The organism is Actinomadura vinacea, from assembly GCF_039532545.1.
GTDB classification, from domain to species: domain Bacteria; phylum Actinomycetota; class Actinomycetes; order Streptosporangiales; family Streptosporangiaceae; genus Spirillospora; species Spirillospora vinacea.
Map to the genome: position 1 here is coordinate 1 of NZ_BAAARW010000050.1, position 115,343 is coordinate 115,343.

Consider the following 115,343-nt stretch of genomic DNA (forward strand, 5'->3'; position numbering starts at 1 on the left):
CGCGCGGTCGGCGCGCGGACCGCGGCGCAGGTCGAGGCGCTGCTGCCGGAGCCCCCGCCGCGCGCCGCCGGGGACGAGCTCGCCGCCGTCTGGCGGGCGCTGCGCCGCGAGGGCCCGCCCGCCGACGCCCACGCCGCCCGCTGGCGCGACGAGGTGCGCCGCCTCCGCAGGGCCCTCGCCGAGCCGCCCGGCGGTGACGCGCCCGGCGGTGACGCGCCCGGTGGTGACGTGCACGCCGGCGGCGCGCCCGGTGGTGACGTGCACGCCGGCGGCGCGCCCGCCGCCGGGACGGTGCGCCTGGACGACGACACCGCGGCCGGCACCGTGGTCGCGCTGGCCTTCCCCGAACGCGTCGCGCGGGCCCGGCCGGGCGGTGCGTCCGGGGAAGGCCACCTCATGGCGTCCGGCACCGGAGCCGTCCTCGCCCAGGGCTCCGCGCTGGCGAACGCGCGTCCCCAATGGCTGGCGGTCGCGACCGCCGATCGTCCCGCCGGGTCCGCCTCCGCCCGCGTCCGGCACGCCGTGGTGATCGACGAGGACGTCGCCCGGCTCGCCGCCGCGCCGCTGCTGGCCGCCGGCGACGAGATCGCCTGGCGGGACGGCGACGTCGTGGCCCGCCGGGTCGAACGCCTCGGCGCCATCGAACTGTCCGCCGAACCCCTGGCCGACCCCGACCCCGGCCGCGTGCGCGCCGCACTGGCAGACGGCCTGCGCGCCGCAGGACCGGCCCTCCTCACCTGGACGCCCGCGGCCACCGCCCTGCGCGAACGCCTGGCCTTCTGCCACCGCGCGCTGGGGGATCCGTGGCCCGCGATGGACGACGCCGCGCTGCTGGAGCACGCCGAGGACTGGCTCGCCGCCTCCGGCGCCCGCCGCCGCGCCGACCTGGCCCGCCTCGACGTCGCGTCCGCGCTGCGCGGACTGCTGCCGTGGGAGTGCGCCGTGCGCCTGGACGAGCTGGCCCCCGAGCGCGTCGAGGTCCCCAGCGGCTCGCGGATCCGCGTCGACTACTCCGGAGAGCGGCCCGTCCTGGCGGTGAAGCTGCAGGAGCTGTTCGGCTGGGAGGCCGCCCCGCTGCTGGCCGGGGGCCGGGTGCCGCTGGTGGTGCACCTGCTGTCCCCGGCGGGCAGGCCGGCGGCGGTCACCGCCGACCTCGCCTCGTTCTGGCGGGAGGGCTACAAGGCCGTGCGCGCCGAACTCCGCGGCCGCTACCCGCGCCACCCCTGGCCCGAGGACCCCGCCCACGCAGAACCCACCCGGCGCACCAACCCCCGCAAGCCCTAGGACGCCCCAGGGCCGTCGCGGGAATCGATCAGGGCCCCGATGCCGTCCAGGACGCGTTCCAGCCCGAACTCGAAGGCGTGGCCGGGGCCGAAGGCGGCGCCGTGCTCCTGGCCGGCGACCGCGCCGACCCGCGTCCCCAGCGGATAGCGGGCGGGGTCGACGAGCTCCTGCAGGACGGGTGCGACCGCCTCCCACCACTGCCGGTCGCTCATCCCGGTGCGCTGCTCGGCCCGCGCGGCGTTCACCGACGTCCGCGCCGAGCTCTCGGCGAACCCGGTCACCAGGGCCACCACCGAGTCCATCTCCAGGTCGCCGAGGCCGAGGCCGTCGACGGCGCGCAGCTCGCGCTCGTACTTGTCCAGCAGGTTCGGGCCCAACGGGGGCCGTCCCGTGGCGACCTGCAGCATCCACGGATGCCGGTGGAAGAGCTCCCAGTGGTCGCGCGCGATGCGCTCCAGCCGCTCGCGCCACCCGGCCTGCTCCCCGCCGCCCGGCCCGTCGTGATCGCCGCCGGAGGGGTCGAGCTCGCCGTACGCGCGGTCGAGCATCAGGTCGATCAGCTCGGACTTGCCCGGCACGTAGGTGTAGATCGACATCGGGGCGACGCCGAGCGTCTCGGCGATCCGGCGCATCGACAGCGCGTCCAGGCCGTCGGCGTCGGCGACGGCGATCGCCGTGGTGACGATGTCCGCCGCGGTCAGCCGCGGCCGGGGCCCGCGCCGCGGCCTGGGCTGGACGCCCCACAGCAGCTCGACGCTGCGCTTGGGATCGCCCGCGCCGCTGTACTCGGTCGTCACGGCTTCCATCCTGGCAGAGATCGCGCGCCCGCCCGGTGCCCCGGGGCGCGGGACCCGTACACAGCAGGTCGGAACCGCCGGACCATGGCCTGCGGTCGACGCTCCGCGCCCGATGATTCAGCCGGGTTCCGCCGTTCGTCGCCACACGCGCTTGATCGCTCCGACGAATTCGCAGGTAGCAGGCGCGGGACAAGCGCCATCACGGATTCGGTGCGCCGCTACCGCGCCATGGGCCGCTGAGCCGTCAGGGGAGGAGGGACGCCCGGTGGCGGGCCAGCGCCAGCGCCGGGTAGCAGTCCTCCGGGAAGGGCGGCGCGCCGTCGAGCGCGGCGCGCAGCCGCGGCCCCACGGCCGCCGGGTCATGGGGCTGCACCACGCACAGCTCCGCCTGCATCGCCTGCCGCGCCGCGGCCATCAGCGCGCGCACGTCCCCGACCACCACGACCTCGCCCGGGGCGTCGCTGTAGGACAGCCGCACCGCCAGCGCGTGCAGATCGGCGCCGCCCGCGTACCGGAACTCGCAGATCAGCCGGTCGCCGTCCAGCGGCCCTTTTTGGATCAGCCACACCTGCCCGGGCGTGACCGCGCCCAGCGCGTCCGCCCACGGCGGCTCGGGCAGCCCGCGCAGCTCACCGGCCGCGCGGCCGGCGACGCCGCGGATCTCGGCGGGGCCGATCGCCGCCAGCACGCGCAGGAACGACAGCGAACCGGGCGTCCCGGCCCTCCGCAGGACGGTGACCAGGTCGCCGAGCGCGGCCCGCCGGCCCTGCGCGTGCGGCGCGGCCGACTCCAGCGCGCCCAGCTGGGCGGAGGCCCACACCTCCGCCTGCAGCGCGCCGGGCAGGGCGGGCAGCTCGTCGGCGGCGCGCGCGTACGCCCCGTACACCTCGCGCAGGCCGGGCAGCATCAGCCGGGGCGGCCGGGCGGCCGTGGCATCGGATCGGGCGGCACTCACAGCTCCAGGCTAGCCGGGCCCCGCCCGGGCTCAGGTGGCCGGGACGGTGAGGAGCGTCCGGCCCCCGCCGATCGTGCGCACCTCGAACCGGGCGATCTCGTCAGGGTTGAGGGCGGTGCCGCCCTGCAGGGTCAGCGCCGGCGGCGAGCCGGGGAACCCGTACCCCTTCGGCGGGACGGACCAGCCCGCGACCACGTGCGACCGTCCCCTCCTGTCGACCGCGACCAGCTCGCACTCCAGCGGGCCGCGCACCCGGCTCAGCCGCAGCCCGACCACGCTGCCCCACTGCTTGCGCTCCATCGCCACCTGGCCGGTGACCCCGGTGCCGGGAGCGGTGGCCGCGACCTGGTGGCCGTTGCGGAGCAGGCTGTCCACGCCGCTCTCCACCACCGGCGGCGTCTCCTCCCGGTCGGCGCCGACCGTGACGCCGAGCCCGGCCGCGCCGCCCATCAGGACCAGGCCCGCGGCCACGCCCACCAGCGCCTGCGACACCCGCCGGCGGCGGTTCACGCGCCGGCGGCGCAGCAGCAGGTCCGACACCACCGTCGGATCGGGCTGGGCGGGCGGCATCGGGTCCTCGGTGATCGGCGGCAGCCCGTCCAGCGTGGCGGCCAGGCCGCGCAGCGCGCCCAGCTCCCGCTGGCAGGAGGGACAGGCCGACAGATGCATCTCGAAGGCGCGCCGGTCGGGCTGCTCGAGCAGCCCGAGCGCGTACGCGCCCACATCGGTGTGCTGGATCGTCGCGCTCATGGCGTCACGCCCCTCTCCTCCAGGGCGACGCGCAGCGCCCGGAGCGCGTAGTAGACCCGGGACTTGACCGTGCCCACGGGGATCCCGAGGGCCTTGGCGGCCTCGTTCACCGAACGGTCCCGGAAGAAGGTCTCATTGAGGATCTCGCGGTGCGCGGGGGACAGCGACAGGAGGGCTTCGGAGACGACCACGGAACGCAGAAGATCCTCCAACCCGTCAGGGGCGCGCATGTTCTCCAGCGGGCCCTCGCCCGCCTCCTGCGGCCGGGCGTTCTTGCGGCGCTGGTCGTCGATCACGATGCGCCGTGCCACCGTGGCCAGCCACGGCAGCAGGGACGTGGCGTTGGCGTCCAGCTGGTGCGCGCTCCGCCAGGCGCGGATCATGGTCTCCTGCACCACGTCCTCGGCCCAGTGCCGGTCGCCGCCGGTCAGCCGCAGCACGAACGACAGCAGCGGCCGGCCGTACACCCGGTACAGCTCGTTCACCAGCACCTGGTCGTCCACGGCGCCGCCGGGACGCGGGCCGCGGAACCAGCTCCAGGGGCCGGTGGGGGCCTGCGCCTTGTCACGGGTCGGTGCCGCGGTCGTCGAGGATCTGTGGGCCATCGGGGGTCTCCGGCTGTGGGATGCGGGGTTTGCGGGGGCTCGGGTACCGGCTCAGGAACCCGGGGGAGCGCCAGAGCCCGCGCCGCCGGAGGTGGCGCCACCGGGCGCGGACCCCCCGCCGCCTTGCGTCGTGCCTGTGCCGCCAGGGGCGGTGCCCGTCCCACCGGGGGCGTTGCCCGTGCCGTTGGGGGCGTTGCCTGTCCCGTTGGGGACGTTGCCCGTGCCGCCGGGGGCGGGGGCCGTGCTGTTGGGGATCGTGCCGCCGGGTGCCGCGCCAACGCTGCCGGGGGCGGGGGGCGTGCCGCCGGGGCCGTAACCGGGCGGCACGGGGATGCCCTGGGTGAAGCCCGCCCGGGTGCCGTTGGGCCTGGCGGCGAACCACGCTCCCGATGTGCCCTGGCCGGTCGCGTCGCCCGGCGCGGTGTCCTGCGCATGGCGGTACATCGGCCAGCCGTTCACCGTGAGCTGCAGGGTGCCGTCGGGGCGCCGGACCCGTCCGACCGACGCGGGGTTGACGCCGCCGCTGGCCCGCAGTGTCGGCGTCCAGCGCACCGGCGGCCACATCCGGGTGCACGTGCCCGTGCAGGTACTGGCCGACGGGCGGGCGCGGTCCCGGTCGTAGCGGTAGAGGGTGCGGCCGTCGTTGTCGACGACGACGCTGCCGAGCGTGCCCGCGACGTTGACGTGCAGCCTGGTGACGCCGACCGGCGCGCCGTTGCCGGGGGCTCCGCTGCCCTGGGCGGCCGAGGGGGGCTCGCCGTTGACGGGCTTGCCGTAGCCGTCGCCGTTCTCCAGCGCGCTGATGGGCATACCGCCGGAGCTCACACTGCAGGCCGTCAGCGTGATCCCCGCCACCACCGAGACGCCGATCGGGGCGACTCGTCGCCGGAGTGTCATGGGCGGCTTCCTTCCGGGTTACCAGGGGTGCCTGTCGGGATGCTGTACGCGGATGCGGCGGGCGGGGTTCAATGCCGGGAGTCGGACCGGGCGCCTTTCTTGGGCGGTCGGCGGCTTCTGACCGGCTTGTTCGTGTTTCTCCCTTACTTGTTCGGGAGGTTTTACTTACCTTTGCGACTGTCGCGCCTGGGCCCCACGTCCAAGAGGGCGGTCGACGGCATCACACGACAGCAGGAGGAGGTGCCACCGGGGCGACCGCGGGACCATCGCGGAGGTCCTCCGCACGAGGCGAACACTCACTCCGCATGTGGAGCGAATGAGGGCAACCGGCCCGATTCGCTCGGAGGACCGAGAGGCGATCGGGAGTGAACGGGAACGAACTGGTCTACCGGCTGCTTCTGGCCGTGGACATACAGGCGTACAGCAAACGGAGCACCCGCGAGCAGTTGCAGGCGCAGCATTCGCTGACCCGGGCGCTGGACCGGGCCGCCTTGGGCATCGGCCTGGAGCGCGCCCGCTGGGACAAGCAGGTCGGCGGCGACGGCGAGCTGGCCACCCTCCCCGAGGGCGTCGACCCCGCCCCGGTGGCCGGCGACTTCGTCATCGGCCTGGCCTCCGAACTGCGCGCGCTCAACGGCGCGCGGGAGGACGGGCCGCCGCTGCGGGTACGGCTCGCCCTCCACCACGGCACCATGACCGCCGGTCCGTTCGGGCCCGCCGGCGACGCGCCCATCGTGGTGCAGCGGCTGCTGGACTCGGCGCCGCTGCGCCGGCTCCTGGCCGACGACCCCGGGCGCGACCTGGCCTACGTCGTCTCGGAGTCGCTGTACGGCGACGTCGTGCGCACCGGCTTCTGCTCGCTGCCGCCCGCCGCGTTCCAGGCCGTCAAGGTCACCGCGAAGGGCACGGCGTTCCGGGGCCACATCCTCACCGGCCGGACCGAGGCGCACGGCGCCCCCGGCCGGGACGGGCGCCGCGCGGACAGGGGCGGGCCGGGCGACCGGTCCGCCCCGCCCCCGGGGGCACGCGTCATCGACTTCCCGCAGCTGATCCGGCAGCGCGCCTGACCCGCCGGGACGGCAGCCACCAGGTCGCCTCGCCGAGCATCGTCAGCACGGCGGGCACGAGCACCGAGCGCAGCACGAAGGCGTCCACCGCCACCGCCCCCGCCAGCCCGGCGCCGACCAGCATGCCCTCCATGTCGCCGCTGAGCACGAACGCCCCGAACACCGAGATCATGATGACCGCGGCCGAGGCGATCACCCCGCCGCCGCGGGCCAGCCCCGCGTGCACCGCGCGCCGCGCGTCCCCGGTCCGCAGCCACTCCTCGCGCATCCGCCCGGTCAGGAACACCTGGTAGTCCATGGACAGGCCGAACAGCATCGCGATCATGATGATCGGCAGGAACGAGGTGATCGGCACCGGCTTGCCGATGCCGAGCACGCCGGTGCCCCACCCCCACTGGAACAGCGCCACCGTGATGCCGAACGCGGCGCCCGCGGCGGCCACGTTCATCGCCGCGGCCAGCAGCGGCAGCACCAGGCTGCGGAAGGCCGCCAGCAGCAGGAGCGACCCCAGCGCGACGATCGTGCCGAGGAACAGCGGCAGCCGGGAGGTCAGCTCCGCGGCCAGGTCCTTGTTGATCGCCGTGCCGCCGCCCACCAGCACCTCCAGCGACCGGTCGCGGGCCGCCGCGCCGTCGCGGAGCCGGTCGATCAGCGCGTCGGTGCGGGCGTCCTGCGGCGCGGTCGCGGGCACCACCGCGACGATCGCGATCCGCGGCGCCGCACCGCCCGACGTGCCCGCGGCCTTGCCGGCGCCCGGGCCGGCCTGCGCGGGCAGCGGCACCGCGTCGGCCCTCGCCACGCCCCGCGTCGCGCGGAGCTCGGCCGCCAGCCGCTCCACCGCGTCCGGCGGCACCGGCCCGCCGCTCCCGCCGCGCTCGCGGACCACCAGTTGCAGCGGGCCGTTGAAGCCCGGCCCGAACCCGTCGGCCAGCAGGTCATACGCGCGGCGCGCGGTGCTGGACTCCGGCAGCGTGCCCTGGTCGCTCATCCCCAGCCGCAGCGCGAACGCGGGCAGCGACAGCGCCGCGACCAGCACCAGCGCGGCGGCGGCCAGGATCCTGGGACGGCGCTGCACGACGTCGGCCAGGCGCGTGGCGGGGCTCCGCCGGCCGCCCGCGTCGTCTTCGGCGCCGGTCCCGGACGCGGCGGGCCGGCGGCGTTCGCGGCGGCTCAGCACCCGCATGCCCAGCAGGCCGAGCAGCGCCGGCAGGAGCGTGAGCGCGGCGACGACGCTCAGCAGCACGGTCAGGCAGGTGGCCACCGCGACGCCGTTCAGGAACTCCAGGCCCATGGCGATCATGCCGAGCAGCGCCACGCACACGATGCCCCCGGCGAACAGCACCGACCGGCCCGAGGTGCGCGCCGCGAGGATCGCGGAGTCCTCCGGCGGCAGCCCCTCGCGCAGCCCGGCCCGGTGCCGGGACACGATGAACAGCGCGTAGTCGATGCCGACGCCCAGGCCGATGAGGGTGCTCAGCAGCAGCGCGGCGTCCGGGACGGTCAGCACGTGGCTGAGCAGCCCGATCCCCATCAGGCCCAGCCCCACGCCGAACATCGCCGTGACCAGCGGCAGCAGCATCGCCAGGAACGATCCGAACGCCAGGAAGAGCACCACCGCCGCGGCGGCGAGCCCGACGAACTCCGACAGGTGGGGCGGGGGCTGGTCGGAGCGGCCGGCCGCCTGCCCGCCGACCTCGACCCGCAGCCCCGGCGTCGCGGCGGACCTGGCGGTGTCCACGACCCGCTTGATCCGGTCGGTGGCCAGGTCGTCGGCCGGACGGGTGAAGGCGACCTGCGCGTAGGCGGTGCGCCCGTCGGCGGTGATCTGCCCGGCGCCCTCCGGCGCGTACGGGCTCACCACCTGGCCGACGTCCGGCAGCGTCGCGATCCGGTCCAGGGCGGCCCGCATCCGGTCGCGGACGGCAGCGTCCCGGACGTCGCGCGGCTCGGTGCCACCGGTCCGCCACACGATGACGTCGGTGTCGCCCGACTGCTGCGGGAAGGCCGCCCGCATCAGGTCGGCGGCCCGGACCGACTCCGACGCCGGCAGCTTGAAGTCGTTGCTGTACTCGCTGCCGGCCGCCTGACCGGCCAGGACCGCGCCGCCGAGCGCGGCCGCCCACAGCAGCAGGACGAGAAGGCGATGCCGGAAACACCAGCGCGCCGTAGAGACCACGATGAGGCTCCTGTCTTCGTGGAAGGACAAGGTAACGAGCCTCAGCTTCGGCGGCCGGCACCCGCCCGGCCATGCCGCGACGGCCTTTCACAACCGATTCTCAAGTTCCTCCGAACGTGCTCAGAGGCACCGGCGCCCCACCCGCCCGATACTGGAGGCGGCAGCGAAGGAACGGCGGCACGAGCCGCGGGAACCGGACGAAACGGGGCAGGCGATGGACGCACCGACCGTGCTCGTGGTCGAGGACGAGCCGAGCCTGGCCGACATCCTGCGGATCACGCTGGAGTTCCACGGCTTCCGGGTGCTGCGCGCCGGCACCGGCGCGCGGGCCGTCGAGCTGACCCGCAAGCACCGTCCCGACCTGCTGCTGCTCGATGTGATGCTGCCGGACGGCAACGGCTGGCAGGTGTGCCGCACCGTCCGCGCCGAACGCGAGGACGTCCCCGTGGTCTTCCTGACCGCGCGGGACGCCCCGGCCGACATCGTCGGCGGGCTCGCGCTGGGCGGCGACGACTACATCACCAAGCCGTTCAACATCGACGAGGTGGTGGCGCGGGTGCGGGCGGTGCTGCGCCGCGCGCGCCGGCAGAGCCCGCCGCCGGCGGTGCTGCGGCACGGCGACGTGGAGATGGACGAGGCGACCTGCACCGTGCGGCGGGCGGGCACGCCGGTGGAGCTCACGCCCACCGAGTACGCCCTGCTGCGCTACCTGATGCTCAACGCCGGCCGGGTCGCCACCAAGGAGGAGATCCTGCGCGAGGTCTGGCGGTTCGGCTTCTCCGGCGAGTCCACCGTGGTGGAGACCTACATCGGCTACCTGCGCCGCAAGCTGGACCCGCTCGGCCCGCCGCTGATCGTGACCAGGCGCGGGATGGGCTACCGGCTGCGGTCGGCCGAATGATCCGCCTCGGCCGGCGGCGCCGGCCGCGGTCGCTGAGCTCGCAGCTCACCACCGCGAACGTGGCCCTGCTCGCGGTGGGGCTGGCGCTGCTCTGCGTGGCCGGCCTGGAAGGGCTCGACCGGTTCATGTTGCGCGCGGCCGACGAGACCCTGGGCGACGCGCGCCGCGCCGTCCAGGGCCTGAACACCGACGTGGCCCGCATCCAGGCCGTCGCGGACGCCGGCGCGGCGCTCGGCGCGCCGTTCCAGGGCACCGGGACGGGCGTCGCACCGGCCACGGACCGCGACCTGGCCTTCGTTCCCCTCTCGCCCGCCGGCCAGGCCCTGCCACTGGGACGTTCGCTGCCCCCGGGCGCCCTGCAGAAGTCCCTGGCGCGCGCCGCCGGAGACCCCGCCCGGCTGTCCGACGGCGAGCCGCAGACCGTGCAGAGCGGCGGCACGCTGTACAGGATCACGGTCCTGCGGCTCTCCGACGGCAACTACGTGCTCCTCGCCCTGTCGCTGGAGCCCCGGGACCGCGCCGTCCGGCGCCTGATACTGCTGAACGCGTGCGCCGGCACCGTGCTGCTGCTGGTCCTGGCCGCGGTGTCGCGGGCCGGAGCGCGGCGCAGGCTGCGCCCGCTCGGCGACATGGTCGGCACCGCGTCCGCGATCGCCGAGGGCGACCTGACCCGGCGCATCGCGGGCCGCGGCCCCGCCAGCGCCGAGGTGGAGGAGCTGCGCGGGGCCCTGAACGCGATGCTGCACCAGATCGAGTCGGCCTTCGAGATACGCGAGAACAGCGGCCGGCAGCTGCGCCGGTTCGTCGCCGACGCCTCCCACGAGCTGCGCACCCCGCTCGCCGCCATCCGCGGCTATCTCCAGCTGGCCGACAAGGGCATGCTGGACGGTCCCGAACGCGACCGCGCGATGCGGCGGATGGCCGCCGAGGCCGACCGGATGGCCCGGCTCGTGGACGACCTGCTCGCACTCGCCCGGCTCGACCAGTCGCCCGAGCTGCGTCCCGCGCCGGTCGACCTGGCCCGCGTCGTGCGCGACGCCGCCGCGGACCTGCGCGCCGTGCAACCGGCCCGGCCCGTGCAGGTGGACGTGCCCGAAGACGGCCTCACGGTCGACGGCGACGCGGCCCTCCTGACGCAGATCGCCGGGAACCTGCTGGCCAACGTGCGGGCCCACACCCCCGAGGACGCCCGGGTGCGCATCGTCCTGCGGCGGGAGCCGGGCCGCGCGGTGCTGGAGGTCGGCGACGACGGACCGGGCATGGACCCCGGCGACGCCGAGCGCGTGTTCGACCGCTTCTTCCGCGCGGGCGAGAGCGGGGGCGGCAGCGGGCTGGGGATGGCGATCGTCCGGGCCGCGGTCGAGGCCCACGGCGGCACCGTCGCGGTGGACACCGCGCCGGGGGAGGGCTTCACCACTTCCGTGCGCCTTCCGCTGCCCTGACGCACCGTTCCGATCATGAACGTCCACCAGCGGGGTACGGCGACCCCGGACGACGCGGCGACGAGAGGAGACCCGACATGGCGGACGAGGCGGCGCTGGCCGCGCTGGTGGCCGAGCGCGAGCTGGGCGTGCTGGCCACGCTCAAACGGGACGGGCGGCCCCAGCTGTCCAACATCATCTACCACTTCGACCCGGCCCGCCGGCTGGTCCGCATCTCGATCACCGACGACCGGGCCAAGGCGCGCAACCTCAGCCGCGACCCCCGCGCCAGCCTGCACGTCAGCGCCCCCGACGGCTGGTCGTGGGCGGTCGCCGAGGGCGACGCCGAACTGTCGGCGGTGGCCGCCGACCCGCACGACGACGCCGTGGCGGAGCTGATCGACCTCTACCGCGCCATCCGCGGCGAGCACCCCGACTGGGACGACTACCGGCGCGCCATGGTCGCCGAGCGGCGCAGGGTCGTCCGGCTGCACGTCGGCCGCTTCTACGGGCAGCCGCCCGGCTGACCCCGGCTACGACGGGTGCGGTAGCCGGGGCGCGCGCGGCTACCGCACCCGTCGTACCGGCGAAGCAGCCGGTGATGCGATGCGTCGCGGCGGACCGTACCGGCACCGTCGGCGGCATGACAACGACACAGCCGACCGCGCCCGAGACGACGTCCGAGACCGCGACCACCCCGGCGGCGCCAGGGCCGGCCCGCACGCGGCCGCGTCAGCGCCCGCGCTTCTCCCCGCGGACCCGCAAGGCGATCCTGCTGCTGCACGTGGTCAGCTCCATGACCTGGCTGGGCCTGGACATCGGCCTGCTCGCGCTGAGCATCACCGGCTTCACCAGCGACGACCCGGTCACGCTGCGCACCGCCTACCTGTCCATGAACATGATCGGCGACACGGTGCTGATCCCGGCGAGCCTGCTCGCCCTGGTCAGCGGCGTGGCGCTGGGCGTGGGCACCAAGTGGGGCCTGGTCCGCTACCGCTGGGTGCTGGTCAAGCTAGTGCTCACCGTCATCACCGCCGCGCTGACCGTGTTCTCGCTGCGCGACGGCCTGAACCAGGCGGCCGCCGGGGTCATGGCCGAGCACCCGAGCGCCGGCGAATCCGCCGACGGCCTGCTCGCCGCACCCGTGGTGTCCTTGAGCTGCTACCTCTTCATGACCGTGCTGTCGATCTACAAACCGTGGGGACGGACCCGCCGCCCGACCCGCAAGACCGGACGTACGCCCTAATATCCATCTATGGCGGAAGTGGCCTCCAAAGACGGGGCTTGGACCTTCGACGGCGAAGTCGTACGGATCGTGCCCGGTCACGACCGTTCGGTGCACAAATTGCGCAAGGCGCTCGGCGAACTGGTCGTGCCGCTGGAGGCCATCCGGGGCGTGACCTACGAGCCTGGGCGCAAGGGCGGGCGGCTCAGGCTGCGCCTGCGGGACGGCGCCGACCCGCTCTCCCAGGCCGTCGCCGGCGGGCTGCCCGACTCCGCCGACCCGTACACGCTGGCCATCGGCGCAGACCGTACCGGCGCCGCCGAGTTCCTCGTCGACGATGTCCGCAACTCCCTGCTGGTCTGGGAGATCCCCGAAGGCCCTTGCGACCGCTATGTCCTGCCCGGCCCCGGCGTCCCGCTGACCGCCACCGCCGGGGACGGCACCGCCTCCTTCGACGGCGAGCGCGTCCGCCTGGAGTGGAACTGGCTGGCCAGCGGATCGAAGACGGACGCGGGCACGCAGGTGTTCGAGCTGAAGGATCTCACCGGCGTCGAATGGGTCCGCCAGGTCGGCATGGGGTACGGGTACCTGCGCTTCAGGCTTCGCACCCCCGGCCCGGACCGTTCCCCGGAAGAGGACCCGCGCGCCCTCTCCTGGGGCATCCAGAAGGAGGGGGGCACGACGGCGCTGCTCGCCGCCGCCGTGCTGGCCCGGCTCCCGCACCCGTCCGGGACCGGCGGCGGGAAGGCCGCGCTCGAGCCCGCCCCGGACGGGGCGGGCCGACCCGCCGACGCGGCCGCCGACCCCGACGCCATGGTGCGGCGGTTGCGCGAACTCGGCGAACTGCACCGCCAGGGCGTCCTGACCGACGAGGAGTTCACCGCCGCGAAGCGCACGTTGCTCGGGATGTGACCACCTCCGGCCGCCCCTCCCCGCTCAGCCGAGCACGGCCGCGAGCAGGCGGTCGTCGCCGCGCTGCCACAGCGTGCCGATCTCGGTGAACCCCGCGTCCGTCAACGCGGCGACATGTGTGGAGAGCAGGCCCGACTCCGAGCCGTGGTGCCCCGCGGCCGCGCCGTCGTGGGACTGCCTGAGCGGGGCCAGGTCGGGGTCGGCGGCGACGGCGTCCCACCACTGCTCCCAGTCCTCGGGACGGTCGTCTCGGAAGCGCCGCCTGGTCCGCAGGTCGCGCAGCGCGCGGTCCAGCCCGGCCAGGGCCGGGGCGGTGTCGTCGACGCCCAGATGGTCGCCGTTGAGGAACAGCCCGCCCGGCTGCATCACCGTGGCCAGTTCGCCGTAGGTGACGGCCAGTTGGTGACCGGAGATCCAGTGCAGCGCGGTGGTGCTCACCGCCGCGTCCACCTGGCGGTCCAGGCGCAGCCGCGCCGCCCAGCCCGGTACGCGCAGGTCCAGGTCGGTGAAGCCGAGCCCGGGACGGTCCGCGTGCACGGACCGGCCCAGGGCCAGCAGCAGCGGGTCCGTGTCGATGCCGATCACGGTGGCGTCCGGCAGCCGGTCCAGCAGCCGCCCGGCCAGCGAGCCGGGTCCGCAGCCCAGGTCGAGCACCAGCGGGTCGGGACGGGCGGTGCCGGCCTCCACGGCGTCGATCAGCGCGGTGAACCGGTCCTCGCGATCGGGCAGGTAGCCCTCCTGCTGGCGGTCCCAGCGCTCGATCCAGCGGTCGGCCACGGCGCGTGCGAGCATGGTCACGAATCCTCCAGTCACTGTCATATAGACTTTGGATAGTTACCGATGTCGCGCCAACGCTACGACGCAAGGATGTAACCGGTCAAGTGAACTTCGACAGTCACACCGATTCGGCGGTGACCGCCACCGTCGGCCTGGTCAACGCCCTCACCCCCGGCGAGCGCCGCGGCCGCCCGTACCCGGCCCCCGGGCCGTCCGAACGCACCGCCGCCGTCGGCGCGGCGCTGCGCGTGACCGATCCCCGCAACGCCGAGGTCACCGAGGAGCAGGCCGCCGCACTGGTCCCGGTCGCGCAGGCGCTCCGGGAGGTGTTCGACGCCGCCGCGGCCGGAGACGTGGACGCCGCCGCCACCCTCGTCAACCGCATGCTGGAGGACACCCGCGCCCGTCCCATGCTCGCCCGCCACGACGGCGAGCCCTGGCACCTGCACTTCCACGGCACCGACGTCACCTTCGCCGACTCGTGGGCGGGCCCGTGCGCCACCAGCCTGGCCGTCGTCATCGGCAGCGAACTGCACGACCGCCTCGGCGTCTGCACCGCCCCCGCCTGCGACCGCGTGTACGTCGACACCTCCCGCAACGGCACCCGCCGCTACTGCTCCACCGCCTGCCAGAACCGCGTCAAGACGGCGGCCTTCCGCGCCCGTTCCGCCTCGTCCACTTCCGGCCGCGAAGGAAGCTGAGATACGGCCCGCCGTCCGCGAGGTGCTCCTGCCCTGGTGCCTGGACTACCTCGACCGCCTGGAGGAGCTCCTGGGCGTCCACAGCCGGTTCGAGAACGGCGGGCAACCGGACGACCACCTGGACCTCATCGACCAGGCGAGAGGCGTCTACCGCGGCCGCCTTCCCTGCCCCGGCCGCCGGTGACCTGTTGATCGCAACGAAAGGACGCGGGTGGAGAGCACCCCGCAGTTCTCTCCACCCGCGTCGTCTGTGGACGGCCCCGCTCAGCCGAAGTCGGGGCCGTAGACCTCCCATAGCTCGCCGGCGAAGAAGCGGCCGAAGGAGGCCAGGGCCGCCGCGCCTTCGGGGCCCGCCGTGCGGAAGGTGGTGAGCTGGCGGGCGAAATCGGCCAGATGGATGTTCAGCACGCCCGCGCCCACGACCGCCGCCTCATCGGCCGCCTTCTCCGCCGTGCTCTCCTCGACGTGGCCGTCCAGCACGCGGACGTACAGCGTCGAGGTGTCGGGCCAGATACGGGTCGGCGGGCCGTGCAGGACGTTCTTGTGGCCGATGAGGGTACGGGGCCGGTCCTGCTCGTCGGCGAAGTACAGGCGGTACTTCATCAGCCGGCGGTCTTCGTCGCCCCCCGGCGCGAAGAGATTGAACCAGCCCCGCTGGACGGGCCGCCGACCCCCGTGACCGGCGGCCTCCACCCACCCCTCGGCCCGCGCGGTGTGCTCGGGCTCGGCCAGGAAGCGATCCACGTCTTCGGCGGTGATGGTGAGCCGGAACGAGAACCGCTCGCGGCCCCCGTCCAGCTCCCCCGCCCGCGGATCGGTCGCCCCGAGGGTGATGAACCCCTTCATCTCCTCGGTGAACGACAGCGACGTACGGCCCGGCCCCTCCGGGGACGGTCCCCTGGTCCCCATCGGTTCCCCCGTTCCGGTGCCGTACGCCTTGCCGTTCACCGCCCCGCCGGGCGAGCCGGTCCCCGTCACCGGCTCGGCCCCCGTGTCGGCGGGGCGGGACTCGCCTTCCAGGATCCGCGTGGCCATCCGGTCGGCCATCGCGGCGATCGTGAGCGAGGGATTCGGCCCCACCGGCCCCGGCATCGCCGCCCCGTCGGCGATGTAGAGGCCGGGGAAGCCGAACACCTCGCCGAAGGCGTCGCAGACGCCCTCGATCGGGTGCCGCCCCATCGGGGCGCCCCCCAGCGGATGAACGGTGATCACCCGCTTGCGGAACCAGATCGGGTTGTCGGCGTACTCGGCGCCCAGCACGTCGGCGATGCCCTGCATCGTCGTGCGCAGCCGCTCGAAGTGCGCCGTGCTGGTCTCCGCCGACCAGTCGGCGTCCAGCCGCCCGTCCTTCAGCGCCAGCCGCCCGTCGGCGGTGTCGCGGCCCATGCCCAGCAGCGGCAGCGAGCTGACCGACAGCGCCCCGTCGCCGATCAGATCCGCCAGCTCCTTGGACAGGTTGGTGTCGGGCCTGTCGGAGAAGAACTCGGTGAAGCGGCTCCACAGGAACTTCACCGCGCGGTCGATCTGGTCGGCCAGATCGAACGGCTGCACCATCCAGTCGACGAACCCCGGGTAGCCGCCGTCCTGGATGTAGGCGCCGCGGCCGGCGCCTGGATGGCCGTCCAGCTCGTCCGGCAGCCGGATCGCGCTGGTGATCACCGGGCCGCGGCTGGCGTCCAGCGGGCGGACCCGGTTGCGGTCGCGCGCCTTCAGCAGGAAGGTCAGCAGGTCGCCGTTGCCGCTGAACCGCGAGCCCAGGACCGGGCTCAGCCCCGGGAACGCCTTGCGCGACTTCAGCAGCAGGAAGTTCGTGCCGTAGGTGCCGGCGCCCAGGATCAGCCGGTCGCAGGTGATCGTGCGGACCGGCGGCTTCTTGGCCTTGTGCTCGAGGTCGTGGTGGACGTAGTCGACCGCGTAGCCGCCGCCCCGCCGCGGCCGGATCGCCTTGACTTCGTGCGAGGTGCGCAGGTCGGCGCCGTGGAACCGGGCCGCCGACAGGTAGTTGTGGTCGAGGGAGTTCTTCGACCCCTCGTTGCAGCCGATGTCGCACTCGCCGCACAGCCGGCAGGTGCGCCGCCCCCCGCCGTGCAGGTTCCCGTAGCCGGGGTCGACGATCGGCAGGCTGACCCCCGGCGCCGCGCCGCGCTCGGGGGCGAAGCTGACCGCCAGCGGCGGCAGCGCCCAGTTCAGGCCCAGCTCGGCCGCGGCGTCCTGCATCGCGTGCGCCTTGGGGGTGTCGTCGAACGGGGCGCGGTCGAGCGGGTAGGGCGTCGCGCCCATCATCTCCTCGACCTGGTCGTAGTGCGGGTCGAGGTCGTCGCGGCACAGCGGCCAGTTGTCGTAGCCGCCGTCCAGGCCCTCGTGGACGAACCAGCGCTCGTCCTTGCGCAGCAGCACGTTGGCGTAGATGAGGGAACCGCCGCCCAGGCCGGAGGAGACGACCGAGTCGCAGCCCTTGAAGCTCCAGATGTCATACATGCCGTACAGGCCGGCCGAAGGGTCCCAGAAGGCCCGTCCCATCTCCGCGGGGGAGCGGGGGAACGAGCCCGGCGGGTAGGGCTGGCCGCGTTCCAGCAGCACGACCGACTTGCCCGCCTCGGCCAGCCGGTAGGCGGCGACCGACCCGCCGAACCCCGAGCCGACGACGACCGCGTCGGCGTGCTCGGTGCGCACGTCCTCGGTCATCTAGGCGGCCTTCCGGTCGGTGGCGTGCTTCTGGAAGTGCGCGAGGATCCTCGGGTAGACCTGCTCGTGGGCGTTCTTGCCGAGGATCGGGTCGATGTGCCCGTAGCCCGGCAGCACCTCGAGCTCGTGCCGGCCCGGGACGACCTTCGACAGCAACGCGTGGCACACCACGTTGGAGTCGGTGAAGATCCGGTTGTGGTCGCCGGTGATGAACAGGATCGGCGTGCTGATCTCGCGGGCGCGGGCCAGGTAGCTGGCCGGCAGCGCGCGGAGCTTGGGATCGCGCGGGTCGTACCGGACGGCCTTGCCGGCCTTCACCATCTTGCGGATGTGCCGGTAGTAGTGCACGGTCGACGCGCCGTTGATGTCGGCGAGCCGCTCGTGGGTGTGGGTCTCGGGCGCGAGGTTCTCGTGCATGAAGAACCCGGGCCGGCCGCTCGCCCACATGAAGCTCTGCATGTGGCAGGCGGACTCCTTGCACTCGGGATGGAACGCCGAGATGACCTGGGACATGAGCCACCGGCCGCTGAACTTGGGCGCGTCCTTGAACCGGGGGTCGATGTAGGGCGAGCCGAGGACGTAGTCGGCGAAGTCCGGGCCGACCGCCATCTTGACCTTCGACCACGGCGGCACCCGCGGGGTGAGGGAGACGCTGTTGACCACCAGGCTGGCCAGGTCGTCCTTCACCACGCCGCCGAACAGGCTCATGCTGAACGACAGCGCGCCCAGGCAGTGCGCGAACACATGCACGCGGCGGTCGCCGATGTGGCGGCGCAGCTCGGCCATCGCGGCCGGGTAGTCGAACAGCGCGATGTCGTCGAGGGACCAGCGGCGCCCGCCGGTGTTGTACGGGAAGCGGTTGCTCATCCGGAAGTCGAGCGCCCACACGTCGCCGAAGCCGTTGTCGAGCAGGTAGCTCACCATGTTGTAGATCTCGGGCATGGCGAACAGGTCGCTGGAGGAAGTGAGCCCGTGCATGAGCAGGACGACGTCGTCGCTGTCCTCGCGGTGGAAGCGCGACAGCGAGAGCAGCAGGTCGTCCTCGGTCGTGAACGGATGCAGCGACACCTCGGCGTCTCTGACGCCCTCACCCGAGAAACGTCGGATTCGGCGTGCCATGTGTCTTTCCTCCCGGCTCAATGTCGGTCCCAACGATGGCAGTCGCGTACGACGGCGCGGCATCGTGGAAAACCCGTAATCCGCGGTCCGTCCGCGGGCCCCGTACGAAGTCGGAGTCCGTTTTCGCACGAACGGTTCATTCTCGTCCGGATCTTGGCACGAATCTGTGCCGCACGGCACGGCGCCGCACCCGTTCCGCGAGATCGAGGAACGGGCGGTCCCGGTCAGGAGTCGCGGTCGCCGGGACGGGCGTTGAGCGCCGTCGCGACGCCCACCCGCGAGGTCACCCCCAGCTTGGTGAACACCCGCGACAGGTGCGTCTCGACCGTCCGGACACTGAGGAACAGCTTCTCGGCCACCTGCTGGTTGGTGCAGCCCTGCGCGACCAGCATGGCGATCTCGTACTCGCGCGGGGACAGCCCGAACGGCTCGTCGCCCTGCCCGCCCCGGCGCGGCGTGGCCACCCGCACCCCGAGCCGGCGCCGCTCCCGCGCCGTCTGCGCGAGCAGCGCCTGCGCCCCGCACGCCTCGAACAGCTCCGCGGCGGCGCGCAGCCGCTCGCGCGCCGGGTCGCGCTCGCCCGCGGCCTGGTGCGCCAGGCCCGCCGCCAGCTCGGCCCGGCCCGCCTCCAGCCGCCGCCCGGCGGCGGCCAGCAGCGATGCGGCCTCGGTGGCGAGCACGGCCGCGGCGGCCGGGTCGAACGGGCGGGCGGCGTGCGCGCGGGCGAGCTTCGCCAGACCGGCGTCGGCGGGCATCCCGATCTCCGCGAGCATGTCCGCGATATCGGCCCAGCGGCCCGGGTCGCCGTCCTTCCCCCGGGACGCCTCGATCTGCGCCAGCATCTCGGCACACGACAGCAGCGTGGACGGGTCGAGCTCGGGCGCGGCCGGATCGCCGCAGGCCTCCAGCGCGGCGGCCGCGCCCTCCTCGGTGCGCCCGGAGTTGACCAGCGCGACCCCGTGGGCGAAGCGGGCCATCGCGCCCCACCACTCGCCGGCGCCCAGGTCGCCGGCCACGGCCTCCTCGCCCAGCCGCAGCGCCCGGTCGTGGTCGCCCGACCACGTCGCGACCAGGCACTGCTGGGTCAGCCCGAACACCAGCGCCTCGCCCGACCGCAGCAGCCGCGCGGTCTCGGTGGCCTCCTCGGCCGCGTCCGCCGCCTCGGCCAGCCGGCCCAGCAGGGTGTACGCGCGGGCCTGCGCGTTCAGCAGGTAGGTGATGTAGGACGCCTGGCCGGTGCTGCGGGCGACGGCGATGCTGCGCTCGATGCGGCGCAGCGCGTCGTCGTAGCGGCCCATCATGATCTCGGACCAGCACAGCCACGGAACGGTGTCGAGCGCCTCGGCGATGTGGCTGTCGGGCGCCGCGGCGAACACCTTCTCGGCCGCCTCGGCGTAGGCGACGGCCTCGGCCTTGCGCCCGCCGCCGTAGGCGGGCATCACCCGCAGCGAGGCCACCGCGAGGCGCAGGCCGGGTTCCCAGTCGGGCGCGTTCTCCGGCATCCGGTCGAGCACCGCCTGCGCACCGCGGATGTCGACGCGCATCAGCCGGTCGGCGACCAGCCTGACGCGCAGCAGCACGGCCGCGGGCGCCTGCGGGTCGGGGATGCGGCGCAGCTCGTCCAGGACCAGTGCGCGTGCCTCCTGGTGGCGGTGCAGCTGCCGTTCGATGACCGCGCACATCTGGACGGCGCGGGCGCGCCGGGCGTGGTCGCCGGGCGGCAGCAGCCGCAGCAGCGTCCGTGCGGTCTCGACGCCCTCCAGCAGCCGGCCGCTGACCGTCTGCGCGTGCGCCAGCTCCGACAGCAGCCGCACCCGCGACAGCGGCGCGTCGCCGTTCTCGCCCGCCGCCGCGGAGCCGGGCTCGGGGTCCTCGGGCATGAGGCGCAGGGCGGCCCGCAGCCAGTGCGCGGCGGTCGCCGGGGCCTGCGGCGCGACGGTACGGGCCGCCTCGACCAGCGTCGCGATCGCCGGCTGGTCGCCGTAGCCCGCCGAACGTTCCACATGGTGGGCGCGCAGCGTGGCCGGGGCGCCCAGCTCGGCCAGATGGCGGGCGATCCGCGAGTGCGAGCCCAGCCGCCAGCCCGCCGCGGCCGAGCCGTACACCACGTGCCGGACCAGCGGGTGGCGGAACCGGAACCGCCCGGCCGAGGCGGGCCGCACCACGTCGCGGGCGGCCAGGTCGTCGAGCGCGACCAGCGCCCGCTCCTCGGTTATCTCCGCCCCGGCCGCGGCCAGCGCGGGCTCGAACTCGTCGGCCGCGACGGCGGCGGCACGAGCCACCAGCAGCGCCGTCTCGTCCAGGCCGCTCAGCTCCACCTGCAGCGCGGTGCGGACCGCGGGCGGCAGCTCGGTGATCTCGCCGAGGTCGGACAGCGCGCCCCAGCCCGGCTCCTCGGCCAGGGACGGCTCGGACGCGCCGTCCCGGCCGCCCAGGCGGCGGGCCAGTGCCTCCAGATAGAACGGGTTGCCGCCGCTGGCCTCGTACAGCGCCTGGGAGCGGGACCGGGATACGTCCGGGCCCAGGAACTCCTCGACCTCGCCGGGGGTGAACGGGTCGGCGGAGACGCTGACGCCGTGCTCGCCCGCGATGTCGACCAGCGTGGCCAGGCGCGGCGCGGCCTGCGCGGGCCGGTACGCCACACCGATCAGCATGCGGGCGCGAGGCGGGTGCCGCACCAGGTAGCCCAGCAGCTCGATCGAGGCGTCGTCGGCCCAGTGGACGTCGTCCAGAAGGAGCACCAGGCCGTTGTCGGCGGCAAGCTCCTCCAGCAGGTGCCGCACGGCACGGTGCAGCTGGTAGCGGGCCACGCCGAAGGGGCCGCCGCCCGTGTCACCGCGCGCGGGTGCGACCGCCGGCGCGCCGTTCGCCGGGCCCGCCGTCCACGCGCCGGTCAGCGCGGGGAACACGGTGGACAGCAGCCGCGCCGTCTCGAGGTTGAGGGCGGGACGGTTGAGCTCCAGCCGGTCGTCGACCGCGTCCACCAGGGCGCCGAACGGCATCTGCTGCTCGAACTCGGCGGCGCGGCCGCCCAGCACCGGCAGCTTGCGGACCTCGGCCAGCTCGGCCAGCTCGGCCAGTAACCGGGTCTTGCCCGCCCCCGGGTCCCCCGACAGCGCCAGGAACCGGAAGGAGCCGCCGAGGGCGGAGTCGAGTGCCTGGTCCAGCACGCGGAGCGCCGCCCGCCGTCCGATGAGCGGGGCGTGGGCCGTCGGGCCCTGCGTCGTCCGGTCCGCGCGACCCTCCATGTCCACACCCCAACAGTGACAGGCGGTCGATGCGCCGTGATCGTTCTACTGCCGTGACTACCGGGTATCGCCCGGGTCATATTACTGATCTCTCAGTGACCCGCCCGGCCACGGGGAGCAATGCGACCGGTCATGTGCTATCAACCGTCATCGGTGCCCCCGTGTCAACCGGAAACCCGAACCGATCTCCGCTGGACTCGCGAGCCTATCCTCGCAGCCGCGCCAACGATCTGCGCGGCGAATCGGCGACCCGGCTCAGCGCGACCAGCGCCGCCGGGGGGCGCCGGACCCGGTGGCCGTCCAGCCGCCGCATGAACGCCAGCTGCTCCAACGACGGCGGACCCACCGCCAGGCTGCGCCGCGTGGCGGTCAGGGCGTCGGCCTTCCCGGTGTGGACGAGGTAGGCCGCCGCCATCGATCCCGTCCGCCCCACGCCCGCGCCGCAGTGCACGAACACCGGGCCCGCGGCGCCGTTCACCACCGCCAGGAACCGCCTGACCTGCTCGGGGCCGGGCGCCTGGCCGTCCCGCACCGGCAGCCGCACCACCGTCGGCCCGGCCTCGCCCGGCGCGGCGGCCGGCAGCCGCTCGGCGCGCAGGTCGATCACCGTGCGGACGCCCAGTTCGGCCAGCCGCCGGTAGCCGTCGGCGGAAGGCGCGGCGCCCCGCCACAGATGGTCGTCCACCCGCGAGAAGTGACCGACCCCCGGCACGGCGGACGGCATGCCCTGATGCCGGGCGGTGGCGTGCTCGGCGCCCCGGGCCGCCTGGCTCATCGCCAGGATGACCAGGCTGACCGTCACCCAGACCAGCACGTACCCGGCCCCGCCCACCAGGACGACCCAGCCGAACGCACGAGCGATCCGAGAGAGCCGCATCCGGCGAGCATAACCGCGCCCCGTCCGCACAAGCCCACGCCCGGACAGCGCGCCGAGCCGCGTCTGTCAGCACTCCGTCTCCGGCCGGTGTCCGGGCGGCCGTGTCCGAGCGGGGCGGCGCGTGATCGGGGGTGTGGGGGTCAGGTCAGGCGGGCGGCGGCCTCGGACCATGCGGTGTCGTCGCCGGACGGTTCGTAGCGGCGTAGGGGCTGGGTGCGCGCTACCAGTTCGCGCATCTCCGCAAGGCCGTCGATGGCGCCGTGCGCGCGTGCCTGGACCAGCACGTTGCCCAGCGCCGTCGCCTCCACCGGACCGGCGATCACGGGCAGCCCGCAGGCGTCGGCGGTGAGCCGGCACAGCAGGTCGTTGCGGCTGCCGCCGCCGACCAGATGGACGACCTCGACCTCCCGTCCCGACAGCCGCACCGCCTCCCGGAGCGTGGCCCGGTGCGCCAGCGCGAGGCTGTCCAGCACGCACCGGACGATCTCCGCCCGGGTGCGCGGCTCGGGAAGGCCGCGCCGCACGCAGTGCGCGGCGATCCGGGCGGGCATGTCGCCCGGTGGCAGGAACTCCGGGTCGTCGGGGTCGATCAGCGACCGCCGTGCCGGGACGTGCTCGGCCTCGGCGAGCAGTGCGGGCAGGTCGGGCGACCCCCACGCGCGCAGCGTCTCCTGCAGCAGCCACAGGCCCATGACGTTGCGCAGGTAGCGGACGGTGCCGTCGATCCCGCCCTCGTTGGTGAAGTTGGCCTTGCGGCTCTCCTCGCTCAGCACCGGCGCGGGCAGTTCCACGCCGACCAGGGACCAGGTGCCGCAGGAGATGTAGCCGAAGCGGTCGCCGGCGGCCGGGACGGCGGCGACGGCCGAGGCGGTGTCGTGGGAGCCGACCGCCGTCACGGCGAGGCCCGCCGGGACGCCGGTCTCCTCGGCCACATCCGGCCGCGGCGTCCCGATCACGTCCCCGGGCTCCCGCAGCCGGGGCAGCAGCCGCCCCGGGAGGCCGAGCCGGTCGAGGAGCGGCTGCGACCAGGTGCTGTCGCGGACGTCCAGGAGTCCCGTGGTGGAGGCGTTGGTGCGCTCGGCGCCGATCTCGCCGGTCAGCCAGAACGCCAGCAGGTCGGGGATGAGCAGCAGGTCCTCGGCCCGTTCCAGCCCGGCCCCGGGCGCCACCAGCTGGTAGACGGTGTTGAACGGCAGGAACTGCAGGCCCGAGATCTGGTAGAGCAGGTCGTCCCCGACCTCGGCGCGGACCCGTTCCATGACCCCGTCGGTACGGGAGTCGCGGTAGTGCACCGGGTTGCCGAGCAGGGCGCCGTTCCCGTCCAGCAGGCCGTAGTCGACCGCCCACGAGTCGATCCCCGCGGACACCAGGCCGGACGGCGTCGCGGCCGCCGCGGCGCGCAGGCCGTCGAGGACGTTGCCGTAGAGGCCGAGGACGTCCCAGTGCAGGGTGCCGTGCACCCGCACGGGACGGTTCGGGAAGCGGAGCACTTCGGTCATGTCCAGCGTTCCCGGGCCGATCCGGGCGGTCATCACGCGACCGCTCGAGGCGCCGAGATCGACGGCGGCGAAGGTGGGGGTGGTCATGTTCGGTGTGCCGTTCGTTGGGAGGTCAGCCGACGAGGAGGACTTCCAGGGTGCGGGGGCCGTGCACCCCCTCGACCCGGGACAGCTCGATGTCGCTGGTGGCGGAGGGGCCGGAGACGAAGGTCAGCGGGCGGAGCGGGTCGAGGCGTTCCAGCGCCTCGGGGACGTCGGCGGCGACCTGGCCGGCCTCGACGACGATCAGGTGGTAGTCGGGGACCAGCGACAGGGCGCGCGGCCCCTGCCCCGGTCCGTGGTCGAGCACGATCGTGCCGGTCTCGGCGATCGCGACGGCGCAGCCGGTGACCGCACCCGCGAGCCCGTCCAGGTCGGCGACGGCCGGGTCGCGGGCCAGCCGCGCGGGGTCGATCCCGGCGGTCCACCCGGCGGGCAGGCCGTCCGGCACCGCATGGGTTCCGGGACGGGCCGACAGCGCCTCGGCTACGGCGCCGGGCAGCTCGGCGGGGGCGACCTTCCGCACCGTGGCGCGATAGTCGGCGACCCGTTCGGCCAGCAGGTCCAGGACGCCCTCGTCGTGGTGGCGCCGCAGGTAGGACCGGTCGATCCCGGCGTAGTCGGCGGCCACCTCGGCCGCCGGACGGGTCGGCGTGATCCGCTCGATCCTGCGGAGGATCTCCTCGCGCGCGCCGCTCATCGCCGGCCGCCGTCGGTGCGGGCCCACCAGGCGCGGAACGACTCCTTGGGCGGGGCGGGCGCGTCCCGGGTGTCGGTCCACGCCTTCAGCGGGCCGGGGAGGCGCCGGATCCGCCCGTCCCGGCCGACCACCCAGCGGCTCGCCGACGCCGCCCGCTGCGCCAGCCCGAGCCGGGCGGGGGAGCGCAGCGTCCAGCCCGCGACGCCCATCACCGCCCGCTCCACCGGATGCCTCGGCGCCCCCGCGCCCTCGACGGCGCGGGCGCGCAGGTGCACCAGCACCTCGGGGATGTCGATCGCGACGGGGCACGCCTCGAAGCACGCCCCGCACAACGACGACGCGTACGGCAGCGATGCGTCCACCTCCGACCCGATCCCGCGGATCTGCGGCGACAGGATCGCCCCGATCGGGCCCGGGTACGGCGACCCGTAGGCGTGGCCGCCCGCCCGCGCGTAAACCGGGCACACGTTCAGGCACGCCGAGCAGCGGATGCAGCGCAGCGCCTGCCGTCCCACCTCGTCGCGCAACGTGTCGGTACGGCCGTTGTCCAGCAGCACCAGATGGAAGTCGCGGGGCCCGTCGCCCGGGGTGCTGCCGGTCCACGTGGAGGTGTAGGGGTTCATCCGCTCGGCGGTGGACGAGCGCGGCAGCAGCTGCAGGAAGACCTCCAGATCCCGCCAGCTCGGCACCAGCTTCTCCACCCCCATCACCGAGATCAGCGTCTCGGGCAGGGTGAGGCACATCCGGCCGTTGCCCTCCGACTCCAGCACCACCAGCGTGCCGGTGTCGGCGACGGCGAAGTTGACGCCCGACACCGCGACCTTGGCCGACAGGAACTTGGCCCGCAGATGGCGGCGCGCCGCCTCGGCCAGCTCGGCGGGGGAGTCCGACAGCCCGGCGGGCGCGCCGGGCATCTCGCGGCGGAAGATGTCGCGGATGTCGGACCGGTTCCGGTGGATCGCCGGGACCAGGATGTGCGAGGGACGGTCGTCGCCCAGCTGCACGATCAGCTCGGCCAGGTCGGTCTCGTACGCGGCGATGCCCTCCTCGGCCAGCGCCTCGTTCAGCCCGATCTCCTGGGTGGCCATCGACTTGACCTTGACGACCTCGGTCTCGCCGGTGGCCTTGACCAGCCCGGCGACGATCCGGTTGGCCTCGGCGGCGTCCCGGGCCCAGTGCACGGTGCCGCCGGCCGCGGTGACCTTCTCCTCCAGCAGCCGCAGGTAGTGCCCGAGGTCGGCCAGGACATGGTCCTTGATCTGCTTGCCGGCCTCGCGCAGCGCCGCCCAGTCGTCCAGTTCGGCGACCGCGCCGGCGCGCCGCTCCCGGATCGTGGACGTGGCGTGCGCCAGGTTGCGGCGCAGCCGGGTGTCGCCGACGGCGCGGCGGGCCGCGTCGGGAAAGGACGGCATGCCCACGTAGGTGGGCATGGCCGCGCGCCCCGCGGCCGTCGTCCTGTGGCTCATGCTGTGTCCTCCTCAGTGGCGGCGAGGATCTCGGCCAGGTGCACCGTCCGTACCCCGGCCCGGGTGCGGGTCAGCGCGCCGCCGATGTGCATCAGGCAGGAGTTGTCGGCCGCGCACAGCGCCTCGGCGCCGGTGCGCCGCACGTTGGTGACCTTGTCCGCGCACATGGCCGCCGACACCTCGGAGTTCTTCAGCGCGAACGTCCCGCCGAACCCGCAGCATTCGGCCGCCTCGGGCAGCTCGACCAGGTCGATGCCGCGCACCGCGCGCAGCAGCCGCAGCGGCCGGTCGCCCACGTGCAGCATCCGCAGCGAGTGGCAGGTCGGGTGGTAGGTGACCCGGTGCGGGAAGTAGGCGCCCACGTCGGTCACGCCGAGCACGTCGACCAGGAGCTCCGACAGCTCGTACACCTTCGGCACCGGCCCGCCGGTCAGCCTGGGATGCCAGTCGCGGACCATCGCCGCGCACGACGCCGACGGGGTCACCACCGCCTCGTACCCCGCGAACGCCTCGGCGAAGCCCCGCGCCAGCGGCACGGCCTGGCTCCGGTAGCCGGTGTTGAGGTGCATCTGGCCGCAGCAGGTCTGCGCCGCCGGGAAGTCCACTTCGTGGCCGAGCCTGCGCAGGAGCCGCACGACCGCCTTCCCCGTGCCGGGGAACATGGTGTCGTTGAGACAGGTGACGAACAGCGCGACCTTCACTGCGGCCGCCCTCCTTCCACGCGGTGGGCCTCGCGGCGGCTGGAGTCGCGGACGACCAGCTCCGGCTGGAACATGACCTGCTGGTGGGCATGCCCGTCGGGGTCGTCGCACTCCTCCAGCAGCAGCTCGGTGGCGATCCGGCCGAGCTGGTAGGTGGGCTGGCGCACCGAGCTGAGCGGGACCGCGGCCGCCGCCGAGAACTCGATGTCGTCGTACCCGATCAGCGCCACGTCGTGCGGAACCTTGACGCCCGCTTGGAGGAGCACCCGCAGCACGCCCAGGGCGAGCAGGTCGTTGGCGCAGAAGACGGCGTCGGGCAGCGGGCCGGATTCCAGCAGCCGGCGGGCCGCCTCCTGCCCGGCGCGGGCGTTCATCGCCGGGACGGTCAGCTCGCGCATCGCCTCCCGGCCCAGGCCGGCGGCGCGCAGCGCGCGCAGCGCGCCCTTGCGCCGGTCGGCGCACTGCCGCAGCGCGGACGGGCCGGTCACGAACGCCAGCGTACGGGCGCCGTCGGCCAGCAGCCGGCCGGCCGCCAGCTCGCCGCCGGCCACGTCGTCGACCGCGACCGAGCACTGGTTGGCGCGCGGGGTCGGATGGTCGAGCAGGACGACCGGGACGCCGCGGTCGCTGAGCCGGTCGGCGTTCTGCCCCTCGTCCCCGACCGGGGTGAGCAGGACGCCGCGCACCCGCTGCTCGGCGAACACCCGGATGTTGCGCTGCTCGCGCTCGCCGGACTCGGCGGAGGAGGCCAGCAGCACCGCGTAGCCGCGCTCGCTGGCGACGTCCTCGACCCCGCGGGCGACGTCGGTGAAGAACGGGTTGGCCAGGTCGAGCACCATCAGCCCGATCGTGCTGCTGTGCCCGGCGCGCAGCGTGGAGGCCGAGCCGTTGCGGACGAACCCCAGCTCGCGGATGGACTGCTCGACCCGGGCGCGGGTGGTGGCGGCGACCCGCTCGGGGCGGTTGAGCACGTTGGAGACCGTGCCGGGGGAGACCCCGGCATGCTCGGCGACCTGCTTGATCCCCACGGTGCCCAACGTCGTGCCCCCGGTCTCGTTCCAGTGGTGTGCCGCGCTCACTTTGGGTCATCCGTTTAAAACGTGTCAACCCTCCGGTCGGAACCTTGCCTTCGGCCCGTCAGGCCGGCGAGGGCGTCCCAGGGCGTCCGCGGGAGCCGGAAAAGATCGCGTCAGCCTCGATGGGGCCTGGCTTTCGGCGGTCCGGGCGGTGGTCGCCGGATAAGTGACCCCTTGACGAGTGCTCCGGCTCACATCTAGCGTCCTCCGCAACATCACGTTAAAACGTTTTTCATCGTCCGGTTACAGATCACCCCAGCGAGGAGGGTGACCGTGAGCGCACCCGCTCGGTCGGCGCCGCCGACATTGGCACTGGTCAACGTGAGCAAGTCGTTCGGCGCCGTCAAGGCCCTGCAGGGCGTCACCCTGGAGCTGCGCGCCGGTGAGGTGCACGCCCTCGCCGGCGAGAACGGGGCAGGCAAGTCCACCGTCGTAAAAACGTTCGCAGGCGTGCACCGCCCCGACGAGGGCGAGGTGCGGGTGGACGGCGAGCCGGTGGAGTTCCACGGCCCCGCCGACGCCCAGCAGGCGGGCGTGGCGGTCATCTACCAGGAGCCCACGCTCTTCCCCGACCTGTCGGTCGCCGAGAACATCTTCATGGGCCGCCAGCCCCGCACCGGGCTGGGCCGCATCGACCGGCGCGCCGTGCGCGAGCGCACCGCCGAGCTGTTCGCCCGGCTCGGCGTCGCGCTCGACCCGGACCAGCCCGCGCGCGGGCTGTCCATCGCCGACCAGCAGGTCGTGGAGATCGCCAAGGCCATCTCCCGGGACGCCCGGGTGCTGATCATGGACGAGCCCACCGCCGCGCTGACCGGCCAGGAGGTGGCCCGGCTGTTCGGCGTCACCCGCACGCTGCGCGAGCAGGGCTGCGCGGTGCTGTTCATCTCGCACCGGCTCGAGGAGATCTTCGAGCTGTGCCAGCGGGTCACCACGCTGCGCGACGGCGGCCACATCGCCACCGAGCCGGTCGCGGACCTGACGCCGGACGATCTCGTCCAGCGGATGGTCGGCCGCGAACTGGACGCGCTCTACCCCAAGCAGGACGTCACGCCGGGCCGGGTCGCGCTGAAGGTGTCCCGGCTGACCCGCGAGGGCGCCTTCACCGACGTCTCCTTCGAGGTGCGGCGCGGCGAGATCGTCGCGCTGGCCGGGCTGGTCGGCGCGGGCCGCAGCGAGGTCGCCCGCGCGATCTTCGGCGTGGACCGCTGGGACGCCGGCGCGGTCGAGGTGGCCGGCGACCGGCTGCCCGCCGGAAGCCCGACCGCCGCGATGTCGGCGGGCCTGGCGCTGGTCCCCGAGGACCGCCGCCAGCAGGGCCTGGTCATGGACATGTCCATCGAGCGCAACATGGGCCTCACCCAGCTGCGCACGCTGCGCCGCGCCACCGGGCGCGGCCCCCTCATCTCCCGCAAGGTCGAACGGGACCGCGCCGCCGACTGGGCGCTGCGGCTCCAGCTCAAGTACGCCCGCCTCACCGACACCGTCGGCGTGCTGTCGGGCGGCAACCAGCAGAAGGTCGTCCTGGCCAAATGGCTGGCCACCGAGCCCGCCGTGCTGATCGTGGACGAGCCCACCCGCGGCATCGACGTCGGCACCAAGGCCGAGGTGCACCGGCTGCTGTCGGAACTGGCCGCGCAGGACCTGGCGGTGCTGATGATCTCCTCCGACCTGCCGGAGGTGCTGGGCATGGCCGACCGGGTGCTGGTCATGCACGAGGGCCGGCTGACCGCCGAGATCGCCCGCGCCGACGCCACGGAGGAGACCGTCATGGCCGCCGCGACCGGCCGCAACGGCAACGGCGACGCGGGAAAGGCGGCCTGACCCATGACCGTGCTCGCCGAGACGCCGACCAGGCCCCCCGCCGGCGGCCCGCCCGCCGGCAACGGCCGCAGGCTCGTCGAGGTGGTGCTGCGCACCCGTGAGATGAGCATCGTCGGCGCCCTGGTCGTCCTGGTGGCCGTCACCACGATCGTCAACCCGCGGTTCCTGTCGGCGCAGGGCGTGGAGGACATCTTCCTCAACGCCTCCATCCTGGCGCTGCTGGCCGTCGGCCAGACCCTGGTCGTCATCACCCGCAACATCGACCTGTCCGTCGGCTCGCTGGTCGGCCTGGTCGCGTTCGTCACCGGTGACTTCGCCTCCGGCTCCGACCGCAACGTGCTGCTGGTCGCCGCGCTGGGCGTGCTGATCGGCACGGCCTGCGGGCTGGTGAACGGGCTGCTGGTCAGCTTCTGCCGGGTGCCCGCCCTGGTCGTCACGCTGGGCACGCTGTACGTGATCCAGGGCCTGGACTACTACATCGCCTCCGGCGACCAGATCAGCGCCTCCGAGCTGCCGTCCTCGGTGCTGTCGCTCGGCAACGACGCGGTCCTCGGGATCCCGTACCTGCCGATCATCACCGTCGCGGTGATGCTGGGGATCGGCTACTACCTGCGCTCCTACTCCTCCGGCCGGGAGTTCTACGCGATCGGGTCCAGCCCCGAGGCGGCCCGGCTGGCCGGCATCCCGATCCGGCGCCGGGTGCTGACCGCCTACCTGGTCAGCGGCGCGCTCGCCGGGCTCGCGGGCGTGCTGTGGCTGGCCCGGTTCGGCACCGTCGTGGCCGACGCCGCCAACGGCTGGGAACTGCGGGTGGTCAGCGCGGTCGTGGTCGGCGGCGTGGCGATCGTCGGCGGCGTCGGCACCGTGTACGGCGCGGTGCTGGGCGCCCTGCTCATCACCATCATCGGCAGCGTGCTGGTCGTCCTCAAGGTCAACCCGTTCTGGCAGGACGCCATCACCGGCCTGCTGCTCCTCCTGGCGATCAGCGTCGACCGGCTGCTGGCGCTGCGGACCACCCGGGCGCTGAAGGCCAAGTCCAGATCCCGGCGCGGCCGCCGCCGCCCCGGCGGCGACGGAACGAGACCGGCCGGCCCGGGCAAGGCCGAGGATGAAGGGAGCGACCGCCATGAGGTTTGACGCGCGCGGCCTGATCCGCTGGGAGACCGCCGTCCTCGTGCTGCTGGTCGCGGTCTTCTGCGGCGGCGCCGGCTTCTCCCCGGACTTCGCCGGCACCGACAACCTGTCGTTCGCGCTCGGCGACCTCAGCGAGATCGCGCTGATCGCACTGCCGATGACGCTGCTGGTGGTCTGCGGCCAGGTGGACCTGTCGGTCGCCTCCGTGCTCGGCCTGTGCAGCGCGCTGACCGGCGGGCTGTGGGACGCCGGCTGGGCGATCGAGACGATCATCCCGCTGGTGCTGGCCGTCGGGATCGTCTGCGGGCTGGTCAACGGCCTGCTGGTGACCCGGCTCGGGCTGCCCTCGCTGGCCGTGACGATCGGCACGATGACGCTCTACCGGGGCCTGGCGTACGTGGTGCTGGGCACCAAGGCGGTCGCCGAGTTCCCCCAGCGGTACACCGAACTGGCCACCGAGTCCGTTCCGGGCACGCCGATCCCGTACCCGATGGCGCTGTTCGCCCTGCTGGCGATCGTCACCGCCGTGACGCTGCACGCCACCGGCGCCGGCCGCTCGCTGTTCGCGATCGGCGCGCAGGAGGACGCGGCCTACTTCGCCGGCATCCGGGTCAAGCGGATCAAGCTGGTCCTGTTCGTGGTGTCCGGACTGATCGCCGGCCTCGCCGGGATCGTGTACACGCTCCGGTACGGCAGCGCCCGCGCGGACAACGGCCTCGGCCTCGAGCTGACCGTCATCGCCGCGGTGCTGCTGGGCGGCGTCGACTTCGACGGCGGCAAGGGCACCCTCGGCGGCGTCATCGCCGCGGTGCTGCTGATCGGCCTGCTGCGCAACCTGCTCATGCTGAACGACGTCTCGACCGAGATCCAGTCGGTCGTCACCGGGCTGCTGCTGATCGTCTCCGTGCTCACGCCCCGGCTGATCGCCGTGGTCCGCGAGTCGCGGGGGGCCGGGGGCGCGCGATCCGCGTCCGCGGCGGCGATCAGCCCGTCCTGACCCCGCCGTCCCCTTCCCACCCACCCCCCTTGAAAGGCACCGAGATGACCGTTCGTCTGCGCGCGCCGCGCCGCCTGATGACGATGGCCTCCATCAGCGCCCTGGCGCTGACCCTGGCGGCCTGCGGCGGAACCACCAAGGACTCCGCGGAGTCCGGAGACGCGGCCGCGGGCGGGAACGCCACGGCGAACCCGAACGCGCCCATCAAGAAGGGCCTGAAGATCGCCTTCCTGCCCAAGCAGGTCAACAACCCGTACCTGACGATCCTCGACAACGCCGGCATCGCGGCGGCCAAGGAGTACGGCGGCGAGGCCAAGGAGGTCGGCCCGTCCGACGCCTCCGCGTCCTCGCAGGTCTCCTACATCAACACCCTCGTCCAGCAGCGGCACGACGCGATCCTGATCTCCGCCAACGACGAGAACGCGGTGTGCGGCCCGCTCAAGCAGGCCATGGGCAAGAACATCAAGGTCGTCTCCTACGACTCCGACACCGCCAAGGACTGCCGGAACCTGTTCATCAACCAGGCGAGCTCCGAGGAGATCGGGCGCAGCCAGATCAAGCTGATCAGCGACCAGGTGGGCGGCAAGGGCGAGATCGCGATCCTGTCGGCGACCGCCAACGCCACCAACCAGAACACCTGGATCGAGTTCATGAAGGACGAGCTGAAGAAGCCGGAGTACTCCGGCCTGAAGCTCGTCGACACCGTGTACGGAGACGACGACGACCAGAAGTCGTTCCAGCAGACCCAGGGCCTGCTGCAGGCGCGCCCGAACCTCAAGGGCATCATCTCCCCGACCACGGTCGGCATCGCCGCCGCGGCCCGCTACATCAGCGGCTCGAAGTACAAGGGCAAGGTCGCGCTGACCGGCCTGGGCACGCCCAACCAGATGCGCCAGTTCGTCAAGGACGGCACCGTCAAGCAGTTCGCGCTGTGGGACCCCAAGAACCTGGGCTACCTGGCCTCCTACGCGGCGGCGTCACTGGCGTCCGGGCAGATCACCGGGGCGCAGGGCGAGAAGTTCAAGGCGGGCAAGCTCGGCGAGCGCACCATCGGCGCCAACGGCGAGGTCATCCTCGGCCCGCCGACCGTCTTCGACGCCAAGAACATCGACCAGTACAACTTCTAACCCGCCACCCCGCCGCGGCCGACCGCTCCGGCCGCGGCGGGTCAGGAGGGCTCGTGAAACGCGTCTGCTTCCTGCTCAAGGTCAAGCGGGACCGGCTGGAGGAGTACCGGGAACGGCACGCGGCGGTGTGGCCGGAGATGCAGGCCGCGCTCCGCGACACCGGATGGCGCAACTACTCGCTGTTCGTCCGCGACGACGGGCTGCTGGTGGGCTACCTGGAGACCGACGACTTCGAGGCGGCGCTGGCCGGAATGGAGCGCACCGAGGTCAACGCGCGCTGGCAGGCCGAGATGGCGCCGTTCTTCGAGGGCCTCGACGGCCGCCCCGACGAGGGGATGCGGCCGCTCACCGAGGTCTTCCACCTGGACTAGGACCACTGGACCAGAACCACCGGCGGGCCCAAGGATTCGGAGAGGATACCCGTGACCGACACCAGCGCGGTGAAGGACGCCCTTCGCCGCCAGCACATCGAGACTCCCTCGTGGGCGTACGGCAACTCCGGCACCCGGTTCAAGGTCTTCGCCCAGCGGGGCGTGCCGCGCACCCCGCGGGAGAAGATCGACGACGCCGCCCAGGTGCACCGCTTCACCGGCGTCGCCCCCAGCGTGGCCCTGCACATCCCGTGGGACACCGTGGACGACTACGCGGCGCTGGCGGCCTACGCCAAGGAGCGCGGCGTCGAGGTCGGCGCGATCAACACCAACGTGTTCCAGGACGACGACTACATGCTGGGCAGCGTCACCAACCCCGACCCGGCGATCCGCCGCAAGGCGCTGGACCACCTGCTGGAGTGCGTCGACATCATGGACGCCACCGGTTCGCGCGACCTGAAGCTGTGGTTCTCCGACGGGACGAACTACCCGGGCCAGGACGACATCCGGGCCCGCCAGGACCGCATGGCCGAGGCGCTGGCCGCGGTGTACGAGCGGCTCGGCGACCACCAGCGGTTCCTGCTGGAGTACAAGCTGTTCGAGCCCGCCTTCTACATGACCGACCTGCCGGACTGGGGCGCCTCGTACGCGCACTGCCTCAAGCTCGGTCCGAAGGCGCAGGTGGTCGTGGACACCGGGCACCACGCGCCGGGGACCAACATCGAGTTCATCGTGGCGTTCCTGCTGCGCGAGGGGAAGCTGGGCGGATTCGACTTCAACTCGCGCTTCTACGCCGACGACGACCTGATGGTGGGCGCGGCCGACCCGTTCCAGCTGTTCCGGATCATGTACGAGGTGGTGCGCGGCGGCGGGTACGACCCGGCGGCCGGGGTGGCGTTCATGCTCGACCAGTGCCACAACATCGAGCCGAAGATCCAGGGGCAGATCCGGTCGGTGATGAACGTCCAGGAGGCGACCGCCAAGGCGCTGCTGGTGGACGCCGGCGCGCTGCGCGCCGCGCAGGACTCCGGTGACGTGCTGGGCGCCAACGCGGTCTTCATGGACGCTTTCAACACCGATGTGCGCCCGCTGCTCGCGGAACTGCGCGAGGAGACGGGCCTGCACCGGGACCCGATCGCCGCCTACGTGGCCTCCGGCTACTACGAGAAGGTCGTCGAGGAGCGCAAGGACGGCCAGGCGGCCGGGTGGGGAGCCTGAGGCATGCCCCCACCCGCGCCCTCGTGCCACCGCTTGCGTCGTCCCGGAGACCGGCGCCGAGACGGTGGCACCGGCCCACAGGGCGCACCCGAGGTTTCGGAAATCCGCCGTGGCGGCGGATTTCCGGTCCTTGTCCTGCACCGCAGAAGTCCGATTCCTTCCCCGCCTGAAGGCGGGGGTCTCCTCGGAGGTTACCGATGACCGCCACTCCACCCGAGGTGGAGCAACTGCTGGAGCGGGCCCACACCCTGGGCTCGGACCCGCGCAACACCAACTACGCAGGCGGCAACGCCTCGGCCAAGGGAACCGTCACCGACCCCGTGACCGCCCGGGACATCGAGCTGATGTGGGTCAAGGGCTCCGGCGGAGACCTGGGCACCCTCACCGAGGCGGGGCTGGCGGTGCTGCGGCTGGACCGCATGCGCGCCCTCGTGGACGTCTACCCGGGCGTCGAGCGCGAGGACGAGATGGTCGCCGCGTTCGACTACTGCCTGCACGGCAAGGGCGGCGCGGCGCCGTCCATCGACACCGCCATGCACGGCCTGGTGGACGCCGCGCACGTCGACCACCTGCACCCCGACTCGGGCATCGCGATCGCGACCGCCGCCGACGGCGCCGAGCTGACCCGGCGGATCTTCGGCGACCGGGTCCTGTGGGTGCCGTGGCGGCGTCCCGGGTTCCAGCTCGGCCTCGACATCGCCGCGATCAAGCAGGACAATCCGGGCGCCATCGGCGTGGTCCTCGGCGGCCACGGCATCACCGCCTGGGGGGCCACCAGCGCGGAGTGCCAGGCCAACGCCTTGGAGATCATCCGTACCGCGGAGGCGTACATCGCCGAGCACGGCAAGGCCGACCCGTTCGGCGAGGTCGTGTACGAGACGCTGCCCGAGGCGGCGCGGCGCGAGCGCGCGGCCGCGCTGTTCCCGCTGGTGCGGGGCCTGGCGTCGACGGACCGGCCGCAGGTCGGGCACTACACCGGCAGCCCCGAGGTGCTGGACTTCGTCGCCCGCGCCGAGCACCCGAGGCTGGCGGCGCTGGGCACCTCCTGCCCGGACCACTTCCTGCGCACCAAGGTCGCGCCGCTCGTCCTGGACCTGCCGCCGGACGCGCCCCTGGACGAGGTGGCCGGCCGCCTCCGCGAACTGCACGCCCGCTACCGCGAGGACTACGCCGCCTACTACGAGCGGCACGCCACCCCCGACTCCCCGCCGATGCGCGGCGCCGACCCGGCCGTCGTGCTGGTCCCCGGCGTCGGCATGTTCAGCTTCGGCGCCAACAAGCAGACCGCCAGGGTCGCGGGCGAGTTCTACGTCAACGCGATCAACGTGATGCGCGGCGCCGAGGCGCTGTCCTCCTACGCCCCCATCCCCGAGTCGGAGAAGTTCCGGATCGAGTACTGGGAGCTGGAGGAGGCCAAGCTCCGCCGGATGCCCAAGCCCAAGCCGCTGGCCACCCGGGTCGCGCTGGTCACCGGCGGCGGGTCGGGCATCGGCGCCGCCACCGCCCGCCGGCTGGCCGCCGAGGGCGCCTGCGTGGTGGTCGCCGACCGCGACCTGGCCGGGGCCGAGAAGGTCGCCGCCGAGATCGGCGCGGGCGCGCCGCGCGAGTCGGACGCGGCGATCGCGGTCGCGGTGGACGTCACCGACGAGGAGCAGATCGCCGCCGCCGTCCGCGCGGCCGTGCTCGCCTTCGGCGGCGTCGACCTGGTCGTCAACAACGCGGGGCTGTCGGTGTCCAAGCCGCTGCTGGAGACCACGGCCGCCGACTGGGACCTGCAGCACGACGTCATGGCGCGCGGCTCGTTCCTGGTCTCCCGGGAGACCGCCCGCGTCATGGTCGACCAGGACATGGGCGGCGACATCGTCTACATCTCGTCCAAGAACGCCGTGTTCGCCGGGCCGAACAACGTCGCCTACGGCGCGACCAAGGCCGACCAGGCGCACCAGGTCCGGCTGCTGGCCGCCGAACTGGGCGGGCACGGCATCCGGGTCAACGGCATCAACCCCGACGGGGTGGTGCGCGGCTCGGGCATCTTCGCCGGCGGCTGGGGCGCCAAGCGCGCCGCCGTCTACGGCGTGGAGGAGGAGAAGCTCGGCGAGTTCTACGCCCAGCGCACCCTGCTCAAGCGCGAGGTGCTGCCCGAGCACGTCGCCGCCGCCGTCTTCGCCCTCACCGGCGGGGACCTGACCCACACCACAGGACTGCACATCCCCGTGGACGCCGGCGTCGCCGCCGCGTTCCTCCGCTGACTCCAGAAAACGCTGACCAGCCAATACCAACCGAGAGTGTGATCGGGGGATCCCACCCTGGGCGCCGGTGACCGGGCCCCGGCCGCGCGCTTCGCCGCGACGCGGCCGCGGGCTCTGCCAGCCGCGCCCGAAAACCCGGAGGTAGCCCCATGCCCACCCCTCGACGGCGCCGTGCCCTGATCGCCTCTCTCACCGCGGCCGCGCTGTTCGTCCCCGTCGTGGCGGCGCCCGGAACCTCCGGCGCGGCGGTGCGCGCCGTCGGGGACGCCCCGCAGGCCCCCGTCCTGCTGACCGTGGGCGACCGGGCCGCGCCGCTGAACGTGCAGGGCACGCCGATGTTCGGCTGGCGGCCCCGCGATGCCGACCCCGGCGAGGTCCAGTCGGCCTACCAGATCGTCGTGCGCACGGACCCGGTCAAGGGGCGGGAGAAGACGGTCTGGGACAGCGGCAAGGTGACGTCCGCGCGGCAGGAGTACGTGCCCTACGCGGGCCCGGCCCTCGAACCCGGCGCGGCCTACACCTGGGCCGTCCGCACCTGGGACCGGACGAACCGGCGCTCCGGCTGGTCGCGGCCCGCCGCGTTCGAGGCCGCGTTGCGCGACCAGGACTGGCAGGCGAGCTGGATCCGCCGCACCACCGCCGAGGCCGACGACTACACCCTGGCCCGCAAGGACATCACCGTCGGCGACTCCCGGGTCGTGCGGGCGCGGGTCCACATCGCCGCGAGCCACCAGTACGCCCTGCACCTCAACGGCGAGGTCGTCGACCGGGGCCCGGCCTTCTCCTACCCCGACGACGGCTTCTACCGGACGGTCGACGTCACTGGCAGGTTGCGCGCCGGGCAGAAGGCCGTGCTTGGAGCGCTCTACCACTGGTACGGGTCGGGGCAGGGCCGTCCCAAGGGCGAGCCGGGCCTGCTGATGCGCCTGGTCATCGACCATGCCGACGGCAGCAGGCAGGTCGTCGTCACCGACGGCACCTGGCGGGTCGCCCGCGGCCCGTGGAAGGAGGCGCCGCGCCGCAACGGCGACGGCGGCGACTACGTCGAGGAGATCGACGGCCCCGCCGAGCACGCGCTGCGCGGCTGGGACCGTCCCGGCTTCGACGCCTCCGCCTGGCAGCCCGCCCAGGTCGCCGGCGCCCACCCGACCCCGGTCTTCAAGAGGCTGCAAGGGCAGGAGGCCGGGCTCACCTACTCCACCGTCCGCCCGAAGAAGGTCACCCGGCTGCCCTCCGGCGCGCTGGTCGCCGACTTCGGCAAGGTCATCCCGGCCGTTCCGATCGTGCGTTTCCGCGACGGCGAGGCCGGGCGGCGCGTGGAGATGGAGGCCGGCTACGTGCTGGCCGCCGACGGCTCGGTGTCACGCTCCAAGAACGACAACCAGAACACCGACCTCGGCTACGGCCACACCCAGCGCCCCGGCGACCAGACCTTCCGCCCCTTCACCTACATGGGCTTCCGCTACTTCGAGATCGCGCCGGACGCGGGCGCCGACCCCCGCGACATCAGCGCCGTCGTGCAGCACACCGACGTCGACCTGAAGCGGGCGGCGAGCCTGCGCACCTCCGACACCGGAGTCGACGCGGCCTACGACCTGATGCGGCGCTCGGCCCTGTACGGCTCGCAGACCCAGTTCCTCGACACCCCGACCCGCGAGAAGGGCCAGTTCCTCGGCGACTCGGTCGACATCTCGCTGGCCACGATGGCCGCCTTCGGGGAGCGCCGCCTCAGCCGCCAGGCCATCCGGGAGTTCATCGCCTCCCAGGCGCGCTACTGGCCGGACGGCCGCCTCAACGCCGTCTACCCCAACGGCGACGGCAAGCGCGACATCCCCGACTACACCGAGATGTTCCCCGGGTGGGTCTGGGACTACTACGAGCAGTCCGGCGACGCCGACACCCTCGCCGCGGCGTACCCGGTGATGAACGCGGTGGCCGGGTACGTGCGCCGGCACATCGACCAAGGCAGCGGCCTGGTCGTCAACCTGACCGGCGGCTCCGGCCAGTACCAGTACGGGATCATCGACTGGCCGGCGACCATGCGGTACGGGCACGACATGGACACCGCCGCCCGCACGGTGGTCAACGTGCTGGGCGTGGACGTGTTCAACGCCTCCGCCCGTACCGCCGAAGCGCTCGGCAAGAAGGAGGAAGCCGCCGCCTTCCGCCGCGAGGCGCAGACCCTCGCCGGCGCCATCAACGCCAAGCTGCGCCGCCCGTCCGACGGCGTCTACATCGACGGGCTCAAGGCCGACGGGTCGCAGAGCACGCACGCCTCGCAGATAGCCAACGCCTACGCCCTCGCCTACGGCATCACTCCCGCCGCCGACCGGTCGAAGGTCCTCGACCACACCGCGGGGCTGGGGATGCGGATGGGGCCGTACACCTCGCACCGGCTCATGCAGGCGCTCGGAGAGCGTCCCGGCACGTTCGTCACCCGGCTCACCGACACCCAGGGGCCGGGCTGGGGCAACATCCTCGCCCGCGGCGGCACGTTCACCTGGGAGTCGTGGGACGCCCCCGAGACCGGGCAGAGCCACTCCCACCCGTGGGGCGCCACCGCCCTGCTCGACATCAACCGCACCCTGCTCGGCGTGACCGTGACCGCCCCGGCGGGCGCGGCGATCCGGGTCCGCCCGCCGGACTCCGGCGTGGACCGGGCCGCCGGCACCATCCCGCTCCAGCGCGGCGAGGTGTCGGTCGACTGGCGCAGGCGCGGCGGCGGCTTCGCCATGACCGTCGACGTGCCCGTCAACATGCGCGCCGAGGTGCACGTCCCGGCCGGTTCCGCCGCCCGGGTGCGGGTGAGGGGCCAGGCCCGCCTCGTCGGGATGCGCGACGGCCACGCCGTCTACGAAACCGGCTCCGGCCGCGTCTCGTTCGACTCCGCCCGCGCCTAGCCGCACGGCCGCCGAAATTTCACCAGGAGGAACCATGAACGAGGACAGCATCGGGCGCGACGGGCTCAGCCGCCGCCACGTGCTGCAGATCGGCACGGCGACCGGCGCGGGCGCCGTCGTCGCCTGGGGCCCGCTCGGCGACGGCACGGCCCAGGCGGCGGACGGCACCGCGCCCGCCGGGCTCACGGTCGAGTACGCGCGGAACCCGCTCGGCCTGGACGTCGCGCGCCCCCGGCTCGGCTGGATCACGCCGGAACGGACCGTCCGCCAGACCGCCTACCAGGTCCAGGTCACCGGCGACCGCGACGACCTCGTGTGGGACAGCGGCAAGGTCGGCTCCGCGGCCAACGCGCAGGTCGAGTACGCCGGTCCCGCGCTGAAATCGCGGACCCGCTACCACTGGCGGGTCCGGATCTGGGACGAGCAGGGCCGCGCGTCGCAGTGGAGCGGGCCGTCGTGGTGGGAGATGGGCCTGCTCGCCCCGCGCGACTGGCAGGCGCAGTGGATCGGCGGCCGCCAGGCCCAGGACCACGACTGGGCGGACCCGAAGGTGACGTTCGCCTTCACGCTGTCCGGCGGCGCGCTGAGCTTCCTGTTCCGCGCCCGGCCGAACGGCAAGACCTACGGCGACACCTACGACTGGAAGATCACCGAGGTGGAGGGCGCGCCGACGATCGTCGCGCAGGTCCGCACCTACCCCGGCGGAAGCGGCTCCGACACCCGGCTGACCACGCTCAAGCAGATCCCGATCCCCGGCCTCGCGCCCGGCGGCCTCAAGGGCGGGCGGCACACCCTGGTGATCGAGACCCGCGGCGACACGATCACCACCTGGTTCGACGGGAAGCGGATCGACACGCTCACCGACGGGACGCACCGGTCCGGCTCCGTCGGTTTCCGCTCGGACGAGGCCGGGGCGGGCGTCGTGCACGAGGTCTCGGTGGAGACCGGCGGCAGGCGCGCCTTCCACACCGACTTCGAAGGTGGCGCCGACCCGTTCACCGGCGGCGACCCCGCCGAGGGCGGGCTGGCGGTCGCCGCGAAGGCGACCGGCAAGGACATCGTCCTGCCCATCGCCAACCCCGCCCCGCTGCTGCGCCACGAGTTCAACGTGCGCGGGCGCGTGGCCAGGGCACGCCTGTACGTCGCGGCGGGAGGCTTTCCCAAGCTCACCCTCAACGGCGCGGCGGTCGGGGACGCGGCGATCGAGACCGGCTTCACCGCCTACGACAAGCGCGTGCTCTACCGCACCTACGACGTCACCGGCGAGGTCCGGCCGGGCGCCAACGTGCTGGGCGCCGAGCTCGGCCGCGGCTGGTACGGGCTGGCCGACCCCAACGAGTGGTACTGGCACCAGGCCCCGTGGCACGCCGCGCCCTGCCTGAAGGGCCAGCTGGAGATCACCTTCACTGACGGGCGGCGCCAGGTGATCGCCACCGGCGGCTCGTGGCGCGCCGCCGACGGGCCCACCACCTACGACTCCATCTACAGCGGCGAGCACCACGACGCGCGCCGCGAGCCCCGCGGGTGGCGGCGCGCCGGGTTCGACGACCGGTCGTGGCCCGCCGCCGCGGTCGTCGGGGGCCCGAAGGGCGCCCTGGCGGCCGCCCACCTGGAGCCGATCAAGCCGGTGGACGCCGTCGAGCCCGTCTCGGTGAAAGAGGTCAGGCCGGGCGTCTGGGTGTACGACTTCGGGCGGATCTTCGCCGGATGGGTGCGGCTCGACGTCTCCGGCCCGGCCGGCCGGACGGTGTCGCTGTTCCACTCCGAGAAGCTCGAGGCCGACGGCACCGCCTCCGCGGCGGCCAACCGGCTGATCGACACCCAGATCCAGACCGACCGCTACACCCTGTCGGGGCGGGGCCGGGAGGAATGGGAGCCGTCCTTCGGGTACAAGGGCTTCCGGTACGTCCAGGTCGAGGGGTACCCGGGCACGCCGTCCAAGCGCGCGTTGAGCGGGCGGGTCGTGCACTCCTCGGTGGCCTCGTCCGGCACCTTCAACTCCTCCGACGACCTGATCAACAAAATCCAGGCGGCGGCCCGGAACACGCTGCTCAACAACACGCACGGGTTCGTCACCGACACGCCCACGTACGAGAAGAACGGCTGGACCGGTGACGCGCAGGCATCGGCCCTGGCGGCCGTCCTGAACTTCGACATGGCGCGGGTCTGGACCAAGTGGCTGGCCGACTTCCGGGACGCCCAGTCGGACAAGGGCGAGATCCCCGAGATCGTCCCGTCGACCCCGCAGTACGGGTACGAGGGCACCCCGGGCTGGAACATGATCTGGGGGCCGGTGCCGTCCTGGGACGCGGCCCTGTTCGTCCTGCCGTGGGAGATGTACCTCGCCTACGGCGACACCCGCATCCTGGCGCAGATGCACGGCGCCCAGCGAAAGCTACTGGAGTACACCCGGACCTACTTCACCGCCGACCACCGCTACAACAACACCAACAACACGTTCCTGGGCGACTACGCCGGGACGGGGCCCTACGGCCCGCTGGACGCCACCGCCTCGGCCTACTACTACTTTATGGCCGACACACTGGCCAGGAGCGCCGACATCCTCGGCGACCGTGCCCCGGCCGCCAAGTACCGCGGGCTCGCCGCCGGCATCCGCGAGGCGTACAACAACAGGTACTGGGGCGGATCCTTCTACCGCACCGATGGGCAGCCGTATTCGCAGACGCAGAACGCCCTGCCGCTGGCGTTCGGCATGGTGCCGGACGGCAAGGCGCCCGGCGTGGCCAAGAGCCTCAACGACGACATCGTGGCCAAGGACCACCACCTCACCGCCGGCGTGTTCCCCTCCAGGTTCCTCCTCACCGCGCTGAGCGACCACGGGTACACCGACACCGTCCACCGCGTCGCGACCCGGACGGACCAGCCCAGCTGGGGCTTCTGGATCGAGAACGGCCACTCGACGATGTTCGAGGGCTGGGCGCTGACCTCCCGCTCCCACGACCACCACTACTGGGCGCTGATCAGTTCCTGGTTCCACCAGAGCCTGGCCGGGATCCGGCCAGCCGAGCCGGGCTACCGGCGGCTGACGATCCGGCCCCGCGTGCCGTCGTCCGGGCTCGACCGGGTGCGCGGCTCCCAGCGGACCGGCCAGGGACTCGTCGAGTCCGCCTGGACCAAGCACGAGACCCCTTCCGGGAACCGCCTGGAGCTGCGCGTGCGGATCCCCGGCAACACGGCCGCCGAGGTGTGGGTGCCCGGCCGCCGGGGCGAGACCCCGAGCGGCGCGCGGCACGTCCGCGACGAGGACGGCCACTCCGTCTACCAGGTCCCGGCCGGTTCGCACACCTTCCGATCGACCCTGGAGGGCGCGTGAACGACCGCACCGGGCAGGGCGGGCCCACCCGCCGCCACGTACTGCGGACCGGCACGGCGGCCGGGGCCGGCGCGATGCTCGCCACCGCCCTGCCCGCCGGGGGCGGAGCGGTCGCCCACGCCGCGACGGGGCTGCCCGCGGGCCGGTTCGCGCGCCCCGGCACGGCGGTACGGCCGAGGTTCCGCTGGTGGTGGCCGGACGCGCACGTCACCCCCGCCGAGATCCGGCGCGAGATCGACCAGATCGCCGCGGCGGGCTTCGGCGGCGCGGAGATCGTCGCGGTGCACCACAGCATCCGCGACAAGTCCGTGCTGGACCCCGTGCACCACGGCTGGGGGACCCCCGCCTGGAACGCGGGCGTCGAGGCCGCGCTGGACCAGGCCCGCAGGCGCGGCATCACCGTGGACCTCACGATCGGCCCGGCCTGGCCCGCCGCCGTCCCGACCATCACCCCCGACAGCGCCGCCGCCGTCCAGGAGCTGGCGTACGGGACGGCCACCGTCGCCGGGGGCGCGACCCACGACGGACCCGTCCCCGAGCCCGCCGCCGCGCCGCACGCGGGGGTGACGCGGCGGCACCTGGAAGCGGTCCACGCCGTGCGGAAGGACCCCGCCAACAACAGCGGGAAGGCGATCGGGCTCGCCCGCGACTCCTGGCAGGACCTCACCGGCAGGGTCCGGGACGGCCGGATCGCCTGGACCGCGCCCGAGGGCGGGGAGTGGGTCCTGCTGTCGTACTGGCGGCGCGGCAGCGGGCAGCGCCCCGAGTCCGGGCCGCACAGCGCACCCGACTGCGCGGTCGTCGACCACTTCAGCCGCGCCGGCACCCGGGCCGTCATCGACTTCTGGGAGGAGCGGCTGCTCACCCCGAGGATCCGGCGGCTGATCCGGCAGGCGGGCGGGGCGCTGTTCGAGGACTCCATCGAGCTGGAGACCGAGGCCCTCAACTGGACCCCCGGCCTGGCCGCGGAGTTCCAGAAGCGCCGGGGTTACGCGATGTGGCCGTACCTGCCGGTGATCGTGCTGGACGACGAGGACCCGGTGTTCTCCTACGAGGCCGATGTGACCCGGCACGCCCGCCACGACTTCTGGCTGACGGTCTCCGACCTTTTCAACGAGAACCACTTCGTCCCGCTCGCCGAGTGGGCGCACTCGATCGGGCTGGAATTCCGCGCCCAGCCGTACGGCCTGCAGACCGACACGATCCACGCCGCCGCCATCGTCGACATCCCGGAGGGGGAGTCGCTGGGGTTCAAGAACCTCGACGACTACCGCGCCCTGGCCGGCGGCCGCGACATGGGCGGACGCAAAGTGCTGTCGTGCGAAGCGGGCGCCTACCAGGGCGGCGCGTACAACACCACCTGGGACAAGTTGCTGCGCACCATGGGCGGCGCCTATGCGGCCGGGCTCAACATGACCGTGCTGCACGGCTTCTCCTACGCGACCGCGCCCGGCGCCAACTGGCCGGGGTTCGCGGGATTCACCCCCTACAACGGCGGGATCGGATACGCCGAGTCGTGGGGCCCGCGCCAGCCCACCTGGCGGCACGCCCCCGACGTGTCCGCCTACTTGGGACGGGTCCACCAGGTGACCCAGGCCGGCACCAACCGGATCGACATCGCCGTCTTCCGGCAGAAAGGGCTCAGCAAGACCGGCATCGGCGCCGGCTGGTTCACCGCGAGCGGCGTCCCGACCGGCTGGACGCACCAGTTCGCCAGCGAACCCGTCCTGGACCTGCCCAGCGCGACGGTCTCCGGTGGACGGCTCGCGCCACGCGGCCCCGCCTACAAGGCGCTCTTCGTCGAGGGCGACCGCTTCTCCGGGAAGGAGTGCACCCTCACGGTCGCCGCCGCCAGGCGCATCCTCGACCTCACCCGCAAGGGCCTGCCCGTGGTGTTCCTGGGTGACTGGAGCGCCGCCACCGTCCCCGGCGTCGCCAAGGACGGCGAGGACGAGGAGCTGCGGGCCGTCCTGAAGCGGCTGTTCGCGCAGCCGAGGGTGCGCGTCGTCGCCACCGAACCGGAGGTGCCCGGCGCCCTGGAGGCCCTGGGCGTGCGGCGCGACGTCACCTACGGAACCGCCTCGACCCTCCTGCACGCCCACCGCGTCGACGACGGCGTGGACTACTACTACCTGGTCAACGGCAAGCACAGCGAGACCCCGAAGCCGCCGATCGCGGCCATCGACCACGAGGTCACGCTGACCCGGGCCGACCGGAGGGCCGTGCCGCACCGGCTCGACCTCTGGACCGGCGGGATAGAGCCGATCGCCCTCTACCGGGCCGACGGCGACACGGTCACGCTGCGGGTCTCGCTGCGACCGGGCGAGGCCACCGCCATCGCCCTGGCCCGTCCCGGCGGGCGCGCGGCGCCGCACGCCACCGCCACCGAGGCCGCCGAGATCCGGGTCGCCTCCGGGAACCGGCTGGCGATCCGCGACACCCGGCCGGGAACGTACAAGACCACCCTGCCCGGCGGCCGCACCGACCAGACCGCGATCGGGGAGTTGCCCGCCGTGCTCGCGCTCACCGGCTGGCGGCTGCGGGTCGAGGATCTCCGGCCCGGACGCGGCCCGGCCGAGACCGCGACCGTGCGGCATGACCTCGTCCTGGACCAGCTCAAGCCGTGGCCGCAGATCCCCGAACTTGCCGACGTCTCCGGCGTCGGCCGCTACACCGCCACCGTCGACCTCGGCCGGGACGGCTGGTCCGGCGCCTACCTGGAGCTCGGCGAGGTGTTCGACACCTGCCGGGTGACCGTCAACGGGCGGCGGGCGCCCGCCGTCGACCTGATCAACCCGGTCGTGGACGTCGGCCCGTACCTGCGGCGCGGCGCCAACACGATCGAGGTCGAGGTCGCCACCACCCTCAACAACCGGCTGCGGGTGTCCGACCCCGCGGTCTACGGCGCCGTCTCCCGGCAGAACTACGGCCTGATCGGCCCGGTCCGGCTCGTCCCCTACGGCGAAGCGGTCGTCAGGACTGCCTGAGCGAAAGACGAGGAATCCATGCATCGCAACACAGTGAGGGCCGCGCTGGCCCTGGGGCTGGCGTCGGTCGCCGTCCCGCTCGCGATCACGACCCCGGCGGCCACGAGCGCGGCGGACGACCGGCGCCCGTCCCGGCCCTGGGAGGCGTACAACCTGTCGCCGTCGTCCAGGACGGTCCGCCCGGTCGCGGTCTTCGCCGCCAAGGGCGAGGTGACCGAGCCGCAGGCCGTGCTCAAGGGACGGCGCACCGCGCTCAGCGGCGCCGGGGCTTCCCTCACCCTCGATTTCGGCAAGGAGGTCAGCGGCCTGACCACGCTGCGCTTCGCCGGATCCGACGGGGCGCAGAAGGTCGGGCTGGCGTTCGCGGAGTCGTCGGTGTACGCGGGCGAGCCCACCAGCGACGCCTCCACCGGCGGCCCGCGCAGCCGCGACGGCGCCCTGCCCGTGGACGTCGACGGCCGCACCTCCTACACGACCCCGGCCAAATACCTGCGCGGCGGTTTCCGCTACGTGACGATCTTCCTGCGGTCGGCGGGACGGGTCGAGTTGGACGGCGTCTCGCTCCACTACACGCCCGCCCCGAAGATGAAGGACCCCGCCCGCTACGCCAACCACTTCTATTCGAGCGACGAGCTCCTCAACAGGATCTGGTACGCGGGCGCCTACACCGTCCAGCTGAACACCATCTCCCCGAAGACCGGCCGCGTTTGGGAGGCGCCGGCGGAGCTGTGGGACAACGGCGGCCCGATCGGCGTCGGCGACACGATCCTGGTGGACGGCGCCAAGCGCGACCGCACCGTCTGGCCGGGCGACCTGGGCATCGAGATCCCGGCGGCGTACGCGGCGTTCAACGACACCGAGTCGGCCCGCAACGCGCTTACGACCGTGTACCGGCACCAGCGCGAGACCGGGGAGCTGCCCTACGCGGGGCCGATGCTGGAGAAGTACGGCTCGGACACCTACCACCTGTGGACGCTGGCCGCGAGCTGGGACTACTACACCTACACCGGCGACCGCCGGTGGCTGGCCGAGGTATGGGGCCGCTACAAGCACGGCGTCGACTTCATCACCGGCAAGATGAACGACCGGGGACTGCTGTCCATCACGGGCACGTCCGACTCGGTCCGGATCCTGGCCAAGGGCGAGAACCTCATCGCCAACGTGCTGCTGTGGCGGGTGCTCGACACCGGCTCGCGGCTCGCGGCCGTGCAGGGCGACAAGGAGCTGGCCGCGTCCTACGCCGGCCGGGCCAAGACGCTGCGCGCCGCCGTCAACACCCACCACTGGGACGAGGCCGCCGGGGCCTACAAGTTCTACCCCGACTCCACCATCCACGCCCAGGACGGCAACTCCCTCGCGGTCTGGTACGGCCTGGCCGACCGGGACAAGGCCCGCCGGATCAGCGGGAACCTCACCGGCAACTGGAACGAGGTCGCCACCACCGCACCCGAGAACAAGGGCAACCCCGGCGTCTTCTCCGGCTCGATGGAGGTCAACGCCCACTTCGCGGCGGGCGGCCGCGCCGCCGACCAGGCGGGCGTCGACATCATCCGCCGCCAGTGGGGCTACATGCTCGACCACCCGCAGGGGACCAAGAGCACGTTGTGGGAGTCGTTCCGCAACCCCGAGGACGGCTGCGTCTTCTGCAGTTCCTACGTCAGCCTGGCCCACGCCTGGGCGACCGGCCCGACCCCCGCCCTCACCTTCTACGTGCTGGGCCTCAACCCCACCGGCACCGGGGGACGGACGTTCGACTTCGTCCCGCACCCCGCCGACCTGTCCTTCGCCCAGGGACGCATCACCACCACGCTCGGCGCCGTCGACGCCTCGTGGAAGGTCGCCAAGGGGACCTACAGCGCCCGGCTGGCGGCGCCGCGCGGCACCGAGGGACGGGCGGGCGTGCCCACCTTCGGAGCGCGCGTCAACGTCTACGTCGACGGGCGGCTGGTCTGGGACGGGGGCAGGGGCAAGGCGCACGGCTACCGCGCCTACAGCGACGGCGAGTACGTCTACCTGCGCGGGCTGCGCGGCACCCACTCCATCAAGAGCGCGGTGGCCCGGTGACCGGCCAGGTCAGCCGCCGCTCCTTCATCGGCACGGCGGGCGTCACCGCGACCGCCTTCGGCATCGGCGTCCCGGCCGCCCGTCCCGCGGCGGCGGCCGGGCCCGCCGGGGCGCGGGTGTCGCCGTTCCCGCTGCGGGCCGTCACCCTGCTGGACGGCCCGTTCCGCGACAACATGCTGCGGACCTGCGCCTACCTCAAGTTCGTGGACACGGACCGGCTGTTGCACACCTTCCGGCTGAACGTGGGCCTGCCCTCGTCGGCCGAGCCGTGCGGCGGCTGGGAGGCCCCGGACGTCCTGCTGCGCGGGCACACGACCGGGCACCTGCTGACCGCGCTCGCCCAGGCGCACGCCAACACCGGCGACGCCGCGTACGCCGCCAAGGCCCGCCACCTGGTGGCCGAGCTGGCGAAATGCCAGGCCGCCTCGCCCGCCGCGGGCTTCTCGCCCGGCTACCTGTCGGCGTTCGGCGAGGAGGTCTTCGACCAGCTGGAGGCGGGCGGCAAGCCCTGGGCGCCGTACTACACCCTCCACAAGATCATGGCGGGGCTGCTCGACCAGTACCGGCTCAGCGGCGACGGGCAGGCGCTGGACGTGCTGAAGCGCATGGCCGCCTGGGCGGGCGCCCGCACGTCCAGGCTGACCCGCGAGCGAATGCAGGCGCTGCTGCGGGTCGAGTTCGGGGGCGTGAACGACGTCCTCGCCGAGCTTTACATGATCACCGGGGATCCGGCGCATCTGGCCACCGCCCGCCGCTTCGACCACGACGAGCTGTTCGTCCCGCTGGCCGAGCGCCGCGACACGCTCAACGGCCAGCACGCCAACACCCAGATCCCGAAGGTCGTCGGGGCCGTCCGCGAGTACGAGGCCACCGGCGAACGGCGCTACCGCGACCTCGCCGCGTACTTCTGGGACACCGTCGTCCGCCACCACACCTACGTGATCGGCGGCAACAGCAACCAGGAGTTCTTCGGACCGCCCGGCGAGCTGATCAGCCGCCTCAGCGAGGACACCTGCGAGAACTGCAACACCTACAACATGCTCAAGCTCTCGCGGCTGCTGTTCTTCCACGACCCGGGCTCGCCCGAGTACATGGACTACTACGAGTGGGCGCTGCTCAACCAGATGCTGGGCGAGCAGGACCCGCGGTCCGAGCACGGATTCGTCACCTACTACACCGGCCTGTTCCCAGGATCGGAGCGCAAGCCCAAGGGCGGCCTGGGATCGGCCCCCGGCAGCTACAGCGGCGACTACGACAACTTCTCCTGCGACCACGGGACGGGCCTGGAGACCCACACCAAGTTCGCCGACAGCATCTACTTCCGCTCGCGCGACACCCTCTACGTCAACCTGTTCATCCCGTCAGAGGTGCGCTGGGACGAGCGGGGCGTCCGGATCCGCCAGGAGACCGGCTACCCGCACGCGGAGACCACCCGGCTCACGATCACCGAGGGCGGCGCCCGCTTCGCCCTCAAGATCCGGATACCCGGCTGGCTGGACGCCCGCGGCCGGCGCGCCCGCGTCCGCGTGAACGGCAGGGCCGCGCCCGGCCCCGGCAACGACGCCCGGCCCGGCACGTACGCCACCATCGAGCGGCACTGGCGCAAGGGCGACGTGGTCGAGCTGGCCATGCCGATGGGGCCGGTCTGGCGGAAGGCCCCCGACAACCCCCACATCCAGGCGATCACGCACGGGCCGGTCGTCCTCGCGGGCGCGTACGGCGACCGGGCCATCAACACCTTCCCCGCCATCGACCCGCGCTCGCTCACCCCCGTCCGAGGCCGCCCGCTCCGCTACACGGCGCGGGCGGACGGGGCCGAGGTGACGCTGATGCCGTTCGCCGAGGTCCACCACCAGCGCTACAACGTCTACTGGGCGACACCCGCGCCGCGCCGCCGTCCCGGGCTGGTCGTCCACTACCCGCTGGACGAGGGCCGCGGCACAACCGTGGCCGACGCCACCGGCGCCTGGCCGAACGCCGCGCTCACCGGATCGGCGACCTGGGCCGACGGCGAGGTGTCGCTGGACGGCACCGGCGGGCACATCGTCCTGCCGCCCGGACTGCTCGCCGGGCTGGACGCGCTGACCGTCGCGCTGTGGGTCCGGCTGGAGACGATCACCAACAACAACCGGATCTTCGACCTGGGCTTCAACCGCCAGACGTTCTTCTACGTCACGCCGCGCACCGGTTCGGGCCGGGCGCGGTTCGCGATGAAGATCGGCGGGATGGAGGGCGAGGACTTCTGCGACGCGCCCGCCGCCCTCCCCACCGGCGCCTGGACGCATGTCGCGGTCGCGGTGTCGGCCGAGGGCGAGGGCTCGGCCGCCCTGTACGTGGACGGCGCCGCCGCGGGCCGCAAGGACGGGCTGATCATGAGCCCGCTGGTGCTGGGCGCCACCTCGCAGAACTTCCTCGGCCGCTCCCAGGACACCCGCCACCCGTTCGTGCACGGCCGGATCGGCGACTTCCGGATCTACAACCACGCGCTGCCCGGCGCCGACGTGGCCGCCCTGCACCGGCGCGGACGCTGAACCCTTGGAGTCCACAGTGCGCAAGCCGTTGCGCGGTCTCGCGGCCGCCGCTCTGACCGTCGCCCTGCCGCTGGCGGCGGCGACCGTTCCCTCCGCGTACGCGGATCCCGGCCGGGGAGGCGGGGCCGTCGGCCTGCGCGCCGCCGACCTCACGAAAGCCCTCGGCATCGACGACACCACGCCTGCGCTGACCTGGCGCCTCGGCACCGGCGGCCGCGGCGCCGCCCAGACGGCGTACCGGATCCAGGCCGCCACCAGCGAGAACCGCCTGCGGTCCGGCCGCGCCGACCTGTGGGACACCGGCCGGGTCGGCTCGGCCGCCCAGCGCGTCGACTACGCGGGCCGGAAGCTCGGCAGCCGGACCCGCGTCCACTGGCGCGTCCAGGTCTGGACGGGAGGCAAGGCCTCCGGCTGGTCGCCGCCCGCCTGGTTCGAGACCGGGCTGACGTCCGCCTCCGACTGGTCGGGCCGTTGGATCGGCCACCGGGACTGGCAGGTCAAGGACAAGGAACCCACCCCGATCGTGGTGCGGCTGCCCAAGACCACGGCCCGCCACGTGCGGATCGAGGTGACCAGGCTCGGCCTGCCCAAGGTCGAGAACCTGCCCGACCCCACCTGGCGGCTCCAGCTCGCGGAGCTGGAGGTCCGCGACTCCGCCGACCCCGGCACCAACCTCGCCGCGGGCACCACCGTGACCCCCTCCGACACCGGCGGCAACGTCAACCGGGTCTGGGCGCCGCGCTACCTCACCGACGGGACGCGGACGACCGGCCAGGGCTTCGCCGGATGGTCCAGCTCCGCGTACACAGGGGACGACGTATCGGCCGAGCCGCTGATCCTCACCGTCGACCTGAAGGCGGCCGAGACCTTCGACCAGGTGCTGCTCTACCCGCGCACCGACCAGCCCGCCGAGGGCGGCAAGGTCCCGTTCGCGCCGGTCGACTTCACGGTCGCGGCCGGCGACACCGCCGACGGCCCGTACGAGACCAGGGCGGAGGTCACCGGACAGGAACCGCCGCGGTCGCCCGTTCCCGAAGCCCTGCCGATCTTCGCCAGGGACTTCGCGCTGCCGCGCGGCGTCCGCTCCGCCCGCCTCTATGTCAGCGGCCTCGGCGTGTACGAGGCGCGCCTGAACGGCACCCGGATCGGCGACGCCGAACTCGAGCCCGCCAACACCGGATTCGCCAAGCGGACCACCTACGCCACCTACGACGTCACCGGGATGCTCCGCCCCGGAGCCAACACCCTCGGCGTCGAGCTGGGCAACGGCGTCGCCAACGTCATCTCCACCCCCGACCGGTACCGCAAGTTCGCCGGCACCGTCAGCGACCCCAAACTGATCGCCCAGCTGGAGGTCACGCTCGCCGACGGGCGGGTCCGGCGGATCGCCACCGACGGCGGCTGGCGCACCGCCCTCGGCCCGGTCACCTTCTCCAACTGGTACGGCGGCGAGGACCACGACGCCCGCCGCGAGCGGCCCGGCTGGGACCGTCCCGGCGCCTCCCGCCAGGGCTGGGACGCCGCCGTGCCGGTCGCCGGGCCCGGCCCGTCCACCACGCTGAGCGGGCGCTCCGCCGAGCCGGTGCGGGTGGTCGAGAACCTGCCCGGCAGGATGATCGGCTCCGGCGACGGCCACCAGGTGTACGACATCGGCCGCAACATCGCCGGCCGTCCTGAGATCACCATCGCCGCGCCCGCGGGCACCGCCGTGCGGATCGTCATGGCCGAGAGCCTGCGCGACGGCCGCCCCTACCAGTCGATCAGCAATGTCGGCGTCCCGATCTGGGACGAGTACGTCACCCGCGGGGCGCGCCCGGAGACCTGGCACCCGCGGTTCGGCTACCACGGCTTCCGCTACCTGGAGGTGCGCGGGCTGCCCGCGGGCGCCTCCCTCAAGGTGCGCGGGCAGGTGCTGCGCGCCGACAACGCCTCCGCCGGGTCGTTCACCTCCTCCAACGGCCTCGTCAACGGCATCCACGGGCTCATCCGCCGCGCCATCGAGGGCAACATGATGAGCGTCTTCACCGACTGCCCCAGTCGCGAGAAGCTCGGCTGGCTGGAGCAGACGCACCTGGTCGGCGACGCGCTGGCGGCCAACTACGACGTGCACGCCCAGCTGCGCAAGGTCGTCCAGGACATGGCGGACGCGCAGACCGGGGCCGGGCTCGTCCCCTCGACCGTGCCCGACTACACGGTCCTGGCCGGGGCCTACCGCGACGACCCCAACTGGGGCGGCGCGTTCGTCGTCGTGCCGTGGCAGCTCTACCGGTCCTACGGCGACATCGAGCCGATGCGGACCCACTATGCGGCGATGAAGCGGTACGCCGCCTACCTGGAGACCCGGGTCGGCGGCGGGCTGACCGACTACAGCCTCGGCGACTGGATCACCCCGGACCGCACGTTCCCCAAGACGGTCTCCGGCACCTACGGCTGGTGGCGGGTCAACGAGACCCTCGCCAAGATCGCCACGGCGCTGGGGCACCACTCCGACGCCGCCGCGTTCAAGGGCAAGGCCGACCTCAGCGCCAAGGCCCTGTCCGACAAGTACTACGACCGCGAGACCGGCACGTTCGCGGGCGGCGGCCAGGGCGCCGAGGCCATCGCGCTCGACATGGGCGCCGTCCCCGCCGACCAGAAGCAGCGGCTGCTGGACCACCTGGTCGCCGGCATCGAGCGGGCCGGCCGGCACCTGCTGCTCGGCGAGATCTCGCTGCCCTCGGCCATCCGGGTGCTGTCGGAGAACGGCCGCGACGACCTCGTCTACGAGATCGCGACGCGGACCGACAGCCCCAGTTACGGCTACCAGGTGGTGCACGGCAACACCGCGCTCGGCGAGATGTGGGACGGCACCAGCGGCCAGTCGCAGAACCACTTCATGCTCGGCGCCATCGACTCCTGGTTCACCTCCCGGCTGGCCGGGATCGACCAGGCGCCGGACTCGTCCGGGTTCCGCAAGGTGCTGATCCGGCCGTCGGTCGTCGGCGACCTCACCCACGCCTCCGGTACCCGCCGCACGCCGTACGGAGAGGTCCGCTCGTCCTGGAAGAAGGAGGGCGACGGGGTCCGGCTGACCGTGACCGTGCCGCCGGGCAGCACCGCGGAGGTGCACGTCCCCGGCGGCAAGGTCCGCACCGTCGGCTCCGGCACGTGGACCTTCACGTCCTGACCCGGACGCGCTGGTCCGGGCTACCGGCCGTCAGGCCCGGCCGGTAGCCCGATGAAGTCGGCCATCAGGTCGACGGTGTGGGCGAAGAACGCGTCGGCGGGGTCCATGCTGCCGTCGAGGTGCCCGAACAGCTCGAATCCGATCATGCCGAACAGCTGCGTCCACGCGATCACGCCGCGGACCACGGCGGGCTCCGGGACGTCCAGCTCGGCCAGCCCGGCCGTCCGGGCCGCCTGGGCGTCGAGTTCCGGTGCCAGGCCGTCGTCCGGCACCCGCAGCACCCCGGCCCGCGAGGCGTCCCGGACCACCGCCAGCAGCGCGATCGGGGTCCGGGACGCGGGGCCGACCGTCGTTTCGGGGGCCTCGTAGCCGGGCACCGGCGACCCGTAGACCAGCGCGTACTCGTGCGGGTTCGCGATCGCCCACTCCCGGACGGCGGCGCAGCACGCCCGCCAGCGGGCGCGGAAGTCGTCGCCGTCCGCCGCGCCCGCCCGCTCGACCCGGTCGCCGAGCACGTTGTACGCGTCGATGATCAGCTCGGTGAGCAGCCGGTCCCGGCTCGGGAAGTAGCGGTACAGCGCCGAGGACACCATGCCCAGCTCGCGCGCGACCGCGCGCAGCGACAGGCCCTGCGCGCCCGAGGCCCGCAACTGGCGCCGCGCCTCCTCCTTGATCTCCCGGGTCAGCTCGGCCCTGGCGCGCTCCCGGGCGGTACGGCTCGCGTTCATGACCGCAGTCTGCCAGAGATCAGAGCGGTGGCCAACATAGAGAGCACTGCTCTTGCCAAGAGGCGCCCCTCTGGTGCACACTGCTCTCAAGCGAGAGCACTGCTCACTAGGGAGAGATCATGAACACTGCAGACCGGAACGTCACGGCCGGCCGGTCCGAGCGCTACTTCAACCAGACCGTCGGCTTCCTGACCCGGCACGGGATCAGCCTGTTCGGCACCCGCATCCTCGCCGTCCGGGGCCGTACCAGCGGGGAATGGCGCACCAACCCGATCAACCTGCTCACCCACGAGGGCGCGCGCTACCTGGTCGCGGCGCGGGGCAACACCCAGTGGGTCCGCAACATCCGAGTGTCCGGCGAGGCCGAGCTGCGCCTGGGGCGCTCCACCGAGGCGATCACCGTCACCGAGCTGCCCGACGAGGAGAAGCTCCCGGTCGTGAGCGCCTACTTCAAGCGCTGGGGCTGGGAGGTCGCCCGCTTCTTCGAAGACCTGCCCAAGAAGCCCTCCGACGACCAGCTGGCCAAGGTCCTGCCCGGCGTTCCCGTCTTCCGCATCGACTCCTGACCGCAGAAGGCGGGCCGCCTGAGCGCGGGCCGCCGCTAGAGCGGGATGTTGTAGGCCATCAGCGCGGTGTCGTCCCCGGTCATCCGCAGCTCGGTCACCGCGCAGTTGCCGACGCGCGGGAACACCGTGCGGTAGCGTGCGGCCGGGATGCCCAGCAGCTCGCACAGCATCAACCGCAGCAGCGTGTTGTGGGTGACCACCAGCACCCGCCGGCCCTCGTGCCGGTGCGCGATGCGGCGCAGCGCGCCGATGCCGCGCGCGGCCGCCTTGAGCGGCGGTTCACCGCCCGGGAACGCGCCCGCGACCGGGTCGGCCCGGAACGCCGCGACGGCGGCGGGCGGCAGCTCGCCGAGCACATGGCCCTCGGCGGTGCCGAAGTCCAGCTCGACCAGGTCGCCGTCCACCGTCACCGGGAGGCCGAGCGCGGCGGCCGCGGGTGCGGCCGTGGCCCTGCTGCGGCTCAGCGGCGAGGTCCACACCGCGTCGATCGCGGCGCCCGGCGCCCACTCCGCCAGCCGCCGGGCCTGGTCGCGTCCCGTGCCGGTCAGCGCGATGTCGCTGATCCCAGCGTAGCGGTTCTCCGCATGCCACACGGTCTGCCCGTGCCGCACCAGGTAGAGGGTCGTCGCCGTCATCGTGCCGCCGCCTTTCGTCATCGGTCGTGCGCCCGCGCGTGCGCGGCCACCTCGGCGGGCAGCCAGCCGCGCCGTTCCAGCTCGTCCAGCAGCCGCCGGTACGGAACGGCGAACCGGTCGAACCGGCCGGGCCGGGGCTCGACGGTGGCGCGGATCCGGACCATGGACTCGGCGATGTCGGCCAGCGAGCTGCCGGGGTCCGGCGCGGCGGTGCCGTAGGCCGCCAGGATCGCCATTCCGAGCGCGGCGTCCGCGTGCTCGGGGATCCGGGCCGTGCGGCCGAGCACGTCCGCCCGGAGCCGGCACCAGTACGCGCTGCGCGCCGCCCCGCCGGTGAACGTCACGGGCCCTTCGACGGGGGCGCCCAGCGCCTGGACGTAGGACAGCGCGAGCCGTTCCACCAGCGCCACGCCCTGGATCAGGGCCGCGTGCCGGTCGGCCTCACCGGACGGCTCGCCGAGGACGAACCCCACCGCCTCGGGTGCCAGGAAGGGGAATCGCTCGCCCCGCGACACCAGCGGATAGGCGACCGCGGTGGACGGCTCGAACGCGGCGGCCGCGGTGTCGAGCGCGGCCAGCCGGTCGCGGTCGCCGGGCAGCACGCCCGCGCCCACGCTGGACGCGCCGCCGGGCAGCCAGGTGCCGTCAGGGGAGCGGTGGCTGTACATCACCCCGGCCGGGTCGCGGACCGGGGCGGCCGTGACCCCTTTGAGCACCAGCGTCGTGCCCAGGACGGAGTTCCAGCGGCCTACGCGCAGCGCGCCGGAGCCGAGCTGGGACGCGCACCCGTCGGTCATCCCGGCGATCACCGGGGTGCCGGCGGGGATGCCGGTCGCGGCGGCCGCGGCCGTGCACACCTCGCCGAGCACCGTGCCCGGGCCGACCACGTCGGGGAGCAGCGTGCCGTCCAGGCCGAGGGCGTCGAAGACCTCGTCCGGCCAGCGTCCGGCGTGCAGGTCGTAGCCGGTCTTGAGGGCGTGGCTGGAGTCGGTCGCCGCGGTGCCGCCGATGAGCCGTCCGGTGACGAGGTCGGCCTGGTGCAGGAGGCGGGCGCCGGGCGGCGGCGCGTGCCGCCGGACCAGCCACAGCGCCTTGGCCAGGGCCCATGACGGCTGGATGCGGACGCCGAGCCGGTCCCACAATTCGGCCCCGGCCGCCTGCGCCTCCGCGGCCTCCGCGGCGGCGCGGCCGTCGTCGTACATCAGCCCGGCGGTGAGCGGTTCGCCGGACGGGCCGGCCAGGAGGACGGTCCCGGAGGTGCTGCAGACGGCGACGCCGCGCACGGGCGTGCCGCCCGTCCCGTCGAGTGCCGCCCGGACGGCGGTGCGGACCGCCGTCCACCAGTCCTCGGGGTCCTGCTCGTGCCGCCCGGCGGACGGGCGGCGCCCGGGCAGCGGTGCCGAGCCCCGGCCCAGCACCCGCCCGGCCGGGTCGGCCAGCAGTGCGCGCACGCTCTGCGTGCCGAGGTCGATGCCCAGCCGGCCGGGAGGGTGGTCGCCATCGGGTACGGGCACGATGTCCTCCGTTAAGTTATCGGCTGGTCCTGTGAAGTTATAACAACCCAGGTGACCCCTAGCAAGGCGGCCGGTCTGCGTAGTCTCGGCGTGGTCAACGTGCGATGTTCCCGTTCACCTGCCGCCGAACTCGTGCCGGGCACCCTCTTGACGGGCGGGATTTCGTGTTACAAGCTCTGTGAACTAACTCACCCTGAATGTTAATAGCCCGTTCGACGGTGTTACATCCAGGGTTCCACCGGCCTGAGACTCCCACCCCTGGAGGACGGATGGACACGATGGACCGGCGTCGGTTCCTGGGCATCATGGGCGCGTCCGCGGCGGCCCTCGGCGCGGCGCCCGCGCTGAGCGCCTGCGGCACCGGATTCGGCGGCGGCTCGTCCTCCGGCGGCGGCTCGGCCGCCGACGAGGTCACCGGCGCCTTCGACTGGAAGCGCGCCCAGGGCAAGACGATCAAGGCACTGCTCAACAAGCACCCCTACAGCGACGCCCTCATCGCCGACCTCAAATCCTTCAGCGACAAGACCGGCATCAAGGTCGAGTACGACGTCTTCCCCGAGGACAACTACTTCGACAAGCTGACCGTCGACCTGTCCAGCGGCCGCGCGTCCTACGACGTGTTCATGCTCGGCGCCTACATGGTGTGGCAGTACGGCCCGCCCGGCTGGCTGGAGGACCTCGGTCCCTGGATGCGCAATACCGCCGCCACCGCCGGCGACTGGGACCAGGCCGACTTCTTCCCCAACCTCCTCCAGGCCGACCAGTGGAGCCTCAAGTACGGCACCCCGCTCGGCCAGGGCGGCCAGTACGCGCTGCCCTGGGGCTGGGAGACCAACGTCGTCGCCTACAACACAGAGGTGTTCGCCAAGCTCGGCCTCAAGCCCGCCGAGACCTTCGACGAGCTCATCGAGATGGCCGCGACCATCAAGCAGAAGGCCCCCGGCGCCGGATTCGACGGCATGTACGGCGTCGCCGTCCGCGGCTCCCGCAGCTGGGCCACCATCCACCCCGGCTTCATGACCATGTACTCGCGCCACGGCCTCAAGGACTTCGTCATGAGCGGCGGGAACTTCAAGCCCGCCATGAACGACCCCAAGGCCGTCGACTTCACCAGGAAGTGGGCCGACATGATCAAGAACGGCGGGGCGCCGTCCTGGACGTCATACACCTGGTACCAGTGCTCCAGCGACCTGGGCGCCAGGAAGGCCGCGATGCTGTTCGACGCCGACAGCGCCGCCTACTTCCAGGCCATCAAGGGCGCCAGCCCCGCATCCGGGAAGATCGCCTTCCATCCGGGGCCGAAGGGCCCGGACGGGTCGCTGGCCACCAACATGTGGGTCTGGTCGCTCGGCATGAACGCCAAGAGCAAGAACAAGACCGCCGCCTGGCTGTTCCTGCAATGGGCCACCGGCAAGGAGCACCTGCGCAAGGCCGCCATCGAGGGCAACCACATCGACCCGGTGCGCAAGTCCATCAGCCAGGACGCCGCCTACAAGGACAAGATGAAGGCCATCCCGGGGTTCCTGGAGACCTTCGAGACCGTGGTCGACCAGACCAAGATCCAGTTCACCCCGCAGACGCAGTTCTTCGACGCCACCACCAGCTGGGCGGCCGCGCTCCAGGAGGTCTACGGCGGCAAGGACGCCAAGGGCGTGCTGGACGGCCTGGCCAAGGACCTGACCCCCAAGGTCGCGGGCTGACGGGGGCGAGGGACGGGCTCATGACGGCACCCACCGAAACCGACGCCGGCGCCCCGACCGGCACCGGCGGCACCGGCAAGACCGGCGGCACCGGCACGCCGGGCGCGCCGCTGCGCGTCCCGCGATGGCGGCGCTCGCTGCGGCCGTACCTGCTGATCGTGCCGGCGCTGCTGCTGACCGGCGGCATCCTCTACCCGTTCGGCCTCGGGCTGTACTACACGCTGTTCGACTTCTCGGCCACCAAGCCGCAGCCCGACCTGGTCGGGCTGGAGAACTACCTCACCATCGTCCGGCAGGACGCGTTCTGGCGGTCCGCGCTGGTCACCTCGCTGTACGCGATCGGCGCCACGGCGGTGGAGACGGTGCTGGGCGTCGGGGTGGCACTGCTGCTCAACCGCAGCAGCCGGCTCGGCCGGGTGCTGGAGAAGGTGCTGATCCTGCCGCTGATGATCGCGCCGGTGATCGCCGCGATCATGTGGAAGCTGATGCTGCAGCCCAGCGTCGGCGTCGTCAACTACCTGCTGCGGCCGGTCGGGCTCGGCGGGGTGCAGTGGACCGACACGCCAACCGGGGCGCTGCTGTCCTCGATCATGGTGGACGTCTGGGTCTACACCCCGTTCGTGGCCATCCTGGCGCTGGCCGGGCTGCGCTCGCTGCCCCGCTCGCCGTTCGAGGCCGCCGCGGTGGACGGCGCCGGCTGGTGGTTCACCTTCCGCAGGCTGACGCTGCCGATGCTGTGGCCGTACGTCCTGGTCGCGGTGATCTTCCGGTTCATGGACTCGCTCAAGGTGTTCGACATCATCTACGCGCTCACCGAGGGCGGCCCCGGCGACTCGACCGTGGTGCTGCAGATCCGCGCCTACCTGGAGGCGATCCGGTTCCAGCGGTACTCGCTCGGCATCAGCTACATGATCATCCTCTGGGCGGTGGTCTACCTGGCCTCGATGGTGCTGGTGCGCTACCTGACCCGAGCCCAGCGACGTGCGGCGGAGGCGTCATGAACAGACGGAACCGGCTCACGTCCGTCGCGGCGAACGCGGCGCTGGTCGCCTACTTCATGTTCGCGCTGTTCCCGGTCGCGTGGATGGCGATCCTGTCCCTGAAGCCGGCCGACCAGCTGTTCAACACCTACTTCTCGTTCTCGCCCACGCTGGAGACCTACCGGACCGTGCTGGGCGCCGCCGGGGACGAGGGCGTGCCGTTCGTCCGGTTCTTCGTCAACAGCCTGGTGGTGTCGGTGGGCGCGGTGGCGCTGTCGCTGCTGATCGGGCTGCCGGCGGCGTACGCGGCGGCGCGCTGGCGGTTCCGCGGCTCGGAGAACCTGATGTTCACGCTGCTGTCCTTCCGGTTCGCGCCGGAGCTGACCGTGATCATCCCGCTGTTCGTGCTGTACCAGCAGCTCGGGCTGTTCGACACCTATGTCGGCATGATCTGGGTGCTGCAGCTGGTGACGCTGCCGCTGATCGTGTGGATCATGCGGTCCTACTTCTCCGACCTGTCGCCGGAACTGGAGCAGGCCGCGCTGCTGGACGGCTACAACCGCCGCCAGGCGTTCCTCAGGATCGCGCTGCCGCTGGTCAAGCCGGGAATCGCGGCGGTGGGGCTGCTGGCGTTCATCTTCGCCTGGAACAACTTCGTGTTCCCGCTGATCCTGACCTCCTCGGAGGCGCAGACGGTGACGGTGGGCGCGCTGTCGTTCCTGGGCGGGGACCGGCCGAAGTACAACCTGACCGCGGCCGCCGCGCTGGTCTCGGTGGTCCCGCCGCTGCTGCTGGCGCTGACCATCCAGCGGTACCTGGTCCGCGGCCTGTCGTTCGGGGCGGTGAAGAGCTGATGGCACCGTTGTCCCTCAAGGGGCTGCGCAAGTCGTTCGGCAAGGTCAGGGCGCTGGACGGGATCGACCTGGACATCGCCGACGGCGAGTTCTTCTGCCTGCTCGGGCCGTCCGGCGCCGGCAAGACGACCACGCTGAAGGCGATCGCGGGACTGGAGCCGCCGGACGAGGGCAGGGTCGAGATCGGCGGCGTCGACATGGACGGCGTCGAACCGTACGACCGGGGCGTGGCGATGTGCTTCGAGAGCTACGCCCTGTACCCGCACTACACCGCCTACGACAACATGGCCTCGCCGCTGCGCTCGCCCCGGCACAGGCTGCCGGCCGCCGAGGCGCGCGAGCGGATCGGGCGGTTCGCCGAGCTGCTGGGCATCTCCCACCTCCTGGACCGCAACGTGGGCGAGCTGTCCAACGGGCAGCGGCAGCGGGTCGCGCTGGGCCGGGTGCTGGTGCGTCCGGCCGCCGCGTTCCTGCTGGACGAGCCGCTGTCGCACCTGGACGCCAAGCTGCGCCAGGCGATGCGCGCCGAGCTGAAGACCATCGGCGCGGTGGAACGCACCACCACCCTGTACGTCACGCACGACTACGTGGAGGCGCTCGGGCTCGGCGACCGGATCGGCGTGATCCGGGACGGCCGGATCGTGCAGGTCGGCACCCGCGAACAGATCTGGAACGAGCCGGCCGACACCTTCGTCGCGAACGCGTTCGGCAAGCCCCGCATCAACCTGGTCCCCGGCGAGATCGCCGCGGGCGGGCGGCTGCGCGCCGCGGACGGCGCGATCGACCTGCCGGTGGACGCGGGCCTGGCGCCCGGCCGCGCGGTGACGCTCGGCGTCCGCCCCCGCGACCTGCTGCTGCTCCGCGGCGACGAGGCCCCGCCGGACGGCACGGCCGAGGTCGGGGCCCGGGTGTACGTGACCGAGGTGCTCGGGCGGCAGAGCGAGGTCACGGTCACGGCCGGCGACCAGCGGCTGTCGCTGGTCGTCCCGCGCGAGGACGCGTCCGGGCTGGCCCCCGAGAGCCCGGTGCGGCTGGGCGTCCCGGCCGGTCGGGTGCTGCTGTTCGACCCGTCCGAAGGCGGCCGGAGGCTCGCCCCATGACCCGGGCCACCGGCGGCACTACGGGGGCCGCGTCCAGCGGGGGCGCCGCCGGTGGTCCGGCGGGCCGGCAGGACGCGATCTCCGAGTTCGTGCTGTCGGCGGGCTCGGTGACGGCCGCCGAGCTGGCCGAACGCTACAAGGTCAGCCTGATGACCATCCACCGGGACCTGGACGAGCTGGAGCGGCGCGGCGTCGTCCGCAAGTTCCGCGGCGGCGTCACCGCGCAGCCGTCCGGCGTCTTCGAGAGCAACGTCGCCTACCGGCGCAAGTCGATGCTCGCCGAGAAGAACGCCGTCGCCGACCGGGCCCTGGCCCTGATCGAGCCGGGCATGGCGGTGATGCTGGACGACTCCACCACCGTGCTGGCCCTGGCCCGCCGGTTGCCGGGGATCACGCCGCTGACCGTCGTCACCAACTTCCTGGAGGGCCTCAACCTGCTGGCCGGGGCGCCCGGGATCCGGCTGATGGCGGTGGGCGGCGACCACGACCCGCTGCACGACTCGTTCCTGGGCGTGGCGTGCGTCGAGGCGGTCGAGTCGCTGAGCGTGGACCTGTGCTTCGTGTCCACCTCGGCGGTCTCCGGCGGCTACGCCTACCACCAGGAGCAGCACATCGTCTCGGTCAAGCGGGCGATGATCGCCGCCGCCGCGCGCAACGTGCTGCTGCTCGACAACACCAAGCTGGGCCGGGCCGCGCTGCACCGGCTCGCCCCGCTCAGCGCGTTCGAGCGCGTCATCGTCGACTCGGGCGCCTCCGCCGACTCCCTCCGCGACCTGGACGAGCACAAGGTGAACTACGAGGTGGCATCAGCGTGACCGCATCCGACCGTCCCCCCGCCCCGCCGCCCGTCCCCGCGACCGCGCCGGTGCGCGGTGTCGTGTTCGACCTCGACGGCGTGCTCGTGGAGAGCGAGCACCTGTGGGAGGAGAGCTGGGACGACTACACCCGCCGCCACGGGCACGCGTGGACCGCGGCCGACACCGCCGCGGTCCAGGGCATGAGCGCGCCCGAATGGGCCCGGCACATCGCCGGCCTGCTCGGCGATCCCGGCAGCGCGGACAAGGTCCGGGACGAGTGCGTCGGCTACATGATCGGTGCCCTGGAGCGCGGCGACATCCGGCTGCTGGACGGGGCGTACGAGCTGGTCGCCACGGTCGCGGCGCGGGTCCCGATCGGGCTGGCGTCCTCGGCCGCGCGCCGCCTCATCGACGCGGTCCTGCCCGCGTTCGAGCTGGAATCCCACTTCACCGCCACCGTGTCCAGCGAGGAGGTGCCGCGCGGCAAGCCCGCCCCCGACGTGTACGCCGAGGCCGCCCGCCGGCTGGGCGTCGGGCCGGGCGAGGGCGTCGCGGTCGAGGACTCCGGGAACGGCATCCGCGCCGCGCACGCCGCCGGCCTCACGGTGATCGCCGTCCCGAACCCCGTCTACCCGCCCGCGCCCGACGCGCTGGCGCTGGCCGCCCAGGTCGTGGTCGGCGGCGGTGACGCGCTCGCGCGGATCCTGGCCCTCATCGAGCACGGCATCCGGCAGGACGGCGGGGCCGCACGGGAGGAGACCCCCTCATGACGCACGTGTTCAACGCCCCCGCCGACTTCAAGGAGGAGTTCGTCTCCGGGCTGGCGGCCGCCTACGGCCGGTACGTGGAGCGGGTCCCGGGCGCGTCCGCGGTGATGCGCCGCGGCGGCCCGCGTCCCGGCCGGGTGTCGCTGATCATCGGTGGCGGGTCGGGGCACTACCCGGCGTTCGCCGGTGTCGTCGGCGACGGGCTGGCCACCGCCGCCGTCATCGGCGACATCTTCACCTCGCCGTCCGCCGAGCAGGCGTACCGGACGGTGCGGGCGGTCGACTCGGGCGCGGGCGTGCTGTTCTCCTACGGCAACTACGGCGGGGACGTGATGCACTTCGGGCTGGCCGAGCTGCGCGCGCGTTCCGAGGGCGCCGACGTGCGGACCGTGCTGGTCACAGACGACATCGCGTCCGCGCCGCCGGAGCGGGCCGCCGACCGGCGCGGCATCGCCGGGGACTTCCTGGTGTTCAAGGCGGCGGGCGCGGCGGCCGAGCGGGGCGATTCCCTGGACGAGGCGGAGCGCGTCGCGGGCAAGGCCAACGACCGCACCCGCACGCTGGGCGTCGCTTTCGCCGGCTGCACGTTCCCGGGCCGGGACGAGCCGCTGTTCACCGTCGACCCCGCCCGGATGGAGATCGGCCTGGGCATCCACGGCGAGCCCGGGGTCCGCACAGTCGATCGGCTCACCGCGAGCGAGCTGGCGTACGCGCTGGTCGGGCCGCTGCTGGCGGAGCGTCCCGCGGGGGCGGGGGACGAGGTGGCGCTGATCCTCAACGGGCTCGGCGGCACCAAGTACGAGGAGCTGTTCGTCCTGTACGCGGACGTGGCGCGGCTGCTGGCCGCCGAGGGACTTCGGGTCCGGGGCCCGGAGGTCGGCGAGCTGGTGACCTCCCTGGACATGGCGGGCTGCTCCCTCACCCTCGGCTGGCTGGACGAGGAACTGGCCGAACTGTGGGACGCCCCGGCCGACACCCCCGCGTTCCGCCGCACGGCCGCCGCGTCCACCGTCGCCGCACCTCCCGCGCCGGCGCCCGTCCCGGACGGCGACGCGCGGCCGGGCGCCGGCGCCGCGCCCGCGTCCACCCGGCTGGTCCGCGACGTGCTGGACCGCATGCGCGACCGCGTGACCGCCGGCGAGACCGAGCTGGCCGGGCTCGACGCCGTCGCCGGGGACGGTGATCACGGCGCCGGGATGTGCCGGGGGCTGAAGGCCGCGGCCGACGCCGCGGCGCGCGGCGGCGAGGAGGCCGGTCCGGTCCTCGTGGCCGCCGGGGCCGCGTTCGCCGACCGGGCGGGCGGCGCGTCCGGCGCGCTCTGGGGCGTCCTGCTCGACCGGCTCGGGACGGCCCTCACCGGCGGCACCGGGTCCGGGGCCGTGGCGGCGGGGCTGCGCTCGGGGGCCGTCGAGATGATGCGGCTCGGCAGGTCCGCCCCCGGCGACAAGACGCTGCTGGACGCGCTCGTCCCCTTTCTCGACGTCCTGGAGGAACGGCTCGCGGCGGGCGACGGCCTGCCCGCCGCCTGGACCGCCGCGCTGCCCGCCGCCGCCGACGGCGCCGCCGCCACGGCCGCGCTGGTCACCCGCCGGGGGCGGGCCGCGGCGCTCGGCGAGCGCGGGCGCGGCACCCCCGACCCGGGCGCGGTCTCCCTCACCTGGTGCCTGGAGGAGGCCGCGGACGTGCTGGCGGAGACCCTGAACGGAGGAAGGACGTGACCGGCCGCATGATCATCGGGGTGGGCGCCGACGAGTACGGCTTCGCGCTCAAGGAGCGGCTGCGCGAGCTGCTCGAAGCCGACGGGCGGGTGGCCGAGGTCCGCGACTTCGGTGTCCGGGAGGGCACCGACCACGACCCGTACCCGAACGTCGGCCTGCGGGTGGCCGAGGCGGTCGCCGCCGGCGACCTGGACCGCGCCGTCCTGGTCTGCGGCACCGGTATCGGCATGGCCATCACCGCCAACAAGGTGCCGGGCGTGCGGGCGACCGTCGCCTACGACCCGTACTCGGTGGAGCGGTCCGTGCTGTCCAACGACTGCCAGGTCCTGGCCCTGGGGGCGTGGGTGATCGGCGCGGAGGTGGCGCGCCGGATCGTGGCCGACTGGCTCGGCTACCGCTTCGACCCGGCGTCCGCCAGCGCCCGCAAGATCGCCGTCATCACCGACTACGAGGCGGGGCCCTCATGAGCGACCTGGCGCTGCGCGCGCTGCGCAAGACCTACAGCCGCAAGGGCCGCCCGGACGTCGAGGCGGTCCGCGGGATCGACGTGGAGATCCCCTCCGGCGAGCTGCTGGGGCTGCTCGGGCCGTCCGGCTGCGGCAAGAGCACCACGCTGCGGATGATCGCCGGGCTGGAGGAGGTGACCGGCGGCGACATCGTGGTCGGCGGCTCCTCGGTGGCCGCGCTGCCGCCGCAGCGCCGCAACATCGGCGTCGCGTTCGAGAACTACGCGCTCTACCCGCCGCTGACCGTCGCGGAGAACCTGGCGTTCGGGCTGGCGGCGCGGGGGCGCGGCGGGCGCGCGGAGATCGCCGCGCGGGTCCGCGAGATGGCCGCGCGGATCGAGCTCACCGACCTGCTGGACGCCAAGCCGGGCGGCCTGTCCAGCGGCCAGAAGCAGCGGGTCGCGCTCGCCCGCGCCCTGGTCCGCGAGCCGGACGTGCTGCTGCTCGACGAGCCCCTCTCGCACCTGGACGCCGCCCAGCGCGACACCACCCGCCGCGAGCTCAAGCGGCTCCAGCGCGACCTCGGCCACACCACGATCCTGGTCACCCACGACCAGGAGGAGGCGCTGTCGCTGGCCGACCGGATCGCGGTCATGAAGGACGGCGAGATCCTGCAGATCGGCACCCCGGACGAGATCTACGACGCCCCCGCCACCCTGTTCGTCGCCGATTTCGTCGGCGAGCCCGCGATCAACCTGCTGCCCGGGACGGTCACTCCCGGCGGCGTGCGCCTGTCCGATGCGGTGACCGTCGCCCTGTCGCGGCCGCCCCTGGAGCCGGGGCGATCGGTGGTGCTCGGCGTGCGGCCCGAGGACGTCCGGCCGGTCGGGGAGGACGACGCCGACATGCGCGGCACGGTCGTGGTGTACGAGCCGCTCCTGGAGATGGGCCTGGCCACCGTGCGCTTGGACGGCGTGGCCGAGCCCTTGACCGTGCAGACCGACCCTGACCTCCGGTTGGACCGCGACCAGACCGTCCACCTGCGGTTCGACCGGGACCGCTGCCACCTGTTCGACGCCGACACCCAACGGGCACTACCAGGGATGGAGAACAGATGACGCTGCTCGCCGCCGGAGATCATTTCGTCCGCACCGACCTGCTGGTCGGCGCGCTGCGCGCGGAGGTCGGGACCGGGTCCGCCATCCGCGAGCTGACCCTGCCCTGGCCGGTGGAGCCGTTCGGACGGGTCGCCGAGGTGGACGAGGCGTCCGGCACCGAGGACACCATGATCGACGCGGTCGGCGGGATCGAGGTGGCGGTGACCCAGATGGCCCCGTTCACCCGCAAGGTGCTGGAGAACGCCCCCGACCTGCGGCTGGTCGTGGTGAGCCGGGGCGGCCCGGTCAACGTGAACGTGGAGGCCGCCACCGAGCGCGGGGTGCGGGTCTGCTACGCGCCGGGCCGCAACGCCACCGCGACCGCCGAGTTCACCGTCGGGATCCTGCTGGCCACGCTGCGCCGGATCCCCGAGACGCACGCGGCGCTGGCACTGCGCGGCGAGTGGGGCGGGGACTACTACTCCTACGAGAACTGCGGGCTGGAGATCGAGGGCACCACGGTCGGCCTGGTCGGCGCGGGCGCGGTCGGCGGACGGGTCGCCCGCATCCTGGCCGCCTTCGGCGCCGAGGTGCTGATCTTCGATCCGTACGCGAAGGGGGACGTTCCCGGCGAACCGGTCGGCTCGCTGGAGGAGCTGCTGCGCCGCTCCCGGATCGTGTCGCTGCACGCCCGGGTCACGCCCGAGACGCGCGGGCTGATCGGCGCCCGCGAGATCGCCCTGATGCCGGCCGGGTCCGTCCTGATCAACGTCGCCCGCGGCCCGCTCCTGGACTACGACGCGCTGTGCGCCGCCCTGGCGTCCGGGCATCTGATGGGCGCGGGCCTGGACACCTTCGCCGAGGAGCCGCCGCCGCCCGGCTCGCCGGTCTTCACCGCGCCCAACCTGGTCATGACCCCGCACCTGGGCGGGGCCAGCCGGGCCGTCGCCGAGAAGGCCGCCCGGATCGTGGCCGCCGAGGTAGGGAGATTCCACCGCGGCGAACCCTTGGCACACTGCCTCAATCCATGATCGGCTGCTGTGTTTATTGCAATCCCGGCCCAGGGTGCTCGCCTGGCGGGCTGTGTTTATCGCAATCCCGGCCCAGGGTGCTCGCCTGGCGGCTCACACCCTGACCGTGCTTGGTGCGAGCGCGACATCGCTTCGCGATCTGGCCGGTGTTGCTCGCCTCCGGCGTCGCCCCACCGGCCAGGTAGCGCGCTCGCGCGGTACCTGGGACCACTTCGAGACAGGTCAGAGGCCAGAGGAGGCCGCGATGTTCGTCGGGATCGATGCGGGCACGTCCGTGGTCAAGGCCGCCGCGTTCGGCGCGGACGGCGGGATCGTCGCGGTCGAGTCCGTCCCGGTCGGGCTCGACATGCGCGGCGGCCGCGTCGAGCAGGACACCGAGCAGGTGTACGGCGCCGTCGAGCAGGTCGTGCGCAAGCTGGTCGCGGGGCTGCCCGCGCCGCCCGAGCTGGCCGGGCTGACCGGGCAGGGCGACGGGCTGTGGCTGGTGGACGCCGCCGCCCGCCCCGTCCGGCCCGCGATCTCCTGGATGGACGGGCGCGCCACCGGCCTGCTCGCCGGCTGGATGGCCGGCGGCGTGGCCGGCGAGGTGTGGCGGGCCACCGGCTCGGCGATGTTCCCCGGCTGCCCCGGACCGGTGCTGGCCTGGCTGGACCGGCACGAGCCGGCGGCGCTGGACGCCGCCGCGACCGCCGCGTACTGCAAGGACGTGATCTTCCAGCGGTTCACCGGGATCCGGGCCACCGACGTCTCGGACGCCTCGATGCCGTTCCTGGACCCGCGGTCGCGCTCGTACCACGAGGGCGCGATCGAGGCGTGCGGGTTGGCGCACCGGGCGGGGCTGCTCGCCCCGGTCGAGGACCCGCTGCCGGCGGGCGAGGCCCGGCCCGGCGGGACCGGCCTGCCGGCCGGGACGCCGGTGGCGGACGGCCCGTTCGACCTGCCGGCCTGCGCGCTCGGCGCCGGGGTCACCGCGCCGGGCGACGGACTGCTGATCATCGGGACCACGCTGGCCTGCCAGGTCGTGGTGAACCGGCTCGACCTCGACGCCGAGCCCGCCGGGTTCCATCTGGCCATGACCCGGCCGGGGCGGTGGCTGCGCGCGATGCCCGCGATGGTCGGGACGGCCGCGCTCGACTGGACGCTGCGGACGGCGGGGCTGCGGCACGAGGCGGTCTCCGGGCTGCTCGGCGAGTCGCCGCCGGGCGCACACGGGGTCGGGGTGCTGCCGTACTTCGCGCCGTCGGGCGAGCGGGCGCCGTTCGTGGAGATGAAGGCCCGCGCGGAGTTCACCGGCGTGAGCCTGGAGACGACACCGGCCGATCTGGTGCGGGCCACCTGCGAGGGGATCGCGTACGCGGCGCGGCACTGCCTCGACGCCGCGGGCCTCACCGGCGAGCTGGCGGTGTGCGGCGGCGGGACGCGCAGCGAGGCGTGGCTCCAGCTGTTCACCGACGTGCTCGGCCGTCCGATCCGGATCGTGTCCGGGGAGGCCGGGGCGCGCGGCGCGGTCCTGGCCGCCGCGGAGCGGTTTGGCACGCCGCTCGACGTGCCGGCGTGGACGGCCGCGTCCGCCCGGCGCGAGCCGGATCCGGAGCGGGCCGCCTTCTACGCCGACGGCTACGCCGGCTATCTCGATCGCGTGGCGGCCGCCCGGGAACGCTGGGCCGCGGCCGCCGGAACGGGAACGGGGACATAGGGGAGACCGAACGGCGGCCCGCGCGCGGGCCGAGGAGGACCACAGAAGGAGGCGGCCGATGCGGCTGAACAGGACGATCACGGCGGGCGTCGCGCTGGGGCTGTCCGCGGGCCTGGCCCTGACCGGTTGCAGCAAGAAGGAGACCGGCGGCTCGGGCGGCGGGTCCGGCGGGACCAAGGTCGCGTTCGTGCCGAAGATCCAGGGCATCCCGTACTTCGAGGCGATGAACACCGGGGGCCGCAAGGCCGCCGCCGACCTCGGCGTGCAGTGGATCTACAAGGGGCCGACCACCGCCGACCCGGGCGCCCAGACCGAGATCGTCAAGTCGCTGATCCAGCAGCGGGTGGACGTGCTCGTGGTCGCGCCCAACGACCCCGACTCGATGGCGCCGATCCTGCGGGACGCCAGGAACCGCGGGATCAGCGTGATGACCTCCGACACCGACGCGCCCGACTCGGTCCGGGAGCTGTTCGTCAACCAGGTGACCGCGGACGGCCTCGGCAAGGCGATCACCGACGCGCTGCTGGAGCCGATGGGCGGCAAGGGCAAGTACGCGATCGTGTCGTGCGGGCAGACCGCCGCCAACCTCAACTCCTGGATCGAGGTGCAGAAGCGGTACACCAAGGAGAAGTACCCGCGCGCGCAGATCGTCGACACCGTGTACGCGGGCGAGGACGAGGCCAAGGCGGTGTCCATGGCCAAGGACCTGATGAACGCCCATCCCGACCTGACCGGCCTGGTCGGGGAGTGCACCACCTCCGCGCCCGGGGTCGCCAAGGCGGTCCGTGAGGCCGGCAAGACCGGCAAGGTGTTCACCGTTGGCGTGGGCACGCCGAAGTCGATGAAGCCGTACCTGGACGACGGGTCGTCCAGCGCCGGCCTGCTGTGGGACGTCGAGCAGCTCGGCTACCTGACCGTCTGGGGCGGGGTGCAGCTGGAGAAGGGCGCCAAGCTGCACGCCACCAACAAGGTCAACGACAAGCTGCCCGCGGTGAAGTACCTGGCCGACCAGAAGACGCTGCTCCTCGGCGAGCCGTTGCGGCTCACCAAGGACAACGCCGGCGACTACCCCTACTAGCCGATGGGGAACGAAACGGAGCCGCTGCTGCGCCTGACCGGGGTGCGGCGGCGCTACGGCGGCGTGCTGGCGCTCGGCGGGGCCGAATCCGGCGTCGACTTCGAGGTGCGGGCGGGCGAGGTGCACGCGCTGGTCGGCGAGAACGGGGCGGGCAAGTCCACCCTCATCAAGATCATCTCGGGTGCGGAGGCCGCCGATTCCGGCACGGTCGAGCTGGCCGGGCGGCGGCTGCCGCCCGGCGACACCGCGGCCGCGCTGGACGCCGGCGTCGCCACCGTCTACCAGGAGCCGCAGCTGTTCCGCGAGCTGCCGGTCGCCGAGAACATCTTCCTCGGCCGGGAGCTGCGCCGCCCGGGCCGGGCCGGGCTCGGCCTGGTCGACCGGGCGGCGCAGCGGGCCCGCGCCGCCGAGCTGCTGGACCGGCTCGGCCTGGACCCCGCGCTGGCCGACCGCCGGGTCGCCGACCTGCCGGTGGCCGAGCGGCAGCTGGTGTCGATCGCCAAGGCGTTCGCGCACCGGGCCCGGGTGCTGATCCTGGACGAGCCGTCGGCGATCCTCACCGACCGCGAGATCGAGGCGCTGTTCGGCGCCGTCCGGACGGTGCGCGGGCACGGCGTCGGGATCGTCTACATCAGCCACCGGCTGGACGAGCTGGCCGTCATCGCCGACCGGGTGACGGTGCTGCGCGACGGCGAGCGGGTCGCCACCCGGCCGATCGCGGAGCTGGCCATCCGGGAGATCGTCGAGCTGATGGTCGGGCACGCCCCGTCCGGCGCCGCCGCGGCCCGGACCGCGCCGGCGGGGCCGCCCGTCCTGGAGGTCGGCGGGCTGACCCGGCGCGGCGCGTTCAGCGACGTGTCGTTCACGGTGCGGGCGGGCGAGGTCGTCGCGCTCTACGGCCTGGTCGGCTCGGGCACCGGCGCCATCGCGCGCGCCCTGTACGGGATCGACCCGCCCGGTTCGGGCACCGTCCGGGTCGGCGGCGGGCCGGTCGAGCTGAGACGGCCACCGGACGCGGTGCGCGCGGGCATCGCGATGCTCCCCGGCAACCGCAAGGAGCAGGGCGTGTTCGCGTCCAAGAGCATCGGGTTCAACATCTCGGCCGGCCACCTGCCCGCGCTCAGCCGGGCGCGGATCTGGATGGACCGGGCCCGCGAGCGCGCCGTCGCCCGCGACTTCATCGACCGGATCGCGATCAAGGCGCCGGGCCCGGGTGCGCCGGTCGGCACGCTGTCGGGCGGCAATCAGCAGAAGGTCGTCCTGGCCCGCCAGCTCGTCCGGCGGCCCCGCGTACTGCTGCTGGAGGAGCCGACGCAGGGCGTGGACGTCGGCGCCAAGGAGGAGATCCACGAGCTGGTGCTGGGCTTCGCCGCCGAGGGCAGCGCGGTCCTGGTGGTCTCCACCGACCTGGCCGAGGTCGTCCGGATCGCCGACCGGACGCTGGTGGTGCGCGGCGGCGCGATCGTCACCGAATTCGGGCGGGGCGCCTCCCAGGCCGATCTGCTGGCGGCCGCGGCCGGCGACACCACCGGCGCCGCGGCGGAGCTGGACGCCGCCCGCGCCGCGGTCGCGCGGGAGGTGGAACCGTGACGGGCGTTCCGGCGGCAGTGCGGCTCCCGCGCGCGGCGCGCGGCGCGGCCGAGGGCCGGGAACTGGTGCTGATCGGCGCGATCGCGCTGCTCTGGGCGGTCCTGGGCGGCGCCGTCGACACCTTCTTCACCGCCTCCAACCTGCAGAACATCCTGGTGAGCACGGCGCCGGTCACGCTGATCGGGATCGGTATGACGGCCGTCATCGTCACCGCCGGGATCGACGTCTCGGTCGGCAGCGCGATGGCCGTGGTCATGGTGGTCGTGGCGCAGCAGGTGCGGGACGGCGGGCTGGCGTTCGCCCCGGCGGTCGGCCTGGCGCTGGTCGCCGGCGGGCTGCTCGGCCTGCTGAACGGGCTGCTGGTGGCCTACGGCCGCGTCCACCCGATCATCATCACCTTCGGCACCCTCAACCTCTACCGGTTCGCGGCGCTGCGGATCTTCGACGGGAAGGAGGTCGCGGGCGTCCCGGACACCCTGGCGTTCCTGGGCGGCGGGGCGGAGGGCCGCACCCTCGGGCTGCCGCACTCCTGGCTGCTGGCGATCGTGCTGGCCGTGCTGGTGTGGGCGTACATGCGGCACGCGCCCACCGGCCGGCACCTGTACGCGATCGGCGGCGACGCGGCCGCGGCCCGGCTGGCGGGCGTGGCCGTCCCGCGCCGGCTGACCACCGTCTACACCGCGACCGGGGCCCTGGTCGGGCTGGCCGCCTGCTGCGCGATCGGCGGCGGCGGGCTGGTCGCGCAGTCCGCCGGGACCGGCCTGGAGCTCCAGGTGATCGCCGCCGTCATCATCGGCGGCACCAGCATCCTGGGCGGCCGGGGCACCGTGCTCGGCACCGTCCTGGGCGCTCTGCTGGTCGGCACCGTCACCAGCGCGGTCACCCTGCTGCGCTGGCCGACCGAGCTGACCTCGCTGTTCATCGGCGTCTTCATCCTGATCGCGGTCGGCGCCGATCTGCTGCGCGAGCGGAGGAGGCGGGCCCTGTGAGCGTCCTGGACGAGGTGCGCCTGGAGAAGGTGCGCCCGCGCGCGGCCGGGCGGCTGCTGCTGCACGACCGGGTGGCGCTGCTCGCCGTGCTGCTGGTGCTGCTGGTCGGCTGGATGAAGGTGCTCGACCAGGGCGGCTACCTGGTCGGGCCGTACGACGCCGAGTACTTGGCGGCGGCGCTGGAGTCGTTCGTCCCGCTGTGCCTGCTCGCCCTGGCCGAGCTGCTGATCATCGTGTCCGGGCGGGGCGGCATCGACCTGTCGGTGGGCGCGATCGTGAGCCTGACCGGGATGGCCTTCGGGTTCATGGTGGGGGAGTGGGGCTGGCCGCTGTGGCCGTCGGTGCCGGCCGCGCTGGCGGTCGGCGCGGCGCTGGGCTCGGTCAACGGCTTCCTCGTCGCCGTCCTCGGCTTCCCCTCGCTGATCGCCACGCTCGCCACGTACTACGCCTACAGCTCCCTCGCGCTGGTGAGCAACGGCAACGCCCCGATCTCCAACAAGCCGGTGCAGGAACTGCACGACCTCACCGCCTACATGGAGCTGCCAGGGGCGCTGCCCGCCGTGCCCAAGCACGTCTTCACCTTCATGCTGCCGTGCGCGGTGCTGGTCTGGCTGCTGGTGCACCGCTCCACGTACGGGCGCAGGCTCTACGCGGTCGGCACCAACGAGACCGCCGCACGCTTCGCCGGGCTGCCGGTGTCCGGCGTGCGGTTCCGCGCGTACACGCTGGCCGGGCTGCTGTCGGGGGTGGCGGCGGTGGTGACCGTCGCGCAGTTCGCCTCGGCACGGCCGGACGCAGGGACGGTCGGCAACGGCATGGCGCTACCCGCGATCACCATCGCGGTGCTCGGCGGGGTCGCCATCACCGGCGGCGTCGGACGGGTCGGCGGAGTGATCGTGGCCGCGCTGCTGGTGGTGTGGCTGAACGCCGGCATCCTGCTCTACTTCGAGGGCTCGGAGGGCGGCCAGTACCAGCTGCTCGCGCTCGGCCTGCTGCTGGTGCTGTCCACGCTGCTGAACGCCGTCGCGCAGCGCCGCGCGGGCGGGCGGACATGAACGCCGTCACGGTCGGGGTGGACATCGGCACCACGGGGCTCAAGGCCGTCGCGCTGGACGAGCGGGCCCGCGTGGTCGCCGAGCACACCGTCCGCTACCCGACGCGGCTCGCCGGAACGGCGGCGGAACAGGACGCCGAGGTCTGGTGGTCGGCCGCCCGCCGAGCACTGCCCCGGGTCTGCGGAAACGCCGGAGGACCACCGTGACCGAAGACCCCCTGGAAGACCTCATCGCGCTCACCCGCGACCTCGGCCGTCCCGACCGGGACCTGGTGGTCCTCGCCGAGGGCAACACCTCCATCCGCACCGGACGGGGGCGCATGCTGGTCAAGGCCAGCGGCTCCCGGATGGCGCGGGCCGCCGCGGCCGACTTCGTCGAGGTCGACACCGCCGGGCTGCTCGGCCTCCTCGACCAGGACGAGGCCGCCGACGACCTCCCCGAGGCCATGCTCGCCGCGCGCACCGCCGGGGAGGGCCGCCCGTCCATCGAGGCGCTGCTGCACGCGCTGTGCATCGAGCACGCCGGGGCGAGCGTGGTCGGCCACACCCACCCCGTCGCCGCCAACGCCCTGCTCTGCTCGGACCGCGCCCATCTGCTGGTCGAGGGCGCGCTGTTCCCCGACCAGGTGGTGGTGCTCGGGCGGCACGCGCTGCTCGTCCCGTACGCCGACCCGGGCCTGGACATCGCCCGCGAGGTGGACCGCGGGCTGCGCGGCCACCTGGAACGGCACGGGACGCCGCCGCGGCTGATCTACCTGGCCAACCACGGCATCTTCGCGCTCGGAAGCTCCACCGCCGAGGTCGACGCGATCACCGAGATGGCGGTCAAGCTGGCCCGCGTCATGTCCGGGGTGCTGGCCGCCGGCGAGCCCGCCTACCTGCCGCCGGAGTCGGTCGCCGCCCTCGACGGCCGTCCCGACGAGACCCGCCGCCGCGCCCGCCTCGCCACCCGGTAGCGCGCGCAGTTCTGCGCACCGGCCGGGGCGTGGAGAATGGGGGAATGGCAAAGGACGGCGTGCGGCGCGGGCCGGCCTCGCGGCAGGAGGCGATCGCGGAGCAGGTGCTCTCGGCCGGGTCGGCCACCGCGGCCGACCTCGCGGAGCGGTTCGAGGTCAGCCTGATGACGATCCACCGCGACCTGGACGAGCTGGAACGGCAGGGCGTCGTCCGCAAGTTCCGGGGCGGCGTCACGGCGCAGCCGTCCGGGGTGTTCGAGAGCAACGTGACCTTCCGCCGCAAGTCGATGCTGGCGGAGAAGGAGGCGGTGGCACGGCGGGCGCTGGAGCTGATCGAGCCGGGCATGGCGGTGATGCTGGACGACTCCACCACCGTGCTGGCGCTGGCCCGGCTGCTGCCCAGGATCACCCCGCTGACCGTCGTCACCAACTTCCTGGAGGGCCTCAACCTGCTCTCGGACGCGCCGGGGATCCGGCTGATGGGGCTGGGCGGCGACTACGACCCGCTGCACGAGTCGTTCCTCGGGGTGTCGTGCGTGGAGGCGGTCGAGTCGCTGAGCGTCGACCTGTGCTTCGTGTCCACCTCGGCGGTCTCCGGCGGCTACGCCCACCACCAGGAGCAGCACATCGTGTGGGTGAAACGGGCGATGATCGCCTCAGCGGCCCGCACCGTGCTGATGCTCGACCACTCCAAGCTCGGCCGGGTCGCGCTGCACCGGCTCGCGCCGCTGTCGGCGTTCGACCGCGTTCTGGTGGACGCGGGCGCGCCCGCGGAGGCGCTGCACGACCTGGACGAGCACAAGGTCGGCTACGAAGTGGTCGCCGCGTAGGGTGAACCCAACCTTCACTCCGCGGCCACCCCGCGGGTGATCAAGCGTTCCATGCGCCGGGGACGGTCCCGGTGTGTGCATCGCCTCCCGCCGGCGCCCGCGCCTCCGGCTGCTCGCCGCGCTCTCGCTGATGGGCGTCTCCGCCGCCTCGGCCCCATTGATCACCGGTCCCGTCCCCGTTCCGCGGGTCCGGGCGCTGCCGGTCGCGGACGCGCGGGCCGCGGGTCCCTGCCGGGCCGCCGATCTGGTCGTCGGGGCGCCCTACGCCACCGTCGGCGGACGGTCCCGCGCGGGGACCGTCGCCGTCCGCTACGAGGACGAGGGCGCGCCCTCCTGGCTCGCGCCCGATCAGCCCGGGGCGGGCGCCGGTTTCGGCGCTGCGCTGGCGGTCGGGGACTTCAACCGCGACCGGTGCGCCGATCTGGCCGTCGGCGTCCCTGACCAGGTGTTCGGCGAGCGGCGCCCCGGAGCGGAGGGGCAGGGCGCGGTGCGGATCTTCCTGGGCTCGCCCGCCGGGCTGCGTCCCGACCGCACGCTGACGGTGCGCGACCTGGACCGCCGGTACGGGACCGACCGGTTCGGCGCCGCCCTCAGCGCGGCCGACCTCGACGACGACCGCGACGACGAGCTGGTCGTCGGCGTGCCGGGCCTGGACGGCGGCGGCGGTGTCGCGGTCTTCGGTCTGGACGGGCGCGGGCTGCGCCCGGGGCCGGTCGTCACGCAGCGCACCGGCTGGGTCGGGCAGTCCCCGGCCGAGACCGACGGCTTCGGCAGCGTGCTGGCGGCCGGCGACCTCGACGGCGACGGCGCGGCGGAGATCGCGGCCGGCGCACCGGGCGACGGGCCCAAGGGCCAGGGCTCGGTGACGGTGCTCGACCCGGTGGCCCGGACCGCCGACTACCTCTCCCAGGACGAACCGGGCATCGGCGGCGAACCCGAGCGGCTCGACCATTTCGGGTCCGCGCTCGCCGTCGGGGACTTCGACGGCGACGGCCGGGACGAGCTGGCGATCGGCGTCCCCGGCGAGGACGACGGCGAGGGCGCCTCCACCGGTTACAGCGAGGGCGCGGTCCAGGTGCTGGACGGCGCCGCGCTCCGGCAGACCGGCGGGACGTGGACCGGGCGCGGGCGGAAGGGGCCCTATGACCGGTTCGGCGCCGGGCTCGCGGCCGGCGACCTGACCGGGGACGGCATCGACGACCTCGCGGTCGGTGCCCCCGGCCGGAGCACGGTGCGGGTGCTGCGCGGCGCGGACGGCGGCGGGCTGACCGGGCGGAAGGCGGTGACGATCGGGTCGCCGCTCGGTCCGGACGGGCAGTTCGGCTGGTCGCTGGCCGTCCACCGCGGCGGGCTGATGGTCGGCGCGCCGGGCGCGGCCGGGTACGGCGGCGCGGTCGCGCGCGTCACCGGGCCGGGCGCCCGCGGCGTGGTGCCCGGTGTGACGGTGGTGCCGCTGCAGGTGCGCGGGCTCCTCGGCTACTCGTTCGGCTGAGGTCAGGCGTTCCCGAGCGAGCGGGCGCCGTCCGGGACGGTGAAGCTCGCCGAGACCGAGCCCGGCGCGCCCTCGCGGGTGATGCGCGGGACGGTGTGGAACTCGGCGCGCAGCTCACCCGGCCCCGCCTTGCCCAGCACGAAGCCCCGCCGCTGGTCGATGTAGGCGATATGCGGATTCTCTGCGCGGACCGCCGAATTGGCCACCGGGTCGTGGTAGCCGTCGCCGTCGCTGGCGACCGAGCTGGCGACCACCTCGATCCCGACCCGCGCCGAGCCGGGGTCGTCGAAGTCGGCCCGCAGCTCGTTGGCGTGCGCGACGTGGACGTCCCCGGTCAGGACGACCGGGTTGCGCGCCCCCGAGGCCAGCAGGGAGTTCGTGAGCCGCTGCCGTTCGGCCGCGTAGCCGTCCCAGCCGTCCATCGCGACCTCCAGGCCGGGGCCGAGCCGGTGGTCGCGCTGGGCGAGGAAGATCTGCTGTGCCAGGACGTTCCAGCGGGCGCGCGAGCCGCGCAGCCCCGCGTCCAGCCACTCGAGCTGGCTGTCGCCGAGCAGGGTGCGGCGCCGTTCCAGCCGGTCGTCGCAGCCGGTGCGCACGCCGTCCTCGCAGGGCTGGTCGGCACGGAACTGCCGGGTGTCCAGCATGTGGAACGCCGCGAGGTCTCCCCAGTACAACCTGCGGGTCAGCCGCATGCGCCCGTTGCGACGAAGCGCGGACCGCCGCAGCGGCATGTTCTCGTAGTACGCGCGGAACCCGGCCTGCTTGCGCGAAGGGAAGCCGGGGGTCTGCTTGCCGGGGTTGTCGCCCGCCCAGTTGTTCTCGACCTCGTGGTCGTCCCAGACCACTGCCCAAGGGGCGGCGGCGTGCGCTGCCTGCAGGTCGGGGTCGGTCTTGTACTGGGCGTGGCGCAGCCGGAAGTCGGCCAGCGTCCGGCAGGTGCCGCCGATGTGCCTGCGCACGATGGGAAGCGCCTGCGGTTTGTCCTCGGCGGAATCCTCGTAGATGTAGTCGCCCAGGTGGACCACCAGGTCGGGGTGTTGCTCGGCCATGCGCCTGTACGCGGTGAAGTACCCGTGCTCGTAGTAGGCGCAGGAGGCGGCGGCGAAGGTCAGCGGCGTCAGCGCACCGGGCGCCGGAGTCGTGCGGGTGCGTCCCACTGGAGAGACGTGCCCGCCGGCCCGGAAACGGTAGAAGTACTCGCGTCCCGGCGGGAGGCCGTTCACCTCCACATGCACGCTGCCCCCGCCGGCCTGCCGCGCAGTGGACCGGCCTGTCCGGACGATCCGTGCGAACCGCTGGTCCTCCGCGACCTGCCATTCCACCTCGATGCCGCTCTCCGACGACGGCAGCCCGCCCAGCCCGTCCTCCGCAAGCGGGCGAGGGGCGAGCCTGGTCCAGAGAACGAACCCGTCGTGGGCCGGATCCCCCGAGGCGACCCCGAGTTCGAAGGGGTCGGCCAGGCGCTGGGACGAGAATCGCCGCGCCGCGGGCACGAACGCGGCCATGGGAGCCAGCCCCGTAACCGTCATGAACGACCTGCGTGAAAAGTCCACACATCAAGTGCAGATCACGTTATTGAGGTCGGTGGAAGGAACAGTCGACCATGAGTGCAACGCGGGGTGAAGGAGATGTTCTATCCCGCCATTTCGGTCCTGGCCCGTGCTGTCCTGAGCCGTTCCGCGTTGTCGCGGCAGGCGTCCAGCGTCGGATGGCAGGAGTCCACGGCGGGCACGAGGATGCCGATGGCGCGCTCCAGCAGTTCCAGGGCCTCGCCGTCGTCGCCGCGCTCGTTGCGGACGAGGGCCAGGTTGTTGAGGCTGACGGCGAGGTCGGGATGGTCCGGGCCGAAATGGTCTTCCTTGCTCGCGATCGCGCGCCGGTAGAGGGACTCGGCCTCCGCCGGATCGCGCCGTTGCGCGATCGCGGCGAGGTTGTGCAGGGTGACGGCGACCTCTGGGTGCCCGGGGCCGTAGCACTGTTCGAACGCGGCCAGGCTTTGGCGGAGGAGGGACTCGGCCTCCTGGGGCCGGTCGAGGGCGTCCAGGATGGGCGCGAGCGCGGCGCGGTCGGCCGCGACGTCCGGATGGCCGGGGCCGAGGGCGCGCTCCCGGATCTCGACCGCGCGGCGCGCGGGCCCTTCGGCCGCGGCGTAGTCGCCGCGGGCGTGCGCCAGGCCGCCCAGATTGTGCTGGACGCCGGCCACGTCGGGATGCTCGGCGCCGAGGGTGCGTTCGAGGATGGCGAGCGCGCGCAGGTAGACGGCCTCGGCGGTGGCGAAGTCTCCGGAGTATTTGCCGGTGACGCCCAGCCCGTTCAGGGCCTCGGCGACCTCCACGCTGTCGGGACCGCGCTCGGTCTCGGCGAGCGCGACGGTCTCGCGGAACAGGGCCGCCGCCTCCTCGTACCGTCCACCTGCGCGGTGGACATCGCCGAGTGCGTTCCGGGCGTGGAGGTGAACGACGGTGTCGCCGCCGGAGGTCCGCAGCGCATGCAGGAGCGTTCGCTCCGCCTCGGCGAGCTCCGCCCGGTCGAGGTGCAGCCGGCCTTGGACGAGCAGCGCCTCCGCGAAGCCGCCGGACCCTGCCGCCCGGGCCTGCGCACGGCGGGCGAGAGCGAGCGCGCCGTCCAGGTCGCCCGCCTCGCGACGGTCGAGGGCCTGGTCGAGAAGGGTCGTCATGCGGGTGCCTCCGAGGGTGTGCGCGAGGGTTCGCGAACCAGCCGTCCCGCCAGCCACGCCGCCACCGCGCACGCGGCCACCAGGACGCTGAAGTAGGACAGGACCTGACCCGCGTCCAGGGCCAGCCCGCCGAGCGTGGGACCGACCAGGAATCCGCAGGTGAAGGCCAAGGTGAAGGCGCCGTTGTAGCGGCCGCGAAGGTGTTCGGGCGCCATGTCGTTGGCCATCGCGGGAAGTGTCGGGGCGAGCAGGGTCTCCCCGACGCCGAGCAGGATCATCGCCAGCACGAACCCGGCCACCGCGAGCGATCCGCCGACCTGTCCGGACAGCCAGGTGACCACCCACGCGGCGGCCCAGGCCAGCGACAGCGCCCGCAGCGCCGTGGTGCGTCCGTGGCGGCTCAGGATCCGCAGCGCGGGCAGCTGGAGCAGCGCCACGGTGAGGGTGTTGGCCGCGAAGGCCAGCGCGAGCGCCCGCGTGCTGATGCCGCCGGTGCCGGTCGCGAACGCGGGGAAGGTCACCGCGTACTGCCCGACCCCCGCGCCGATCAGCACGGCTCCGAGCAGCCACAGGCGGCGGAACGCGCGGTCCCGCAGGACCTGCCCGTACCCGCCGGGACGGCGCTCGGCCGCCGGCGCGCGCCGCTCCCGCACGCGCAGGAGCAGCCCGATGGCGACGAGGAACGTCACCGCGTCGAACAGGTACAGCAGGGTGAACGACGCGGGCCTGGCCACGTCGGCGACCAGGGCCGCCAGCAGCCCTCCGGCGGCGAAGCCGGTGTTGGAGACGCAGTTCTGTACCCCGAACATCGAGTCACGGGCCGCGGCGGGAACCGTCCGGGTGAGCAGAGTGTCCTCCGAAGGCCAGATCATCCCCAGGCCCGCACCGGCCACCGCGCAAGCCGCGAAGGCCTGCCACGCGGATCCGATGCCGACGATCGCGGCGGTGCCCGCGGCCGCCACCACGAGCCCGATGACGAGCGCGTTCCGCGGGCCGTGCCGGTCGGCCAGCCGCCCGGCCAGCGGATTGCCCACCAGGCTGCCGGCCGGCCCCGTCGCCACGGCCAGCCCCGCGAACCGCAGGTCGATCCCGCGGACCGTGTGCAGGTAGACCGCCAGGAACGGGAGGGTCATCCCACTGCCGATCGCCGACAGCCCGTTCGCCGACAGCACCACCCAGGCACCGCGCGGCAGGACCGGCACCAGCCCCCGGAGCGCGCCCGCCGTCACCTCACCGCACCCGGTCCGAGGCCGGCCGCGGCGAGACCAGGGTCTCGCTGTGGTTCTGGCTGATCTTGGCGACGCCCTGGTTGTGGTTCCTGGTCATCGCGCGCAGCCTGGCCACCGCCTGGCTGTGGTTGTAGGAGAGTCCCAACCTCTTCATCGTTCCTCCTTGGACGGTTCTCCGGGATGGAGAACGTGATGGAGGATCCGATGCGAAACCGCAGGTCAATGTTCTCTTTTCACGACAAAGGACCTGTAAATCCCGGTGCCGTCGTACGCGTTCACCCACCCGACGATCAAGGTTGGCCGGGCCGTCATCGGACACCTCCTGGCCCCGGCGCGCTCCGCTCGGTACGTTTCCGGGCGCGCGGTGATCTTCCGGCGAGGGTCGTCCGGCGACGCCGCGGGAGAGGAGCCGACATGTCCGCCGGTGGAACGACGAGGGGGACACGGCGCACGCCCGCGCTGCTGGGGGCCGCCGCCGTCCTGCTGCCCCTGCTGGCGGTCGCGGCCCCGGCCGCCGCCGCACCCGCGACCGCGCCCGCCGAGCCCGCCGGGAAGGCGGCGCCGATCGTGCTGGGGCACCGCGGCGCCTCGGGCTACCGTCCCGAGCACACCCTGGCCTCATACGAGCTGGCCGTCCAGATGGGCGCCGACTACATCGAGCCCGACCTCGTCCCGACCAAGGACGGTCAGCTGGTGGCGCGGCACGAGAACGAGATCGGCGGGACCACGGACGTGGGGAGCCGTCCGGAGTTCGCGAACCGCAAGAAGACCAAGTCCGTCGACGGCAAGAACGTCACCGGCTGGTTCACCGAGGACTTCACCCTCGCCGAGCTGAAGACGCTGCGCGCGGTCGAGCGCCTTCCCGACGTCCGCCGGCACAACACCCTCTACAACGGGCGCTACCAGGTCCCGACGCTGCAGGAGGTCATCGACCTCGCCAAGCGGCTCGGCGGCGAGCGCCGCCGGCGCGTCGGGGTCTTCCCCGAGACCAAGCACCCCACCTACTTCCGCTCGATCGGGCTGCCGCTGGAGAACACCCTGATCGCCACCCTCAAGCGGAACGGGCTGGACCACCGCGACGGCCGCGCCATCGTCCAGTCGTTCGAGCCGACCAGCCTGCGCACGCTCGACAAGGCGCTGAGCGTCCCCGTCCTCCAGGCGATCTCCACCTCCGGCGCACCGTACGACACCGTCGCCGCCGGCAAGGGCCCGACCTTCGACGACATGGTCACCCCGGCCGGGCTCAAGGAGATCAGCACCTACGCCGACTGGATCGGCCCCGAGAAGACCCGGGTGATCCCCAACAAGGCGGACGGGACGATCGGCACCCCGACCTCATTGGTGAAGGACGCGCACGCCGCCGGGCTGAAGGTCTGCCCGTACACCTTCCGCAACGAGAACCAGTTCCTGCCCGCCGACCTGCGCAACGGCACCGCGCCCGGCGCGTACGGCCAGGCGCTCAAGGAGTACGACCTCTTCTACCGGACCGGCATCGACGGCCTGTTCAGCGACAACCCCGACACCGCCATCGTCGCCCGCACGGAGTACCTCGCCGGCAGGAAGTAGACGGTCAGCCTCGATGTCCTTGAGGTCGGCTGGGCCGCCGCGCGGCCCAGCCGACCGCCCCCACGGCGCCGCACCTGCTCACAGAACAGGGGCGGCAGGCCATGCTGTGCGGTTCCAAATCTCCGTCATCCTTGTCGCCAGCGGTCCAGGACGGCGTCCACGCCGGTGCGGATCCGGGCCCGGGCCTCCTGCCTCGGGACGCCCGACATCAGCAGCTCGTCGTAGTCGGTGTCCAGATGCCGGACCGACGCGGCGACGGCGAGGAGCAGGGTGTTCTCGTCCAGTTCCCGGCCCGCCGCCGAACGGCCGACCCGCCCGCTGCCGCGCAGGCCCGCGTGCTCGGCGATCGCCTTCGCCCGTTCCGCCGGGCAACCGGGGAACAGCCGGCGGATCTCGGCCGCCATCCGGGCCTGGAACTCCACGTCCTGGTGCGCGCGGCGCTCCTGGTCGCGGACGCGGCGGCGGGCCCGCGCGTCCTCGTCGGCCAGGCACTGCTCCTCGGCGCGCGCCAGCGCCTCCTCCTCGACGAGGATGCCGCGCCGCTCGTACCGGCGCCTGTTGCGCCGGACGACGATGGCCGACAGCCCGCTCTCCTTCTTGGCACGCCGGCTGAGCGCCGCGTCCCCGGCGGGCAGGAAGACCAGGTGGTCCATGTCGGCGCAGGCGAGGCAGAGCGGCTCGGCGTCCTCCATGACCAGCATGTCGCCGGTGCCGTGGCAGGACGCGCAGGTCCAGTCCTTGAGAGGGAGCACCGCCACCAGGTCGGGTGCCTGGTTCCGCCGCGCGGCGAGGCGTTCGCGGCGCGCGGGTGTGAGGTCGGGGGAGATCCAGTGCGTGCGGTACGCGCGGTCGGCCTCCTCATCCGCACGCATCGTGAAACGCAGCGTCCGGCGGTCGCGGGTGGCGGCGATGTAGGCGGCCTCCGAGGGCTCCAGGCCCTTCTCCTCGGCCCAGGCGCGCAGCGCCCGGAGCGCGGTGGAGATCTTGTCGTGCCGCACGGTCATGGCCGCTTCGAGCGGGTCGAGCCGCCCCTGGCGCCATTCGTCCACGCGCGGGCCCGGCAGCCAGCCGATCTGCTGGAACACCTCGATGGCCGACACCGAGTGCGAGCGCCTCAGCAGGGTGTCGGCGGCATCGGCCACCCGGCGCGCCAGTCGGGTCTCATGCACCTCGCCCACGGCGGATAACGCTATACCAGGCCATGGTGTAGCGAATCCATCACGCTTCGTAATGTTGATCGGGTGAGGGAAGGGCAGGGGGAGGGGACTCGCTGGTCCGGGCCGGGGAAGGTCCGGGTCTCGGCGGTGCGGCTGGTGGGCGCGCATCGCGTATGGGCCTCTTATATGGGGATTCCGGAGGGGGTGGACGCGGCCTTCCTGGTGACCGACGGCGGGGCCTTCGTCGGGCGCGGCTACTACACCTCGGTGGAGGAGCTGGCCGAGGTGGTCGATCTCTCCGCCCTCACTCCGTACTGACGGGAGTTGCGGGAGGGGCCGGCCTCGTGTAATCGTTTACAAAGACGTGATCGATCACCCGAAAAGGCCTGGATGACCAGCGTGAAGGACGTGGCACGACGGGCCGGCGTGTCCGTCGCCACGGTCTCCCGCGTCCTCAACGACAGCCCCACCGTCACCCCCGCCACCCGCGAGCGGGTGCTGGCGGCGGTCGCCGAGCTGGGCTACCGGCGCAACGCGGTCGCCCGCTCCCTGCGCACCGACGCCACCCGCACCATCGGGCTGGTCATCGGCGACATCCTCAACCCGTTCTTCACCGAACTGGCCCGCGCCGTCGAGGACGAGGCCCGCACGCTCGGCTACTCCATCGTGATCGGCAACGCCGACGAGCGTCCCGACCGGCAGGACCACTACGTCCGCACCCTCCTGGAACAGCGGGTGGACGGCCTCCTGCTGTGCCCCACCGCCGAGATCACGCCGCTGGTGCGCGGCACCGTCCGCGACGGCCTGCCGCTGGTGTTCCTCGACCGCACGCTGCCCGGCCTGCAGGTGCCCACCGTGCGGGCCGACGGCGCCGGGGCCATCGCCGCGCTCGTCCGGCACCTGCGCGACCTCGGGCACGAGCGGATCGCGTCCATCTCCGGGCCGGCGCTGCTGTCCACCGGGCGGGAGCGGACCGAGGCGTTCACCGCCGCGATGCGGGCGTGCGGCCTGCCGGTCCGCGACCGCTACCTGGAGGCCGGGGACTTTCGAGCCGGCAGCGGGCAGGCCGGCGCGGCGCGGCTGCTCGACCTCCCCGAACCCCCGGACGTGATCTTCGTCGGGGACGGCCTGATGGCGCTCGGCGCGCTCGACGAGATCCGGGCCCGGGGGCTGCGGATCCCGCATGACGTGGCGCTGGCCTGCTACGACGACCTGCCCTGGTTCACGCATCTGGATCCGCCGGTCACCGCGATCGCGCAGCCCGTCCAGGAGTTGGGCCGGCGGGCGGTCCGGGCGCTGGCCGAGCGGATCGAGGACCGGCCGGTGGCGTCGGTGGTGCTGACGGCCCGGCTGGTGGTGCGCCGCTCGTGCGGCGAGAAGGAAGGGAGCGGTCCGGCATGATGGCCGAGATCCTGCGGGGGGACTCAGTGTCGCAAGCACATGAAGTGGTCGTGGTCGGATCGGTCAACGCCGACCTGGTGATCGGCGTGCGGCGCCGTCCCGCGCCCGGCGAGACGGTGCTCGGGTCCGACCTGGCGACCTATCCGGGCGGCAAGGGCGCCAACCAGGCCGTCGCCGCCGCCCGGCTCGGCGGCCGGGTCGGCATCCTCGGCCGGGTCGGCGACGACGGCCACGGCGCCCTGCTGCGGGCCGCCCTCGCCGGCGCGGGCGTGGACCTGTCCCATCTGCTGGTCACCGAAGGGCCCAGCGGCGTCGCGCTGATCACGGTCGACCCCGGCGGTGACAACAGCATCATCGTGTCGCCGGGAGCCAACGCCCGGCTCGTCCCCGCCGACGTGGACCGGGCCCGGCCGATGCTCGCCGCCGCCTCGGTCGTCTCCTTCCAGCTCGAGATCCCGATCGAGACGGTGGAGGCCGCCGCCCGCGCCGCGGCGGACGCGGGAGCGCGCGTGGTGCTCAACCTCTCGCCGCCCGCGCCACTGCCCGACGGCCTCCTCGCCCTGTGCGACCCGCTGGTGGTGAACGAGCACGAGGCGGCCTTCCTGCTCGGCCACCGGGGCGGGCCCGCCGACCTCGCCAAGGAACTGCTGGGCCGGGGCCCGCGCTCGGTGCTGATCACGCTGGGCGCGGACGGTGCGCTCGTCGCCGACGCCGCCGGAGTGACCGCCGTCTCCTCGCCCAAGGTGGAGGCCGTGGACACCACCGGTGCGGGGGACGCCTTCACCGCGGCGCTGTGCCTGCGCCTGGCCCGCGGCGACGACCTCGCGGACGCCGCCCGGTACGCCGCCCGGGTGGGCGCCGCCGCCGTGCGTAGGCCGGGCGCCCAGAGCTCCTACCCCGACGCGGACGAGGAGCTTCCCGCCTGATCCCGGTCGGTTTCGACGGGGCCGTCCGATGCGCGGCGACGGCGGCGGACGACGACGAGCCCGGCGATCAGGGCGCCGAGGGCCGCGACCAGCGCCGCGGCGGCCCCCGGCGAGCGGCCGAAGATCTCCAGCCAGCCCCAGACCACCGCGTAGCCGCCGACGACCCACGGCGGCGTCCAGAGCAGCGACCCGAGCGCGGAGGCCGCCAGGTAGCGCGGCAACGGCATCCGCATGGCGCCCGCGCAGATCGGGATGGCGTGGCGCAGCCCCGCGACCCAGTGCGCGCCGAACACCGCGACCGCCCCGCGCCGGGCGACCAGGCGCTCCACCTTGCGCAGCCGCTCCGCGCCGATCCGCCGGCCCGCCCGGGAGGTGTAGATCCGCTCGCCCAGGCCGCGGCCGATCCAGTAGTAGACCTGGCCCCGCACGAAGATGATCAGTACGGCGACCAGGAGGCCCAGCCACAGCGGCATGCCCCAGAAGGTGTCTCGCATGAAGCGGCGCCTCGCTCGATCGGTTCTCCCGGCTAGATGTTAGGTGACCCTAACCCCGGACCGGAAGTCAAAGATCGGCGCGGGTGCGGAGGCGCTCCAGCTCGGCAGCGGCGTCCTCGACCTCCTCGCCGAGGTCGTAGGCGCTGAGCAAGTAGAGGTCGCCGGCGGTCTCGATCTCCAGCAGCCGGGTGTGCAGGAGCAGGCGGCGGCGCTCGTCCACGCGGATCGCGACCACCGCGGGCCACGGCACCCGGCGGCGCGCCGCGTACCCGGCGACCACTGTCACCCCCTCGGCGTCGGCCGCGAGCCGTACCGGGGCGAGCACGTCGCGCAGCGCCAGCGCGGCCAGGCCCACGGTGGCGACCACCGTCAGCAGCAGGAACGGCCGGTCGTCCCGCGACAGCAGCGCGACCAGCGCGAACGCGGCGGTCGCGGCCGCCTTGAGCACCACGTGCCCGTGCGGGACGCGCCAGCGCCGCTCTTCTCCGGCCTCATCGCTCACGATCCCAACGTTAGCGGGAGGCGCCCGGCGGTGCGGTCTCGGTTCCGTGTGGTCGCGGCCGGATTGAGGGTGTCCGTCGGGTTATGACCCTGTGGTCGGGTGTGTCTGCTTCGTAGTGATCCTGCGTTCGGTAGCGTCATGCCCATGCGACTCGGCGTACTGGACGTGGGCTCGAACACGGTGCACCTCCTGGTTGTGGACGCGCACCGCGGTGCGCGCCCGCTTCCGGCGTTCTCTCACAAGGCGGAGCTGCGGCTGGCCGCCCATCTCGAGGACGGCGACCGGCTGTCGGCGGAGGGCGAGCGCCTGCTGCACGACTTCGTCGAGAAGGCGCTGCAGGTCGCCGAGGACAAGGGCGTGGAGGACCTGGTCGCCTTCGCCACCTCGGCCATCCGCGACGCCGAGAACGGCGAGGAGGTCCTGCAGCGCATCCGGGAGAGCGCGCAGGTCGACATCACCGTGCTGTCCGGCGCGGAGGAGGCCCGGCTGACCTTCCTGGCGGTGCGGCGCTGGTTCGGCTGGTCCTCCGGCAGGCTGCTGGTGGTCGACATCGGCGGCGGCTCGCTGGAGGTCGCGGGAGGCCTCGACGAGGAGCCCGACGTGGCGATCTCGCTGCCGCTGGGCGCTGTCCGGCTCACCCGCGACTGGTTCACCTCCGACCCGGTGCCCGCCGAGGAGGCGCGCAAGCTGCGCCGCCACGTCCGCGCGGAGATCGCCCGCCATGTCGGCGAGGTCGCCCGGTACGGGCCGCCCGACCACGCGGTGGCCACGTCCAAGACGTTCAAGCAGCTGGCCCGGATCGCCGGGGCGGCGCCCTCGGCGGAGGGCCCGTACGCGCGGCGGGTGCTGCGCCATGAGAATGTCACCGAATGGGCCGGGAAACTGGCCCTGATGCCGCCCGGGGAACGTTCCGAACTGCCGGGCGTCTCCGAGCGGCGGGTGCCGCAGCTCCCCGCCGGGGCCATCGTCGCCGACGCCGCGATGGACCTGTTCGGCACGGCCGAGCTGGAGGTGTGCCCCTGGGCGCTGCGCGAGGGCGTGATCCTCCGGCGACTGGACATGATCACCGGCTGACCGGCGTTTTGCCAGACCGGCGTAGGTTCGGGGGAATTCTGACCTCTTCTGGCCTGCGCATCCGCCGCCGACGGCCCCCGGCCTCTGCCATCGTTTGGGGAGGGTGGGTTCATGCGCCGTTCCGTCCAGGCGGCCGACCGGTGGAAGGTGACGCCGATGGAGAGCCGACCTGGCCCGGGGGCGCTGCGCGAACTGCAGCCCCACGACCCGACTCGGGTGGGTCCGTACGAACTCGACGCCAAGGTCGGCGAGGGCGGGATGGGCGCGGTCTACCTGGGCCACGGCACCGACGGACGTCCCGTCGCCGTGAAGGTGGTCCGCCCCGAGCTGGCCGGCGACCGCGCCTTCGTGGCCCGCTTCAACGACGAATGCCGCAACGCCGAACGCGTCGCCTCCTTCTGCACCGCCCAGGTACTCGACCACGGCCAGGACCTCGGCCTGGCCTACATGGTCACCGAGTACATCGAGGGCCCGTCGCTGCTCCGGTACATCGGCGATAACGGCACCCTCTCCCCAGGCATGCTGCACGGTGTGGCGGTGGGCGTCGCCGCCGCTCTGGTCGCCATCCACGCCGCCGGGCTCGTCCACCGCGACCTCAAGCCGAGCAACGTGCTGCTGTCCATCTCCGGTCCGCGGGTGATCGACTTCGGGATCGCGCGAGCCCTGGACATGGCCACGTCCCACACGCAGACCGGCCAGATCGTGGGCACCCCCGGCTACATCGCGCCCGAGCAGATCCTCACCCACCAGATCACCCCGGCGGTCGACATCTTCGCCTGGGGCTGCCTGGTGGCGTACGCCGCGAACGGCCGCAACCCGTTCGGCCGGGGCTCCCTGCAGGTCATGGTCGGCCGCGCCCTGCACGGCGAACCCGAACTGGGAACCCTGACCGGACCCCTGGCCCGGCTGGTCAAAGCCGCCCTGAGCAAGGAGCCCGAGACCCGCCCAAGCGCCCAAGACCTCCTCCTAAGCCTGGTAGGCGGCGGAGCAAACGAAGCAGCCGTGACCACAACCCTGGGCCACTCCTGGCCCCTACCTCCGCCGCAAGGGACGCCCCTCTCACCGGGCATGCCCATGCCACAGGGCGCGCCGCCCCCCTCCCAGAGCGCGAGCACCCGGGGAGGGGCGGCCGTATCGCCGCCCGCGGGCATGCCGCAGGGCGCGGTCAGGGGGGAGAGGGTGGGGACTGGTGGGGCTGTGCCGCAGGAGGTCTCCCCGGCACCGCTGACCGGCTCAGGCTCGCGGGCTTCGGGGCCGCCCCAGCCGGACGGTGCCGCGGGCGTGGATGGGAGCACCGGTCCGGCCGCTGAAACGATCACCGATCCGGCGCTGGTCGGGGGCGTGCGGGTCCCGCCACCGCCGAGACGGGCCAGGGGGCGGCGTCCCGCGATCACCGGTGTGGCCGTGGCCGTGTTGCTGGCCGGGGGCGGGTTCTTTCTGTCGCGGCTCGGGGACGACCCGGGCACCGCGCGGCCTCCCGCCAAGAAAGCCGGCGGTCCTCCGATCGAGCCGATGCTCGTCCGGATCGACACCAAGGCGGGGTGGCCCAAGGAATGCCACGCCGACATCGGCACGTACACCCCGGGCCAGGCCGCGCCGGTCACCCTGCTGCCCGGGGACGCGTGCGACACCCTCCCGGAACGGTCCCCGGCCGATCGGAACAAGGTGGCGTTCACCCGCACGGCCGGCGGACGCACCGAGGCATGGGTGATGAACGCCGACGGCGGCGACGCCCAGCGGGTCACCGGCGGGCTTTCCGGCGGCCGGGTCACCTGGTCGCCGGACGGGCGGCAGCTGGCCTTCATGCGCCGGGACGGAGGCGTCCGCCAGATCTACGCCATCACGATCGGGGAGACCGAGCCGCGCCGGCTCACCAACGACCCCGCCGACAAGGACGATCCGATGTGGTCGTCCACCGGCCGGCTCGCGTTCTGGAGCAAACGCGCGGGCACCGAGCAGATCTACACGCTCGACCCGCGGAACCCCAGCGCTCCCTGGACCCGGCTCAGCCGGGACGGCGTGCGCGCGGTCGACCCCGAATGGTCCCCGGACGGGACCAAGATCGCCTATACCCGCGGCCCGTACCCGAACGGGCACGTCTGGGTCATGAACGCCGACGGCTCCGGCGCCAGGCGGCTCACCACCGGCGACCGGCACGAGATGGACGCCGCCTGGTCGCGCGACGGCAAGTGGATCTGCTACGCCCGCGGAAGCTACGAGTCCCCGGAGATCCGGACGATCCGTGTCGACGGCACCGGGGACCGGCCGTTCGGGCCGGGCAAGGGGATGATCGGCCATCCCAACTGGTCCTGAAGCGGCACTAGTGGAAGTTGCGGGCGCGGACGCGTCCCGGGACGGGAAGGCGGCGCAGTCGGGTGGCGCGGATGTTGGTCACGCCGTCCGCGCGCTCCAGCCGTCCGTTCACCAGGAGGGCCTGCGCGTCAACGGCCAGGCCGCGGTGCCGCTGGAAGACCTGAGGCGGACAGATCACATTGAGGATGCCGGTCTCGTCCTCCAAGGTCATGAACACCATGCCGCCTGCGGTCGGTGGCCTCTGGCGGTGCGTGACGAGCCCTGCGACGACCAGGTTGGTGTCGTTCGGCACCTCGGGGAGCCGCCGAGACGGAGTCGCGCCCAGTTCGTCCAAGGCCTCGCGTACATGGGCCATGGGGTGCGTATGGGAGACCCCGGTCGCCCATAGATCGGCCAGGGTCTCCTCTACGGGCGTCATCGTCGGGAGCGTTGGAGCACTGGCACCCGGCGTGACACCCTCCAGCTGACCAGGGCCCACACCGGCCAGGGCGCCCGCAGCCCACAACGCCTCACGCCGCGTCAGCCCCTTACGGCCCTCGCTGTCCCGAACGGGGACGGACCCGAAGGCGCCCGCCGTCGCCAGGGCCTCAAGGGCCGCCGCCGAAAGACGGACGCGCCGCGCAAGGTCCTCCATGCTCGTGTACGGGCGTCCTGCGGCGATGGCCTCGGCCGCATCGTCGCCCAGGTTGCGGATACCGGTGAACCCCAATCGGATCGCGGGCTGCGGCTCCGACGGGGCATGCGGATGGGCGGACTCAACCGCAAGGGGCTCTTCCAGAGTGGGGTGTGCGTCGCTGGTGTTGATGTCCACGCCCCGGACGACCACCCCATGGCGGCGTGCGTCGGCCAGTAGCGACTGCGGGCTGTAGAACCCCATGGGCTGGTTCCGTACGAGCGCCGCCGTGAACGCCGCGGGGTGGTGCCGTTTGAGATAGGCGCTCGCGTACACCAGATGGGCGAAGCTCTGCGCATGCGACTCAGGGAAACCGAAGCCCGTGAACCCCAGAATCTTCTCGTAGACGCCCTCGGCCAGGTCGGCGGGGATTCCACGCTCGGCCATCCCGCCCAGTAGGCGCTGCTTGAGCCGCTCTACCCGTTCCGGCGCGCGCTTGGCACCCATCGCCTGCCGCAACTCGTCGGACTCCGCGGGGGAGAAGCCCGCACAATCCACGGCCAGCTGCATCATCTGCTCCTGGAACAGCGGCACGCCCAGGGTGCGTGCGAGCGCGTTCTCCATCAGCGGGTGCGGGCAGGACGCCTCCTCCTCTCCCTTACGGCGACGCAGGTACGGGTGGACGGATCCGCCCTGGATAGGGCCGGGCCGGATCAGCGCCACCTCCACCACCAAGTCGTAGAACTCGCGCGGCCTCAGGCGAGGCAGCGTGGCCATCTGCGCGCGCGACTCCACCTGGAACACCCCCACCGTGTCGGCGTCGCACAGCATCTCGTACACCTTCGGGTCCTCCGGCGGGATCGACTGCAGGTCGTACCGCACGCCGTGGTGCTCCTCCACCAGGTCGAAGCAGTCGTGCAACGCCGCCAGCATGCCCAGCCCCAGCAGATCGAACTTCACCAGGCCCGCCGCCGCGCAGTCGTCCTTGTCCCACTGCAGGACGGTGCGCCCCGGCATCCGCGCCCACTCGATCGGGCAGACCTCCCCGACCGGACGGTCGGCGATCACCATCCCGCCCGAATGGATCCCCAGATGCCGCGGCAGCTCCAGCATCCGCCCCGCCAGAGCCGTCACCGCCGCCGGAACCTCCGACTCCGCGCCAACCATGGGGGGCGGCGGGGCGTAGCCCTGGGGGTGAGACACAGCTCGCGCGTCCACGCCGCGCGACCAGGCGTCCTGCTGCCCCGGCGAGAACCCCAGCGCCCGCGCCGCGTCCCGCACCGCCATCCGCGGCCGGTAGGAGATCACGTTGGCGACCTGGGCCGTGCACTCCCGCCCGTACTTCGCATATACGTACTGGATCGCCTCCTCACGGCGGCGGTGCTCGATGTCCAGGTCGATGTCGGGCGGGCCGTCCCGTCCCGGCGACAGGAACCGCTCGAACAGCAGCCCGTGCCGCACCGCGTCCACCCCGGTGATCCCCAGCGCGTAGCAGACCGCCGAGTTCGCCGCCGAACCCCGCCCCTGGCACAGGATGCTCCGCCTCCGGCAGAACTCCACGATGTCGTGCACGATCAGGAAGTAGCCGGGGAAGCCCAGCCCCTCGATCACGTCCAGTTCCTTGGCGATCTGCGCGTACGCGCCGGGCACCCGCTCCCGCCCGGGAGGCCCGTACCGCTCGCGTGCGCCCTCCGCCACCAGCCGCCGCAGCCAGCTCGCCTCGCTGTACCCGTCGGGCACCGGCCAGTCCGGCAGCCGCGGCGCCACCACGTGGAAGTCGAACGCGCACTCCCGCGCCAGCGCCACCGTCCGCTCCCGCACCCCCGGGAACCGCGCCAGCCGCGCCGCCATCTCCGCCCCGCCGCGGACGTGCGCCGTCCCGCCCGCGGGCAGCCAGCCCACCATGTCGTCCAGGCTCCGCCGCGACCGCACCGCCGCCAGCGCCTGCGCCAGCCGCGCGTCCGGCCCCGGCGCCGCGAAGTGCACGTTGTTGGACGCCACCACCCCCACCCCGGTGCGCGCGGCCAGCTCGAACAGCACGTCATTGCGGCGATCGTCACCCGGCTGATCGTGATCGATCAGCTCCACGAACACGCCGTCCCGGCCGAACATGTCCACCAGCCGGCGCAGCTCCCGTTCCGCGGCCGCCGGGCCGCCCGCCTCCAGCGCCGCCGGCACCGGCCCCTTCCGGCAGCCCGTCAGCACCGACCAATGCCCCTCGTGGCCCGCCGCGAGCGCGTCCAGGTCGTATACCGGACGGCCCTTCTCCCCGCCCGCCAGCTGCGCCGCCGTGATCGCCGAGCAGAGCCGCGCGTACCCGGCCGGCCCCCGCGCCAGCACGAGCAGATGCCGTCCCGCCGGGTCGGGCTCCCCGGTGCGCGGCCCCGGCAGCCCCAGGCTCAGCTCCGCCCCGAACACCGTCGCGATCCCGGCCTCACCGGCGGCCTGCGCGAACTGGACGGCCCCGTACATGCCGTCATGGTCGGTGACGGCCATCGCCTCCACCCCGAGCCGGACCGCCTCCGCCACCAACGACTCCGGGGCGCTCGCCCCGTCCAGGAAGCTGAACGACGAATGGCAGTGCAATTCCGCCCACGCCACGTCCGGCTTGGCACGCCGCTCGACCACACGATCCGGCGCCGGTACGGGCTTGGGCGCCGGTTCGTCCGGGACGCGCCAGGAAAGACGCTTCTCGAACTCGCGCCAGGGAACCGGTGGGTTGTGCCACCCCATCAGCCCACCCGCCCCGCGGTCTCAGTCATACGCGGCCTCCACATGCCAGCGGCCGCCCTCGACGGCGAGCAGGAACGCACGCCCGTCATCGGTGACGGCCTGGAAGCGGGCGCGGCGGCGCGCGTGCCCGGGATCCCACCACCGCTCGACGGCGGGCCACGGCCCCGTCCAGGACGTGATCGCGGCGGGCGGGCCGCCGTCCACCGACAGGGACGCGGGCGGCGCGGAGACCGCACAGCGTGCCGACACGACCACCGGCGCGCCCGACGCGTCCACCACCCCGGCCGGCCAGGGGCGCCGCGGCACCACGGCGGGGGCGGGCGCCGGGACGCGACCGGGCCAGGGCCCCTCGCGCACCTCCCGCGGAGGCAGATCGCCGACCGGTACCCTGGCCACCCGCTCGCCCGGCCCCCGCCCCCCGACCAGGACCGGACGCGTGATCGCCCGATGCCCCAGCAGCGTCTGGATCCGGTCGGCGGCACGGGAGATCCGCTCGGTCACCGCGGACCGCCCCCACAGCGACCCCTGCGTGCCCTCGTCCGGGACGAGCTGGTCGGGCGCCATCTCCAGCCAGACGACCCCACCCCACACGGCCTCGTCCCGCGGCGGTTCCTCCACGCCATCAGAGCCCGGGACGGGCTGCCCGCTCCGCCACGCCGCCAGTTGCCAGCGGACCCGCTCCGCCACCGCGGCCGCCGGCAAGCGGCCCTCATGGCGCCACAGACGGCGCAGCACGTGCCCGTCCGCGAAACCGGCCTGCACCTCCAGCCGCACGCACGCCAGCCCGCCCGCGGCCAGCCCGTCGTGCAGCTCACCGGCCAGCCGCTTGGCCGCGAACACGACCTGCTCGGCCCGCTCCGCCGGCGGATCGAACTCGTTCCGCACAGTCAGATCGACGCTCGCCGCCGCGGGCGCCACGGGACGCGGCTCCTCACCTCGCGCCAACCTGTGCGCCAGCGCCCCGTCGGCTCCGAACCTGCCCGCCACATGCCCCGACGGGAGCGCCGCGAAATCACCCAGCGTCCTGATGCCGAGCCGGCCGAGCAGGTCGCCCAGCTCGGGCCGCTCGAGCACCGACAGCGGATAGGGCGCCAGGAACGCCGCGGCCCGGCCCGGCCCGACCACCACGCCGCCGTCATCGCCACGCGCCGCGAGTTCCGCCGCGAACAGGCCGTCCGCTATGCCCGCACCACAGTCGAAGCCCGCCTCCACCACCGCGTCCTGCACCAGCAGCCGCAACGCCTCCTCGCCGCCGTAGAAACGCGCCGGCCCCTGCGCGGGCACCGCACACAGCCCTGGACGTACAACCTCCACCTTGGGCGTGAGCTCCGCGACGGCGTTCGCGACCGTCTCGAAAAGCCGCCCCTCGGCATCGGTGTCCCGTTCCCGTACGACCAGATCGGGGCAACGGCGCTGGGCGTCCCGGATCCGCTGCCCCCGGCGCACCCCCTCCGCCCTGGCCGCCGCGCTGCACGCCGCAACCCGTCCGTCGACCACCACCGCACCGGCCGTCGCCGCGTCCACGCCCACCGCCGTAACCGGCCAATCGGGACACCAGACCACCAGAACCCGGCTCACAAGCCCCAACTCTCGTCAGCCCCTCGGGCCCCCGGAGCCGCAAGTCCTGTGAGGACAGGACGCGCCTCGGACCACCCCAAGGTGCCTTCCCCAGGTGAGCCCCGCCCTTCGCTCACTTCGCCGTCCTCACTCGGGCCGCCACCCGCCGTGTCGCAGGGGCATCGGGCTCGGCGGCCCCGGTGACGACCTCCAGCAGCGGCCGCCCCGGCGGCGCCTCGGCGGGGATGACCTCGCCATCCGGTCCGGGAAGCCACACGTCCGCCTGACGGCCCCGGCCAGGGGCGTCCCGGCCCTCGGCCGTGACCTGCGCACGACGTCCCCGCAGCACGCCATGGCCGTCCCCGAGCCCGTCCCAGGCGGCCTCGTCCACGCGGAGCCGCAACCGCGTCCCGGGCCAGGCGCGGGCGAACGGTCCCGTGAGCGTCAGCACGCAGCCGTGCTTGCGGGCCAGCGCCGACAACCGCCGCACGGCCGTGGACGAAGGAACCTCCGGCGTCCGGACGAGCACCAGGTCGACGGCCTCGACCAGCGCCGCCACCACATCCGGCCATCGCTCACCCGGCTCGTCCACCAGGAGCAGCCGCTCGGGGGCCGCCCCCATACCCACCGCCGCGACGACCCCGAAGTCCGGCAGGCCCACGACTCCGCACCAACCCTCCGCATCGGCCCCGGACACCCCCGCGACGAGGGCCAGCCCGAGTGAGGCGGCCCCCGGACCGTCCAGCCCCACGATCGACCCCGGCCGCAGCCCCCCGCCCGGGATCACCGGCCGGAGGGCGGGAAGCACGGGCACCAGATCCCGCGCGGCCTGCGCCGAGTCGGCGCGCAGCGCGTCCACGGACGCCAGCCCCGCCCACGCCGCCTCGGCCACTCGACGATCTCCCCTCCCGCTCGCCTACAATGTCGAACATAGATTCGACTCATGTCAAGTTATCCCAGGTCAAGGAGACGAGAAACGCTGCCGGCGCAGCGGGGAACGGGCAGTGCCTTCAGGGGGACCGGCCGCCGCAAGATCCACAAGGCGTCTCCCTAGAGGAGAATGTTCTTGTCGGCGAGGTATGCATGGAGTGGGGGCATGGTGAACGACATCCGGGCCGTGGCATGGACGGACGATGGGCTCCGGCTCATCGACCAGACCGTGCTGCCCGGCCGCTTCGAGCATCTTCACGTGCGCGACACCGGGACGCTGGTCGACGCCATCCGGCGGCTGGCCGTCCGCGGCGCGCCCGCCTTGGGAGTAGCCGGGGCGTTCGGCGTGGCCATCGCCATGATCGAGGCCGAGCGGCAGGGGTGGACCGCCGGCGAACGGGACGCGGCGATCGACCGGATCCGTTCCGCCCGCCCGACGGCCGTCAACCTCGCCGCCGGCGTCGACAGGGTGCTGCCGTTCGTGCCCGAGGGCGTTGACGCGGTGGTCGCCGAAGCGCGGAAACTCCTGGACGAAGACGTCCGCAACAACCAGTCCATCGGAAGGGGCGGCGCCGACTGGATTCTCGCTCGTACGGGGAAGCGGCCGCTCCGCGTCCTCACGCATTGCAACGCGGGAGCGCTCGCCACGGCCGGGTGGGGAACGGCGTTCGGGGTCATCCGCGAGCTGGCCCAGCGTGATGCCGTGGAGTTGGTGTACGCCGACGAGACCCGCCCGCTCCTGCAAGGCTCCCGTCTCACCGCATGGGAGCTGGAACAGGCGGGCATTCCCTACCTGGTCCAGGCCGACGGCGCCGCCGCCAGCACGATCCTGCGCGGTCTGGTCGACGTGGCGGTCATCGGCGCCGACCGGATCGCCGCCAACGGCGACGTCGCCAACAAGATCGGCTCAGTGGGGGTGGCCCTCGCCTGCGCTGACGCCGGCATCCCATTCGTGGTGGCCGCACCATGGAGCACTGTCGACCTGAACACACCGTCCGGCGAGGAGATCCCGATCGAGGAGCGACCCGGCGATGAGGTGCTGACCTGGGAAGGGCTCACAGTCGCCCCACCGGGCGCCCGAGGTTTCAACCCCGCCTTCGACGTCATCCCGGCCCGGCTGGTGGCGGCCCTGGCGACCGAGACCGGCATCCTGGAGATAGCCAAAGGCGAAACACCGCTGCCGAGTTAGCGCCTCCGTTCCCCGAACGGCCCAGAGACTGCAGACCGGCTGGCTACACAAGGACTTGTATCCAGACAGGCGCGCCCGTCTTCGGCGCCGACGGCAAGAACAGCCCGCTTCAGACCGCGGATCGGGCGGTTCCCTACAGCCAGGGCCAGGTCGCGTCCCTTCCGCCTCCAGGAGCGGGATCATCTGGAGCGCGACCCTTGCGCCTTGTCACAGGGCGGCATCAGGCACGTCCCCATACTGCTCAATGATCTCGCGGGCGAACGCCAGAAGATGGCTTACCCGCTGCCTCTTCGGCTGCACCGATGACCACAGCTCGAGATTCTCAGGCCGGTTGTCATCGCGGATTCCGTTCTTGTGATGCACGTTCTCGACGCGGGGGATCAGCGGCCTGCCGAGAATCCCCTCCATCACCAGGCGGTGTTCGGGCACGCGCTTCCCGTTGACCCAGAAGATGCGGTATCCGTTCTGCAGGCTCCCGCGAGGCATGTATCCCTCCAGTCCGTTCTTGCCTCTACGTAGCCCTTGATAGTGAAAGGTGACCGTATCCGCGCCCGCCGCCATGTCGGGGTCGTTCGCAATACGGGTGGCGGCACGGTGTCCCCTTTCGCGTCCACTCGTACTCAGTATGAAAGGGGATCACCGTGCTGTGCCCACCGACGGTAGTGAGTGCCGCACCAACCGCGCGCCTTGTGTGGGCGATCACATCCGTCAATTGAACGCACGCGGTCAGTCATAGGGTCAGTTTATCGAAGTCGTGCCGCCGTTTCGCTCCCATGGCCAGCAGGCGGACTTTCTCATTTCGATCAAGTCGATCAGTCCAAACGCGGCGTCCGACAGACCGCCGAAGGTGTGGCGCTGCCTCTCGCCGGACGGGCCGTGGCCATACCGGTAGCCCGCCAGGTTCCAGGTGTAGACCGGCACACTGGCCGGCACCTGGGCGGTCGGGTCGGCCCCGCGGTAACCGCCCCACGCCTGCTCGTCGGTGACGATCACGACGCGGTCGTGGCCGCGGTAGTTGGCACGGACCGCCTCGGCGGTATTGGTCCCGCCCATTGAGGTGAACCGTCCCAGCACCCTCAGCAGCGACTCGCCGCGGCGTACCTCGACGGCCCGGTGGCCGGTGCCGAACTCGACCAGGTCGGCCGAGGCCGCGCGCATCGCCAGCGCCGCGCCGAAGATCGCCGCCGAGTCGGCCCGGTTGAGGCCCGAGTTCTTGGAGACGCCTCCGAACATCGAGCCGGACCGGTCGACCAGGACCAGTGTCCGGCCGGTCAGCCGCGGCACGTTGGCCAGCGAGTGGTTCAGCGCCTGCTCCAGCGGCCACGTCCACCGCACCGACGGCGCGGCGTTGTGGGCGGCCAGGAACCGGAACGGGAACATGCGCGAGCGCGCGATGACCTCGGGGTCGGCGAGCTTGGCCGCGACCTGCTCGGCCACCTCGTCGCGCACGCCCGCCTGGTCGAAGTTCCGCAGGTTCCGCACAAGCGCGAAGATCCCCATGCTCGGAATGATCGACTCCCACGCCTGGGCGTCCATCGGGCCCTGGAGCCAGCCGGCGAGGGCCTCCCAGGTGATGCCCGCCCGGCGCAGCAGCTCGGGATCCTCCAGAACGCGGCGGCGCTCGTCGACCGGCATGGTCAGCAAAGCGCCCCGACGCGTCAGCGTCTCCAGCGAGGCCGGGATGGGCGCGTCGGCCTGGTGCGGGCGCTTCACCGCGTACCCGAAAAGGTCGTGCTGCCAGGGGCCCCGGAACCGGTTGCCCTGTGAGCTGCCCTTGCGGTCGCCCGGGTGGGTCAGGTTGAGGATGTCGGCGAAGCTGAACCCGCGTGCCTCCGAGGCGCCCCACTTGATGTAGTTGAACTCGGTGCCGAGCCGGAGGATCGCGTCGCCGATGCCGCGCTTGACCGGCTTGGGGATGGCGCGGCCGTAGGTGCCGATCCAATAGGCGAGGGCCTCGCCGGGCTCGTCGGCGCGGCGCAGGACGCTGCTGACCAGCTGCCGGTTGCCGCCCTGTTCACCGGCGGCCAGCCGGGCCCGGACGGCCTCCAGGGCGCCCACGACGGGAGCGGAGCGCATGTTCGCCTCGCCGCGAAGCCACGACAGGAAGCCCGCCGTCCATTCGACGTCCTCCACGGCGACCTGGCGGATCAGGGTGCGGTACCGGTCGTCGCGGTCACCGGCGGCCTCGTAGAAGGAGTTCTCGCCGACCATGTTCGCCACCGACAGGAGGAAAAGTTCAGACTTCGCCTCTCGCGCGTAGCCGGGCGCGCCCTCGTGGGTGCGGCCGGTCGGGGCGGCCGCGGTCTTCACCGGGCTGGAGACGGCCGGGCGCGTCGCGCCGCGGTTGAACTTCGCCATAGAGAAAGGCTCCTTCCGCTGTCGGAGGGAGCCCGGGGCTTCGCGGTGGTGCCCGAGGTCAAGGTCGGCGACGGTTTCGACGCGTCCAGTGCTCTGCCGGTTGAGCTACACCGCCCAGGGCGGCGGTGGGATTCGAACCCACAACCCACGGATTAACAAGGAAGTATCCGTTGCCTGCGCACCGGGCACCCGCGAAGTCTGTGCTCCCTCCCGAGATCAAATCGGTGCACGGGAATGCCCGCCGAGTTGGGCGACCGCTGAAGCCAGCGGGAGGAATCGAACCCGAAGTACCCGTTCACCTGCGCACCGGGAGGTACGCATATTCAGTTGTGTCCAGAGGAGGCACCCGAGGTCGGAGACGGTGAAGGTGACATTAGCGCTCTGCCGGTTGAGCTACGCCGGCCGCGCGGCCGGCGACGGGACTCGAACCCGCAACCTCTCGTTCCCGAAACGAAGTAACCCTCACCTGCGCACCGGGTGCGCACGCTCTGAAGTTGTCACCCTCCCGAGGTCGGGAACGGCCGCAGGATCTGTTTTCTCGGACAAAGAAGTAACCCGTGGCCTTCGCACCGGGAGGGCGTTGGCACTAGGACAGCATGATCTCTGCCGACCGCACAACCGAATTCCTCCGCCCTTGGTGGCAGCAGCCCGCCATGACACCCACGCCTACTGGCCGCGCGCGAGCAACAGGCTGCGGTACACGCTCCCCGATTGGACCCCGGAGATCTCCGACAGGGGCGCCAGGACGTCCCCAGCGCTGCGCAGGAGCCATGCTTTGCGATCGGCGATGGCTTACACGCCAAGGCGGGTACTCGATGGCGGGGCGCCTGGGCAAGCGCGTAAGAATCTTCGCCGCAAGGCTTCGCATGGGCGGGCGTGCAGAGCGGGCCGCGGACTGGTCGACGGCGGCGTGCGCCGGAAGACGGCGTCGCGGATCAGCCGGTACCCCGGCCGCGCGGGTGACGGTGGCGAATCCAGCCGATACGCGTGCGCAGCCAGGCATGCCAGGCTGACGCAGCGGTCGTCTGGCGGAACCACCCCTGTGGGAAGGGGGCGCTCGTGTGGGTGAGGCTGAGGTTCGCCGCGCCGGGTGGGTGGGGTTTGAGGGCGCGGCTGGCTTGACGTCGGTGTTCTGGAGATTGCGAAAGGCGTGATTACGTTGGCGAGATAGCACCTCAATCGCGCATGGTTCGTTTGACGGTGCCTTGGGGAGGTTCATGATCTCGTTTTTCTGTGTTGGGATGGCCTGGCTTGCCGTGTTGATCTTCAGGGTGGCTGCCTTGGGGAGGCTTGAGGGCTTGAATTCGTTGTTGGGTGGCGTGGCGTGGGATGTAGGGGCCTGGGGGGAGGGTGTCCGCGCGGCCTTTTTCGTAGATGGTGAGCGAGGTGGTGAGGCCTAGGGGGACGAGGAGTAATTCTGTGATGAGGCCTTTCCACGCGTAGTAGGTGTTGATCGCCCTTGCGGGGTAGACGCAGGGGATGTTGAGCAGGACTTGGCGGAGTGGGATGCGGCGGCGTTTGGCCGCGTAGATGAGCGGGGGTGCCATGAGGAGGAGTTCGGTGCCCCACCACCAGGCGATGGATTGGCCGACCGGCATGTTCCAGGTGAGGGTGAGCAGCACCGGGGTGGCCCACCAGAGAGGGGCGAGGAGGATTTCCAGGATGGCCAGCAGGACCCATAGGGCGAGCATGGGTTTGCGGAAGACCAGTTGGCGTAGGTGGAGCCGTACGTTCTGGAAGAAGCCGGCCATCCAGCGGCGAACCTGCCGGCGTAGGAAGGGGAGTGTTTCGGGGTCTGCCGCCCAGGCGACGGCGTCGCCGACGTAGACGGCCTTGTGGCCGGCGATCTGGGCGGACCAGGTGAGGTCCATGTCTTCGACGATGGTGCGTTCGGGAAAGCCGCCGTGCGCCAGGAGGAGATCGCGACGGAACGCCGAACAGCAGCCGGAACAGACCATGGGGCTTTGCGCACTGGCCTGGATGGGGCGGTGCCAGTGGAATCCGAACAGGTACTCGATCGAACGGCCGCGTTCCCAGACCGTGCGGGTGAAACGGGTCTGGACGTTGCCTGCGGCGATGGCGACGCCGGGATCGGCGAAGGCGGGTTTGAGGCGTTCGATGTAGTCGGGGGCGAGGATCGTGTCGGCGTCGACCGCGAGCACGAGATCGCCCTCGCAGTGCGGGAGGGCGTGGTTCTGTGCCTTGGCCTTGCTGCCGAGGTTGTGCGGCGGGCGCAGGACGGTCACGCCATAGGTGCGGGCGACCTCGCCGGTGCGGTCGATGGAGCCGTCGTCGACCACGATGATCTGGCAGGCGGGATCGGTCTGTGCCATAAGGGACGCGAGCGTGGCGGGCAGGCCCTGTTCTTCGTTGTGGGCCGGGACGATGACCGAGACCTTCATCGTCGGCTCCGGAAGGCGCACGTGGTGAGCATGATGACCCAGACCGTTCCGTAGACGAGGGTGCTGATGCCGATGCCGGGTATCGCGCCGTGCATTCTCGTTCTCCTTTTCTCGGTTCCGATGGGAGCCATCGTCGGCGCGGCGTGCGGGGCATCGCCAGGGGCGCGGGAATTGTGGATAACTTCGCGGAGCGAGTTATCCACAGGTCGGACGGGAATCGGGAAGTGTCGCCGGGGCTGCGTAGAATCCCTCGGCATGAGGCGTAGCGGCCGGAAGGGGCGATGCCGGTGACGGCGGCCGAGAGCGGGCCGAGGCCGGTGGTGCTGGAGGCGGTTCTCGAGCGGATCACGTACGCGAACGAGGACACCGGCTACACCGTCGCCCGGGTGGCGACCGAGCGGACCGGGAGCGATCTGCTGACGGTGGTGGGCGCGCTGCTCGGGGCGCAGGTGGGGGAGAGCCTGCGGCTGACCGGGCGATGGCGGTCGCATCCCAAGTACGGGCGGCAGTTCGAGGCGGATTCCTACTCGACGGTGCTGCCCGCGACCGTGCAGGGGATCCGGCGGTATCTCGGCTCGGGGATGATCAAGGGCATCGGTCCGGTGATGGCCGACCGGATGGTGAGCCATTTCGGCACCGACATCCTGCGGATCATCGAGGAGGAGCCCGAGCGGCTGGTGGAGGTGCCCGGGCTCGGGCCCAAGCGCACCAAGCGGATCGGCGACGCCTGGGAGGAGCAGAAGGCGATCAAGGAGGTGATGGTCTTCCTGCAGGGGGTGGGGGTCTCGACGTCCCTGGCCGTGCGGATCTACAAGCAGTACGGGGAGGGATCGGTCGACACCGTGCGCCGCGAGCCGTACCGTCTGGCCGCGGACGTGTGGGGAATCGGCTTCAAGACCGCCGACACCATCGCGCAGGCGGTCGGCATCCCGCACGACAGCCCGGAGCGCATCAAAGCCGGTCTGCAGTACACGCTGTCGGAGGCCGCCGACGACGGCCACTGCTTCCTCCCCGAGCCCAACTTGGTCACGGCGGCGGAGAAGATCCTCGGCGTGCCGCGGGAACTGATCGGGCCCGCACTCGACGAACTCGTCCAGGAGGAGGGGATCGTCAGGGAGGCGATCCCCGGGACGGGGGAGGAGGCGGCCACCGTCCCGGCGGTGTACCTGGTCCCGTTCCACCGGGCCGAGCGCTCGCTGGCGTCCGGGCTGCGGGAGCTGCTGAACGCCGGGCACGACCGGCTGAAGGCGTTCGCCGACGTGGACTGGGCCAAGGCCCTGGCCTGGCTCCGCAAAAGGACGGGCACCGACCTGGCCTCCGAACAGGAGGAGGCCGTACGGCTCGCGTTGACCTCCAAAGTCGCCGTGCTGACCGGCGGTCCGGGGTGCGGCAAGAGTTTCACGGTGCGGTCCATCGTGGAGCTGGCCGCGGCGAAGCAGGCGCGGATCGTGCTGGTGGCGCCCACCGGGCGGGCGGCCAAACGGCTGGCGGAGCTGACCGGGCACGAGGCCGCTACCGTGCACCGGCTGCTGCAGCTGCAGCCGGGCGGGGACGCCAAGTTCGACCAGGACAACCCGCTGGAAGCCGACCTGGTGGTGGTCGACGAGAGCTCCATGGTCGATCTGATCCTGGCCAACAAGCTGGTCAAGGCGATTCCGCGCGGTGCCCATCTGCTGCTGGTCGGCGACGTCGACCAGCTTCCGTCGGTCGGCGCGGGGGAGGTGCTGGCCGATCTGCTGGCCGCCGAGGGCGTACCGCGAGTTCGGCTCACCAAGATTTTCCGGCAGGCGCAGCAGTCGGGCATCGTGGTCAACGCACACCGGGTGAACTCGGGCGATCACCCGCACACTCAGGGTTACCCGGATTTCTTCCTGTTCCCGTGCGAGGAGGCGGAGCCCGCCGCGGAGCTCACGGTCGACGTCGTCGCCAACCGCGTACCGCGCAAGTTCGGCCTCGACCCGCGCCGTGACGTGCAGGTGCTGACGCCGATGCACCGCGGGCCCGCGGGCGCGGGCACGCTGAACAGCCTGTTGCAAGAAGCGCTGACCCCGCACCACGACAACCGGCCTGAACGGCGCTACGGCGGGCGCGTCTTCCGCGTGGGCGACAAGGTCACCCAGCTCCGCAACAACTATGACAAGGGGGAGGCAGGGGTTTTCAACGGCACCGTGGGCGTCGTGACAGAGGTGTCCTTGGAGGAGCACACTCTGACGGTTCAGACGGATGAGGACGAGATCATCGATTACTCCTTCGACGAACTGGACGAACTCGCACACGCGTACGCCATCACCATTCACCGTTCACAGGGCAGCGAATATCCGGCCGTGGTCATACCGCTGACGACCAGTTCATGGATGATGCTGCGACGTAATCTGCTCTATACCGGCATCACAAGGGCGAAGAAACTCGTTGTGCTGGTCGGTTCCCGTCGCGCTTTGGCCGCCGCGGTCCGGACGGCGGGTGCGGGGCGCCGCCATACCGCACTGGCCCACCGTCTCAGCACCCTCTAAGGCGTGTCTTGTGGGTCTTGTCCGTCGTGCGCGGCGTTCAGGTGCGTGCCTGGGCGGCGCGCAACAGAACGTGGATCCGTGAGGCATGTCCTAGGCTGTGTTCCCACGTCCTGGCCCGCGGCGCCCGCCTGACGACTTGCGTCTGACCGGGTCTGGGTGAGCGCGGACATCGGCCCGGCGACCAGGTAACGCGCTCGCGCGGTATCCGAGGCCACTTCTAGACGGGGCCCTAGCCAATCTTTAGTTCTTGAGGGCTAGGCGAGAGAGGGAAAGGCCGGTGAAGGGGGTCGCGGTTATCGGGTGTAGGCGCTCGGACCATACGAAGTGGTCATGGGGCGACCATAGGGGCATCGCCGTCATGTCGCGCAGGAGAGTCGACTCCGCCAGGCGGGCCGGTGTGACGCCGTTTTCTGGGGTTGTGGCGCTCTCGGCTTGGTCGATCAGGTCGGAAACGTAGTCGTCCTGGTAGCCGGTACCGGCTTCGAGTAGAGGACGCAGGGCTGCCACCGGGGCGGGGTAGGGGGCGATTGAATGGACGACGAAGGGGCCGTCCACCTCCCGCTCGTCCAACGCCTTGCGGAGGTCTGCCGTGGGCAGGGGGCGGGGCTGCACGTCTATGGTCAAGTTCTTGCGGAGTTGCTCGGCGATGGTCTCGACCCAGGCCGCGTCGGACGGTTCATGCCAGATGTTGAGCGTGCCGTTCAGGCCGCCCGCGTCCGTCAGGGCGGCCGTTGCGGCACGGGGGTCGTATATGCAGAGACGGCATTGACCCTCGCGGCGACCTGGCAGCACCCCGGGTGGAACCAGGGAATTGGCGGGTGTGGCCTGATCGCCAAGAGAGCCCTCGGTTATCGCGGTCCGGTCGATGGCCAAGGAAAGCGCTTGGCGGACGGCGGGAGTGAAGCGTTTCTCCCAGGAAGGGAACGCCAGGTGCGTCATCGTCCGCCCGGGCAGGGTGAGGTGCCGGTTGCGGAATTCGCTGTCCATGGTCTCGTGGCGTTCGGCAGGGACGGCCGTGGCCACGTCCAAGCGGTTCACTTCTACGGCGGCGTACTGGTCGGCCGGCTTCGGTATGGCCTTCACCACGATGGTGCGGGCGTTGGGGCGTTCAAGGACGGTTTCGCGTGGCCCATGGGCGCTGATGCGATAAGGGCCGTTCCCTATGGGGCGACGCCCGTACGACGACCAATCGCGGGATCGGAGCACGCTTTCGGGCATCGGTAGGAAGGCGGGGTCACCCAGTAGGGCGGGAAAGCCGTTGAGAGGGCGGTCCAGCGTCACCTCGAACGTGCGGTCGTCGCTTACCTTGAGGCCTTCAACGCTGGACTTGTCCGATGCGCCTTTGATCCGGGCCACTTCGGAGATGGTCCGTGCGCCGTGCCAGCCTTCGCGGACGACCGCCGTCCACGCGTCGGTGAACGAGCGAGCGGTGACGGGCGTGCCGTCGTGGAAGCGGCCGCCCGGCCTGAGCCGTACCGTCCAGACGGTCCTGTCGCCGCCGGAGGTGATCGACTCGGCGGCGGCCGGGACAGGGGAGCCGGTGCGCGGATCGTAGGTGACCAGGCCGGTCCATACGGCGCCCGCGATCATCCGCCCGGTCGCGTCCCGGATGTCGCCGGGGACGAGCGTGGCGGGCGGCGCGGCGCCCACGGACAGCCGCGGGTCGTCCGGTTCGCGCAGCGCCGTCATGACGGCCAGCGGCGCCACCAGCATCGCCACCGCCCCGACGACCAGTGCGGCGGTACGCGTGACGCTGTTCAAGGGCCGCTCCCGTGGCGCTGACGACGACGCCGGTGAGCGTACGGCACGGCATTCGGATCCGGAAGCCGCCCCCGGTCACGGGACGGTCCCGGCTTCGTCGCGGTCCCTTCACCAGCCGTCCAGCTTGTGGACGACAGAGGGGGGATGCACCTTTTGTGAGGCATAGCCAATTGATCACGAAGATCCGTCGCTTCAGACTTGGCTCGGCGACACCCCCGCCGCTACGTCCCCGCTGAAAGTGGAGGCACGATGTTGGCGCGCAGACATCTGACCAAGGGCACCCGGACCGAGCGCACGCGAGAGCCCACGGACCTGGGGCCACGGCGTCGCATGTACGGGCGAACGCGTTCCAGACGTGTCCTCTTCGGCTCGGCCGGGGTGGTGTCGGTGGCGGCGCTGACGGCCGGAACGGCCTGGGCGTGCCCTCCCGAGCCGGGCAATCAGCAGACTCTCATAGGCGGAGTGGCCCAGTCGCAGGGAGAGGGCCGTGACCTTGGAACGCACACAGGGCACGGACCGCGCGATGCAGGAAAGACGTCGTCGAAGGCGTCCGACGCGGTGAAGGGCGTGCAGCGCGTAGGGAACGCGCCCGACGCCAAAGAGGCCACCTCGCTCGTGTTCATGGACTACGGCAAAGGGCCCGGCAAGCGCACCATCATGTACGTGAGCGGCCGGTTCGGCCTCAAGGGGTACGACATCAGCGCCGACCCCCGCAGCCCCAAACTCGTCGGTTCGTTCGACCTGCCGGGCTTCTGGCAGGGGGAGGACACCGAGGCCGACCACAAGCGGAAGATCATCTATCTGTCGCGAGACCCCCGCGCTTTCGGTGGCAACACCGACACCGGTGAGTCGGGCGTGTACGTGGTCGACGTGTCCAAGCCGGAGAGCCTGAAGCAGATCGCCTACCAGGTCATCCCCGCAGGGCATACGACGTCGTGCATCAACGACTGCCGCTACCTGTGGACGGGCGGCCCGGCCAAAGCGAAGTGGATGCCGGAGGACTGGGGCGGCCGTCCTGTATGGGTGACCGACGTACGCAACCCGCGCAAGCCGAAGGTCTTCAAGGACCCCATCGACACTGGGCGGAACGACGGCAAGACCGACTACACGCATGACATCCAGGTCGACTCAAGCGGGATCGCGTGGGCTTCAGGGCGTGGTGGGGTGCGCGGCTATCACACGAGCGGGCGCCACTACGATCCGCTGACGAAGCGTTTCCGTACCGCGACGCCCTGGAACCCGGTGCCATATGCGGGCGGCGGTATCGACGAGGCCACGACCAACTCCTCGTTCATGCACAACAGCTACCGCGCCGTGGGCCGGACCCGCGACCAGGGGCCGGACCCCCGCAAGTGGGGTGACGGCCAGACGCTCATCGTCACGGAGGAGACCTTCAACGACGGGTGCGCGAACGACGGTCTCCTGGTCATCGCTTCTCTCAAGGGCTCGTACGGGGGGCAGGGGTGGCGTTCCACCCCGGACAAGCCGTTCCGCCTCCGCACACTCGGTACGTGGAGCGTGGCCGGGCAGGAGGGCAGCCGCCCGGATACCGACGGGTGCTCGGCCCACTACTTCGACGTCAAGGACGGTGTGCTCGCCCAGTCGTTCTACGAGCAGGGGACGCGCTTCATCGACGTCCGTGACCCCACCAACCCGCGCCAGGTCGCCTATTTCCGGCCGGACGACGCGCGGGCTTGGGCGTCGTACTACCACGGCGGCTACATCTACGTGGCCGACCACAACCGGGGGATCGACGTTCTGAAGGCGACCTTCCGTTAGACCGCTGCCGTCCTGCCGTCGCTAGGCCGCAGCCAGCCGGCTGCGGCCTGACTGCTCGCCGGCGCCTGGCCACGGGATATCGGTCGCCGCACGGGCTTGTCCGGGCCCTGGCCCTTATCAGGTGCCCCAGAACCCGGGAAAGGTCGGCGCCGTCCGGACGAACGGCTGGCGTCCACAAAAGTTGATCAAGCGGTTCCAGCAGACGGGCACCCACCCCCGTCCGTCCGCTGATCCGTCAGGAGGCTCCCCTTGCGACCCCCATCCGCGCGCATGACCCGTCCCCTCGCCGCAGGCATCTCCGCCGCCGCCCTCGTCGCGGGCGCGCTGGCGATCCCGGCCGGCGCCACCATCAACGCCCCCGCATTGGTCTCCGGCGGTGCTCCAGCAGGAGTCACGGCCCCGGCCGCACAAACTGGCGCACGCCTGCACAGCAATGCCGAGCTCGCGCGTGAGCTGAAGCGCATCGAGCGGGCCAGCCATGGCCGGGTGCGCGTTCGCAGCATCGGCACGTCCAACCAGGGCCGCCCGCTATGGTTCGCCACGCTCGGCACCGGTTCGAAGCGGGTGATGTACGTGACGCAGCAGCACGGCGACGAGCCGCTCGGGACCGAATCCGCCCTGCTCGCCCTGCGCACGCTGGGCACGAAGAACGACAGGGCCTCCCGCGACCTGCGCTCCAAGATCACCCTGGGCGTGCTCGTCCGCGCGAACCCGGACGGCCACCACTACAACTGGCGCTACAACTACGACCCCGACGCCCGGCCCGAATACGGCGAAGCGGGCAAGGGCTACGACATCAACCGCTACCACGACCCGGCCGTGCGGCCCGAGGACAACCCGGTGCCCGAGGCCGCCGCGATCCGGCGTCGGCATGCCGCGTTCCGTCCGTCGATCATGGTCGACTTCCACATGCAGGGCCGGTACGCCTTCCCGCCACCGGACGGCAGGGAGATCACCACGTCCATCCTGTGGCCCACCGCCGAGGGCGTGCCCGCCGGTGCGCTCAAGGTGTCCAAGCAGGTCGGGGTGCGCGTGCACGACACCTTCACCCGGGCGGGCGCGGTGGTGTCGCAGTACCCGGGCGGGTCGTACCAGGGCATCGCCCGCAACGCCTACGGCATTCTCGGTGGCGCCTCGCTGCTGGTCGAGCTGAGTGATCTGCCGCTGGCACGCCAGGAGTTCCAGATCCGCACCGCCTCCGTCTCGATGGTCGACCTTGCCCGGGCTGCCGCGAGCGGTGCCCTGGACGGCATCGATCCGACCCGCGCGGACGCGATTCCGCCGCGCGGCCCGGCGCTGCCCGGCGCCTCCGATGCGGCGTCCACCGGGTCCGCAACGGCTGACGGCTGATCGGCAAGGCCGGTCTCGACCAAGGGGTGTTTCATGGGCTTGTTCCTACTGCGCGACCCCAGGTACACACTTCGCTGCGTGGGGGCGACAGCCGAACCTGAGACGGTTCCCTCCTCGCCTTGCGAGGCATGCATCTGCACGCCGCTCGCCACGGACGAGGTTGTGCAACACCCCTAAGCCTCCCGTTTGCGGGCGCGGAAGGCCGCGACGTTGGTGCGGTTGGCGCACGCCTCGGAGCAGAAGCGGCGCCGCCCCGCGCGTGAGGTGTCGGCGTAAACGCGGTCGCAACCCTCGGCCGCGCACACTCCCGTGCGGCTCAGGCCGTGCTTGCACACCAGCTCTGACAGATTCATGAGGGTCGTTGCCCGGAACCTGTGCGGCAGGTCCGCTGACGGGGGCGCGTAGTGGATGTGCAGGCCCACGTCCATCGGGTCGTCGTGATCCGCCAGGTGCGGGTGCATCGGGACCTGGAGCAGCAGCTCGTTGAGCAGGTCCACGGCCACGGGCAGCTCGGTGGTCTCGAAGAACCGCCGTAGCGTGCGGCCCCAATCCCGGAACGACTCGGCGTGGCGCGGCTCGAACTGGTGCCAGAAGAAGCCGTGCTCGCGCAGCAGCGTGCGCAGCGCCTCCTCGGAGTCGTCCCCGCCGGCGCCGGTGACGGCGTTCACCAGTGCCACCGAGGCGGCCACTCCGCGACTCCTGTAACCGGTGATCTGCATTGCCTCGGCTCCCGCGGTCTGTCATGATGTAAACGACATTTTAGTTATACCCCTTACAGAAGGCCAGTGAAGACGGGATGCACTGTGGATGAGTGCCCGCGCTGCGGTTGGCCCCAGTCCGACGTCTACGAGGTGCTGTCGCGGCATCTGACCTCCGAGGGCGTGGTCACGTACACGCGTTGCGCCTGCGGGGCCGTCCAGATGCGTGTCCAGCCGTTCCAGCCCGGCCCGGTCGTCGCCGAGGCCGAAACGTGCGGTGCGCCGTGCCGCGGTCCTGTACGCGACGGCGGGCCCGCCGCCGGGCGCGGCCGCGGCGGCTGAGCGGCCACCCGATGGCCCGGCCCGGTGGCCCGGCCCGCTCCCCACTGGACGGGCCGTGCGGCCCCCGCCCGGGTAACGCGGTCGTCGCCGACGGGATGAAAATCGGAGCCTCCGGGGTATTGCCGGGCCCGACTCCCTGACGGATCATGCAGGCAGCCGAGGAAGTCGGGGGCCTGCTCACCGGAGGGCGTCCTATGGCCGATCCCACCCTCGACCCCGCTTCCAACGAACCCCCCGTGCCCGATTCGTCCGGCACCGCCACCTACCGGCTCGGCGTCAGCCGGCCGGACCTGCCCATCACCGACCTCCCCAGCCCGGAGGAGGTGTTCGGCGTCCGCAAGATCGGGCCGCGCGAGCTGGTCAAGTACGCGCTCGGCCCGAGCATGATCGCGCTCGGCATCTCCATCGGCAGCGGCGAATGGCTGCTCGGCCCGCAGGCGGTCGGCCAGTTCGGCTTCGAGGGCATCGGCTGGATCATCGTGGTCTCGGCCGTCCTGCAGACGCTCTACAACATCGAGTGCTCGCGGTACGTGATGGCGACCGGGGAGGCGCCCGTCGTCGGCTGGGGCCGGGTGCCGCCCGGCTGGATCCTGTGGGTGCCGGTGTCGGTCTTCATCGTCATCTTCTCGTTCATCGTCGGCGGCTGGGCGGCCTCCGCGGGGCAGGGGCTGTACGCGCTGGTCCATGGCGAGGTTCCGGCCAAGGGCGCCGAGGAACCGCGGATCTGGGCGATCGCGCTGCTGGTGGTCGTCTTCCTCATCGCCGCCGGCGCCCGCCGCGTCTCCCGCACCCTGGAACTGGCCAACTGGGTCATGATCGGCGCCATCCTGGTCGGCCTGGTGCTGGTGTGCCTGTTCGTCGTCCCGTTCGGGCTGTGGTGGGACGGCATCAAGGGCTTCGTCACCCCCGCGGCGCCGCCCGACGGCATCACCGCGACGCAGATCGGCGGGCTGGTCGGGTTCACCGCGCTCGCCTCCGGTCTGAACTGGTACGTGATGGGCCACTACCGAGACAAGGGCTACGGGATGGGGCACCGGACGGGCTTCATCGCCGGCCTGCGCGGCGAGCGCGTCAAACTGCTGGCCAGCGGCGTCACCTTCCCCGACGACGCCAGGAACCGGGCGATGTGGCGGCGCTGGTACCGGCTGCTGCTCACCGACATGTGGGCGATCTTCTTCGGCGGCGCGATGCTGGGCATGCTGCTGCCGACGATCCTGATGGCTCGCGCGGTCGAGATCACCGGGACCAAGCCGACGCAGGAGAACGTTCCGACGTTCGTCGCCGCCGCGCTGGACGCCGAGTACGGACGGTGGCTGTTCTACCTCGCGCTGATCCTGGGCGTGCTGATCCTGTTCACCACCCAGCTGGGCATCTTCGAGGCGATGGTGCGCGTCACCACCGACGCCGCGCACGCCACCAGCCCGCGGCTGCGCGGTCTGCTGGAGGGGGACCCGCGGCGCTTCTACTACCCGTTCATGCTCGTCCTGCTGGTGATCATCGGGATCATCCTGCACTTCGCGCTGCCGGTCAGCCTGGTGCAGTGGTCGGCGAACATGTCCAACCTGGGCGCGCTGATCTACCCGTTCATGCTCATGTACCTGAATTCCAGGCTGCCGCGCCCGGCCCGGCCGCGGCTGTGGCACCACGTGATCCTGCTGCTGAACTTCCTGTTCTTCGGGTTCTTCTTCGTGAACTTCGTCGCCGACTTCATCGGCGATCCGCTCATCACCTTCTGAGGCCGGAGGCCGTGGCGGCCGCCGCCCCGGGGGCGGCGGCCGCACGCGTCAGTGGCGCCAGCGGGTGGCGGCCGCGATCTCCTCGGGCGCGACGCCGTCGAACAGGCCGATCTCGCCGCGCCGCACCACCCCGACGGTGTCGATGACCTCGTCGCCGAAGGCCTCGCGCAGCACGGGGTCGGCCTCGAACGCGGCGAGGGACTCGCGCAGCGAGGAGGGCAGAGGGGTGATCCCGCGCTCGGCCCGTTCGGCCTCGCTCAGCGAGGCGGGATCGACGTCGACGGGCTCCGGCAGGACGGCCTCGGCGCCGAGCCCGGCCCGGCCGGCGGCCAGCAGCCCGGCCAGGGCGAGGTAGGGGTTGGCGGCGCCGTCGAAGCACTTGACCTCGAAGTTGGCGGCGTGGCTTCGCAGCCCTTGCGGGCCGGTGACGAACCGCAGCGCGGCCTCCCTGTTCTCATGCCCCCAGCAGGCGAACACGCCTGCCCAGTGGGACGGGATAAGGCGCAGGTAGCTCGCCACAGAAGGGGAGCCGAGGGCCAGGAGAGCCGGTAGCCGTTCCAGGATTCCGGCGGTGAACGCCTCTCCCGCGCGCGTCATGCCGCACGGGCCGTCGCCGCCCGCCATCGCGTTGACCGCGGTGCCCTTCACCGGGTCGTCGCGCCAAAGGCTCATGTGGACGTGCTGCCCGTTGCCCACCGCATCGGCGAGGACCTTGGGGGAGAACGACGCGACCAGGTCGTGTTGGAAGGACACCGATCGGATCGTCTCCCGCACCAGCACGAGGGTGTCGGCCGCGCCGATCGGGTCCTCCGCCGCCACCGACAGTTCCATTTGCCCCGCCGCGTACTCGGGATGAATCTGCGCGACGGACACACCGGTCGCGTCAAGCGCGCGCAGCAGATCGCGAAGATAATCGGAAAGCTCTGCGATTCTTGTCATCCCATATGCGGGACCGCCGCAGGCAGGGGTGAAGTCTTCGCCGCCCCCTTCCGACAGGGCCCATTCCACTTCAAAGGCGGTGCGTATGGACCAGCCTTGGGCGGCCAGCCGCTCGACTTCCCGGCGCAACAACCCCCTTGCGTCGAGGGGATGTTCCGTGCCCTCCTGGGTGAAGCGTTCCGCGGGAGCCCACGCCCAGCCGGCCATCCCCGCCATCGGTACGAGACGGCTCAGAACGGGGTGCAGGCGAAGGTCGCCCACAGGACCGCCCGCGTACCGGCCCGAGACGATGGTGTCGTCCAGCAGGAAGGTGTCGAACACCGGCGACATGCCGACGCCCCAGGTGGCCGCTTCCTGGAGGCGGCGGACCGGAACGCCCTTGGTCCTGGTGATGCCGCTGGTATCCACCCACGTAAGGGCGACCGCCGCCACGTTCTGGACCGAGAGTTCCGCGGCGATCGTGGCGGCCCGTTGGCCGCGCCGCGCCCGTTCCCGGTCGTCCAGGCGCCGCTCCGAGTCCCCGCCGGGGGACGAGCCCAGGGCGGATTGGTCCTTTTCTTCCACAATGACGCTCCCTATCGGGGTTACGGTGACGGCCTGACGGTAACGGCATCGTAGGAACACGCTCGTCCCGGCGCACGCAAGGAGAGAAACATGATGGGGGACATGCGCCAAGAGACCGCGGACATTCTTCAGGAGATGGATATTCTGCGCCTTGTCGACCATCACTGTCACGGGGTTCTTCCAAGGGATCTTGGCCGTTCGGACTTCGAAGGCTTCCTCACAGAGGTCGCTGCCCCTTCACCTTTGGGCGGTACCCTTTTCGACTCGCAGATCGGGTTCGCGCTACGCCGATGGTGCGCGCCCGTACTGGACCTGGAGGCCCACGTATCGCCGGACGAGTACCTTGCCCGGCGGGCTGCGCTCGGTGCCGCGGAGGTGAACCGCCGCTTCCTGGCGGCCTCCGGTTTGGACGGGCTGTGCGTCGACACCGGCTACACCCCCGAGCCCTTGCTGGAGCCCGCCGAGCTAGGGGAGTTGGCCGGGGCACAGGGACACGAGATCGTACGGCTGGAAGACCTGGCCGAGAAGGTGCTCGCGGACGGCGTCTCGGCGTCCGCCCTCCCCGGCGAGGTGCGTAGCCGTCTGGCCGTACGCGCTGAGCATGCGGTGGGCGCCAAGTCCATCGCCGCCTACAGGGTGGGCCTGGAACTGTCCGGTGAACGTCCATCGGCGCAGGAGGTCAAGACCGCGGCGGAACGTCTCTACCGTCAGGCGGAGCGTGCACTTGCGGGCGGCAGCGGCCCACCCCGCATCGCGGACGAGACACTGCACCGCTTCCTGATCTGGTCAGCGGTCGACTGCGAAATGCCGATTCAGTTCCACATCGCCTACGGGGACTCAGATGTGGACTTGCACCGGGCGGACCCAGCCCGCCTGGCGCCGCTCCTACGGGAACTGGAGCCGACCAACACGCCAGTATTGCTGTTGCACAACTACCCGTACCAACGCCATGCTGGCTACCTCGCCCAGGTATTCAAGAACGTTTTCGTGGACCTCAGCCTGGCCACGCACAACGTCGGCCATCGCGCGCCCGCCGTCCTTGCGGAACTTCTAGAGCTGGCCCCCTTCGGCAAAGTGCTTTTCGCATCCGACGCCTACGGCCTGGCCGAGCACTACTACCTGGGCGCGCTGCTCTTCAGACGCAGCCT

90 protein-coding genes and 1 tRNA gene (1 of these 91 running past the window's edge) are annotated in these 115,343 nt (G+C 72.7%); 55 read left to right on the forward strand and 36 right to left on the reverse strand.

The window, feature by feature from the left end:
- On the forward strand, positions 1 to 1,284 hold a 1,284-nt coding region (locus tag ABD340_RS46685; RefSeq protein ID WP_344598518.1), incomplete at its 5' end, for an ATP-dependent helicase C-terminal domain-containing protein.
- Here the strand turns inward: ABD340_RS46685 and ABD340_RS46690 are convergent.
- The 5 genes from ABD340_RS46690 to ABD340_RS46710 form a co-directional block, all read right to left on the reverse strand.
- Positions 1,281 to 2,081 (reverse strand): TetR/AcrR family transcriptional regulator, encoded by an 801-nt coding sequence (locus tag ABD340_RS46690; protein WP_344598520.1) that lies wholly within the window; start codon positions 2,079 to 2,081, stop codon positions 1,281 to 1,283. The genes ABD340_RS46685 and ABD340_RS46690 overlap by 4 nt on opposite strands.
- A gap of 244 nt (positions 2,082 to 2,325) precedes the next feature.
- Complete coding sequence (locus ABD340_RS46695; protein WP_344598522.1) at positions 2,326 to 3,036, reverse strand: hypothetical protein; 711 nt, start codon at positions 3,034 to 3,036, stop codon at positions 2,326 to 2,328.
- Positions 3,037 to 3,066: 30 nt separating this feature from the next.
- Positions 3,067 to 3,786: an anti-sigma factor gene (locus tag ABD340_RS46700; protein ID WP_344598524.1), complete on the reverse strand. Its 720-nt coding sequence runs from the start codon at positions 3,784 to 3,786 to the stop codon at positions 3,067 to 3,069.
- The gene (locus ABD340_RS46705) at positions 3,783 to 4,391 is read right to left on the reverse strand and encodes a sigma-70 family RNA polymerase sigma factor (protein WP_344598526.1); all 609 of its coding nucleotides are present in this window, start codon (positions 4,389 to 4,391) and stop codon (positions 3,783 to 3,785) included. Before ABD340_RS46705 ends, ABD340_RS46700 begins: the two co-directional genes overlap by 4 nt.
- 51 nt (positions 4,392 to 4,442) lie before the next feature.
- Complete coding sequence (locus ABD340_RS46710) at positions 4,443 to 5,288, reverse strand: hypothetical protein (protein WP_344598528.1); 846 nt, start codon at positions 5,286 to 5,288, stop codon at positions 4,443 to 4,445.
- A 365-nt stretch (positions 5,289 to 5,653) separates the two neighbouring features.
- On the opposite strand from ABD340_RS46710, the gene ABD340_RS46715 reads away from it, so the two are divergent.
- Positions 5,654 to 6,355 carry a nucleotidyl cyclase domain-containing protein gene (locus tag ABD340_RS46715; protein ID WP_344598530.1) on the forward strand — a complete coding sequence of 234 codons (702 nt, stop codon included), beginning with the start codon at positions 5,654 to 5,656 and terminating at the stop codon, positions 6,353 to 6,355.
- Here the strand turns inward: ABD340_RS46715 and ABD340_RS46720 are convergent.
- A complete protein-coding gene (locus ABD340_RS46720) occupies positions 6,318 to 8,531 on the reverse strand; it encodes an MMPL family transporter (RefSeq protein WP_344598532.1) in 2,214 nt (737 codons plus the stop codon). The two genes, ABD340_RS46715 and ABD340_RS46720, sit on opposite strands and share 38 nt — an antisense overlap.
- A 214-nt stretch (positions 8,532 to 8,745) precedes the next feature.
- Between ABD340_RS46720 and ABD340_RS46725 the strand changes: the two genes are divergently transcribed.
- From ABD340_RS46725 to ABD340_RS46745, 5 genes are all read left to right on the forward strand, one after another.
- Positions 8,746 to 9,432: a response regulator transcription factor gene (locus ABD340_RS46725; protein WP_344598534.1), complete on the forward strand. Its 687-nt coding sequence runs from the start codon at positions 8,746 to 8,748 to the stop codon at positions 9,430 to 9,432.
- The gene (locus ABD340_RS46730; RefSeq protein ID WP_344598535.1) at positions 9,429 to 10,874 is read left to right on the forward strand and encodes a sensor histidine kinase; all 1,446 of its coding nucleotides are present in this window, start codon (positions 9,429 to 9,431) and stop codon (positions 10,872 to 10,874) included. Before ABD340_RS46725 ends, ABD340_RS46730 begins: the two co-directional genes overlap by 4 nt.
- Positions 10,875 to 10,951: 77 nt before the next feature.
- Entirely contained in the window at positions 10,952 to 11,380 is a 429-nt protein-coding gene (locus ABD340_RS46735; RefSeq protein ID WP_344598537.1) for a PPOX class F420-dependent oxidoreductase, read from the forward strand.
- Positions 11,381 to 11,496: 116 nt separating this feature from the next.
- Positions 11,497 to 12,099, forward strand: a complete 603-nt coding sequence (locus tag ABD340_RS46740; protein ID WP_344598539.1) for a SirB2 family protein — start codon at positions 11,497 to 11,499, stop codon at positions 12,097 to 12,099.
- Positions 12,100 to 12,108: 9 nt separating this feature from the next.
- Complete coding sequence (locus ABD340_RS46745; RefSeq protein ID WP_344598541.1) at positions 12,109 to 12,990, forward strand: DUF4429 domain-containing protein; 882 nt, start codon at positions 12,109 to 12,111, stop codon at positions 12,988 to 12,990.
- Positions 12,991 to 13,014: 24 nt separating this feature from the next.
- On the opposite strand, the gene ABD340_RS46750 is transcribed toward ABD340_RS46745, so the two are convergent.
- Positions 13,015 to 13,782 carry a class I SAM-dependent methyltransferase gene (locus ABD340_RS46750; protein WP_344598773.1) on the reverse strand — a complete coding sequence of 256 codons (768 nt, stop codon included), beginning with the start codon at positions 13,780 to 13,782 and terminating at the stop codon, positions 13,015 to 13,017.
- Positions 13,783 to 13,871: 89 nt separating this feature from the next.
- Between ABD340_RS46750 and ABD340_RS46755 the strand changes: the two genes are divergently transcribed.
- Together ABD340_RS46755 and ABD340_RS46760 are read left to right on the forward strand one after the other, a co-directional pair.
- The gene (locus ABD340_RS46755) at positions 13,872 to 14,468 is read left to right on the forward strand and encodes a CGNR zinc finger domain-containing protein (protein WP_344598543.1); all 597 of its coding nucleotides are present in this window, start codon (positions 13,872 to 13,874) and stop codon (positions 14,466 to 14,468) included.
- A 22-nt stretch (positions 14,469 to 14,490) separates the two neighbouring features.
- A complete protein-coding gene (locus ABD340_RS46760) occupies positions 14,491 to 14,652 on the forward strand; it encodes a hypothetical protein (protein WP_344598544.1) in 162 nt (53 codons plus the stop codon).
- Positions 14,653 to 14,732: 80 nt separating this feature from the next.
- Here the strand turns inward: ABD340_RS46760 and ABD340_RS46765 are convergent, their stop codons facing one another.
- From ABD340_RS46765 to ABD340_RS46805, 9 genes are all read right to left on the reverse strand, one after another.
- Positions 14,733 to 17,153: a GMC oxidoreductase gene (locus ABD340_RS46765; protein ID WP_344598546.1), complete on the reverse strand. Its 2,421-nt coding sequence runs from the start codon at positions 17,151 to 17,153 to the stop codon at positions 14,733 to 14,735.
- Complete coding sequence (locus ABD340_RS46770; protein ID WP_344598547.1) at positions 17,154 to 18,272, reverse strand: alpha/beta fold hydrolase; 1,119 nt, start codon at positions 18,270 to 18,272, stop codon at positions 17,154 to 17,156. It lies immediately after the preceding gene.
- Positions 18,273 to 18,496: 224 nt separating this feature from the next.
- A complete protein-coding gene (locus tag ABD340_RS46775) occupies positions 18,497 to 21,520 on the reverse strand; it encodes a helix-turn-helix transcriptional regulator (protein WP_344598549.1) in 3,024 nt (1,007 codons plus the stop codon).
- Between the two features lie 205 nt (positions 21,521 to 21,725).
- Positions 21,726 to 22,397: a fused DSP-PTPase phosphatase/NAD kinase-like protein gene (locus ABD340_RS46780; RefSeq protein WP_344598550.1), complete on the reverse strand. Its 672-nt coding sequence runs from the start codon at positions 22,395 to 22,397 to the stop codon at positions 21,726 to 21,728.
- Positions 22,398 to 22,537: 140 nt separating this feature from the next.
- Positions 22,538 to 23,983 carry a rhamnulokinase gene (locus tag ABD340_RS46785; protein ID WP_344598552.1) on the reverse strand — a complete coding sequence of 482 codons (1,446 nt, stop codon included), beginning with the start codon at positions 23,981 to 23,983 and terminating at the stop codon, positions 22,538 to 22,540.
- Positions 23,984 to 24,008: 25 nt separating this feature from the next.
- The gene (locus tag ABD340_RS46790) at positions 24,009 to 24,635 is read right to left on the reverse strand and encodes a LutC/YkgG family protein (RefSeq protein ID WP_344598554.1); all 627 of its coding nucleotides are present in this window, start codon (positions 24,633 to 24,635) and stop codon (positions 24,009 to 24,011) included.
- Complete coding sequence (locus ABD340_RS46795; RefSeq protein WP_344598774.1) at positions 24,632 to 26,047, reverse strand: lactate utilization protein B; 1,416 nt, start codon at positions 26,045 to 26,047, stop codon at positions 24,632 to 24,634. The genes ABD340_RS46790 and ABD340_RS46795 overlap by 4 nt, the downstream gene beginning before the upstream one ends.
- A 50-nt stretch (positions 26,048 to 26,097) precedes the next feature.
- Complete coding sequence (locus tag ABD340_RS46800) at positions 26,098 to 26,802, reverse strand: (Fe-S)-binding protein (protein WP_344598555.1); 705 nt, start codon at positions 26,800 to 26,802, stop codon at positions 26,098 to 26,100.
- Positions 26,799 to 27,881, reverse strand: a complete 1,083-nt coding sequence (locus tag ABD340_RS46805; protein ID WP_344598556.1) for a LacI family DNA-binding transcriptional regulator — start codon at positions 27,879 to 27,881, stop codon at positions 26,799 to 26,801. Before ABD340_RS46805 ends, ABD340_RS46800 begins: the two co-directional genes overlap by 4 nt.
- 318 nt (positions 27,882 to 28,199) lie before the next feature.
- Between ABD340_RS46805 and ABD340_RS46810 the strand changes: the two genes are divergently transcribed.
- The 13 genes from ABD340_RS46810 (at position 28,200) to ABD340_RS46870 (ending at position 53,777) form a co-directional block, all read left to right on the forward strand.
- On the forward strand, positions 28,200 to 29,699 hold the full coding sequence (locus ABD340_RS46810) for a sugar ABC transporter ATP-binding protein (RefSeq protein WP_344598775.1): 1,500 nt from the start codon (positions 28,200 to 28,202) through the stop codon (positions 29,697 to 29,699).
- Between the two features lie 3 nt (positions 29,700 to 29,702).
- Complete coding sequence (locus ABD340_RS46815) at positions 29,703 to 30,836, forward strand: ABC transporter permease (RefSeq protein WP_344598558.1); 1,134 nt, start codon at positions 29,703 to 29,705, stop codon at positions 30,834 to 30,836.
- On the forward strand, positions 30,826 to 31,830 hold the full coding sequence (locus tag ABD340_RS46820) for an ABC transporter permease (RefSeq protein ID WP_344598560.1): 1,005 nt from the start codon (positions 30,826 to 30,828) through the stop codon (positions 31,828 to 31,830). Before ABD340_RS46815 ends, ABD340_RS46820 begins: the two co-directional genes overlap by 11 nt.
- A 44-nt stretch (positions 31,831 to 31,874) precedes the next feature.
- Positions 31,875 to 32,957, forward strand: coding sequence for a rhamnose ABC transporter substrate-binding protein (gene rhaS, locus ABD340_RS46825; protein WP_344598561.1), 1,083 nt, complete (start codon positions 31,875 to 31,877; stop codon positions 32,955 to 32,957).
- 53 nt (positions 32,958 to 33,010) lie between these two features.
- Entirely contained in the window at positions 33,011 to 33,328 is a 318-nt protein-coding gene (locus tag ABD340_RS46830; RefSeq protein ID WP_344598563.1) for an L-rhamnose mutarotase, read from the forward strand.
- A gap of 51 nt (positions 33,329 to 33,379) precedes the next feature.
- A complete protein-coding gene (gene rhaI, locus ABD340_RS46835; protein ID WP_344598565.1) occupies positions 33,380 to 34,546 on the forward strand; it encodes an L-rhamnose isomerase in 1,167 nt (388 codons plus the stop codon).
- Positions 34,547 to 34,743: 197 nt separating this feature from the next.
- Positions 34,744 to 36,795, forward strand: a complete 2,052-nt coding sequence (locus tag ABD340_RS46840) for a bifunctional aldolase/short-chain dehydrogenase (protein WP_344598566.1) — start codon at positions 34,744 to 34,746, stop codon at positions 36,793 to 36,795.
- Positions 36,796 to 36,944: 149 nt separating this feature from the next.
- Positions 36,945 to 39,695 (forward strand): family 78 glycoside hydrolase catalytic domain, encoded by a 2,751-nt coding sequence (locus tag ABD340_RS46845; RefSeq protein ID WP_344598568.1) that lies wholly within the window; start codon positions 36,945 to 36,947, stop codon positions 39,693 to 39,695.
- Positions 39,696 to 39,729: 34 nt separating this feature from the next.
- A complete protein-coding gene (locus ABD340_RS46850) occupies positions 39,730 to 43,029 on the forward strand; it encodes a family 78 glycoside hydrolase catalytic domain (RefSeq protein ID WP_344598570.1) in 3,300 nt (1,099 codons plus the stop codon).
- On the forward strand, positions 43,026 to 46,016 hold the full coding sequence (locus tag ABD340_RS46855) for a glycosyl hydrolase (protein ID WP_344598572.1): 2,991 nt from the start codon (positions 43,026 to 43,028) through the stop codon (positions 46,014 to 46,016). Before ABD340_RS46850 ends, ABD340_RS46855 begins: the two co-directional genes overlap by 4 nt.
- An 18-nt stretch (positions 46,017 to 46,034) precedes the next feature.
- A complete protein-coding gene (locus ABD340_RS46860; RefSeq protein ID WP_344598573.1) occupies positions 46,035 to 48,080 on the forward strand; it encodes an alpha-L-rhamnosidase-related protein in 2,046 nt (681 codons plus the stop codon).
- The gene (locus ABD340_RS46865) at positions 48,077 to 50,611 is read left to right on the forward strand and encodes a glycoside hydrolase family 127 protein (protein WP_344598575.1); all 2,535 of its coding nucleotides are present in this window, start codon (positions 48,077 to 48,079) and stop codon (positions 50,609 to 50,611) included. Before ABD340_RS46860 ends, ABD340_RS46865 begins: the two co-directional genes overlap by 4 nt.
- Positions 50,612 to 50,615: 4 nt before the next feature.
- Positions 50,616 to 53,777 (forward strand): family 78 glycoside hydrolase catalytic domain, encoded by a 3,162-nt coding sequence (locus ABD340_RS46870; RefSeq protein WP_344598577.1) that lies wholly within the window; start codon positions 50,616 to 50,618, stop codon positions 53,775 to 53,777.
- A gap of 20 nt (positions 53,778 to 53,797) precedes the next feature.
- Here ABD340_RS46870 and ABD340_RS46875 read toward each other — a convergent pair whose 3' ends face one another.
- The gene (locus ABD340_RS46875; RefSeq protein WP_344598579.1) at positions 53,798 to 54,505 is read right to left on the reverse strand and encodes a TetR/AcrR family transcriptional regulator; all 708 of its coding nucleotides are present in this window, start codon (positions 54,503 to 54,505) and stop codon (positions 53,798 to 53,800) included.
- Positions 54,506 to 54,624: 119 nt separating this feature from the next.
- On the opposite strand from ABD340_RS46875, the gene ABD340_RS46880 reads away from it, so the two are divergent.
- A complete protein-coding gene (locus ABD340_RS46880; protein WP_344598581.1) occupies positions 54,625 to 55,071 on the forward strand; it encodes a nitroreductase/quinone reductase family protein in 447 nt (148 codons plus the stop codon).
- 35 nt (positions 55,072 to 55,106) lie between these two features.
- Here the strand turns inward: ABD340_RS46880 and ABD340_RS46885 are convergent, their stop codons facing one another.
- Complete coding sequence (locus ABD340_RS46885) at positions 55,107 to 55,706, reverse strand: histidine phosphatase family protein (protein WP_344598583.1); 600 nt, start codon at positions 55,704 to 55,706, stop codon at positions 55,107 to 55,109.
- A 17-nt stretch (positions 55,707 to 55,723) separates the two neighbouring features.
- Positions 55,724 to 57,220, reverse strand: a complete 1,497-nt coding sequence (locus tag ABD340_RS46890; RefSeq protein ID WP_344598585.1) for an FGGY-family carbohydrate kinase — start codon at positions 57,218 to 57,220, stop codon at positions 55,724 to 55,726.
- 269 nt (positions 57,221 to 57,489) lie between these two features.
- Here ABD340_RS46890 and ABD340_RS46895 point away from each other — a divergent pair, with 269 nt between their 5' ends.
- From ABD340_RS46895 to ABD340_RS46985, 19 genes are all read left to right on the forward strand, one after another.
- Complete coding sequence (locus ABD340_RS46895; RefSeq protein ID WP_344598587.1) at positions 57,490 to 58,920, forward strand: ABC transporter substrate-binding protein; 1,431 nt, start codon at positions 57,490 to 57,492, stop codon at positions 58,918 to 58,920.
- Between the two features lie 20 nt (positions 58,921 to 58,940).
- Positions 58,941 to 59,921: a carbohydrate ABC transporter permease gene (locus ABD340_RS46900; protein WP_344598589.1), complete on the forward strand. Its 981-nt coding sequence runs from the start codon at positions 58,941 to 58,943 to the stop codon at positions 59,919 to 59,921.
- The gene (locus ABD340_RS46905) at positions 59,918 to 60,754 is read left to right on the forward strand and encodes a carbohydrate ABC transporter permease (protein ID WP_344598590.1); all 837 of its coding nucleotides are present in this window, start codon (positions 59,918 to 59,920) and stop codon (positions 60,752 to 60,754) included. The genes ABD340_RS46900 and ABD340_RS46905 overlap by 4 nt, the downstream gene beginning before the upstream one ends.
- Positions 60,754 to 61,854 carry an ABC transporter ATP-binding protein gene (locus ABD340_RS46910; RefSeq protein ID WP_344598591.1) on the forward strand — a complete coding sequence of 367 codons (1,101 nt, stop codon included), beginning with the start codon at positions 60,754 to 60,756 and terminating at the stop codon, positions 61,852 to 61,854. Before ABD340_RS46905 ends, ABD340_RS46910 begins: the two co-directional genes overlap by 1 nt.
- Complete coding sequence (locus ABD340_RS46915) at positions 61,851 to 62,669, forward strand: DeoR/GlpR family DNA-binding transcription regulator (protein WP_344598592.1); 819 nt, start codon at positions 61,851 to 61,853, stop codon at positions 62,667 to 62,669. The genes ABD340_RS46910 and ABD340_RS46915 overlap by 4 nt, the downstream gene beginning before the upstream one ends.
- Positions 62,666 to 63,421 carry an HAD family hydrolase gene (locus tag ABD340_RS46920; RefSeq protein WP_344598593.1) on the forward strand — a complete coding sequence of 252 codons (756 nt, stop codon included), beginning with the start codon at positions 62,666 to 62,668 and terminating at the stop codon, positions 63,419 to 63,421. Before ABD340_RS46915 ends, ABD340_RS46920 begins: the two co-directional genes overlap by 4 nt.
- A complete protein-coding gene (locus ABD340_RS46925) occupies positions 63,418 to 65,136 on the forward strand; it encodes a dihydroxyacetone kinase family protein (RefSeq protein ID WP_344598595.1) in 1,719 nt (572 codons plus the stop codon). The genes ABD340_RS46920 and ABD340_RS46925 overlap by 4 nt, the downstream gene beginning before the upstream one ends.
- Positions 65,133 to 65,603 carry an RpiB/LacA/LacB family sugar-phosphate isomerase gene (locus ABD340_RS46930; protein WP_344598597.1) on the forward strand — a complete coding sequence of 157 codons (471 nt, stop codon included), beginning with the start codon at positions 65,133 to 65,135 and terminating at the stop codon, positions 65,601 to 65,603. Before ABD340_RS46925 ends, ABD340_RS46930 begins: the two co-directional genes overlap by 4 nt.
- Positions 65,600 to 66,700 carry an ABC transporter ATP-binding protein gene (locus tag ABD340_RS46935; RefSeq protein WP_344598599.1) on the forward strand — a complete coding sequence of 367 codons (1,101 nt, stop codon included), beginning with the start codon at positions 65,600 to 65,602 and terminating at the stop codon, positions 66,698 to 66,700. Before ABD340_RS46930 ends, ABD340_RS46935 begins: the two co-directional genes overlap by 4 nt.
- Positions 66,697 to 67,710: a 2-hydroxyacid dehydrogenase gene (locus ABD340_RS46940; RefSeq protein WP_344598601.1), complete on the forward strand. Its 1,014-nt coding sequence runs from the start codon at positions 66,697 to 66,699 to the stop codon at positions 67,708 to 67,710. The genes ABD340_RS46935 and ABD340_RS46940 overlap by 4 nt, the downstream gene beginning before the upstream one ends.
- 244 nt (positions 67,711 to 67,954) lie before the next feature.
- Positions 67,955 to 69,406 (forward strand): FGGY family carbohydrate kinase, encoded by a 1,452-nt coding sequence (locus ABD340_RS46945; RefSeq protein ID WP_344598603.1) that lies wholly within the window; start codon positions 67,955 to 67,957, stop codon positions 69,404 to 69,406.
- 58 nt (positions 69,407 to 69,464) lie between these two features.
- Positions 69,465 to 70,484 (forward strand): autoinducer 2 ABC transporter substrate-binding protein, encoded by a 1,020-nt coding sequence (locus ABD340_RS46950; RefSeq protein WP_344598605.1) that lies wholly within the window; start codon positions 69,465 to 69,467, stop codon positions 70,482 to 70,484.
- 3 nt (positions 70,485 to 70,487) lie between these two features.
- Positions 70,488 to 72,074: a sugar ABC transporter ATP-binding protein gene (locus tag ABD340_RS46955; RefSeq protein ID WP_344598607.1), complete on the forward strand. Its 1,587-nt coding sequence runs from the start codon at positions 70,488 to 70,490 to the stop codon at positions 72,072 to 72,074.
- Positions 72,071 to 73,063, forward strand: a complete 993-nt coding sequence (locus tag ABD340_RS46960) for an ABC transporter permease (protein ID WP_344598609.1) — start codon at positions 72,071 to 72,073, stop codon at positions 73,061 to 73,063. Before ABD340_RS46955 ends, ABD340_RS46960 begins: the two co-directional genes overlap by 4 nt.
- Positions 73,060 to 74,118 carry an ABC transporter permease gene (locus ABD340_RS46965; RefSeq protein WP_344598611.1) on the forward strand — a complete coding sequence of 353 codons (1,059 nt, stop codon included), beginning with the start codon at positions 73,060 to 73,062 and terminating at the stop codon, positions 74,116 to 74,118. Before ABD340_RS46960 ends, ABD340_RS46965 begins: the two co-directional genes overlap by 4 nt.
- On the forward strand, positions 74,115 to 74,324 hold the full coding sequence (locus tag ABD340_RS46970) for an FGGY family carbohydrate kinase (protein WP_344598613.1): 210 nt from the start codon (positions 74,115 to 74,117) through the stop codon (positions 74,322 to 74,324). Before ABD340_RS46965 ends, ABD340_RS46970 begins: the two co-directional genes overlap by 4 nt.
- A complete protein-coding gene (locus ABD340_RS46975) occupies positions 74,321 to 75,073 on the forward strand; it encodes a class II aldolase/adducin family protein (protein ID WP_344598615.1) in 753 nt (250 codons plus the stop codon). Before ABD340_RS46970 ends, ABD340_RS46975 begins: the two co-directional genes overlap by 4 nt.
- 44 nt (positions 75,074 to 75,117) lie before the next feature.
- Complete coding sequence (locus tag ABD340_RS46980) at positions 75,118 to 75,903, forward strand: DeoR/GlpR family DNA-binding transcription regulator (protein ID WP_344598617.1); 786 nt, start codon at positions 75,118 to 75,120, stop codon at positions 75,901 to 75,903.
- Between the two features lie 73 nt (positions 75,904 to 75,976).
- A complete protein-coding gene (locus ABD340_RS46985) occupies positions 75,977 to 77,395 on the forward strand; it encodes an FG-GAP repeat protein (protein ID WP_344598618.1) in 1,419 nt (472 codons plus the stop codon).
- Between the two features lie 2 nt (positions 77,396 to 77,397).
- Here the strand turns inward: ABD340_RS46985 and ABD340_RS46990 are convergent, their stop codons facing one another.
- The 4 genes from ABD340_RS46990 to ABD340_RS47005 form a co-directional block, all read right to left on the reverse strand.
- Positions 77,398 to 78,924, reverse strand: coding sequence for an alkaline phosphatase D family protein (locus tag ABD340_RS46990; protein ID WP_344598619.1), 1,527 nt, complete (start codon positions 78,922 to 78,924; stop codon positions 77,398 to 77,400).
- 104 nt (positions 78,925 to 79,028) lie between these two features.
- Positions 79,029 to 80,072 (reverse strand): tetratricopeptide repeat protein, encoded by a 1,044-nt coding sequence (locus ABD340_RS46995; RefSeq protein ID WP_344598621.1) that lies wholly within the window; start codon positions 80,070 to 80,072, stop codon positions 79,029 to 79,031.
- Positions 80,069 to 81,301, reverse strand: coding sequence for an MFS transporter (locus ABD340_RS47000; RefSeq protein ID WP_344598623.1), 1,233 nt, complete (start codon positions 81,299 to 81,301; stop codon positions 80,069 to 80,071). Before ABD340_RS47000 ends, ABD340_RS46995 begins: the two co-directional genes overlap by 4 nt.
- Before the next feature lies 1 nt (position 81,302).
- Positions 81,303 to 81,455 (reverse strand): hypothetical protein, encoded by a 153-nt coding sequence (locus ABD340_RS47005; protein WP_344598624.1) that lies wholly within the window; start codon positions 81,453 to 81,455, stop codon positions 81,303 to 81,305.
- Between the two features lie 260 nt (positions 81,456 to 81,715).
- Between ABD340_RS47005 and ABD340_RS47010 the strand changes: the two genes are divergently transcribed.
- The gene (locus tag ABD340_RS47010) at positions 81,716 to 82,867 is read left to right on the forward strand and encodes a glycerophosphodiester phosphodiesterase (RefSeq protein ID WP_344598625.1); all 1,152 of its coding nucleotides are present in this window, start codon (positions 81,716 to 81,718) and stop codon (positions 82,865 to 82,867) included.
- A 125-nt stretch (positions 82,868 to 82,992) separates the two neighbouring features.
- Here the strand turns inward: ABD340_RS47010 and ABD340_RS47015 are convergent, their stop codons facing one another.
- The gene (locus ABD340_RS47015; protein WP_344598627.1) at positions 82,993 to 84,045 is read right to left on the reverse strand and encodes a DUF2293 domain-containing protein; all 1,053 of its coding nucleotides are present in this window, start codon (positions 84,043 to 84,045) and stop codon (positions 82,993 to 82,995) included.
- 63 nt (positions 84,046 to 84,108) lie between these two features.
- Between ABD340_RS47015 and ABD340_RS47020 the strand changes: the two genes are divergently transcribed.
- The 3 genes from ABD340_RS47020 (at position 84,109) to ABD340_RS47030 (ending at position 86,351) form a co-directional block, all read left to right on the forward strand.
- Positions 84,109 to 84,342, forward strand: a complete 234-nt coding sequence (locus tag ABD340_RS47020; RefSeq protein WP_344598629.1) for a hypothetical protein — start codon at positions 84,109 to 84,111, stop codon at positions 84,340 to 84,342.
- A gap of 72 nt (positions 84,343 to 84,414) precedes the next feature.
- Positions 84,415 to 85,425, forward strand: coding sequence for a LacI family DNA-binding transcriptional regulator (locus ABD340_RS47025; RefSeq protein ID WP_344598630.1), 1,011 nt, complete (start codon positions 84,415 to 84,417; stop codon positions 85,423 to 85,425).
- Positions 85,422 to 86,351 (forward strand): ribokinase, encoded by a 930-nt coding sequence (locus tag ABD340_RS47030; protein WP_344598631.1) that lies wholly within the window; start codon positions 85,422 to 85,424, stop codon positions 86,349 to 86,351. The genes ABD340_RS47025 and ABD340_RS47030 overlap by 4 nt, the downstream gene beginning before the upstream one ends.
- Here ABD340_RS47030 and ABD340_RS47035 read toward each other — a convergent pair.
- Both ABD340_RS47035 and ABD340_RS47040 read right to left on the reverse strand, forming a co-directional pair.
- Positions 86,318 to 86,845 (reverse strand): DedA family protein, encoded by a 528-nt coding sequence (locus ABD340_RS47035; RefSeq protein WP_344598632.1) that lies wholly within the window; start codon positions 86,843 to 86,845, stop codon positions 86,318 to 86,320. The genes ABD340_RS47030 and ABD340_RS47035 overlap by 34 nt on opposite strands.
- 67 nt (positions 86,846 to 86,912) lie before the next feature.
- Positions 86,913 to 87,347, reverse strand: coding sequence for a PH domain-containing protein (locus ABD340_RS47040; RefSeq protein ID WP_344598633.1), 435 nt, complete (start codon positions 87,345 to 87,347; stop codon positions 86,913 to 86,915).
- Between the two features lie 144 nt (positions 87,348 to 87,491).
- On the opposite strand from ABD340_RS47040, the gene ABD340_RS47045 reads away from it, so the two are divergent.
- Positions 87,492 to 88,421: a Ppx/GppA family phosphatase gene (locus tag ABD340_RS47045; protein ID WP_344598635.1), complete on the forward strand. Its 930-nt coding sequence runs from the start codon at positions 87,492 to 87,494 to the stop codon at positions 88,419 to 88,421.
- A 111-nt stretch (positions 88,422 to 88,532) separates the two neighbouring features.
- Positions 88,533 to 90,734: a protein kinase domain-containing protein gene (locus ABD340_RS47050; RefSeq protein WP_344598636.1), complete on the forward strand. Its 2,202-nt coding sequence runs from the start codon at positions 88,533 to 88,535 to the stop codon at positions 90,732 to 90,734.
- A gap of 7 nt (positions 90,735 to 90,741) precedes the next feature.
- On the opposite strand, the gene ABD340_RS47055 is transcribed toward ABD340_RS47050, so the two are convergent.
- The 3 genes from ABD340_RS47055 to ABD340_RS47065 all read right to left on the reverse strand — a co-directional run bounded on the left by ABD340_RS47055 (position 90,742) and on the right by ABD340_RS47065 (position 96,529).
- A complete protein-coding gene (locus ABD340_RS47055) occupies positions 90,742 to 94,080 on the reverse strand; it encodes an error-prone DNA polymerase (RefSeq protein ID WP_344598637.1) in 3,339 nt (1,112 codons plus the stop codon).
- 21 nt (positions 94,081 to 94,101) lie between these two features.
- On the reverse strand, positions 94,102 to 95,604 hold the full coding sequence (locus ABD340_RS47060) for a DNA polymerase Y family protein (protein ID WP_344598638.1): 1,503 nt from the start codon (positions 95,602 to 95,604) through the stop codon (positions 94,102 to 94,104).
- Positions 95,605 to 95,770: 166 nt separating this feature from the next.
- Positions 95,771 to 96,529 (reverse strand): hypothetical protein, encoded by a 759-nt coding sequence (locus tag ABD340_RS47065; RefSeq protein ID WP_344598639.1) that lies wholly within the window; start codon positions 96,527 to 96,529, stop codon positions 95,771 to 95,773.
- Positions 96,530 to 96,733: 204 nt separating this feature from the next.
- Here ABD340_RS47065 and mtnA point away from each other — a divergent pair, with 204 nt between their 5' ends.
- A complete protein-coding gene (gene mtnA, locus ABD340_RS47070) occupies positions 96,734 to 97,756 on the forward strand; it encodes an S-methyl-5-thioribose-1-phosphate isomerase (RefSeq protein ID WP_344598641.1) in 1,023 nt (340 codons plus the stop codon).
- Positions 97,757 to 97,963: 207 nt separating this feature from the next.
- On the opposite strand, the gene ABD340_RS47075 is transcribed toward mtnA, so the two are convergent.
- The 4 genes from ABD340_RS47075 to ABD340_RS47090 form a co-directional block, all read right to left on the reverse strand.
- Positions 97,964 to 98,317, reverse strand: coding sequence for an HNH endonuclease (locus ABD340_RS47075; protein WP_344598643.1), 354 nt, complete (start codon positions 98,315 to 98,317; stop codon positions 97,964 to 97,966).
- A gap of 177 nt (positions 98,318 to 98,494) precedes the next feature.
- The gene (locus ABD340_RS47080; RefSeq protein WP_344598644.1) at positions 98,495 to 100,114 is read right to left on the reverse strand and encodes a TROVE domain-containing protein; all 1,620 of its coding nucleotides are present in this window, start codon (positions 100,112 to 100,114) and stop codon (positions 98,495 to 98,497) included.
- A gap of 408 nt (positions 100,115 to 100,522) precedes the next feature.
- Positions 100,523 to 100,584 (reverse strand) — tRNA-Ser (locus ABD340_RS47085).
- A gap of 705 nt (positions 100,585 to 101,289) precedes the next feature.
- A complete protein-coding gene (locus tag ABD340_RS47090) occupies positions 101,290 to 102,516 on the reverse strand; it encodes a glycosyltransferase family 2 protein (RefSeq protein WP_344598645.1) in 1,227 nt (408 codons plus the stop codon).
- Between the two features lie 281 nt (positions 102,517 to 102,797).
- Between ABD340_RS47090 and recD2 the strand changes: the two genes are divergently transcribed.
- Positions 102,798 to 105,026 (forward strand): SF1B family DNA helicase RecD2, encoded by a 2,229-nt coding sequence (gene recD2, locus ABD340_RS47095; protein ID WP_344598646.1) that lies wholly within the window; start codon positions 102,798 to 102,800, stop codon positions 105,024 to 105,026.
- 240 nt (positions 105,027 to 105,266) lie between these two features.
- Here recD2 and ABD340_RS47100 read toward each other — a convergent pair whose 3' ends face one another.
- On the reverse strand, positions 105,267 to 106,739 hold the full coding sequence (locus tag ABD340_RS47100; protein WP_344598777.1) for a peptide ABC transporter substrate-binding protein: 1,473 nt from the start codon (positions 106,737 to 106,739) through the stop codon (positions 105,267 to 105,269).
- Between the two features lie 615 nt (positions 106,740 to 107,354).
- On the opposite strand from ABD340_RS47100, the gene ABD340_RS47105 reads away from it, so the two are divergent.
- A complete protein-coding gene (locus ABD340_RS47105) occupies positions 107,355 to 108,566 on the forward strand; it encodes an LVIVD repeat-containing protein (protein ID WP_344598647.1) in 1,212 nt (403 codons plus the stop codon).
- 270 nt (positions 108,567 to 108,836) lie between these two features.
- Positions 108,837 to 109,916 carry a M14 family zinc carboxypeptidase gene (locus ABD340_RS47110; protein WP_344598649.1) on the forward strand — a complete coding sequence of 360 codons (1,080 nt, stop codon included), beginning with the start codon at positions 108,837 to 108,839 and terminating at the stop codon, positions 109,914 to 109,916.
- Between the two features lie 173 nt (positions 109,917 to 110,089).
- On the opposite strand, the gene ABD340_RS47115 is transcribed toward ABD340_RS47110, so the two are convergent.
- A complete protein-coding gene (locus ABD340_RS47115) occupies positions 110,090 to 110,605 on the reverse strand; it encodes a CGNR zinc finger domain-containing protein (RefSeq protein WP_344598650.1) in 516 nt (171 codons plus the stop codon).
- A gap of 114 nt (positions 110,606 to 110,719) precedes the next feature.
- On the opposite strand from ABD340_RS47115, the gene ABD340_RS47120 reads away from it, so the two are divergent.
- Together ABD340_RS47120 and ABD340_RS47125 are read left to right on the forward strand one after the other, a co-directional pair.
- Positions 110,720 to 110,956: a hypothetical protein gene (locus ABD340_RS47120; RefSeq protein ID WP_344598651.1), complete on the forward strand. Its 237-nt coding sequence runs from the start codon at positions 110,720 to 110,722 to the stop codon at positions 110,954 to 110,956.
- A 194-nt stretch (positions 110,957 to 111,150) separates the two neighbouring features.
- A complete protein-coding gene (locus tag ABD340_RS47125; protein WP_344598652.1) occupies positions 111,151 to 112,692 on the forward strand; it encodes an Nramp family divalent metal transporter in 1,542 nt (513 codons plus the stop codon).
- A gap of 48 nt (positions 112,693 to 112,740) precedes the next feature.
- Here the strand turns inward: ABD340_RS47125 and ABD340_RS47130 are convergent, their stop codons facing one another.
- Positions 112,741 to 114,195, reverse strand: coding sequence for a type I glutamate--ammonia ligase (locus ABD340_RS47130; protein ID WP_344598654.1), 1,455 nt, complete (start codon positions 114,193 to 114,195; stop codon positions 112,741 to 112,743).
- A 90-nt stretch (positions 114,196 to 114,285) separates the two neighbouring features.
- Here ABD340_RS47130 and ABD340_RS47135 point away from each other — a divergent pair, with 90 nt between their 5' ends.
- Positions 114,286 to 115,343, forward strand: partial view of an amidohydrolase family protein gene (locus tag ABD340_RS47135; protein WP_344598656.1) — the 5' portion only. It continues 127 nt past the right edge of the window; the window shows 1,058 of its 1,185 coding nt (coding positions 1-1,058); its start codon is at positions 114,286 to 114,288; its stop codon lies beyond the right edge, outside the window.

Excerpts from the sequence above, each read along its gene's own strand:
- ABD340_RS46925 (WP_344598595.1), top strand. The coding sequence starts at position 63,418 with ATGACGCACGTGTTCAACGCCCCCGCCGACTTCAAGGAGGAGTTCGTC.
- ABD340_RS46935 (WP_344598599.1), top strand. The coding sequence starts at position 65,600 with ATGAGCGACCTGGCGCTGCGCGCGCTGCGCAAGACCTACAGCCGCAAG.
- ABD340_RS47025 (WP_344598630.1), top strand. The coding sequence starts at position 84,415 with ATGACCAGCGTGAAGGACGTGGCACGACGGGCCGGCGTGTCCGTCGCC.
- ABD340_RS46815 (WP_344598558.1), top strand. The coding sequence starts at position 29,703 with ATGACCGTGCTCGCCGAGACGCCGACCAGGCCCCCCGCCGGCGGCCCG.
- ABD340_RS46915 (WP_344598592.1), top strand. The coding sequence starts at position 61,851 with ATGACCCGGGCCACCGGCGGCACTACGGGGGCCGCGTCCAGCGGGGGC.
- ABD340_RS46725 (WP_344598534.1), top strand. The coding sequence starts at position 8,746 with ATGGACGCACCGACCGTGCTCGTGGTCGAGGACGAGCCGAGCCTGGCC.
- ABD340_RS46880 (WP_344598581.1), top strand. The coding sequence starts at position 54,625 with ATGAACACTGCAGACCGGAACGTCACGGCCGGCCGGTCCGAGCGCTAC.
- ABD340_RS47005 (WP_344598624.1), bottom strand. The coding sequence starts at position 81,455 with ATGAAGAGGTTGGGACTCTCCTACAACCACAGCCAGGCGGTGGCCAGG.
- ABD340_RS47080 (WP_344598644.1), bottom strand. The coding sequence starts at position 100,114 with ATGGCGAAGTTCAACCGCGGCGCGACGCGCCCGGCCGTCTCCAGCCCG.
- ABD340_RS46740 (WP_344598539.1), top strand. The coding sequence starts at position 11,497 with ATGACAACGACACAGCCGACCGCGCCCGAGACGACGTCCGAGACCGCG.
- ABD340_RS46955 (WP_344598607.1), top strand. The coding sequence starts at position 70,488 with ATGGGGAACGAAACGGAGCCGCTGCTGCGCCTGACCGGGGTGCGGCGG.
- ABD340_RS46910 (WP_344598591.1), top strand. The coding sequence starts at position 60,754 with ATGGCACCGTTGTCCCTCAAGGGGCTGCGCAAGTCGTTCGGCAAGGTC.
- ABD340_RS46970 (WP_344598613.1), top strand. The coding sequence starts at position 74,115 with ATGAACGCCGTCACGGTCGGGGTGGACATCGGCACCACGGGGCTCAAG.
- ABD340_RS46850 (WP_344598570.1), top strand. The coding sequence starts at position 39,730 with ATGAACGAGGACAGCATCGGGCGCGACGGGCTCAGCCGCCGCCACGTG.
- ABD340_RS47035 (WP_344598632.1), bottom strand. The coding sequence starts at position 86,845 with ATGCGAGACACCTTCTGGGGCATGCCGCTGTGGCTGGGCCTCCTGGTC.
- ABD340_RS46770 (WP_344598547.1), bottom strand. The coding sequence starts at position 18,272 with ATGGCACGCCGAATCCGACGTTTCTCGGGTGAGGGCGTCAGAGACGCC.
- ABD340_RS46950 (WP_344598605.1), top strand. The coding sequence starts at position 69,465 with ATGCGGCTGAACAGGACGATCACGGCGGGCGTCGCGCTGGGGCTGTCC.
- ABD340_RS46980 (WP_344598617.1), top strand. The coding sequence starts at position 75,118 with ATGGCAAAGGACGGCGTGCGGCGCGGGCCGGCCTCGCGGCAGGAGGCG.
- ABD340_RS46775 (WP_344598549.1), bottom strand. The coding sequence starts at position 21,520 with ATGGAGGGTCGCGCGGACCGGACGACGCAGGGCCCGACGGCCCACGCC.
- ABD340_RS46700 (WP_344598524.1), bottom strand. The coding sequence starts at position 3,786 with ATGAGCGCGACGATCCAGCACACCGATGTGGGCGCGTACGCGCTCGGG.
- ABD340_RS47050 (WP_344598636.1), top strand. The coding sequence starts at position 88,533 with ATGCGCCGTTCCGTCCAGGCGGCCGACCGGTGGAAGGTGACGCCGATG.
- ABD340_RS46765 (WP_344598546.1), bottom strand. The coding sequence starts at position 17,153 with ATGACCGAGGACGTGCGCACCGAGCACGCCGACGCGGTCGTCGTCGGC.
- ABD340_RS46785 (WP_344598552.1), bottom strand. The coding sequence starts at position 23,983 with ATGACCACCCCCACCTTCGCCGCCGTCGATCTCGGCGCCTCGAGCGGT.
- ABD340_RS46945 (WP_344598603.1), top strand. The coding sequence starts at position 67,955 with ATGTTCGTCGGGATCGATGCGGGCACGTCCGTGGTCAAGGCCGCCGCG.
- ABD340_RS46940 (WP_344598601.1), top strand. The coding sequence starts at position 66,697 with ATGACGCTGCTCGCCGCCGGAGATCATTTCGTCCGCACCGACCTGCTG.
- ABD340_RS46900 (WP_344598589.1), top strand. The coding sequence starts at position 58,941 with ATGACGGCACCCACCGAAACCGACGCCGGCGCCCCGACCGGCACCGGC.
- ABD340_RS46705 (WP_344598526.1), bottom strand. The coding sequence starts at position 4,391 with ATGGCCCACAGATCCTCGACGACCGCGGCACCGACCCGTGACAAGGCG.
- ABD340_RS46845 (WP_344598568.1), top strand. The coding sequence starts at position 36,945 with ATGCCCACCCCTCGACGGCGCCGTGCCCTGATCGCCTCTCTCACCGCG.
- ABD340_RS46795 (WP_344598774.1), bottom strand. The coding sequence starts at position 26,047 with ATGCCGTCCTTTCCCGACGCGGCCCGCCGCGCCGTCGGCGACACCCGG.
- ABD340_RS46905 (WP_344598590.1), top strand. The coding sequence starts at position 59,918 with ATGAACAGACGGAACCGGCTCACGTCCGTCGCGGCGAACGCGGCGCTG.
- ABD340_RS46895 (WP_344598587.1), top strand. The coding sequence starts at position 57,490 with ATGGACACGATGGACCGGCGTCGGTTCCTGGGCATCATGGGCGCGTCC.
- ABD340_RS46750 (WP_344598773.1), bottom strand. The coding sequence starts at position 13,782 with ATGCTCGCACGCGCCGTGGCCGACCGCTGGATCGAGCGCTGGGACCGC.
- ABD340_RS46730 (WP_344598535.1), top strand. The coding sequence starts at position 9,429 with ATGATCCGCCTCGGCCGGCGGCGCCGGCCGCGGTCGCTGAGCTCGCAG.
- ABD340_RS46710 (WP_344598528.1), bottom strand. The coding sequence starts at position 5,288 with ATGACACTCCGGCGACGAGTCGCCCCGATCGGCGTCTCGGTGGTGGCG.
- ABD340_RS47090 (WP_344598645.1), bottom strand. The coding sequence starts at position 102,516 with ATGAAGGTCTCGGTCATCGTCCCGGCCCACAACGAAGAACAGGGCCTG.
- ABD340_RS47125 (WP_344598652.1), top strand. The coding sequence starts at position 111,151 with ATGGCCGATCCCACCCTCGACCCCGCTTCCAACGAACCCCCCGTGCCC.
- ABD340_RS46885 (WP_344598583.1), bottom strand. The coding sequence starts at position 55,706 with ATGACGGCGACGACCCTCTACCTGGTGCGGCACGGGCAGACCGTGTGG.
- ABD340_RS46860 (WP_344598573.1), top strand. The coding sequence starts at position 46,035 with ATGCATCGCAACACAGTGAGGGCCGCGCTGGCCCTGGGGCTGGCGTCG.
- ABD340_RS46745 (WP_344598541.1), top strand. The coding sequence starts at position 12,109 with ATGGCGGAAGTGGCCTCCAAAGACGGGGCTTGGACCTTCGACGGCGAA.
- ABD340_RS46995 (WP_344598621.1), bottom strand. The coding sequence starts at position 80,072 with ATGACGACCCTTCTCGACCAGGCCCTCGACCGTCGCGAGGCGGGCGAC.
- recD2 (WP_344598646.1), top strand. The coding sequence starts at position 102,798 with ATGCCGGTGACGGCGGCCGAGAGCGGGCCGAGGCCGGTGGTGCTGGAG.
- ABD340_RS47100 (WP_344598777.1), bottom strand. The coding sequence starts at position 106,739 with ATGCTGGTGGCGCCGCTGGCCGTCATGACGGCGCTGCGCGAACCGGAC.
- ABD340_RS47055 (WP_344598637.1), bottom strand. The coding sequence starts at position 94,080 with ATGGGGTGGCACAACCCACCGGTTCCCTGGCGCGAGTTCGAGAAGCGT.
- mtnA (WP_344598641.1), top strand. The coding sequence starts at position 96,734 with ATGGTGAACGACATCCGGGCCGTGGCATGGACGGACGATGGGCTCCGG.
- rhaS (WP_344598561.1), top strand. The coding sequence starts at position 31,875 with ATGACCGTTCGTCTGCGCGCGCCGCGCCGCCTGATGACGATGGCCTCC.
- ABD340_RS46840 (WP_344598566.1), top strand. The coding sequence starts at position 34,744 with ATGACCGCCACTCCACCCGAGGTGGAGCAACTGCTGGAGCGGGCCCAC.
- ABD340_RS46735 (WP_344598537.1), top strand. The coding sequence starts at position 10,952 with ATGGCGGACGAGGCGGCGCTGGCCGCGCTGGTGGCCGAGCGCGAGCTG.
- ABD340_RS46820 (WP_344598560.1), top strand. The coding sequence starts at position 30,826 with ATGAGGTTTGACGCGCGCGGCCTGATCCGCTGGGAGACCGCCGTCCTC.
- ABD340_RS47110 (WP_344598649.1), top strand. The coding sequence starts at position 108,837 with ATGACCCGTCCCCTCGCCGCAGGCATCTCCGCCGCCGCCCTCGTCGCG.
- ABD340_RS47010 (WP_344598625.1), top strand. The coding sequence starts at position 81,716 with ATGTCCGCCGGTGGAACGACGAGGGGGACACGGCGCACGCCCGCGCTG.
- ABD340_RS46790 (WP_344598554.1), bottom strand. The coding sequence starts at position 24,635 with ATGAGCGGCGCGCGCGAGGAGATCCTCCGCAGGATCGAGCGGATCACG.
- ABD340_RS47045 (WP_344598635.1), top strand. The coding sequence starts at position 87,492 with ATGCGACTCGGCGTACTGGACGTGGGCTCGAACACGGTGCACCTCCTG.
- ABD340_RS46990 (WP_344598619.1), bottom strand. The coding sequence starts at position 78,924 with ATGACGGTTACGGGGCTGGCTCCCATGGCCGCGTTCGTGCCCGCGGCG.
- ABD340_RS47030 (WP_344598631.1), top strand. The coding sequence starts at position 85,422 with ATGATGGCCGAGATCCTGCGGGGGGACTCAGTGTCGCAAGCACATGAA.
- ABD340_RS46875 (WP_344598579.1), bottom strand. The coding sequence starts at position 54,505 with ATGAACGCGAGCCGTACCGCCCGGGAGCGCGCCAGGGCCGAGCTGACC.
- ABD340_RS46780 (WP_344598550.1), bottom strand. The coding sequence starts at position 22,397 with ATGCGGCTCTCTCGGATCGCTCGTGCGTTCGGCTGGGTCGTCCTGGTG.
- ABD340_RS47075 (WP_344598643.1), bottom strand. The coding sequence starts at position 98,317 with ATGGCGGCGGGCGCGGATACGGTCACCTTTCACTATCAAGGGCTACGT.